The sequence below is a fragment of the Acinetobacter corruptisaponis genome (genome assembly GCF_030053775.1).
GTDB classification, from domain to species: Bacteria; Pseudomonadota; Gammaproteobacteria; order Pseudomonadales; family Moraxellaceae; genus Acinetobacter; species Acinetobacter corruptisaponis.
Genome location: NZ_CP125669.1, coordinates 2,824,384 through 2,939,726, shown reverse-complemented (window position 1 = coordinate 2,939,726; position 115,343 = coordinate 2,824,384). Strand labels below are relative to the sequence as shown.

At 42.8% G+C, this 115,343-nt stretch carries 95 protein-coding genes, 2 tRNA genes and 3 rRNA genes (2 of these 100 only partly in view); 48 read left to right on the top strand and 52 right to left on the bottom strand.

The window, feature by feature from the left end:
* From QLH32_RS13975 to QLH32_RS13940, 8 genes are all read right to left on the bottom strand, one after another.
* Positions 1-816: the 5' portion of a S1 family peptidase gene (locus tag QLH32_RS13975; protein WP_283266682.1), read on the bottom strand. The gene continues 9 nt to the left of window position 1, outside the view; the window shows 816 of its 825 coding nt (coding positions 1-816); its start codon is at positions 814-816; the stop codon falls past the left edge of the window.
* A 12-nt stretch (positions 817-828) separates the two neighbouring features.
* Positions 829-2,154 carry a restriction endonuclease subunit S gene (locus QLH32_RS13970; protein ID WP_283266681.1) on the bottom strand — a complete coding sequence of 442 codons (1,326 nt, stop codon included), beginning with the start codon at positions 2,152-2,154 and terminating at the stop codon, positions 829-831.
* Positions 2,151-3,584 carry an AlbA family DNA-binding domain-containing protein gene (locus QLH32_RS13965; RefSeq protein ID WP_283266680.1) on the bottom strand — a complete coding sequence of 478 codons (1,434 nt, stop codon included), beginning with the start codon at positions 3,582-3,584 and terminating at the stop codon, positions 2,151-2,153. Before QLH32_RS13965 ends, QLH32_RS13970 begins: the two co-directional genes overlap by 4 nt.
* Complete coding sequence (locus tag QLH32_RS13960) at positions 3,574-5,304, bottom strand: class I SAM-dependent DNA methyltransferase (protein ID WP_283266679.1); 1,731 nt, start codon at positions 5,302-5,304, stop codon at positions 3,574-3,576. The genes QLH32_RS13965 and QLH32_RS13960 overlap by 11 nt, the downstream gene beginning before the upstream one ends.
* A gap of 328 nt (positions 5,305-5,632) precedes the next feature.
* The gene (locus tag QLH32_RS13955; RefSeq protein WP_283266677.1) at positions 5,633-6,553 is read right to left on the bottom strand and encodes a recombination directionality factor; all 921 of its coding nucleotides are present in this window, start codon (positions 6,551-6,553) and stop codon (positions 5,633-5,635) included.
* A 233-nt stretch (positions 6,554-6,786) separates the two neighbouring features.
* The gene (locus QLH32_RS13950) at positions 6,787-7,938 is read right to left on the bottom strand and encodes a YqaJ viral recombinase family nuclease (RefSeq protein ID WP_283266675.1); all 1,152 of its coding nucleotides are present in this window, start codon (positions 7,936-7,938) and stop codon (positions 6,787-6,789) included.
* A gap of 161 nt (positions 7,939-8,099) precedes the next feature.
* Positions 8,100-9,149: a DUF932 domain-containing protein gene (locus QLH32_RS13945; protein WP_283266673.1), complete on the bottom strand. Its 1,050-nt coding sequence runs from the start codon at positions 9,147-9,149 to the stop codon at positions 8,100-8,102.
* Positions 9,150-9,187: 38 nt separating this feature from the next.
* The gene (locus QLH32_RS13940) at positions 9,188-9,421 is read right to left on the bottom strand and encodes a hypothetical protein (RefSeq protein WP_087542822.1); all 234 of its coding nucleotides are present in this window, start codon (positions 9,419-9,421) and stop codon (positions 9,188-9,190) included.
* 670 nt (positions 9,422-10,091) lie between these two features.
* On the opposite strand from QLH32_RS13940, the gene QLH32_RS13930 reads away from it, so the two are divergent.
* On the top strand, positions 10,092-10,514 hold the full coding sequence (locus tag QLH32_RS13930) for a hypothetical protein (protein WP_283266671.1): 423 nt from the start codon (positions 10,092-10,094) through the stop codon (positions 10,512-10,514).
* A gap of 19 nt (positions 10,515-10,533) precedes the next feature.
* Positions 10,534-10,902 (top strand): hypothetical protein, encoded by a 369-nt coding sequence (locus QLH32_RS13925; protein WP_283266670.1) that lies wholly within the window; start codon positions 10,534-10,536, stop codon positions 10,900-10,902.
* On the opposite strand, the gene QLH32_RS13920 is transcribed toward QLH32_RS13925, so the two are convergent.
* A protein-coding gene (locus QLH32_RS13920; RefSeq protein WP_283266669.1) for an IS3 family transposase occupies positions 10,862-12,021 on the bottom strand; the annotation gives its coding sequence in 2 pieces (ribosomal slippage) (positions 10,862-11,775 and positions 11,775-12,021; 1,161 coding nt in all). The two genes, QLH32_RS13925 and QLH32_RS13920, sit on opposite strands and share 41 nt — an antisense overlap.
* 128 nt (positions 12,022-12,149) lie before the next feature.
* On the bottom strand, positions 12,150-13,292 hold the full coding sequence (locus QLH32_RS13915) for a site-specific integrase (RefSeq protein WP_087542849.1): 1,143 nt from the start codon (positions 13,290-13,292) through the stop codon (positions 12,150-12,152).
* A gap of 135 nt (positions 13,293-13,427) precedes the next feature.
* Here QLH32_RS13915 and dusA point away from each other — a divergent pair, with 135 nt between their 5' ends.
* Positions 13,428-14,444, top strand: a complete 1,017-nt coding sequence (gene dusA, locus QLH32_RS13910) for a tRNA dihydrouridine(20/20a) synthase DusA (RefSeq protein WP_283266668.1) — start codon at positions 13,428-13,430, stop codon at positions 14,442-14,444.
* A gap of 261 nt (positions 14,445-14,705) precedes the next feature.
* Positions 14,706-15,185 (top strand): CHAP domain-containing protein, encoded by a 480-nt coding sequence (locus QLH32_RS13905; protein WP_283266667.1) that lies wholly within the window; start codon positions 14,706-14,708, stop codon positions 15,183-15,185.
* 13 nt (positions 15,186-15,198) lie between these two features.
* On the opposite strand, the gene QLH32_RS13900 is transcribed toward QLH32_RS13905, so the two are convergent.
* The 7 genes from QLH32_RS13900 to QLH32_RS13870 all read right to left on the bottom strand — a co-directional run bounded on the left by QLH32_RS13900 (position 15,199) and on the right by QLH32_RS13870 (position 24,548).
* Entirely contained in the window at positions 15,199-15,960 is a 762-nt protein-coding gene (locus QLH32_RS13900) for a tRNA threonylcarbamoyladenosine dehydratase (protein WP_283266666.1), read from the bottom strand.
* A gap of 61 nt (positions 15,961-16,021) precedes the next feature.
* Positions 16,022-17,209: an MFS transporter gene (locus tag QLH32_RS13895; RefSeq protein WP_283266665.1), complete on the bottom strand. Its 1,188-nt coding sequence runs from the start codon at positions 17,207-17,209 to the stop codon at positions 16,022-16,024.
* A gap of 113 nt (positions 17,210-17,322) precedes the next feature.
* Positions 17,323-20,079: an aconitate hydratase AcnA gene (gene acnA / locus QLH32_RS13890; protein WP_283266664.1), complete on the bottom strand. Its 2,757-nt coding sequence runs from the start codon at positions 20,077-20,079 to the stop codon at positions 17,323-17,325.
* A gap of 119 nt (positions 20,080-20,198) precedes the next feature.
* A complete protein-coding gene (locus QLH32_RS13885; RefSeq protein ID WP_283269346.1) occupies positions 20,199-21,011 on the bottom strand; it encodes a TatD family hydrolase in 813 nt (270 codons plus the stop codon).
* Positions 21,012-21,048: 37 nt separating this feature from the next.
* Positions 21,049-21,954 carry an RsiV family protein gene (locus tag QLH32_RS13880; protein WP_283266663.1) on the bottom strand — a complete coding sequence of 302 codons (906 nt, stop codon included), beginning with the start codon at positions 21,952-21,954 and terminating at the stop codon, positions 21,049-21,051.
* Between the two features lie 104 nt (positions 21,955-22,058).
* Positions 22,059-22,886 carry a hypothetical protein gene (locus tag QLH32_RS13875; RefSeq protein ID WP_283266662.1) on the bottom strand — a complete coding sequence of 276 codons (828 nt, stop codon included), beginning with the start codon at positions 22,884-22,886 and terminating at the stop codon, positions 22,059-22,061.
* 69 nt (positions 22,887-22,955) lie between these two features.
* Complete coding sequence (locus tag QLH32_RS13870) at positions 22,956-24,548, bottom strand: peptide chain release factor 3 (RefSeq protein ID WP_267981686.1); 1,593 nt, start codon at positions 24,546-24,548, stop codon at positions 22,956-22,958.
* Positions 24,549-24,809: 261 nt separating this feature from the next.
* On the opposite strand from QLH32_RS13870, the gene QLH32_RS13865 reads away from it, so the two are divergent.
* Positions 24,810-25,232 carry an SgcJ/EcaC family oxidoreductase gene (locus QLH32_RS13865; RefSeq protein ID WP_283266661.1) on the top strand — a complete coding sequence of 141 codons (423 nt, stop codon included), beginning with the start codon at positions 24,810-24,812 and terminating at the stop codon, positions 25,230-25,232.
* A 57-nt stretch (positions 25,233-25,289) separates the two neighbouring features.
* Here QLH32_RS13865 and QLH32_RS13860 read toward each other — a convergent pair whose 3' ends face one another.
* Entirely contained in the window at positions 25,290-26,234 is a 945-nt protein-coding gene (locus QLH32_RS13860) for a LysR family transcriptional regulator (protein WP_283266660.1), read from the bottom strand.
* 178 nt (positions 26,235-26,412) lie between these two features.
* Between QLH32_RS13860 and QLH32_RS13855 the strand changes: the two genes are divergently transcribed.
* The gene (locus tag QLH32_RS13855; protein ID WP_283266659.1) at positions 26,413-27,384 is read left to right on the top strand and encodes an alpha/beta hydrolase family protein; all 972 of its coding nucleotides are present in this window, start codon (positions 26,413-26,415) and stop codon (positions 27,382-27,384) included.
* Between the two features lie 106 nt (positions 27,385-27,490).
* Here QLH32_RS13855 and QLH32_RS13850 read toward each other — a convergent pair whose 3' ends face one another.
* The 5 genes from QLH32_RS13850 to QLH32_RS13830 all read right to left on the bottom strand — a co-directional run bounded on the left by QLH32_RS13850 (position 27,491) and on the right by QLH32_RS13830 (position 36,237).
* The gene (locus tag QLH32_RS13850; RefSeq protein WP_283266658.1) at positions 27,491-29,689 is read right to left on the bottom strand and encodes an OsmC domain/YcaO domain-containing protein; all 2,199 of its coding nucleotides are present in this window, start codon (positions 29,687-29,689) and stop codon (positions 27,491-27,493) included.
* A gap of 476 nt (positions 29,690-30,165) precedes the next feature.
* Positions 30,166-31,083, bottom strand: coding sequence for a LysR family transcriptional regulator (locus QLH32_RS13845; RefSeq protein WP_283266657.1), 918 nt, complete (start codon positions 31,081-31,083; stop codon positions 30,166-30,168).
* Between the two features lie 240 nt (positions 31,084-31,323).
* The gene (locus QLH32_RS13840; RefSeq protein ID WP_283266656.1) at positions 31,324-32,310 is read right to left on the bottom strand and encodes a hypothetical protein; all 987 of its coding nucleotides are present in this window, start codon (positions 32,308-32,310) and stop codon (positions 31,324-31,326) included.
* 298 nt (positions 32,311-32,608) lie between these two features.
* The gene (locus tag QLH32_RS13835; protein WP_283266655.1) at positions 32,609-34,444 is read right to left on the bottom strand and encodes a YadA-like family protein; all 1,836 of its coding nucleotides are present in this window, start codon (positions 34,442-34,444) and stop codon (positions 32,609-32,611) included.
* A 59-nt stretch (positions 34,445-34,503) separates the two neighbouring features.
* Positions 34,504-36,237 carry a YadA-like family protein gene (locus tag QLH32_RS13830; protein WP_283266654.1) on the bottom strand — a complete coding sequence of 578 codons (1,734 nt, stop codon included), beginning with the start codon at positions 36,235-36,237 and terminating at the stop codon, positions 34,504-34,506.
* A 453-nt stretch (positions 36,238-36,690) separates the two neighbouring features.
* On the opposite strand from QLH32_RS13830, the gene QLH32_RS13825 reads away from it, so the two are divergent.
* Positions 36,691-37,038, top strand: coding sequence for an IS630 transposase-related protein (locus tag QLH32_RS13825; RefSeq protein ID WP_283266653.1), 348 nt, complete (start codon positions 36,691-36,693; stop codon positions 37,036-37,038).
* A 260-nt stretch (positions 37,039-37,298) separates the two neighbouring features.
* The gene (locus tag QLH32_RS13820) at positions 37,299-37,694 is read left to right on the top strand and encodes a hypothetical protein (protein WP_283266652.1); all 396 of its coding nucleotides are present in this window, start codon (positions 37,299-37,301) and stop codon (positions 37,692-37,694) included.
* A 245-nt stretch (positions 37,695-37,939) separates the two neighbouring features.
* Here QLH32_RS13820 and QLH32_RS13815 read toward each other — a convergent pair whose 3' ends face one another.
* Positions 37,940-38,764, bottom strand: a complete 825-nt coding sequence (locus tag QLH32_RS13815) for a hypothetical protein (protein ID WP_283266651.1) — start codon at positions 38,762-38,764, stop codon at positions 37,940-37,942.
* Positions 38,765-39,594: 830 nt separating this feature from the next.
* Between QLH32_RS13815 and QLH32_RS13810 the strand changes: the two genes are divergently transcribed.
* On the top strand, positions 39,595-40,743 hold the full coding sequence (locus QLH32_RS13810) for an alpha/beta fold hydrolase (RefSeq protein WP_283266650.1): 1,149 nt from the start codon (positions 39,595-39,597) through the stop codon (positions 40,741-40,743).
* A gap of 91 nt (positions 40,744-40,834) precedes the next feature.
* On the opposite strand, the gene QLH32_RS13805 is transcribed toward QLH32_RS13810, so the two are convergent.
* The gene (locus QLH32_RS13805) at positions 40,835-42,898 is read right to left on the bottom strand and encodes a putative bifunctional diguanylate cyclase/phosphodiesterase (protein WP_283266649.1); all 2,064 of its coding nucleotides are present in this window, start codon (positions 42,896-42,898) and stop codon (positions 40,835-40,837) included.
* A gap of 1,057 nt (positions 42,899-43,955) precedes the next feature.
* On the opposite strand from QLH32_RS13805, the gene QLH32_RS13800 reads away from it, so the two are divergent.
* Positions 43,956-44,597, top strand: a complete 642-nt coding sequence (locus QLH32_RS13800; RefSeq protein WP_283266648.1) for a hypothetical protein — start codon at positions 43,956-43,958, stop codon at positions 44,595-44,597.
* Positions 44,598-44,979: 382 nt separating this feature from the next.
* Here QLH32_RS13800 and ilvC read toward each other — a convergent pair whose 3' ends face one another.
* The 3 genes from ilvC to QLH32_RS13785 form a co-directional block, all read right to left on the bottom strand.
* A complete protein-coding gene (gene ilvC / locus QLH32_RS13795) occupies positions 44,980-45,996 on the bottom strand; it encodes a ketol-acid reductoisomerase (protein WP_004659026.1) in 1,017 nt (338 codons plus the stop codon).
* Between the two features lie 98 nt (positions 45,997-46,094).
* Positions 46,095-46,586, bottom strand: a complete 492-nt coding sequence (ilvN, locus tag QLH32_RS13790; protein WP_262466117.1) for an acetolactate synthase small subunit — start codon at positions 46,584-46,586, stop codon at positions 46,095-46,097.
* Positions 46,586-48,310, bottom strand: a complete 1,725-nt coding sequence (locus tag QLH32_RS13785; protein WP_283266647.1) for an acetolactate synthase 3 large subunit — start codon at positions 48,308-48,310, stop codon at positions 46,586-46,588. Before QLH32_RS13785 ends, ilvN begins: the two co-directional genes overlap by 1 nt.
* A 506-nt stretch (positions 48,311-48,816) precedes the next feature.
* Between QLH32_RS13785 and QLH32_RS13780 the strand changes: the two genes are divergently transcribed.
* The 4 genes from QLH32_RS13780 (at position 48,817) to holA (ending at position 53,486) form a co-directional block, all read left to right on the top strand.
* Complete coding sequence (locus tag QLH32_RS13780) at positions 48,817-49,164, top strand: DUF4124 domain-containing protein (protein ID WP_283266646.1); 348 nt, start codon at positions 48,817-48,819, stop codon at positions 49,162-49,164.
* Positions 49,165-49,304: 140 nt separating this feature from the next.
* Entirely contained in the window at positions 49,305-51,932 is a 2,628-nt protein-coding gene (gene leuS, locus QLH32_RS13775; protein WP_283266645.1) for a leucine--tRNA ligase, read from the top strand.
* A 48-nt stretch (positions 51,933-51,980) separates the two neighbouring features.
* Positions 51,981-52,490, top strand: a complete 510-nt coding sequence (locus tag QLH32_RS13770; protein WP_267981667.1) for an LPS-assembly lipoprotein LptE — start codon at positions 51,981-51,983, stop codon at positions 52,488-52,490.
* A gap of 9 nt (positions 52,491-52,499) precedes the next feature.
* Positions 52,500-53,486 carry a DNA polymerase III subunit delta gene (holA, locus tag QLH32_RS13765; RefSeq protein WP_283266644.1) on the top strand — a complete coding sequence of 329 codons (987 nt, stop codon included), beginning with the start codon at positions 52,500-52,502 and terminating at the stop codon, positions 53,484-53,486.
* Between the two features lie 8 nt (positions 53,487-53,494).
* Here holA and QLH32_RS13760 read toward each other — a convergent pair whose 3' ends face one another.
* Positions 53,495-53,944 carry a bacteriohemerythrin gene (locus tag QLH32_RS13760; protein WP_267981665.1) on the bottom strand — a complete coding sequence of 150 codons (450 nt, stop codon included), beginning with the start codon at positions 53,942-53,944 and terminating at the stop codon, positions 53,495-53,497.
* Between the two features lie 370 nt (positions 53,945-54,314).
* Here QLH32_RS13760 and QLH32_RS13755 point away from each other — a divergent pair, with 370 nt between their 5' ends.
* From QLH32_RS13755 to QLH32_RS13740, 4 genes are all read left to right on the top strand, one after another.
* Positions 54,315-55,142 (top strand): SIR2 family NAD-dependent protein deacylase, encoded by an 828-nt coding sequence (locus QLH32_RS13755; protein ID WP_283266643.1) that lies wholly within the window; start codon positions 54,315-54,317, stop codon positions 55,140-55,142.
* Between the two features lie 108 nt (positions 55,143-55,250).
* Complete coding sequence (locus QLH32_RS13750; RefSeq protein ID WP_283266642.1) at positions 55,251-56,588, top strand: MacA family efflux pump subunit; 1,338 nt, start codon at positions 55,251-55,253, stop codon at positions 56,586-56,588.
* A 1-nt stretch (position 56,589) separates the two neighbouring features.
* Positions 56,590-58,581 carry a MacB family efflux pump subunit gene (locus QLH32_RS13745; RefSeq protein ID WP_283266641.1) on the top strand — a complete coding sequence of 664 codons (1,992 nt, stop codon included), beginning with the start codon at positions 56,590-56,592 and terminating at the stop codon, positions 58,579-58,581.
* Between the two features lie 11 nt (positions 58,582-58,592).
* Positions 58,593-59,993, top strand: coding sequence for an efflux transporter outer membrane subunit (locus QLH32_RS13740; protein WP_283266640.1), 1,401 nt, complete (start codon positions 58,593-58,595; stop codon positions 59,991-59,993).
* 4 nt (positions 59,994-59,997) lie between these two features.
* Here QLH32_RS13740 and QLH32_RS13735 read toward each other — a convergent pair whose 3' ends face one another.
* From QLH32_RS13735 to orn, 4 genes are all read right to left on the bottom strand, one after another.
* Positions 59,998-60,432: a hypothetical protein gene (locus QLH32_RS13735; protein WP_283266639.1), complete on the bottom strand. Its 435-nt coding sequence runs from the start codon at positions 60,430-60,432 to the stop codon at positions 59,998-60,000.
* A gap of 222 nt (positions 60,433-60,654) precedes the next feature.
* Positions 60,655-61,458 carry an enoyl-ACP reductase FabI gene (locus QLH32_RS13730; protein ID WP_283266638.1) on the bottom strand — a complete coding sequence of 268 codons (804 nt, stop codon included), beginning with the start codon at positions 61,456-61,458 and terminating at the stop codon, positions 60,655-60,657.
* A gap of 142 nt (positions 61,459-61,600) precedes the next feature.
* The gene (locus QLH32_RS13725) at positions 61,601-62,335 is read right to left on the bottom strand and encodes a Bax inhibitor-1/YccA family protein (RefSeq protein ID WP_283266637.1); all 735 of its coding nucleotides are present in this window, start codon (positions 62,333-62,335) and stop codon (positions 61,601-61,603) included.
* A gap of 106 nt (positions 62,336-62,441) precedes the next feature.
* Positions 62,442-62,996, bottom strand: coding sequence for an oligoribonuclease (orn, locus tag QLH32_RS13720; RefSeq protein WP_283266636.1), 555 nt, complete (start codon positions 62,994-62,996; stop codon positions 62,442-62,444).
* A gap of 124 nt (positions 62,997-63,120) precedes the next feature.
* Between orn and rsgA the strand changes: the two genes are divergently transcribed.
* From rsgA to QLH32_RS13695, 5 genes are all read left to right on the top strand, one after another.
* Entirely contained in the window at positions 63,121-64,179 is a 1,059-nt protein-coding gene (rsgA, locus tag QLH32_RS13715) for a ribosome small subunit-dependent GTPase A (RefSeq protein WP_283266635.1), read from the top strand.
* Between the two features lie 94 nt (positions 64,180-64,273).
* Positions 64,274-64,690, top strand: a complete 417-nt coding sequence (locus tag QLH32_RS13710) for a rhodanese-like domain-containing protein (RefSeq protein WP_267981655.1) — start codon at positions 64,274-64,276, stop codon at positions 64,688-64,690.
* An 11-nt stretch (positions 64,691-64,701) separates the two neighbouring features.
* Positions 64,702-64,962 carry a glutaredoxin 3 gene (gene grxC, locus QLH32_RS13705; RefSeq protein WP_004681801.1) on the top strand — a complete coding sequence of 87 codons (261 nt, stop codon included), beginning with the start codon at positions 64,702-64,704 and terminating at the stop codon, positions 64,960-64,962.
* A 27-nt stretch (positions 64,963-64,989) separates the two neighbouring features.
* Entirely contained in the window at positions 64,990-65,448 is a 459-nt protein-coding gene (gene secB, locus QLH32_RS13700; RefSeq protein ID WP_283266634.1) for a protein-export chaperone SecB, read from the top strand.
* A gap of 90 nt (positions 65,449-65,538) precedes the next feature.
* On the top strand, positions 65,539-66,027 hold the full coding sequence (locus QLH32_RS13695; RefSeq protein WP_283266633.1) for a hypothetical protein: 489 nt from the start codon (positions 65,539-65,541) through the stop codon (positions 66,025-66,027).
* Positions 66,028-66,041: 14 nt separating this feature from the next.
* Here QLH32_RS13695 and QLH32_RS13690 read toward each other — a convergent pair whose 3' ends face one another.
* Positions 66,042-66,650, bottom strand: a complete 609-nt coding sequence (locus QLH32_RS13690; protein ID WP_283266632.1) for an alpha-ketoglutarate-dependent dioxygenase AlkB family protein — start codon at positions 66,648-66,650, stop codon at positions 66,042-66,044.
* Complete coding sequence (locus tag QLH32_RS13685) at positions 66,637-67,476, bottom strand: bifunctional transcriptional activator/DNA repair enzyme AdaA (protein WP_283266631.1); 840 nt, start codon at positions 67,474-67,476, stop codon at positions 66,637-66,639. The genes QLH32_RS13690 and QLH32_RS13685 overlap by 14 nt, the downstream gene beginning before the upstream one ends.
* A gap of 145 nt (positions 67,477-67,621) precedes the next feature.
* On the opposite strand from QLH32_RS13685, the gene QLH32_RS13680 reads away from it, so the two are divergent.
* A complete protein-coding gene (locus QLH32_RS13680) occupies positions 67,622-68,113 on the top strand; it encodes a phospholipase C/P1 nuclease family protein (RefSeq protein WP_283266630.1) in 492 nt (163 codons plus the stop codon).
* Between the two features lie 21 nt (positions 68,114-68,134).
* On the opposite strand, the gene coaBC is transcribed toward QLH32_RS13680, so the two are convergent.
* Entirely contained in the window at positions 68,135-69,391 is a 1,257-nt protein-coding gene (gene coaBC / locus QLH32_RS13675) for a bifunctional phosphopantothenoylcysteine decarboxylase/phosphopantothenate--cysteine ligase CoaBC (protein ID WP_283266629.1), read from the bottom strand.
* 114 nt (positions 69,392-69,505) lie between these two features.
* Here coaBC and radC point away from each other — a divergent pair, with 114 nt between their 5' ends.
* Genes radC through QLH32_RS13660 form a run of 3 tightly spaced genes read left to right on the top strand, consistent with a single transcriptional unit; the run spans position 69,506 to position 72,051 of the window.
* On the top strand, positions 69,506-70,240 hold the full coding sequence (gene radC, locus QLH32_RS13670; protein WP_283266628.1) for a RadC family protein: 735 nt from the start codon (positions 69,506-69,508) through the stop codon (positions 70,238-70,240).
* Positions 70,241-70,284: 44 nt separating this feature from the next.
* Positions 70,285-71,196: a bestrophin family protein gene (locus QLH32_RS13665; protein ID WP_267981648.1), complete on the top strand. Its 912-nt coding sequence runs from the start codon at positions 70,285-70,287 to the stop codon at positions 71,194-71,196.
* Positions 71,197-71,250: 54 nt separating this feature from the next.
* Positions 71,251-72,051, top strand: coding sequence for a hypothetical protein (locus tag QLH32_RS13660; protein WP_283266627.1), 801 nt, complete (start codon positions 71,251-71,253; stop codon positions 72,049-72,051).
* A 93-nt stretch (positions 72,052-72,144) separates the two neighbouring features.
* On the opposite strand, the gene QLH32_RS13655 is transcribed toward QLH32_RS13660, so the two are convergent.
* On the bottom strand, positions 72,145-72,999 hold the full coding sequence (locus QLH32_RS13655) for a PHP domain-containing protein (protein ID WP_283266626.1): 855 nt from the start codon (positions 72,997-72,999) through the stop codon (positions 72,145-72,147).
* 45 nt (positions 73,000-73,044) lie between these two features.
* Here QLH32_RS13655 and QLH32_RS13650 point away from each other — a divergent pair, with 45 nt between their 5' ends.
* Genes QLH32_RS13650 through mnmC form a run of 4 tightly spaced genes read left to right on the top strand, consistent with a single transcriptional unit; the run spans position 73,045 to position 76,355 of the window.
* Positions 73,045-73,656, top strand: coding sequence for a septation protein IspZ (locus QLH32_RS13650; RefSeq protein WP_283266625.1), 612 nt, complete (start codon positions 73,045-73,047; stop codon positions 73,654-73,656).
* A gap of 23 nt (positions 73,657-73,679) precedes the next feature.
* Positions 73,680-73,982: a YciI family protein gene (locus QLH32_RS13645; RefSeq protein ID WP_279961038.1), complete on the top strand. Its 303-nt coding sequence runs from the start codon at positions 73,680-73,682 to the stop codon at positions 73,980-73,982.
* A 3-nt stretch (positions 73,983-73,985) separates the two neighbouring features.
* Complete coding sequence (locus tag QLH32_RS13640; protein WP_267981643.1) at positions 73,986-74,432, top strand: SH3 domain-containing protein; 447 nt, start codon at positions 73,986-73,988, stop codon at positions 74,430-74,432.
* Between the two features lie 18 nt (positions 74,433-74,450).
* The gene (gene mnmC / locus QLH32_RS13635) at positions 74,451-76,355 is read left to right on the top strand and encodes a bifunctional tRNA (5-methylaminomethyl-2-thiouridine)(34)-methyltransferase MnmC2/FAD-dependent 5-carboxymethylaminomethyl-2-thiouridine(34) oxidoreductase MnmC1 (RefSeq protein WP_283266624.1); all 1,905 of its coding nucleotides are present in this window, start codon (positions 74,451-74,453) and stop codon (positions 76,353-76,355) included.
* A gap of 82 nt (positions 76,356-76,437) precedes the next feature.
* Here mnmC and QLH32_RS13630 read toward each other — a convergent pair whose 3' ends face one another.
* A complete protein-coding gene (locus QLH32_RS13630; RefSeq protein WP_279961040.1) occupies positions 76,438-76,752 on the bottom strand; it encodes a rhodanese-like domain-containing protein in 315 nt (104 codons plus the stop codon).
* Positions 76,753-76,842: 90 nt separating this feature from the next.
* Between QLH32_RS13630 and QLH32_RS13625 the strand changes: the two genes are divergently transcribed.
* On the top strand, positions 76,843-77,331 hold the full coding sequence (locus QLH32_RS13625) for a YajQ family cyclic di-GMP-binding protein (RefSeq protein ID WP_267981638.1): 489 nt from the start codon (positions 76,843-76,845) through the stop codon (positions 77,329-77,331).
* A gap of 14 nt (positions 77,332-77,345) precedes the next feature.
* Entirely contained in the window at positions 77,346-77,840 is a 495-nt protein-coding gene (locus tag QLH32_RS13620) for a DUF4442 domain-containing protein (RefSeq protein WP_279961041.1), read from the top strand.
* Positions 77,841-77,892: 52 nt separating this feature from the next.
* Here QLH32_RS13620 and QLH32_RS13615 read toward each other — a convergent pair whose 3' ends face one another.
* The 3 genes from QLH32_RS13615 to QLH32_RS13605 are packed head-to-tail and all read right to left on the bottom strand — an operon-like array spanning position 77,893 to position 79,642.
* Positions 77,893-78,306 carry an acyl-CoA thioesterase gene (locus QLH32_RS13615; protein WP_279961042.1) on the bottom strand — a complete coding sequence of 138 codons (414 nt, stop codon included), beginning with the start codon at positions 78,304-78,306 and terminating at the stop codon, positions 77,893-77,895.
* 1 nt (position 78,307) lies between these two features.
* Positions 78,308-78,745 carry a thioredoxin TrxC gene (gene trxC, locus QLH32_RS13610; protein WP_283266623.1) on the bottom strand — a complete coding sequence of 146 codons (438 nt, stop codon included), beginning with the start codon at positions 78,743-78,745 and terminating at the stop codon, positions 78,308-78,310.
* Positions 78,746-79,642, bottom strand: a complete 897-nt coding sequence (locus QLH32_RS13605) for an alpha/beta hydrolase (protein WP_267981634.1) — start codon at positions 79,640-79,642, stop codon at positions 78,746-78,748.
* Between the two features lie 123 nt (positions 79,643-79,765).
* On the opposite strand from QLH32_RS13605, the gene QLH32_RS13600 reads away from it, so the two are divergent.
* Positions 79,766-80,101, top strand: a complete 336-nt coding sequence (locus QLH32_RS13600; RefSeq protein ID WP_283266622.1) for a protein tyrosine phosphatase family protein — start codon at positions 79,766-79,768, stop codon at positions 80,099-80,101.
* A gap of 58 nt (positions 80,102-80,159) precedes the next feature.
* On the opposite strand, the gene QLH32_RS13595 is transcribed toward QLH32_RS13600, so the two are convergent.
* The 7 genes from QLH32_RS13595 to QLH32_RS13565 form a co-directional block, all read right to left on the bottom strand.
* Positions 80,160-88,265, bottom strand: coding sequence for a hypothetical protein (locus tag QLH32_RS13595; RefSeq protein WP_283266621.1), 8,106 nt, complete (start codon positions 88,263-88,265; stop codon positions 80,160-80,162).
* A gap of 23 nt (positions 88,266-88,288) precedes the next feature.
* Positions 88,289-90,130 (bottom strand): Ig-like domain-containing protein, encoded by a 1,842-nt coding sequence (locus tag QLH32_RS13590; protein WP_283266620.1) that lies wholly within the window; start codon positions 90,128-90,130, stop codon positions 88,289-88,291.
* 299 nt (positions 90,131-90,429) lie between these two features.
* Positions 90,430-90,544, bottom strand: a 5S ribosomal RNA gene (gene rrf / locus QLH32_RS13585).
* Between the two features lie 177 nt (positions 90,545-90,721).
* Positions 90,722-93,616, bottom strand: a 23S ribosomal RNA gene (locus QLH32_RS13580).
* A gap of 381 nt (positions 93,617-93,997) precedes the next feature.
* A tRNA-Ala gene (locus QLH32_RS13575) sits at positions 93,998-94,073 on the bottom strand.
* A gap of 68 nt (positions 94,074-94,141) precedes the next feature.
* Positions 94,142-94,218: transfer RNA gene (locus tag QLH32_RS13570), tRNA-Ile, on the bottom strand.
* A gap of 59 nt (positions 94,219-94,277) precedes the next feature.
* Positions 94,278-95,814: ribosomal RNA gene (locus QLH32_RS13565) — 16S ribosomal RNA — on the bottom strand.
* Together the 16S, 23S and 5S rRNA genes with 2 tRNA genes alongside form the textbook arrangement of a ribosomal RNA operon.
* Positions 95,815-96,347: 533 nt before the next feature.
* Between QLH32_RS13565 and yfiR the strand changes: the two genes are divergently transcribed.
* The 3 genes from yfiR to yfiB are packed head-to-tail and all read left to right on the top strand — an operon-like array spanning position 96,348 to position 98,541.
* Entirely contained in the window at positions 96,348-96,824 is a 477-nt protein-coding gene (gene yfiR, locus QLH32_RS13560) for a regulatory sequestration protein YfiR (RefSeq protein WP_411956087.1), read from the top strand.
* Positions 96,825-96,829: 5 nt separating this feature from the next.
* Positions 96,830-98,053 (top strand): diguanylate cyclase DgcN/YfiN, encoded by a 1,224-nt coding sequence (gene dgcN, locus QLH32_RS13555; RefSeq protein ID WP_283266619.1) that lies wholly within the window; start codon positions 96,830-96,832, stop codon positions 98,051-98,053.
* An 8-nt stretch (positions 98,054-98,061) separates the two neighbouring features.
* Positions 98,062-98,541, top strand: coding sequence for an outer membrane lipoprotein YfiB (gene yfiB / locus QLH32_RS13550; protein ID WP_283266618.1), 480 nt, complete (start codon positions 98,062-98,064; stop codon positions 98,539-98,541).
* Between the two features lie 51 nt (positions 98,542-98,592).
* Here yfiB and QLH32_RS13545 read toward each other — a convergent pair whose 3' ends face one another.
* Positions 98,593-99,615, bottom strand: coding sequence for a metallophosphoesterase (locus QLH32_RS13545; protein WP_432442286.1), 1,023 nt, complete (start codon positions 99,613-99,615; stop codon positions 98,593-98,595).
* 157 nt (positions 99,616-99,772) lie between these two features.
* Between QLH32_RS13545 and QLH32_RS13540 the strand changes: the two genes are divergently transcribed.
* Positions 99,773-101,335 (top strand): phospholipase D family protein, encoded by a 1,563-nt coding sequence (locus tag QLH32_RS13540; RefSeq protein WP_432442285.1) that lies wholly within the window; start codon positions 99,773-99,775, stop codon positions 101,333-101,335.
* On the opposite strand, the gene QLH32_RS13535 is transcribed toward QLH32_RS13540, so the two are convergent.
* Positions 101,328-102,158 carry a lysophospholipid acyltransferase family protein gene (locus QLH32_RS13535; protein ID WP_279958552.1) on the bottom strand — a complete coding sequence of 277 codons (831 nt, stop codon included), beginning with the start codon at positions 102,156-102,158 and terminating at the stop codon, positions 101,328-101,330. The genes QLH32_RS13540 and QLH32_RS13535 overlap by 8 nt on opposite strands.
* A gap of 182 nt (positions 102,159-102,340) precedes the next feature.
* Here QLH32_RS13535 and QLH32_RS13530 point away from each other — a divergent pair, with 182 nt between their 5' ends.
* The 6 genes from QLH32_RS13530 to QLH32_RS13505 all read left to right on the top strand — a co-directional run bounded on the left by QLH32_RS13530 (position 102,341) and on the right by QLH32_RS13505 (position 106,198).
* Positions 102,341-102,481, top strand: coding sequence for a hypothetical protein (locus QLH32_RS13530; RefSeq protein ID WP_267980598.1), 141 nt, complete (start codon positions 102,341-102,343; stop codon positions 102,479-102,481).
* Positions 102,482-102,554: 73 nt separating this feature from the next.
* Complete coding sequence (gene hflX / locus QLH32_RS13525) at positions 102,555-103,901, top strand: ribosome rescue GTPase HflX (RefSeq protein WP_283266616.1); 1,347 nt, start codon at positions 102,555-102,557, stop codon at positions 103,899-103,901.
* A gap of 43 nt (positions 103,902-103,944) precedes the next feature.
* Positions 103,945-104,307 (top strand): hypothetical protein, encoded by a 363-nt coding sequence (locus QLH32_RS13520; RefSeq protein ID WP_283266615.1) that lies wholly within the window; start codon positions 103,945-103,947, stop codon positions 104,305-104,307.
* 12 nt (positions 104,308-104,319) lie between these two features.
* On the top strand, positions 104,320-104,988 hold the full coding sequence (locus tag QLH32_RS13515) for an LrgB family protein (protein ID WP_283266614.1): 669 nt from the start codon (positions 104,320-104,322) through the stop codon (positions 104,986-104,988).
* A 90-nt stretch (positions 104,989-105,078) separates the two neighbouring features.
* On the top strand, positions 105,079-105,519 hold the full coding sequence (locus QLH32_RS13510) for a DUF2147 domain-containing protein (RefSeq protein ID WP_267980869.1): 441 nt from the start codon (positions 105,079-105,081) through the stop codon (positions 105,517-105,519).
* A gap of 235 nt (positions 105,520-105,754) precedes the next feature.
* Entirely contained in the window at positions 105,755-106,198 is a 444-nt protein-coding gene (locus QLH32_RS13505) for a DUF2147 domain-containing protein (protein WP_283266613.1), read from the top strand.
* Between the two features lie 63 nt (positions 106,199-106,261).
* Here QLH32_RS13505 and QLH32_RS13500 read toward each other — a convergent pair whose 3' ends face one another.
* Positions 106,262-108,445 carry a carboxy terminal-processing peptidase gene (locus QLH32_RS13500; RefSeq protein WP_283266612.1) on the bottom strand — a complete coding sequence of 728 codons (2,184 nt, stop codon included), beginning with the start codon at positions 108,443-108,445 and terminating at the stop codon, positions 106,262-106,264.
* 469 nt (positions 108,446-108,914) lie between these two features.
* Here QLH32_RS13500 and nagZ point away from each other — a divergent pair, with 469 nt between their 5' ends.
* Both nagZ and QLH32_RS13490 read left to right on the top strand, forming a co-directional pair.
* The gene (gene nagZ / locus QLH32_RS13495) at positions 108,915-109,934 is read left to right on the top strand and encodes a beta-N-acetylhexosaminidase (protein ID WP_267980606.1); all 1,020 of its coding nucleotides are present in this window, start codon (positions 108,915-108,917) and stop codon (positions 109,932-109,934) included.
* Positions 109,935-110,261: 327 nt separating this feature from the next.
* Positions 110,262-111,104: a class I SAM-dependent methyltransferase gene (locus tag QLH32_RS13490; protein WP_283266611.1), complete on the top strand. Its 843-nt coding sequence runs from the start codon at positions 110,262-110,264 to the stop codon at positions 111,102-111,104.
* Positions 111,105-111,171: 67 nt separating this feature from the next.
* Here the strand turns inward: QLH32_RS13490 and QLH32_RS13485 are convergent, their stop codons facing one another.
* Complete coding sequence (locus tag QLH32_RS13485) at positions 111,172-112,485, bottom strand: alpha/beta fold hydrolase (protein WP_283266610.1); 1,314 nt, start codon at positions 112,483-112,485, stop codon at positions 111,172-111,174.
* 354 nt (positions 112,486-112,839) lie between these two features.
* On the opposite strand from QLH32_RS13485, the gene QLH32_RS13480 reads away from it, so the two are divergent.
* Together QLH32_RS13480 and QLH32_RS13475 are read left to right on the top strand one after the other, a co-directional pair.
* The gene (locus QLH32_RS13480) at positions 112,840-114,105 is read left to right on the top strand and encodes a glutamate-5-semialdehyde dehydrogenase (protein ID WP_283266609.1); all 1,266 of its coding nucleotides are present in this window, start codon (positions 112,840-112,842) and stop codon (positions 114,103-114,105) included.
* A 305-nt stretch (positions 114,106-114,410) separates the two neighbouring features.
* On the top strand, positions 114,411-115,343 hold the 5' portion of the coding sequence (locus QLH32_RS13475; protein WP_283266608.1) for an acetate/propionate family kinase. 243 nt of this gene lie beyond the right edge of the window; the window shows 933 of its 1,176 coding nt (coding positions 1-933); the start codon lies at positions 114,411-114,413; its stop codon lies beyond the right edge, outside the window.

The following is a 115,343-nucleotide window of genomic DNA, read 5'->3' as shown; positions in this document are numbered from 1 at the left end:
AAACAATTTTTCCATTTCCATAATTCTTTCTGCCTTAATAATAAGTCCTAAATTATTTGGTATCTGTGAAATAGCTATTGGTCTTTGAATATTTGGTGACATAATAATTTCACCTGTAGTTGTTGCTTGAGGGCCTGCATATAAAATCCCAAGAAGAATTATTCTATTACTTCCCATATACATATTCCCCTTTTTATCCATATAGCCACCTTCATTAAAAATTAATACAGGTGAACCACTAGACCCTGGAAAAGCAGCAATATCAATCATAATCTCTTTTTTACCATTATAATCAAGAATAGGATGCGTAGCTGTTATACCTCTTCTAAAAATTGGCATGTTATTAACTCTATCCCAGATACCATTAGGATAACCAATCATTAAAACATCTTCGAGTGCCGTAAACTCTTCTCGATGTTGTTCTGTAGGAAGTAAATTTTTAGTCAAAGGAATATAAAATAATCTTTCATTTTTACTTTGAGCCTCATTTATCAAAGGAGCTATGGGCATTGCACATAAATCAACATCAATTTCAGGGTGTAATCGCCAAAAACTTTCAAAGTTTTCAAGAATTATACTGAAATGCTCTGTATTAATAGGTTCACCATTTTGATTAGCTTTCGTTATAATTATTCGCCCTCTTAATGTATCCTTTATTACATGTTTGTTAGTAATAATAACAGGAACATGAGTATTAGATACTTTATCCTCAAGAAAATTAAAGAAAAAACCTGTACCTGTAGAGATACCACCAGATTTAAGTTCACACTCAATTCTAACTGTTGAATAAGCTAACTGCTCTGACACTGATAACATAGTAATCTCCTTCTAAAAACCTATTTCCATCAATCCAACCTCACCCGATAACAACTTTGGTAATAAAGCATCTCTAAGATTTATTAAAATCTGATTTTCGATTTTTATACTATTTTGCTTTGAATAAAATTTCCTTACTTTTTCTGAATATAGTTTCCTTAAAGTTACTGAAGAGGTAACAATCTGAAAATCCATAATTGCTTTTTTATCACCTCTAGGCATCTTTGAACCTTTTGATGAAGCCATCATTTGCTCAAAAAAATTATCCTGATAAATGAAGTTATATAAATATTCTTCACAGCCATTTTCTATAACTTCAAAATTCAATACATCATTAGAATGCCCGCCATCGAAAGAAGAAAGCCAAATTTTCTTAAAATAAGGTCGAATATTGGAAACCAAAATATTCCCTTTCCTAAACGCTGGAACACTATTAGCCTTTGGCAATGAACTTGCTTTTTCGATCCCTTTTTTTTCAGGTAACATATTTTCTGTAGATATATAATTTTCAAGAGTTAGATCTTTTAATGAAATTTTATTAGTACAGTATTTAGCAATATCCTTAATTTGCTGTAACTCCCACCCCCTTGGCACCTCCCCCAACTCACTCTCCACCAACTCATCAGGAAACAATGCAGCAGTCGCCTGTAATTCAGCAAAATCGTCCTCAGACATTTGCTTCAGTTCTGCTTCACTTTTACCACTAATCGCACACATCGCAGCACGTTCAGGGTCTTGCCCTGTTTGTTTTGCTGCAATTTTGGCACGCACAGGTTCAAAGTCGATAAACCAACTTTTAAAAATAGCTTGGGCGATGGATTCTAAAGTTTGGTTGATTTGGTTGTTAAGATAAAGTTTGTCATCAAGCTCTGAGATTATTTTTGCAATTCGATCTTCTACTTTTGGGGAAAACCTAGGAATTTCCAAACTATTGATAGCTTTCAAACTCAATGTTTTCTGCGTACTTCCAACAACTGAAGCTTCAATTTGATATTTTAATATCGGTGAATTTAGTACTACATATAAGTATTTAGGATTAATATTTTTTGCAATGATTACAGATGTATTTTGCCCTAAACAGAATTCAACATCTTGAACTAACGCCGTTATACCATAAGTCCCAACCCTCGTAATAACTATATCATTCAAACTTGGTGTATAACGTCTTGAGAACTCATCAAATATATCTTTAGATACTTTCAATGTCCCTTGTAAATTTAAAAACCCATATTTAACATCAGTACAACGCACCATTGAATATCCCGTTTCAGAATATTGTGGGGTTTTATGTAATGAGTCTATAACATTGGCAATATCCTGCAACTTTTCAAAATTCATCGCTCACCCCCAAATTCTTTCTTAACCATCCAATACCCACGAGTTCGCCCCACACGCTCAAGCCAGCCTGCATCTTTTAAATGATTCAGATGCTTTTGTAAGGCAGATTGATTAATACCGAGTTGCTCAGCCAAAGAACGATAAGAAACTTTCGGGTTACGCTGAATTAAAACTAAAATTTCCTGTTGGCGTTCGGTGAGTTGGCTTGCTTCAATTGCACCACCTAAATCTTCGATTACACCACTTGAATGATCAATTGCACCACCTATTGCACCACCCTCAAATTCAATCACAGGACGATATAACTTCACATCAAAAAAATCATTGGTTTCTAAAAATTCAGGTGTTGGCAAATTCTCTGCTTCACACATCTGCTTGATCCGTTGCAGACCACTGCCCCAATGCTCAATATAACCTAGCTCTCGAAACACACGAGCCAATACTCGATTCCGAATCTCTGAACGTCCCTGCAACAAGTCCGCTTCAGTTAAACCATTGGGTAATCCACCTGGGGAAACGATATTGACCAAGTCATCATACACAGCGACTTTAATATTGCGTCCAAAGTTGCTGTAATCTCGATGCACATAAGCATTGACTAAGGCTTCACGGATGGCATTTTCTGGAATTTCCAAATAGTCATAACGCTTTAAGCCTCGAATTTCAGCACGTAAAGACAAATGATTTTTAATAAAAATTTCTGTTTGTTCAATTTGAGAAAACAAGTCACCTGTGTATTCTTTACGGTCTAAAAACACACTCATATTTGTGCCTTTAAATCGGGCACATTGGGTCATCACATGCTCATATTGACCGAGTAAGATCAATAAACCATGACTGGCATAACGCTGCCCTTGCTCTTCAATCACCAGTTTCAGATTCAACATCTTTTCTAAAGTCAGTGTTTTATCAGCAGCTTTGAACGCTGCTTCCAAAACTGTTAAATCAAGCTTTTCCAAAGGGTATTGATAATTGGCTAAGGCATCAAAACTGATATTCAGCCGTTGCAATTCAAGCTGTTGAATATGCTCAGGCGATGCTACACGGTTACTCGCACCTAGGCGAATATACGTGCCTTGCTCACGTCCTACTGGTTTAAGGTAATACGGAAATAAACTACCTCGTGCGACTTCCACAACCAATAGCTCAACACCATCTATGTTCTCAATATAGATTTGTGCGGCAAGTTGTGGGGCACACAACTCATAAATCATGGAGGTGATTTTATCTTGCAACTCAAAAATATCATCTTGAATCCCAACCAACTGCCGATCATCAGTGACTCCAACAATCAACTTACCGCCACTACTATTGGCAAAGGCAATTAATGTCTTGGCGATCTGCTGTCCTTTCGGTAACTGCTGTTTAAACTCTAGCGTTTTGCTTTCGCCTTTTTGAATCTCAAGCAGCAACGGTTGATCAGAACTCATAACCTAAACCTTTTAAATTCTTTTTGATTTCACTTTCCAGTACAGCACTTTCAGCAAATTGCTGTTTCAGTTGCCCTGTTAAGCGTGCCATCTTCTCAGCAAAAGGTTCTCCATCCTCTTCCTGCTCGACTGCACCTACATAACGTCCAGGGGTCAGTACATAATCATGCTTCTGAATGTCTTTCAATTCAGCCGAGAAACAAAAGCCTTTTTCATCCTGATAAGCTTCACCTTCAAAATTTTCACCTTGTTGCCAAGCGTGTAAGGCATTAGTAATTTTGGCAATATCTGCATCAGTAAAGTCACGCAGTACACGATCTTTCATATAGCCCAAGTTACGAGCGTCAATAAATAAAGTCTTGCCCTCACGATTGGCTTTCTTTTTATCTAAGGACAAACCATTCTTTTTGTCCTTGGTCAAAAACCAAATACAGGCAGGGATTTGTGTATTGGTAAACAGTTGACCTGGCAATGCCACGATACATTCGACCAAATCTGCTTCAATCAGGTTTTTACGGATTTCACCCTCATTGTTGGTATTGGAACTCATCGAACCATTGGCAAGCAAAAGTGCCATACTGCCCGTTGGTGATAGATGGTGCAGCATGTGCTGCATCCAAGCAAAGTTGGCATTGCCTTGTGGCGGTGTGCCATATTTCCAACGTACATCGCTTTCCAGTGAAGCATGCCACCAATCTTTGATATTAAACGGTGGATTTGCCATGACGAAATCAGCACGTAAGTCTGGATGCTGATCATCTAAAAATGTATCGGCATTCTTTTTGCCAAAGTTAAAATCAATGCCACGAATTGCCATATTCATGGCAGCAAGTTTCCACGTGGTTGGATTGCTTTCTTGTCCGTAAATCGAAATATGCTTTTTCTGTTCAGATGCTTTGTAATGCTTTTCCTGTGCGTGTTGTTCGATGAACTTTTCACTGGAAACGAAGAAACCACCCGAACCCATTGCAGGATCATAAACACGACCTTTATAAGGTTGCAGCATTTCCACAATCAAGGTCACAATACTTTTAGGTGTGTAATATTGCCCACCTTGCTTACCTTCCGCTAACGCAAACTGTCCTAAAAAATATTCGTAGACGTGCCCGAGAATGTCTTTACTGTGCAAACTCAGTTTTTCACCATTGTATACAGGCTTGGTGAAACTTGTGTCTGAAAATGTATTGATCAAATCCAACAGTTTGTCATTATCAAGCTGGTATTGCCCAATACGATTCAAAATACCTTTTAATTTAGGATTAGCTTTCTCAATTTCATCAAAAGCATTATCGACCAACCAAGATATAGAACGTAGTTTGACATCTTGCCCATGTTCATCTTGCCAAATAATCGAGCCAATGGCTAAAGCGGCTGTATTTTGTAATGTTGCCCAACGTGCTGCTTTGGGCACCCAAAACACATTTTTTTCTTGATAATAATCAATAATTTCTAATTCATCAGCGATTGCTTGTTGATATTCTTCTTCTGTGTCGTATTGATCACGAGGCATGTAATAGATGTTGTGATCATCCGCTTGAGCAAATAAATCCTTGAGTTCAGATTGCCGTTCATCAAAAGCATCTGATACATATTTTAGGAAAATTAATCCAAGCACAATATGCTTGTAGTTGGCAGCATCTAAGCTGCTACGTAATTTATCAGCGGCTTTCCAGAGCTTATCATCTAAGTCATTTAGAAACTTTTGTTCCAATGAGTTCATTCTTTATCCTCGATCAATGGTCAACCGCTGTGGTTTTATACTTAATGTTCAATAGTTTATTACGTTAGCACATCTAAGACGAATGAAAAGTCATGTACTACACAAAAAAATAAAGATATATACTATTTTATATTTTAATCCCCTACCAAAGTACAAAGCTAGGCACCCTTGGATAGGTACGACTATATATGTCGCTGGCAAGTATAATAACTTGTAATTAATCAAAAAAATAAGAGAACTATAATTCTCTTATTTTATCTCATTGATATTATTAGCTTGGTACTCATTACAAAACCGAGTTCTGTATTTTTCTGCCAATTGGTTTGGGCTAATTTACAGCCCTTACACTTTGTCTCAGACTCTGTTTTATCTCCGTGGCATCATTGACCGCTTGAGCAATCGATGCTGCTGATACGACATCAGACCTCACCTCAACAGCATTTTGCTGATCACTATAAAACTCCTCAACAATATCCAAACCCTCTTCACCACCCACCTCAAAGCTGGCATTGCCATAGCCCTGCCGTGCCACATGATCCAATGCCTCCTGATAAAACCCTGCTGCCTTACTCACTTCATCAATCTGCTTGGCTGATGTAATTGCCTCTTGCAGGTTGATCCCATCACGTAAAGTTAAATCCACGTAATAGATCGGAGTACGATAACTTTGCGTGGTGCTTTTGCCTCGTAAAGTAAGTTGCAAAGGCAAGCATGAAAGGAGGTCACCTGAAGCGGCATGATAATAACGAAGCCGTGCAGCCAAGGTACGAATACTATTAAAGCCAGTAGTCCTAAAGATAAATGTACCGAACTCATCTGATTCATCCAAGTTTACATATAGTCTGCCATAAGGCTTACATAGTCCGCCCTGTGCCAATGGACATAAATCAGGGGATGGGCATGGATGTTGTTCAATGCCGTTCTGTCCGAGTCGCTGACAAGTTTCTCCATTGCCTGAGCAGATTAAACGCCCTGTTTGTCGGTCAAATAAGCTGTATTCTGCCCGTAGGTTCAACTCAGGATCATTGAAGATCATCCGTACAGGAATAGAGCGTAGTTTTTGATTCGGTGCTTTGGCTCTGAGCTGTTCATCAAGTGGATGCTTCACCCAACCATCTTTATTTTGGATTTGACTGGTAATGGTGAACTGGTCATCCTTTTCAGGCAGTCGTTTGCCATTCTTTTCCACAATCTTACCGATGCTGATACGACCGAGTACAGGTGGTGTGATTGCTAAACCTTTAATCATATTAAATTCCTCTTTGGTAATTTTTGACTCATGCCCCTTTGATATGAGTAAGAAGCAGTCATTTTTTGAAATGCATATAAATCTCGCAAGGCAGTCCATTTGCTCTCTATAGGTACGTTTCCTCAACGTGCTTATGGGGAGCGGGGGCTGTTTTGCGCTTTTTTGATGAATTGGGGATTTGATGGGTTGGATGGATTTTTGTGGGAATGTTTGTGGATTCGGCTTAGGCTAATTTATTTAGACTGATCATCATCCGCATAAATCTGAAAACGCCGTGTGCCCTGCTTGTTCTGTGGGAACTGTTGCAGGAACTCAGGATGCTGTTGCAACAAGGCTTTACTGTCCAGACCGACTGAATCCTTGGATTTCTTCCAAGTAACAGACCCTGTTTTAAAAGTCGCTCGTTCTGCATCCTGCATCTTGGCTTGGATTTGATGCTTAAGCTGGTCAAAGCTGGCTTGATGCTGTTCAATCAAATGACGTTGTTTTAACAATTGCTCAAAGTCTTGATTGGCTTTTGTATCTTCAGATAAATCAGTTGTACTGAGTGGTACATGCGCTGGATATAACAGTTGTAAGGCTTTGGCTGCTGATTCAGAAGCATCCACATCAGGCGGGATATCGTTTTCCACACATTCCCAGAAATAGCGTTCCGCATTGATGAGATATTTGATCACTGTTTCATTACGTGTGACCTTAAAGATTTTGGTTTCATGCCCACAGATCAAGGCACAAATATGTGCTGCCTGCTTTCCTGTTACTGCCAATTGATGCTGCACCTGACACAGCACATATAAAGGCACGCCATCTCGCCATAGTTTTGCGCCATATTCCCCTACGGTTTTACATTCCAGAATCTGCACCTCGTCATTACCGACTACGGCATAATCCAGATTTGCCAACATAAAGTGTTTGTCTTCATCGGGGTGTTGTAACACTGCATTGACTCGACGTACCTTATTATTGGTGTGCATGCTGTAGTATTCAGCCACCAACGGTTCTAGCTGCTTGCCCCAGTACAACGGTGCATAGCCTACGCTTTCATCCTCGATATTTTGTTGCATCCGCCCTGTCTTGATCATCCACAGTTCCAGCATCGACATATAGGGATTGAGTCCGCAAGCAGTAGCCGCATCACTACTGCCAATGCCCTGCTTTCTGACTTCCAGCCATTGCTGGTAATTCATCTGTTTGGTGTTGGCAAGTCGTTTTGCTACAGGTGTTTTGGTTTTTCGTGGCTGCGTATTCGGTCGGTCTCGTTTGGTTCGAGTTCCGACTTCAACCTGTTGAGTCGATGAGTTTTGAGTGGTTGGATTCAGGTTGGGTGAATACGGCTGTAACGGTGGATTGTTTAAGGTGTTTTGAATTTGAGTATGACTATTCATTAGAAATATTCCTGTATCGATAAAAGTGTAAAAGCTGAATTTCGGGCATAAAAAAAGCCACGTCGGGGGAGACGTGGCGAAAGGGTTCTGCGGTTCAGGTTTTACCTGATGGTTAAAATAAGATAGTTTTCTTAAATAAAACTGAATAATGAAATGGTTTATTAAGACACCATTCTTAATGCCTGTTCCACACCTCGTTGTTTAATGGCTGCACCTGCACCAAACCAAGCTGAATCTAGTCGATGGTCGATACTCATGGCTCGACGTTCATGGTCACAAAACTCGGTGATGCTGCATAGCAAACCATACGCCGTATCTTTAGCGGAACTCAGTTCTGCCCCACGTCCATGTCCGTTAAACATGGTCATGACTTTTGACATTGCTCGTCCATTCGGTTCAGTTTTATTGTCGGCTTTGGATGGGTTTATTTGATTCGGCATGGCTGAATTGCGGTAGTACTGAATAATACTTTCATCCTGTTCCGCCATACTGAGATTGGTATTGTTAAATACCGCATCAAAGTAAGCTGCCGCTTCCTGCTGCGTCACCTTGCGCTGACTAAGCTGCTTCATTTCATACATGTGTTCATCCCATGCACGAACTGAAATCCCCAGTTGCCGTTTGACCCGTTCCGCATCGAATCGGGTACTGTGTGGAACCTTGACCACACCTGAATTACCTTGCTGTCCACGTAAAGCGATTGCCAAAGTGTTGTTACACACTACTCGGATACTGGTGAACTGGGCTGTCGTTGCCAATGTGCCATCACAAGCGGTTGCTAAAAGAATATAGCCATTACTGACATCTTTTCCTTTTAAGGCTGCGCTTTGCCCTGTCCGTGCCAGTGCCCAGAATTTCTTACCGCCTTTAAGTACCCCTGCTGTTTCCAGTTCAAAGCCTGATTGCTCGGTCAGGTCACGATAGAAATGTAATATTTCCCTCGGCTGGACTTCCTGAAAGCGCTGGCTCACTACCGATAACGGTGCATGGGTGTCTGAGCGGTAAAGTACCCGTTGTTCTTCAAAGGGCATAATGATGTTTTGTCCTCGATGGTTTTGTGCCATGTAGCTGACATCGGAGGATTCAATCCGCCAATCCATGCCTGCCTGCTCTGCCCAGACTTCCAGTGGTTGATTAGGTGTAAGTTGATTACCGAGCCCATGCCACGGAGTTTGTCCAACGAATGCCATTGTTTCAACTAAATGTGCCATAAGATGTGTCCTTTATTCTGATTTGAATGATGTCTTGTTCAGTATTTATGTGTGCTGATGCTAGATCGGGTTTGATCTGCTAATACCAGAATCACACCACCCAAAGCTGCGCCTGCCACACCACCAAGCATTGGTGAAAAGCCCATCGACTTGGCGAGGTTCATGCCCAGCATTGCCAATGTCGTCGGTGCGCTGGCAAGGCTGAGTTGCAGGGGTTGGGGTTCTCGAAAGCGAGGGCTATACGATTCTTCTTCTGTATCCAAATACGACATGGAATTTCTCCAACATTTAAGAAATGAGTGTTTAAAACGCTGCTGTAGACATCATTTTGATGCCTCTTGGCGTTGCTTCATTTCAGTAATATGTATTTGAAATAATTTGGAATCGTATGCCTGTTCATTTTTTACTGAGTTGTACAAAACAGCAGGACAAATCGAATTGACCTATGAAATCGTTATGATTATGATGGGCTTGCTGACCTACATCGTCAGTCGGTTTTGACAGACCGTATCCTAAGTACACTAAAAGATCCCATCTTTTGGTGTGAGTACTCGTGCTCCCTCTGCGGTAGAACGGGAGGGGGACACCTTCGGGTGTGCTGATTCTTAGGTTCAGTCTGTCAACCCCTTTTCGTTCTGCCACCATTATTTGACAGTAATGCGGTAGAACTTCTTAAATACCTAAGGAGTCAATCATGACTGTTTTTTATATTTCTAAGCATTCCCCGCCCTTGCCTATCTGTCATGGCACGTTGCCTTATAACGTTGCTCATCTGACAGACTAAATCGATATCAGCACAGCTTTTTTGATGTGAATCAGGTTTGCATTGCCCTTTCAATGATGTTCAGTCATTGCTGCGTTGCTGTGCCTAAATTCTGCAAATCAGTTTGTTCTGTGCCTTCTAAAAAAGTAATAAACAACAATAATCAGGATCACAATTTAATGAACAATCGAATCAAAGCGTTTCTACAATGCAGTGCTGTTGCTGCCTGCATGTCTTTCACCAGCCTCAGCCATGCCGATGCAAAAAGCATGACCCAGTTCTATAACAATCCCGCCAGTGCACCTAAAGTGACCCGTTGTAAAGGCAACGTCAACTGCAACGCTTTTTTTGCCCTGTCTAAAGAATGGCAAGTGATTCCCAAGAACTACAAACTGGATGGTTATACCCTGAGAAGTTTTATTGAAGACAATGACGGTGATGGTCTAAACCGTGACTTTGCTCCACCGCAGAAAGATCGTGCCTACCAAATTCTGGAAGCAGGTGCTTTTACCTTTAAAGAAAAAGCCCGTAATGATGCTGACTTTCTGATTTTTGTGAAAGGTTTAGCCGTGCTTCATTATATTGATCGTAGTCAGAAATAATAAAAATAAGGAATAAAAAATGAATCATTCAATCAAGACATTGCTGCAATACACTGCTGTGGCAGGCTGCATGTCGTTTGCCAGTTTAAGTCATGCGGATATGAATCAAGTGATGGCACTGATCAATGATCCATCTTCTGCTCCCCAAGTCAGACGTTGTTATGAAAATGTGAACTGCAATGCTTTTGTAGCGATCAGCAAACAGTGGCAAGTCATTCCTAAAGATGATCCCTTACGCTATTACATTTACAGTGGCGACCTAAATGCAATGCTGAGGGAGGGTGACAAAGGTTTAAATGAGCAAAAGTTAAAGGATATGGATGAATATGCCTACCATCTGTTTGATCCTAGACAGTATCGTGGACAGCATATCCCTCTAAATTCTTAAAATATTTATGTTCAAAGGCTTCAGGACTTAACCAGCCGTTTGCAGAATGTCGTCTGATTCGATTGTAGTAAACTTCAATATATTCAAACAAGATAGCATTGGCTTCTTTTCGAGTGGCAAATACACTGCCATGTATCACATGACCTTTCAATGTATGAAAGAAGCTTTCAGTCACCGCATTATCCCAACAATTCCCCCTACGTGACATGCTTTGAATACAGTGATTCGCCAATAATAGTGCTCTAAAATCACGACTACAGTACTGTGAGCCTTGGTCCGAATGCACCATGACACCTGTTGGATATCCCTGACGTGCCATTGCATAATTAAATGCATCATATACCAATTGACGATCTATCCGATGGCTGGTTTGCCAACCTATAATACGACGACTAAATAAATCTAGCATCACACATAAATACAGCCAACCTTCTTTGGTTCGGATATAGGTGATGTCTGTTGTCCAAACTTTATTTGGCAGAGTGACTGTAAACTGGCGATCTAATAAATTCGGTGCCGTCGGCAAACGATGATTTGAATCAGTCGTATGCTTATATTTACGTGCAATCTTGCTGCGTAAACTGAGCTTTTTCAGCATCCTTCCAACTGTACGTTCACTCATGCAGTAACCTAAATCATGCATGTCGTGCACCAATGAAGGTGCTCCTAAGCGAGCATGGTGTTGCCAATATACAGCTTTTAAATCAGTGTACTTCTGATTGACGTAAGTCTGTCTCTTTCGCCAAGCATAGTAGCCCGAAGTGCTGACACCTAGGCATTTACAGGCAGAAGAAACCGTAATTTCAGTCACAGCTAGGCCTTGGATTACCGTGTACTTTTCTTGGCATGATCTGTCAGGAAGTACACATGCGCCTTTTTTAAAATATCATTAGCTTCCCTGAGTTGTTTGACTTCTTTTTCTAAATCGAGAATACGCTGTTGTTCTGGCGAGAGCTGTCTTTTGCTGGAACCAGTGGGGTTGGTCTCACGAATCCATTTATCTAATGTTGAATAACCCACACCTAATTTCTGGGCGATAGCAGCCACAGATTCGTGCGAGTTTGAAAGTGCATAATCAATTGCTTGTTGTTTAAATTCTGGACTAAAGCGTTTAGCCATTTTTACATCTCCAAAGTTAACGTTACGTTATCTTTAGAGGGAATCATTGTCCATTATTTTGGCTAGGATCATCCAAGACCTAGCCAAAGTTTTGGATCAAAACTATACATTGGCTCATCAGGATCATATTAATCTTCACCAATGAGAGGCAACACTTCTGCTAGCTCTATCGTCTTTTTTCTTTTTTTCACAGAAACATACCTTTCCAAACTTCCCCACGAATCATGCAAGCTTACCTGCTGAATCTGGGGAATGGTAAAGCCCTGTTCTGCAAGACGTGTACATCCCTCGTGCCTTAAATCGTGAAATCGTAAATCTTCAATACCCAGTAATTTACAGGCATTCCTAAACTCGCCCCCTATGGTTCTAGGGCTAAGTGGTATCAATAAGTCCTTATCGTATCCCCTTTTAAGCATACGTTTCCTGACGTCTTTACGCTGCAAAAGCTCAATCATCTTTTGACATGGTTCAAGGACATTAAACTCTTTATGATTTCCTTTGGAGCCCTTGGGATTCTTCAGGTCTCTAACTTTCCAAACTTCATTATCCACATCATGATCAGCCAGAAGCATCTCTGTGATTTCCGCCTCACGTCGGCATGAAAATATAGCAAACCACATGATCAAGTGCATGGGATAACTATATACAGGGTTCTGCCATTTTCGATAAAAGTATTCTGTCAGTTTTTTTAACTCCACCGTGGTCGGCAATCTGTCGCGCTTGCCACTGGAGGAAATTTGTCTGGTTTTCCTTAATTGAGCTGTAGCCTTATCAAAACCAGCCAAATCTACATTCACGTCCCACATGACTGAGGCATGGGACAATACACCACGGATATGCAACAGCTCATGTTGCAAAGTACTCGTTGCAATTGGCTTTAAATCCAGTTTGTCATACCCATTCTTGCGTAAAGCAACATGATCAGAAATATCTGCTGGTTTTATTTTTGTGATAATATGCTGCGCTATTGGAAATTTCTGAATTAGACGAAGACAGTAGGTTTTGGTACGACCATATTCATTGCCAACTTCATCAAGATATTTCTCTATGGCATTGGCTAAAGTGATGTTGGTCACATCCGATCTGCCTAATAAAATCTCTGGATTTTCTTCGATTTCCTCTTCACGCATTGCTAACCATTTTTGGGCAAGTCGCATTGAACTAAACGTTTTACTCTCTTTGAAATTTGCAAGGCCTTTACGGCTTATTCTAATTTCAGCACGAAAACGTATTGTTCCATCCGCCAATTTGCGTTGTGAAATTGTTCCCATAATTTACGCCTTATCTCTTTTCCAAGACCATAATGGCGTAATTTGGCGTAAATTTCAAAAATAATGGTGCGAAATGAGGCGTAAAAAATCGAAATAGTCCAAAATATGCAACACTGTAAAGGTATGTTTTTTAATATGAATATCAACAAAACCATTGAAAGCACGAAAGAACCTCGCATCAGTGTTGCACCCATGATGGATTGGACAACCAAAGACTACCGTTTTTTTGCCCGCCTATTTAATCCAAATGTGGTGCTTTATACCGAAATGGTCACAACAGGCGCGATCATTTATGGTGGTGCCAACCGCCATCTGGACTTCAACAAGGAAGAACATCCAATTGTGTTGCAGCTCGGTGGTTCCAATCCGCAGGAACTGGCAACCTGTACTAAAATGGCTGAGGATTGGGGCTACAATGAAGTCAACTTAAATGTCGGCTGCCCAAGTGACCGTGTTCAGAACAACAAGATTGGTGCATGTTTAATGGCTGAACCAGACTTGGTGGCTGAATGTATTCATAGCATGCAAAAAGCAGTGTCGATTCCTGTTACCGTGAAACATCGGATCGGGATTGATGATATGCAGTCTTATGAAGAAATGCTGCATTTCGTTGATACTGTTGCAGCAACGGGTTGCACTCACTTCATTGTACATGCACGGATTGCCATTTTGCAGGGCCTTTCTCCAAAAGAGAACCGTGAAGTGCCGCCTCTGCGCTATGAAGATGTCTATCTTCTCAAGCAGGAACGCCCTCACCTCACCATTGAAATTAATGGCGGCATTAAAACCTTTGATGAAACACAACAACATTTACAGCATGTTGATGGGGTGATGATTGGCCGCGAAGCCTACCATAATCCTTACTTATTGGCTGAACTGGGTCAATTGTGGAATTTAGAAGCACCGAATCGTTTTGACATCATACAACAGATGATGCCGTATATTCACCAGCGAGTAGCTGAGGGAGCCCCCCTTTCAATTATCACACGTCATATTCTCGGATTATTTCAGAACTTGCCAGGCGCACGTAAATGGCGTCAGGCGCTCAGTGGTGGCAATGCCAAAACTATCGCCGATATTGAAAATGCCATTCAGAATATTCAGGCAGCCATGCAACGTACTGAAGACTACATAAAAGAACATCAATCCTGATTGATGTTCCACAAAAACGTGACATAAGTCACATCAAGAAATATCATTTTACAAATATTAAGATTCAAATTTATGGAAATATAACCTATTTAAAATTAAGAAAATCTTCAAAAAGTTTTCTTAAATAATTTATTATAAAAAGCCTCAATTGTTACATTATTACATTACATTTTAGTTTTTTTAAAATTTATCGCTTACTATGTGCCGCGTACGGATTCTGGCACACGTTCAGTTGTTTTGAAAATGCGGTAGAGATTTACAATGATTTATGATGTACCTTCAGTTGACCACAGCATGATATATCCACCAGCACAACAGCTGGTTATTCCTTATCGGGAGATGCCAAGGCTGCCATCAACGCCAACCATTGATGTGAACAAGTTTTCTCAAAAGCTAACCACGCGGGCGTCCTATCGTAGCTCATCTCAATGTGCCAAATTCGTTAGGATCGCCCTGCAATCTGCGGGCGCCAATATTGTTCAGCACCCTATCGCCGCATCAGACTGGGGCCGTACCTTGCAGCAGATTGGCTATCAAAAAATCACGCCTGACTTTAACAATCCGCAACCAGGTGACATTTATATTATCCATCGCACCAAGAAGCATCGTTATGGACATATTGCAGGTTTTACGGGTTCGCAATGGGTCTCTGACTTTAAGCAAACCAGCTATGACGTGTACAAAGATCCGAATGTGACCTACAGCTATTACCGCCTAGCACCACAATATCCACAGGCTTAATTTATTGGGCTGTTTAAGCCCTGATTTTATCCAGCTTCTTCAAGACTTCAGCCACCGCAACCATTGCAAAGCTTGAAGTCACCACCACCGCCGATCCATAACCACCACAGCGCAAGCCAGCAGTTGCACAGATATCAGCGCTTGAAAACGGATTATCAATGGAGTAAACGCAGGTAATTCCAAACTTGTCTTTCGGCTTTTTACAAATACCTTTAGAACGCAGTTGTGTGCGCAGTTTGGCAAGCATCGGGTCCTGTTCAGTCTTGGATAAGTCCGCCACCCGAATCTTGAGCGGGTCAAGCTTTCCACCTGCCCCACCTGAAACTATCAGGGGAATTTTGTTAAAACGGCAGTGCAGCATCAAAGCCAACTTGGCTTTGACATCATCAATACAGTCTAAAACGATGCTTGGAACAGGATCCAGAATCTCTTTGACATTCTCAGGTGTGAGATAGTCATCAATCACATTGACTTTCATTCGTGGATTGATTTGACGGCAACGTTCTGCCATCAACTCAATTTTTTCCTGTCCCAGTGTTGAACTCATTGCAGGCAGTTGACGGTTGATGTTGGATGCGGCAACCACATCCATATCCACCAGCGTCAGCTCACCAATCCCTGTACGTGCCAGTGCCTCAACTGCCCAGCTTCCCACACCGCCAATACCAATCACCATGACATGGCTTTGCTCATAGTGTGCAAATGCATTTTCTCCATAAATTTTGGCTACACCAGCGAAACGGCGGTCATATTCATCATTTTGGAGATCGGTCATAGCAGTCGTGGTCTATCTTTTCAGTCAAAGCAGTATTTTAGCGTGTTTAGCTTCTTTTAGGTTAGCCCGATGAAAGTTTACTTGGCGATTGACCTTGGCGACTTAAAACCAGCAACAGAATTAAAACCATGAAGCTCATGGATAAGGCTAAAAGGTTTGCATTGATCCAACCTAGACTACTTAAAATTGGGGCAGGTAAAAATGCCCCTAAAGTTGCAAACAAGGCAATTCCTGTCTCATTTATACCTTGTACACGATGTTTTTGCTGCTCATTTAAACCTGCCAATAAAGTGGATGCCCCTGAATAAGCGAAATTCCAGCCCACACCAAGGACAATCAGCGCAAAATTAATATAAATTCCAACCTGTCCAATCATTGGAATCAATGACGATAACATCAGCAAAGCAAAGCCCACATAAATCGTGGTGTGTGTGCCCCATCGTTGAATCAGTTTCGATACAAAGAATGACGGAATAAACATTGCCAATACATGCAACTGAATGGAGATCGAGGCATAGTGAAATGAATGATGTTCCTTTAAATGCAAAGAAGACATAATCATCATCACATTCATAATATAGTAGGCAAATGCACCGCTTATCACGGCGGCGATAATCAAGCTGCTCGGCAATTTGGCGCGCTGAATTGGTTCAATTACAACCTGCTGCGTCTGTTGACGTTGGAACTTTTTATTCCATCCATACAGGATTGGAGAGAGTAACAAGGCCAAGACACTAAAAATGAAATAAATTGCAGTAAAATCGGGTAAACCCTGCACCTGCTGAAACTGAATCGCCAATATGGGCGCAATAATTGCAGCAACCACCCCACCTGAGATCACCATGGCTGTTGCTTTCGGAATAAGTTCTGTTGCAAGACGATCAGAGGCCGCAAAGCGATAAAAATTCGCAGTCGAGATAAATAAACCCAGTGAAAAATGGCTGAGGCACAATAGATAGAACTGTTGCTGCTGTAATGCCAGATAGCCTAGAACACCCGCTAGGAATAGGCAGATGCAGCCAAATTGAAAAACCAGATGACGTCCCAACTTTTTCATTAAAAAAGAAAAGATAAAGGTGGTCAGTAGCATCGCTAAAAACTGCAAACCATAAGGAACTGTGGCTAAGGCTTGCGTAGGTGCAAGCTTTAAGCCGACAATCGCCGCCACGGTCACCGATAAGACCGCCGCAATTAAGTTCAGTGCCTGTGCAGCCAAGAGATAATAAACATAGCGTGGTAATTGATTCAAAGCCTTTATCCAGTTTTATCGGGCCTGACTACCTTAACGCTGAATGCTTGAAATTCAAATAAAAAAGATGAAAGACCAGCTTTCATCTTTGCTTGAGGAGGTGTCCTAACACTTTATGCAGCAATCAGATTGCGCAGTACATAATGTAAAATACCACCTGCCTTAAAGTATTCCACCTCATTCAGGGTATCAATTCGGCACAACACCTTAAACTGCTCCTGACTGCCATCCTCTCGTACCAGCTCAACATCAAGGATTTGATGCGGCTGGATATTATCTGACAACCCATAAATGGACAGCACTTCGCGACCTGTCAGGTTCAGGGACTGACGGGTTTGCCCATCAATAAACTGCAAGGGCAATACGCCCATTCCCACCAGATTGGAACGGTGAATCCGCTCAAAACTTTCCGCAATCACCGCCTTAATACCCAGTAGGTTGGTTCCCTTTGCGGCCCAGTCCCGTGATGAACCCGTTCCATATTCCTTGCCCGCCACTATCAACAAAGGAACTTTTTGCTGTTGATAACGCATGGCGGCATCATAAATTGCCAGTTTCTCACCTGTCGGGATGTAAATGGTGTTGCCACCCTCCTCTCCATTCAGCATTTCATTTTTAATGCGAATATTGGCAAAAGTGCCACGCATCATCACCTCATGGTTACCGCGCCGCGAACCATAAGAGTTGAAATCTTTGGGTTCCACGCCTTGATCCTGCAAATAGCGCCCTGCTGGACTGTCCTTTTTAATATTGCCTGCTGGAGAAATATGGTCTGTGGTGACCGAATCTCCCAACACGGCCAGGATACGCGCCTGCTCAATATTAGTAATGGCTTTAGGTGGATGGTTGATCTCCTCAAAAAATGGTGGATGGCGAATATAGGTCGAGTTGTTTTGCCATGCATAGGTTTGGCTTTGTGGAATCTGAATAGCCTGCCATGTTGCATCACCATCAAACACAGCCGCATATTCCTTATGAAACATCTCTGTATTTACTTTCTGCAACACCTGATCAATTTCGGTTTGGCTTGGCCATATATCTTTCAGGTAGACCTCCTGCCCACCCTTGCCCACCCCAATCGGCTGGGTGGTTAAATCGGTACGGATATTACCTGCCAAACCATACGCAACCACCAACGGCGGTGAGGCAAGCCAATTGGTTTTGACTAGCGGATGGACACGGCCTTCAAAATTTCGGTTTCCAGAAAGCACAGAGGCAACATTTAAATCATGGCACTGAATGGCGGCTTCAATTGCTTCTGGCAATGGCCCAGAGTTACCAATACAGGTGGTGCATCCATAACCCACAAGGTTGTAACCGAGTTGATCCAGATAAGGAGTTAATCCTGCGGCGGCAAGATAGTCGGTCACCACTTTGGAACCAGGGGCGAGGGAACTTTTTACCGACGGCTTACGCTGCAAGCCCTTTTCAATGGCTTTCTTGGCAAGCAGGCCCGCAGCCAGCATCACGCTTGGATTGGAAGTGTTGGTACATGAGGTAATTGCTGAAATCACCACATCACCATGATTTAAAGGATAGCTTTGTCCATCCAGCGTACATGATGGATTTTCATGGGGCAAATTTGCAGCTTTGGCTTCTATGGCAGTACCACCGCCCCCCTCATTTTCCAAACGTTCCTTGGCTTCCTTGGCGGGTTTTAGGTTCAGTTCCATCAAGGTATTAAAGGTTTTAGGCACATCTGAAAGCAGCACCCGATCCTGTGGACGTTTTGGGCCTGCCAGACTGGCCTGAACTGTTCCCATATCCAGACTCAGTACATCAGTAAAAACTGGTTCATCACCCACATTGCGCCATAAACCCTGTGCTTTACTATAAGCCTCCACCAGATCAATACGGTCCTGTTGACGGCCTGTCAGGGCCAAATAACCCAAAGTCACATCATCAATCGGGAAGAAACCACAGGTTGCGCCATATTCAGGTGCCATATTGGCAATGGTGGCACGATCAGCCAGTGGCAGATCCGCCAAGCCATCTCCATAAAATTCAACAAATTTACCCACAACGCCCTTTTGGCGCAGCATCTGGGTAATAGTCAGAACTAGATCGGTCGCGGTGATTCCCTCACTTAACTTCCCAGTCAGCTTAAAGCCAATCACTTCAGGAATCAGCATGGATACAGGCTGTCCCAGCATGGCCGCTTCTGCCTCAATACCGCCGACACCCCAACCCAACACACCCAATCCATTGATCATGGTGGTATGTGAATCTGTTCCCACCAAGGTGTCTGGAAAGGCAAAAGTCTGGCCCTCATCTTCACCTAGCCAGACCGCTTGAGCCAGATATTCCAGATTGACCTGATGGCAAATTCCTGTTCCTGGTGGCACTACACTAAAGTTATCAAAGGCAGACTGGCCCCAGCGTAGAAACTGGTAACGCTCACCATTGCGCTGCATTTCAATTTCAACATTTTCGGCAAAGGCATTCTGGTTGGCAAAATGGTCCACCATGACGGAATGGTCGATCACCAAATCCACAGGAGACAGTGGATTGATACGGTTTGGATCACCACCTGCCTGAGCCATTGCGGCACGCATGGCAGCAAGGTCAACCACCGCAGGCACACCCGTAAAGTCCTGCATCAACACTCGGGCTGGGCGGTATTGGATTTCCTGATCGGAACTTCTGTTTTTTTGCCAGTCCACCAAGGCTTGAATATGCTCGACTTTTACACTTTTTTGATCTTCAAAACGCAGTAAATTTTCCAGTAAAACTTTTAATGACTTTGGGAGTTGATCAATATTACCCAGACGTTGTGCTGCCTGAGCCAGACTAAAAATTTGATACTGTTTTGAACCAACATTGAGTGTTTGTAGGGCATTAAAACTATTGATTTTGCTATATCTGGCCATGGGGTGCTCCTCCCAGTGTGGCAAGTTTGTTTGTTATGAAGTTCTTTCTTTAATGTAAGCCAGTTTGAAAAAGGATGTGTTCCCTTTTAGTTATCTTATTTTTAATGGGATGATTATTGCTACTTTAAACGCAAGGCTGTCAATGAGTTCTGCCATAATTGCTGGGCAAGCTGGTCTTGTGGCTGTCCAAGGGTTTGTGCCAAACTTTCTAAAACATAAGGCAAATTCACAGGTGTATTTCTCGTGCGGTGTTCAGTTGACGTTTGACAGCACAACGGTGTCATATCAGGGCAATCCGTTTCAATCACCAGATGTTCAGCCCCAATCGCCTGTACCACCTGAAGCAGTTTTTTGGCGTTTGGATTAGTAATCTGCCCTGTCACACCAATTTTAAAACCGAGTTTGACTAAGGCTTTAGCTTCTTCCACACCGCCACTAAAGGCATGCGCAATACCACCCAGTTTGAATTTTTGTGCCTTTAAAATGGCAAGGCTTTCCGCATGGGCTTTACGAATATGTAGTAACACAGGTTTTTGATAATGCGTTGCCAGTTCAAGTTGGGCATTAAAATAATGCTGCTGTTTGGCAAAAAGCTCAGGCTGTTTATGTTGCTTTAAAAAGGTGTCCAGACCAATCTCACCAATGGCGACACAATCATGTTGCTTTAACACCTGCTCCAATCGCTGTAGATGGGCCTGTTGATGTTGTTCAATATAAAAAGGATGCAAACCAGGTGCGAGATAGGATTGAGGGACATTTTCCCAGTGTTGCAACTGTTGATGGGTGTGAATGAGTTCATCAAAGCGGGATTCAACAAAACCGATGAGAACCAAAGCCTCTACGCCCACCTGTTTCGCCTGTACAGCCAAATGTTGCCGATCATGGTCGAAATCGGCAACATCAAAATGGGTATGGGTATCAAACAGTTGCATCATTTTATTAAAAGTCCCACTTTGGCAAAGGGGGGATTTAAGGGGACTTATTTGCCACAGGCGTAGATGCTGCTGACTCGTCTACCTTTGGCAAATATTCAGGTTTTAACACGCCCTGCAACTTATCAAATGGAATCACCAACCGTGGTAAACCTACTACATAAGGACCAATTTCATATTCAGCATATTGCAGAATTAAGCCCTGCTCCCCCAGCAGGAAGTTGTCAGTAAGCTTAAACGGCCATGCCTGCTCATATTCATCAGGGTTATTGGCAAGTTTGCTGTCTACAATCCAGACCTTAAATGCATCATGCGCCAGCTTGTCCAACGTTGCCTTTTGTTTTGGCACTAGCAGGTCGTTTAATTGCACCTGTTTTTGATTGGTCAGGTCAAAATTGTAGTAGCGTTGCGAGGTTGAGCCATGTGCGCCACCTAAATAACTGCTGCTATTCAGGACAACCGTTGCCAGTGTGCCCTTAGGCTGTAAAATCTTGGGCTTGATCATCAGACTGATTTGATGGCTACTGCTCAATGCTTTCAGTTCTTCATCAATCTTGATAAATGAATTGGCATACAACTGCGCTTGTGCATCCAGATTCTGCTTTTGTTCATTGGCCTGTACAGTAGAGGCCGCAGCATCATTATCAACAATTTCAAGCATCTTGCCGAGTTGGCTCAGTATTTCCTGATCAAGCAACTGGTCAATAAATGGGAAGTTACTCTGCAAGCGTTCAACGCTAAAATCTGGACAGGTATTGCCCTTACACTCAGGCAAACTCACCTGCACCTTGACCGTTTCACCACGTAAGATCGGCTCAGCCTGTGTCTGCACAACTGGCTGCTCTTGTGGCTTGTCCTCTGGCTGTTTAGGTTCTGATTTTGGCTGGCATGCGGCAAGCATAATTGCACATGCCAGAACGCTAGATTTATAAAATGTTTTCATCGGAAACCTGCAAGCATTGTGATGACACAAGATTTTTAAATGCTAGCGGACTTCACCGCAAACCGCTAGTGATACATGCAATTCCTATACGCTTGTTACAAAGATTAGAACATTTGTTGATAAATATCAGGCTGTAGCATCTGTTTAGTTTGTTCAGTGCTTAGATAAATATCCAGTTGCGGTGCATCCTTACTGATTTCATTGGCACGGTAATGCAGACCAATACCTTCACCATCGAAAAACCAGTCCGCTTGTCCCCAATACAGTTTTTTAGGTGCTTGCTTTTTGACTTCTAAAGATTGTGTTTCAACCCATTTTTGATAATGGTTTTGCACAATATCGTTCAAGGCATTTTGCTGATTTTTTTGAATCACATCCAGAATACTGAGACTTTTTTGTCGTTTACGGTCGGCAGCAAAGAAATAGAAACGATCCTTGACCGCAATGTCTTCCTGTTGAGTATTAATGCCGACTTGTAGTAATACATATTGGTTACGTTGTGAGGCGATACGGGTATTTAAATGCAATTCATACGCCTTGTTTTTTGAATATTTATCCTGCCATTCATCTGACTTTTTCACATAGGCATTAACCGCTTGTTGCAGGGTCAGGTTTTTATTCTGCTCAATCTGTTGCTGGATCACGTTGGCCTGATTTTTTGCAATCCATGCGTTCAACCATTCATCCTGAGTCTTAATGGTTTGAATATCGACATCAATACAGTTTTTCTTTTCACAAAATGGCAAGGCATAATCCGCCTTGGCCTCCTGCATATTGAGGTAGGGTAAAACCTCAGCTTTCTCAACTGGTGCGGTATGCTGTTCAATTGCCTGTGCTGAATCAGTTTCATTTTTATTTGGATGATCACATGCCGTTAATGCCATCATTCCAATCATTAAACTGACAGCAAAAAGTGGTTTTAAAGTGTTCATCTCACCATCCCTTATTTTTAGTTTGTTCAATTAAAAACAGCCTCTAATTAGAAGCTGTTTTTATATATTTTAGTGTTCCCGTGTGTTACGGAACTGAATATCTGGCCAGCGTTCCTGCATCAACTGCAAGTTGACACGGCTTGGCGCCAAATAAGTAAGGTGTCCACCACCATCAACCGAGAGTTGATCGTGGGCCTTTTTCTTAAACTCATTCAGAATCTTTTCATCATCACAATGAATCCAGCGCACGGTATGCACACTTACAGGCTCATAAATACAGTCCACCTTATATTCTTCTTTTAGGCGGTACGCAACCACATCAAACTGTAACACACCCACTGCACCAACAATCAGGTCATTGTTGATTTGTGGCATAAACACCTGTGTTGCGCCCTCTTCCGACAGCTCTTTCAGGCCTTTCTGCAATTGCTTGGACTTTAACGGATCACGTAAACGCACACGGCGGAACATTTCAGGCGCAAAGTGTGGAATTCCCGTAAAATGCAGGTTTTCACCACTGGTAAAGGTATCGCCAATCTGGATGGTGCCGTGGTTATGTAGACCAATAATGTCCCCAGGCCAAGCCTCTTCCAGATGCTCACGCTCACCAGCAAGGAATGTCAGCGCATCACTGATACGCACGTCCTTACCGATACGCACATGATTCATTTTCAAGCCTTTTTCATATTTACCTGAGCAAATCCGCATAAAGGCAATACGGTCACGGTGTTTCGGGTCCATGTTGGCCTGAATTTTAAACACGAAGCCTGTGAAGCCCTCTTCATTGGCATCGACAGTACGTTCCTGAGTTGGATGCGCCTTAGGTTCTGGTGCCCAGTTGATAAAGGCATCCAACACATGGTCAACCGCAAAGTTACCCAATGCCGTACCAAACAGCACAGGGGTTTGCTTGCCTTGAAGAAACAACTCACGGTCTAATGGCTCATTTGCCATCTGTACCAATTCAAGTGATTCTTCAAACGATGCCCATGCTAGCTCACCCACTTTGTCACGGATATCCGCATGGTCATAACCATCACGCACTTCAATATCAGTAATGGTTGAACCAAAACCCGCCTTGTAGACATACAGCTTATTTTCAAGCAGGTTGTACACGCCCGCAAAGTCACGCCCCATGCCCAATGGCCAGGTGATTGGCACACAACGAATTTTGAGGACATTCTCAATTTCATCAAGCAATTCCAATGGCTCGCGAATTTCACGGTCCATTTTGTTGACGAATGAAATGATCGGTGTGTCACGCATACGACACACTTCCATCAATTTAATGGTACGCTCCTCAACACCTTTTGCACCATCAATCACCATTAAGGCAGAATCCACAGCGGTTAAGGTGCGGTAGGTATCTTCCGAGAAGTCTTCGTGTCCTGGGGTATCGAGAAGGTTGATGGTGTGCTTTTTATAGGGAAACTGCATCACCGAAGTCGTGATCGAAATACCACGTTCCTTTTCCATTTCCATCCAGTCTGATGTTGCGGAACGGTCAGACTTACGGCTTTTCACCATTCCTGCAACCTGAATGGCCTTACCCCATAACAGCAGTTTTTCGGTCATGGTGGTCTTACCCGCATCGGGGTGGGAAATGATCGCAAAGGTGCGTCGCTGGGCAACCTGTGCCGCTAGTTCGTCTTTAAAACTCATGAGAAAAATCTTCAATATGTACACAGTTATGTACACAATTCCAAATGTGTACTTAACCGAAAAAAGTGGGAATTCAAAATTGGCGCAATTGTAGCAGATTTAGAGAGTATGTTTTATGCATTGTTGATATGTCTTAAGTTATCCACATGATCATCTCAGGTAAATGCTGAATAAACGTTATATACCGATATAATCAGTGATGGAGAATAAATTTCTCTTTTATTTCAGTGTTTTTAGAACAGATGAGCAAAAGGCAATAAGATGAAAATAATAAATCCCGAAGACATTCCATTGGCATTTCAAGCTGCGTGGAATCACCATGACATGACGGCCTTTGCAGATTTATTTTGTGAAGATGCCACCTTTGTGAATCGCTTTGGGCACTATGTGCAAGGGGTTCAGGAAATTGTGGCACTTCATGTTCCCATCCATGAAACGATCTACAGCGACTCCACACTTGTAAATGAGCTGATTAATCTCGCTTACATTACCGATGATGTAGTAATCAGCCATTTCTGGAGTCGGCTCACAGCAGGTGTTGCCCATCCAGTTGGCCCACATCAAATAGACACGCTGATTCTTGTGGTGCTCACAAGGCAAAATCATTTATGGCGAATCCGTGCGCTGGAAAGTGTAACACTGACCAATCCCCATACAGGGCAAACCATCTTACGGGATACCTGAACCATCTTTTGCACGGATTTATTTTTATTGAGAGTTTTTGATTTTCAAAGAAATTTCTTATGGTACTTTCAAAGAATCTAAAACCAATAATTCTCTTTTTTCAATCAAGAACTCCATCAATACACGAAGCTTGGCAGGCATATGTGCCCTTGAGGGCATATAGAGGAAGAAACCTGAACGTGGACGAACCCAAGGTAGCAAAATACGCACCAGTCGACCATCTTGCAAATAAGGCTGCACGCACAAGTTCAAATGCTGCACCAAACCAATACCTGACAAAGCTGCACGCAACATACTGTCATCATCATTGAAAATGGCATTTCCTTTAGGTTCATACACAATTGTTCGGGCCTCTGCATCAGGTGTAATGAATGACCAGCGATCAATTACACCACTCGAAGAAAAACGATAGGACAAACAGTTATGATCTTTTAATTGCTGTGGTGTTTCTGGGACTCCATAACATTCAAAATACTCAGGAGCACCCACAATCGCCATCTCTAATTGTGGAGTGATGGGTATGGCAACCATTTGATCCTCCAAGCTCTCCCCTAATCGAATGCCTGCATCAAGTCCCTCAAGCACAATATTTGAAAAACCATCATCTGTAACAAGTTCCAATCTCAGTTTCGGGTAACGTTCTAAAAACTCCCTCATATGCGGTTCAATTAAAGTCCGAGCGGCAACACGTGAAACGGATAATCGAATCAGACCAGACGGCTCAAGATGAGCTTCATCCAATTCTGCGACTGCCTGCTCAATCGCTTGAAGTGCGGGCTGCACCACATCCAATAAACGTTGCCCTTCCTCTGTCAGCGACATATCACGAGTCGTTCGATTCAGCAGCCGAACCTCTAATGATTGCTCTAGACTTTTTAAATGTTGAGATAAGGCTGCACGTGTAACCTCCATTTCTGTCGCTGCCTTGGTAAAGCTACGATGGCGGGCAATATGAGCAAACCATGTCAAAGAATAAAGAAGAGCGGGTTGAATAGGCATCATATTTTTATTTGGCTTCCACTTTTATTGTTTAGTTTAACTTACCTCTCCTATCATTCAAAGCATATATATTCAATCCAATCTCATCTTTACAATCAATTCATACAGGTCATCTGATGGCTACCCAGCCTCAAACCTATTTCCTTAAATCTATCATTGAACTAAAAAAGGAGTCATTGTCATGACAGGTATTTCAAGAGAAAGAATGCTAAAGGCATTGGAACAAGAAAAAAACATTTCAAGGGAAGACCATGAAAAAGTGAAAGGTCTGGCTGGCATGGTTAAGATGCCACGTAGCTTTATCTTTAAAAATCCTGATGAATACGGTATGCAAGGATGGTATGACCTATCAATTCCATCAGATGATGGAACACCACTGGAAGCTTGGTATATCCCAGCCAAAGGTGGCAGCAGCGATAAACTGGTGATTTTTAACCATGCCTTGCCCATGTGCCGTGCAGGTTATCCAGGTCATCTGGGTGAGCCTTGGAGTAATTTTGTTGAACCTGTAGAAATTGATTTTGTGATTCAATACAAGCATCTCACCGATGCGGGCTATAACGTACTGACCTACGATTTCCGTAATCATGGTCAAAGTGGCGCAGCCAATGGTGGTGTATCTGGCATTGGTCAATGGGAATGGCGTGATTGTGTGGGGGTGAAAAAGTTTGTTGATGCCCATCCTGAGTTCAGTAAAATGAAAGTGGCTTTATACAGTCAGTGTCTGGGTGGTATTTCACAATATGCAGCCATCAGCAAACATCCTGAACTTTTTGAAAATGTGCTGTGTATGTGCAGCCCACTCGTACCTAACATGACGGTTATTTTAGAGAGATTCGCAGCATTACAAGGTGTTGATCAATACCTTGAATTAGTCGACCTTGAATTGCTGAAACTAGGTGGTTTTCCAGCAGCAGATATGTCAGGGGCATTGTGGGCACCCCATGTCAAACTTCCAGTGTTGATGTGGCAAGTGCGTAAAGACATATTGACCACTGCTGAAGATTCTCAAAGAACATTTGATCTGTTGGCCAGTACCGATAAAGAGTTGTACTGGATTGAAGATACAACCAAACGCTTTGAGGATGGCTACAACTGGTTTGGCCGCCATCCTGAAAAAGTATTGTCTTATCTCGCCAAATATATGAGCTAATCTTTTTGGATACTACAGCAGTCATTGCCAATTCGCAGACTGCTGTAACCCACACTCAGGTGGCAACGCTATAAAAAATAAGTAATACCAGTCCCTACCTTTTAATCTAGACAGCAACAGCCTTGGCACGTGCGGCATGCAACTTTTTATAACTGTCAATCAGGCGCAAATGTCGATCCAGCCCCTCCAGTTTCATACTGGTTGGGGTGAGACCATAGAAACGGACACTGCAATCTACCGATCCAAGTACCGCATCCATCCGTTCATCACCAAACATACGGCGGAAGTTACTTAGATAATCATCCAGTTCCAGCTCATCATCCAGAATCACCTCCAGCACCACATTCATGCATTGATAGAACAGGCCACGCTCAACCGTGTTGGTGTTGTATTGCAGGAACTGCTCAACCAATTCCTTTGCCTCTTCAACTTGCTCTAAAGCAAGATAAATCAAAAGTTTTAACTCAAGAATGGTCAGTTGCCCCCACACGGTATTGTCATCAAATTCGATACCAATCAATGTGGCTATTTCGGTGTAGTCATCCAGCTCACATTCTTCCAGACGTTCAACCAAGGCCTCAAGGCTGTCATTATCCAGACGATGCAGGTTTAAGATATCTTCACGGAATGACAGTGCTTTGTTGGTGTTGTCCCAGATCAGGTCTTCCACCAGATAAATCTCGGAATAGTCAGGCACCAAGATACGGCAAGCCGTTGCACCTAAATGCTGATACACTGCCATGTAGACTTCTTTACCCATTTCCTCAAGAATGGCAAACAGTTCTTCCGCTTCTTCCACATTGCTGTTTTGACCTTGGTTGGTAAAGTCCCACTCCACAAAATCGAAATCAGCTTTGGAACTAAAAAAGTGCCATGATACCAAACCACTGGAATCAATAAAGTGTTCCACAAAGTTATTTGGTTCAGTCACCGCATTACTTTGGAACGTTGGCTGCGGTAAATCATTGAGACCCTCAAAACTACGTCCCTGCAACAACTCAGTCAGGCTACGTTCCAACGCAATTTCAAAACTTGGATGCGCACCAAATGAGGCAAAGACTCCGCCTGTACGTGGATTCATCAGCGTCACACACATCACGGGGAACTGACCACCCAGCGAAGCATCTTTGACTAATACAGGAAAACCTTGTTCCTCCAAACCTTTGATGCCTGCTAAAATACCTGGGTATTTCTCCAAGACCTGTTGCGGCACATCTGGCAGCGTCATTTCACCCTCCAGAATCTCACGTTTCACCGCACGTTCAAAGATTTCCGATAAACATTGTACCTGTGCCTCAGCCAAGGTATTGCCTGCGCTCATACCATTACTAAGATATAAATTTTCAATCAAGTTAGATGGGAAATACACCACTTCACCATCCGACTGGCGTACGAATGGCAACGAACAGATGCCCCGCTCAGTATTACCTGAGTTGGTGTCATATAAATGCGTGCCCAGCAATTCATCGTCAGGGTTATAAATCTCAAGGCAGTATTCATCCAGAATTTCTACTGGCAATTCACCATTCGGGCCTGGCTGAAACCATTTTTCATCAGGATAATGTACGAACTCAGCGTTAGCAATTTCCTCTCCCCAAAACTGGTCGTTATAGAAGAAGTTACAGTTTAAACGCTCAATAAATTCGCCCAGTGCCGATGCCAAGGCACTTTCCTTGGTTGAACCCTTGCCATTGGTAAAACACATCGGCGATTGTGCATCACGAATATGCAGTGACCAGACATTCGGAACAATATTACGCCATGACGCAATTTCAATCTTCATGCCCAAGCCTGCCAAAATACTGGACATATTGGCAATGGTCTGTTCTAAAGGTAAATCTTTGCCCTGAATATAAGTGCTGCTCTCCGAAGTCAGGCGTGGCATCAGCAATGCCTGTGCATCAGCATCAATACTTTCAACTTCTTCAATAATAAATTCAGGGCCCGTCTGAATCACTTTCTTCACGGTACAACGGTCAATGGAGCGTAGAATTCCTTGACGGTCCTTTTCAGAAATGTCAGCAGGCAACTCGACCTGAATCTTAAAAATCTGTTTGTAGCGGTTTTCAGGGTCAACAATATTGTTTTGCGATAAGCGAATATTATCGGTCGGAATATCACGTGCCGCACAGTACACTTTTACAAAGTAAGCTGCACATAACGCCGATGAAGCCAGAAAATAGTCGAATGGCCCTGGAGCTGAGCCATCGCCTTTATAGCGGATCGGTTGATCTGCAATTACTGTAAAATCATCGAACTTGGCTTCCTGACGAAGATTGTCGAGATAATTAACCTTGATTTCCATGCTGGTACCTAATGCCTCTTATGTACCAGCATCGGCACATAAGCGTGTAAATATGAATAGAATAGAATCTGAAACTGGCTTAAACAAAACAATGAATGAGCATTCAGAATAAGCTGAATTCGACGTAAATATTTGTCTAACTTATTAAAAACTAAATATCTTGATGGAATCTTGCCGAGTTTTTATCCAATTCCAGGATAAGCCGTCGGCTCGACTTACTTTTGTTTCGGCAAAAGTAAGCAAAACCATTGTCATCCGCAAAACTCGTCAACTACTATCAGCGAACTTAATAAATCGCAGAAACAATACTTTATTAACGGAGTCCTGTCTCAAACAATTGCGGATGACATTTCCGAGTATCATATTTCTTACCGAACTCAAGTTAGATAATATATGGTGCATATTATAGAGCCATTTACCCAAATTGATAACGTTTGTCTGTGTTTCCAATCGACATACAACCAACTTAATCAAGTCTAGTCGTAATAGTGATTTCGCTTTTTAGAAAACTTATCCAGTTGATTTAAAAAGCCCTCAAAATAACTCTTGTCTTTATCTTCAGTGCGATAGCCTGCATAGAGTGTACGTCGTAGACCTTTGGGAGAGACGCAATCCAGACGGCGAGAAGTCACCCAACCTTTCTGCTCATATTCATTCACCACCCAGTCAGGTAATGCCGAAATCCCGCGCCCACTGGCAACCAATTGGATCAACATTTGCGTTAGCTCAGTAGTACGAATTTCTTTGGGATGCAGATTGGCTGGAATAAATAGTTTCGCCATGATGTCTAGACGGTGTTTATCTACAGGATAAGTCACCAAGGTTTGTTCTGCCAACTCTTGAACCGTGATCTTTTCTGCCCGAACCAATGGATGAGTGTTGGATAAAACCAATCTGGATTCATATTCAAAAATTGGAAAATACTCAATGCCTTTTAAAACAATTGGGTCCGCGGTAATCAACAAGTCAAATTCCGCATTTTGTAATAACTCATGAGGATTGGACTCGAAACCAGAGACAAAATCCAGATCAACATCTGGGTATTGCTGGCGGTATTGATTCAACAATGGCATCAGCCAGTCAAAGCAACTATGACATTCCGAAGAGAAGATAATTCTGCCTGTTTGCCCATGCACAATACGGGCAATATCGGTATGTGCGATCTGGATCTGCGGTAACACATCATCCGCCAGCTTTAACAGGCGCAAACCAACATGGGAAAATGAGACAGGTCGGCTACGGCGATTCACAACCTCCACGCCAAACCATTGATCCAGCTCTTTTAATTGATGAGAAATCGCAGACGGTGTTAAATACAGGTCAGTTGCCGCTGCAACCAATGAACCGTGTTCGCGCAAGGCGGTTAATGTCTTTAAATGACGAAGTTCTAACATACTAATAAACCAGTAAAACATGCCTTAGCTTGTTTCAATACAATTGAGCAGACAATATTTATATAGATAAAATTGAATTAAATTCATCTTATCATAAAACTAATGAATTATTATAAAAATTAATTTTATTTCATTTTTTTACACATTAGATGAATATTATTAATTTTAAAATAAAAAATGCCCCTTAACTTGGGGCGCTGTTTATCAATACATTTCTTATATTTACTGTCTTAGACTCTTTTAAAGCTCATCTCCTAATCCAAAATTACCAAAAATTGGCGTGTCAGATTCTTCCCCACCTAAATCAAAACCTCCAAAAATAGGCGTGGTATCAGGTTGAGGTTGAGGTTGAGGTTGAGGTTGAGGTTGAGGTTGAGGTTGAGGTTGAGGTTGAGGTTGAGGTAAGTTTTGATTATCAACCTGAGTATTAGAACCTGTATTTGTATGATCTGGGTAAGTAGTTTTTGTACCACCATTATTATTGTCTGTATCAGGTTTTCTTGGAGCACCATCTTTGGTTGATGGATATTCATCCAGCAACAAAACTGCGCTTAAAGGATCACATTGTATTCTTTCCTTTATACTTTCATCATCATAGATTACACCCTGAGCCTCTGCATAGAATTTTTTAGAATATTGTGCATGATAGCTTGCCACCCAGTTTTGTAAAATATTTGGCAAGTTAAATGTATAAAAATAAGTTCGTGATTCATTTGGCTGATAAACACTGACCGTTTCATCATTTAAACAATAATCTGTTTGTGTTGTTTTAGCCGTTTTACTACCCGTTAGTTGGAAAGCCGCTTTACAACTATTGATATATTCATAAATTGGGGATGAGGTTGTATTTTTAACAACAACCTGAAGCTTAAATCTTATCGGAATTGAATCATTCATAGCAAAAAGATCCATCCGATCTCCCATTACCATTGGAATATTGGGCGAATAATGACGAACAAATTGGATCGTGCGTTCTATTCCATTACAGTTTTGAGTAATGGGGCTTGGATAAGCAACTGCATAGAGCAAACCATCTTCTTCCATACGGTCTGGCTTAACATCAGATTGAGGTTTAGGTACAGGACTTTCTGTGCCTACTGACAATCCACCTGTCCCAGTCCCCCCAAGGCTTACCCCTACACTCAGATTGCCATCTTCATCTTTACAGCCAGCTAAAAGCAATGTCCCCATTAAGAATAGAAAAAATTTAGAGTTTATAGATGCCATAATATATGTTCTCATTTGCTTTGTTATAAAGATTTTGCTGACAACATCCTGTTGTCCTGCTTATCTCCCAGGCATTTTATCATACCTCTAAGCACCTGATATAATTCAATACTAATCACAAAATATTTAAGTTATTAAATGCAAAAAAAGGACCACCCTCATGCTGATTAAGGATAGCCCCAAAGGAACTTCTTCCCAAGAATATCTGAGTTTTGGTTTAGCCAATCAGTAAAACCTAGATACACTTGGCACTTTATTTTTTTTATTCATTCACCATTTATATATACATGGACGCCCGTTAGAACGAGTAGCTTAGACCAACACGCCCCCCCACTTCATTTCCGCCTGCGAAGCCAACCGCACCACTCAGTGAAACACGATTTGCAATGAATGAAGTCACAAGACCCACTGATCCAGCTGTTTCACCCTCATAGTGACCTACACCTGCAAACAATGCGACTTGACCTGAACGAATGTTTGGCACTGCCTGTTGAGCTGCAAGAGCCATTGCCACACCACGGTAAGCACTTTTCTCAAAGTTATCCAAACGTTTAGCTGCTTGATTAATACGACCATCAAGGCGATTAACCTCTGCTGTACGGGTTGCTGCCTCTACATCAATGCGTTGACCTAAGGCTGCATCACCTGCAACACGTGCATCCCTTTCAGCATTAACCGCTGCAATACGCTCTGCTTTAGTGGTTGCATCGCCTGCGATACGATCTACTGTTTCTTGTGCATCTGCATTGGCACGAAGTACTGCTTCATTGTTAATCGCTACGATACGAGCTTCTTTTTCTGCTACATCCCCTGCGATACGAGCTTCTTTTTCGGCATCATCTGCTGCTGCACGAAGTTTTGCTTCATTGTCAATCGCTGTGATACGTGCATCTCGTTCAGCATTGACCGCTGCAATACGTTCTGCTTTGGTCGCTGCATCGCCTGCAATACGTGCATCTTTTTCGGCATCATCTGCTGCTGCACGAAGTTTTGCTTCATTGTCAATCGCTGTTGAAAGAACAGCATCTGCATTGGCACGTTCTTTGGCTTCATCATCAACCGCTTTCTGACGTGCTGCAACCTCGACCGCTAATTTATCAGCTAAGTCTTTGTCACCTGCAATACGTTCCGCTTTTTCTGTAGAAAGTAAATCATCAGCATGAGCAATCAGTTGCGCACCTGCACCGATCTTGGCGATTTCTTTTTGTAGCTGTGATACGTTAATGGCATCTTGATTGTCTACACCATCCGCCACTTGACTGATCGTACGAACAGCACCAGTGAAGAACCCACCAAAACTCACCGTGTCCTCAGTACTACCACCACCACCATTGTGAGTATCAGCATTATAACCAATTGCGACTGAGTTTTTATCGTCAGCAACAGGCTGTCCTGGTGCCGCTGGATCTTTCGAACCAATTACAATCGTATTTTCTGCACTACCTGTTGTACTGTGACCAATATGGATTGCATTCAGTCCACCTCCAAGTGCGTCATGACCAATATTTAGTGCATTTTCACTTCCTGTTTCTGCATTATAGCCAAGTGTGGTTGCATTTTTTGCATTAGCCCATGTTTCACTACCAATCGCAGTTGCCCCATCACCACCACTCGCCCATGCCCGATCACCCAAAGAACTCGATTGGTTACCACGGACTTCGCTATGTCCACCGAACGCAGTTGCATTTTCATCATAGACATTTTGGCTATTACCTACAGCAACACTACCCGCTTTGTTTACATTAACGCCCGCACCAACAGCTGTACTATTGGTATCATTTGCATTGATCCATGAACCCACCGCAATACTGCTCTCACCTCTGGCATGGGCCTCAGCACTTATAGCAATAGAGGAATTGCCTGTGGCTTCATTGTTTGTACCCGCAGCAAAACTATCTTTCCCCATAGCATTGCTGTTATAACCTAACCCAATACTGGTGTTATCAACATCATTGAGTTGGCCCAAGATAATACCATTGGCTGCAGATGGAACATTGGCATAATTGGTTTCCCCTCCCATTGCATTACTTAAACCAGTGCCTGTTCCTGCTGGACCTTCCCATACAGGTGCTGCATAAGCATGACTTGCCATCAAGGCAACTGCTATTATTGATAATTGAAAATTTTTTTTCATTACATCATCCTTTTATTATGACCAAATCTAACTTAGTAATTCATTTAACTAAGTACGACTTAGTTCCCTCCGATGACATACGCTACACCAGCACGACCACCCACTTTTCCACCATCAGCAACACCAAATGCACCGCTGCCAGATAGGCGGTCACTAAATGAGGTAACCGCGCCAAATGCGCCTGCTGCTTCACCCTCGTAATAACCAACACCACCAAACACAGCAACCTGACCAGGTTGGAGACTTGGGATTGCCTGTGACGCTGCCAATGAAATTGCGATACCGCGGTTAGCAGTTGTTTCCACACGGTCTAAGCGATAGTTTAATTGGTCAACTCGACCATCCAGACGTTTTACTTCTGCTACACGAGTTGCAGTTTCGCCATCAATACGCTTACCTAATGCAACATCCGCATTAGCACGTAAGGTTGCTTCATTATTAATCGCTGCGGTACGTTCTGCTTTTTCTGCGGCATCGCCTGCAATACGTTCCGCTTTTTCAGTTGCATCTGCATTAGCACGCAAGGTCGCTTCATTATTGATTGCTGCAATACGAGCATTTTTCTCTGCGAGATCCCCTGCAATACGGTCTGCTTTTTCTTGTGCATCCGCATCGGCACGTAGAGTTGCTTCATTATTAATTGCCAAGATACGTGCATCTCGTTCAGCATTAATCGCAGTAGTGCGTTCTGCTTTTTCTGCGGCATCACCTGCAATACGATCTGCTTTTTCAGTTGCATCCGCACCTGCACGTAAGGTTGCTTCGTCATCAATCTTTGTTTGCAAAGCATCATCACCAGCAATACGAGCAGTTTTTTCATTGTTCACCGCGGTGGTACGGTCTGCTGCTTCTTGTGCAATTTTGCCATCTAAAAGTGTATCACCTGCAATACGCTCAGCTTTTTCAGTATCAATCTTGGTATTAATCGCATCTAAGTCTGCTTGTGCAGGCGCATTATTAATTTTTGCAAGCTCTGATTTTAATTGTCCAAGATTCACTGCATCCTTATCATTAATACCATCTGCAACATAAACCACACGACGATCACCCATTGCAACAGTATTATCTTGATCTGCAACGGTATTTGCACCAATCGCTACCGAGTTGGCACCTGTTACTTTTGCCCCTGCACCTATTGCAACACCACCCTCCGCACTGGCTTCCGCACCACTACCAATCGCAATCGAATTTATACCACTTGCGACTGCATTACTGCCTGTGGCAATGGCATTGTCTGCGGTTGCTTTTGCACCAAAACCCAGACTAGTTGCATACTCACCTGATGCTTCTGACGTAGAACCTACGGATGTTGCACCTGTACCATTGACAGTAACCGAGTCACCAAATGCACTGGCTTGATTTCCTTTTAAATCAATATTGCCACCGACCGCTGTACCATTATCATCTGCAATGGTGATTTTATTTCCAACCGCCTGCGATGCTTGTCCATTTACAGTAATATCATTACCAACCGCTGTAGCAAAATCTTTATCGGTGGTATTGCCACTTCCGAGCACAGTGGAGCGAATGCCAGTTGTGCTGTTACCATTTCCGATAACAGCGGACCAATGTCCATTTACTGTGTTTCCTGTACCACCAGTGAAACCTTCATTGCCTGTTCCAGTATTATCTGTACCAACCACAGTTGTATTCGCCGCCGCATTATTTGTACCGACAACCGTTGTATCTGGTCCAGTTGCAGTATTCCCTGTGCCAATGTTTGTTTGAGCTGCATATACATTTGCAGCCAATAAAGCTGTTGCTATTACTGATAATTGAAAAGTCTTTTTCATTACGTGTTCCTTTGCATACTAATTATATTGTTGATAAATATTGATTTTTAAAAATCCCATAAGTTCAGCATAACCATTATGCGACATGAATCATTAAATCAATATTCAAATGTGTAATCTGCACACGTATAAAAAGTTAGCACATAGGTTGTTCATTATCAAGAACTTTAAAAACAATAAAATAAAATACAAAAATAAATTTAAATCAATTACTTATTCTAAAAAAATCATATAAAAAATTAAAAAATAATTTTTTTCCTTAAATTTATATTAAAAATATGTTCAATATGTACATAGTTTAATTTTAGTGATACATTTCATCAAGTAAGTCACTTGAGTGAATTTGTTAAGAAAAATGGCTCACCATGAACCTGAAAGCATGGGGGGGGGGTACTTAAGATTTAAAAATGTGGAACTTACATAAAACAGGAAAGGAAACAATAAGTAGACTTTATGCGAGCATATTCATTAGATCTTCGTAAGAAAGTAATGGCTGCCTACCATCAAACACAACATAAATCTGAAGTCTGCAAAAGGTTTAATATCGCCAGGTCCACCCTGGATGAATGGATTTTACTGGAACAAATCACACAGGATTTGAAACCATTACCTGCCATCAGGAATGGCCGACCTTTTAGCATTAAGGATTTAGAAAGTTTTGAGGAATTTGTAAAATCAACGCCCTTTACACAAATTAGGGACTTACTTGATCCTTTTGAGCAGAAGTTTGGTTATAAAGTTTCCTATTCAGTTCTCTGGAGGGGCTTGCACAAGATAGGCAGGGTAAAAAAACGAAATTAATGACTAGCTGAGGTTACTGACTCATCTACAATGTTGTGATTTAAAAAAAGAAAATACAATATTAAGTAGTGAACTAGAGCCAAAATATATGGTTCCACACAGCAACAGTAAGCAATTAAAATTTAAAATGATTTCATAAAAAATAGCTTGAGAAAAAACTATTTTTAAGACCGCTTAATACTGGAGTAATAAAAAGTAGAAATTTCTTTTATTGCTACAGGATCACGGATCAATCTATTAGCCTTTTAGGGGAAAATACAATGTCTGATCAATTTAGAATCATGGACCGTATCATGGCTTGCTATAAACCGTATTTAGGACAGCAAAATCGTTGCTCTTTAAATTTTAAAAACTGGAATTTGTCCAAAGCAGGTAAACTAAAATTTAAAATTATTGTACCTGACGGGTGTTCGTTACCTCATTTTAATTTAAGACAAGAAAGACTCTTTGGTTCTGATGAGATTCTTTATGAAGATCTTTGGAATGGTAAGGAAATTGACGTAAATGATAAAGATATTTGGCAAGGAAAGCGAAAGGTATATGTTGAAACAATTAATCCACTTCACAAAGTCAGTTATATGGCATTACAAGAAAAGAATAAATTGAGAGAATTCAGGGAAATCTTGCAATATGAAATTATTGTATATGTCATCTAATAACTGAAATTACACAGTGATCATTTTGAAAATGAAAATTTCTAGATAATCCACTTTCAAAAAATTATATACAACTCTACCTCTAATGCAAATGATCTGTCTTATAATGGGTTTTAAATTGACCGAATTTCAATACACTACAAATAGATAAGAACAAATGATAGCGTTGTACTCTCAGTCTGCTGAGCTGAATTAGAAAGGTTTCTATTCGCACTTCGCAATATACGATACTGCTTAGGACGATGTCACTCATCGTACTGATAAACGCCCAGACGAAATCGTTTAGTGGCATCTGCTGAATTTTCATCATTCTTACAATAATCAATAGCAGCAGAAATAACCGCCTTTGACATCAGGTTCCATAAATCAACACTCAATTGATTTAACTTTTCAACAGATTCCTGACTCAGCTCATCAGCAAATATTGCCTGTTCCAGAAAATTGCTCTGTCTAGTCAGGTTACTAATTCCAGCAGCAAGATGGTCGGAAATATTTTGAGAAAATAATTGCTTACTCTCATCCATTTGTGGATCTGGAGTAAAACTGGAATTTTGTAGAATCACTTCATCATTTTCTTCCAGAACAATTCCCAACCTTTTTAATTCCAATAGAATTGATTTTGGATGTTTCTCAGAAGAAATTTGTCTCACAAGACTTTCAAAGCTATTTTCATTACCCTGAAAAGGAATCCGTTCTGGTAATTTTTGACTCACCCAAAGACCAACCACACGTGCAGGAACACTGATCGGAAGCTGTAGGCTAAATTGATCAACCAAAGCATACTCGCCATAGCTTTGACAAAAAGCCCTTACATCACGGCGATTTAAACCAGACAACAAACTTATTGCGGAATCGGTTTTCTTCTGTTGAATCTTATCCAGTTCTTTTATTGCTTCGTTATAAAATAATGCTTTAAGCGCAGTGGTAAATTCACTATAACCAATGCCAGACTTGATCAGCCAATGAATCAACTGAGGCATGATACTGACGACATGCTCCAGTGTCGTTTCAGTATCATGAGACAACATCGTATCTTCAGAATTTACTAAAGTTGATGTCTCTTTACTCATGTAAACTCCAACCTTTAGCTCAACATTAAAAGAACTTTAACAATAAAAAAAATAGGATTTTCCTTATTCTAGCTGAATTCGCCTTAAGTGAGGATGTGGATTGTAGGCTTTTTTTTAAAAAAGTTGATGTGTTTTTACTTACAAGTCAAAAGAAAACAGATTAAATTAATATTAATCAAAATCTTAAGTATTTTAGCAATATTTTTTCAATCCTAAGTTGTTGTAATTAATAAAAATGAACAAGCAAATCACTCCTATCCTGAAAGTTTAAGCACCCATACTTTTGCCACAAACAGGCATTAGATCAGCTTTACAATAAAAAAAACCATCTCTAAAAAATAAAAAAGAGATGGCGAATGAGGAGCCTTTTCAGGGTTTGTAGCTCATAATTTAATATAGCAAATAAATGCTCAAATTACACATTTATTATAATAAAAAATAGCATCTATGTAACATTTTATGTGTTATTAGAACAAAATATTTAATATTGAGTTTAACATAATTAAATACATGAGGATTAATTTCTTTAAAAATAGGATGAAATATAAATAATATAATTTTTTCAATACATTAAGAAAAAATGATGAATATATGTAAAATATTCAAATTAATTGCCCATCAAAATAAATGCTTAAAACACACATTTAAATTCATTATCTATCTATAGGCTCAACTTCACACAGGACTGGAAAGAAATAAGCTTGTCCAAATACTCGTTATTTCAAATTGATCATTTTGTAAGACAAGTTGAGCAAATGAGTCACTGAGCTCATGTCATTTTTCTTCTAATATGCCGCTACTGAATAGCAACCTGAGAGTTTAGGTTCATCATGACTCAATTGCCGAAAGTTAAACGTGCCCTGCTTCGTTCACGAACTGCAAAAAAAGTGCTTAATAGCCGTACCAGCCATCAAGCACGTCATATATATTCCAATGCAACAGACCGTATCTTTCGCGGGGCCCAGCTTGCATTGTCTGGAAAGACTCCCTTTGACGTGGTCTATCAACGTGAAATTATCAGTTTACGTCATTACACACCCCATACGGACTCCCCAGTACAGAAACACCGTATTCCCCTAGTGATCGTGCCACCTTTAGCAGCCAATATGCTGATCTATGATTTATTCCCAAATCGTAGCTTGGTACGTTATTTTCTTGGTCAGGGCTTTGATGTATATCTGATTGACTGGGGTACGCCAAGCCTACGTCAGGCAAAATATAACCTCGGCACCTATGTAAAAACATTTATGCCAGATTTTCTAGAGAAAATTCGGGAACATAGCGGTCAGCAACAGCTTTCCCTGTTTGGCTGGAGCTTAGGTGGTGCACTTTCACTATGCTACACCTCCTTGTTTAAAGATAAAAATATTCAGAATCTGGTGATTTTAGCCTCACCTATCAATACCCATAAATCAGGTTACATGGGGAAATTTTACCAGCGCTTAACGGCTCCAGCCCAATGGGTTCGCAGCAATACCAACTTCCGTATCCACCAAGTGCCTAGCCGTGTCTTTCATGTACATGGATGGCAAAATACCCTGGGCTTCAAACTCACTGATCCTATTGGTAACTTTAAGAACTATTGGGAGTTGGTGAAGAACCTGAATGACCGCCAGTTTGTGGTTAACCATGCCACCTCAAGCTCTTTTGTGGACAATATGCTGGCCTACCCAGGCGGCGTAATGCGTGACATTATTTTACGTTTCTGGATTGATAATGAATTATCTACAGGTTCAGTAAAATTTGGTGAGCAAACCGCCAATTTAAAAGACATTGACTGTTCAGTGCTGGCCGTGGGTGGTAATACAGATATCATTGTGACTGCTGAAGCAGTACGTCCTTTAATGGATTTAATCAGTAGTGAAGACAAGCAATTTAAGGTTGTGCCAGGTGGACATATGGGGCTGGTCTCAGGCAATCAGGCACCGCAGACTGTATGGCCTGTTGTAACCGAATGGCTATCCCAGCGTTCTGATTAAAGGTTCATACTTCCCATAAAGGCTGAGCTATTGAACAAATAAACAGCCTTTATGGAAATCAATTATTATATAAAAACCAGATTATCTAAGATTAGGCAAAATGTGGCTGCCCGTGCAAGACCAAGCTATCAATATTAACAGGCCTGCCAAGCAAGTATCCCTGTAATTGATTACAGCCTAAATTTTTAAGAATATCCGCTTGTTGCTGTGTTTCCACTCCCTCAGCTGTGACAACCAAACCTAATTTTGCAGCAAGATGAATTATACTTTCTAAAATCGCTTCTTCTTTAGAATCAGGCTGTAAATCCATCAGGAAACCACGGTCAATTTTGAGTTCGTCGACAGGTAAATCCTTTAAATACAGGAAGCTTGAGTAACCTGTTCCAAAGTCATCTATTGCGATTCGAATGCCGAGCTTACGCAGGCGTTCCAGGGTACGAATACTTGAATCAATGTGATGCATTGCGGTTGATTCAGTAATTTCCAGAATCAGGTTGTGAGGCTGGATTTGATATTTTTCCAATAATTGTTCAAGGACACTGAATAATTTCTTATTTTCAAACTGTAATGCTGACAGATTCACTGCAATTGGATAAAACTGGTTTTTGCTCTGCTCCCATTTCTGAATTTGTTGACAGGCTTGTTCCAGCGCCCAATATCCCATGGGAATAATTAAACCCGTTTTTTCAGCACCTTCAATAAACATTTGTGGCGTAAGCAGTCCCAAACTTGGATGCTTCCAGCGAATCAGGGCCTCAACACCACAGACTTCATAGTTCGCGGTAAATTTTGGCTGGTAAAATAAGACAAACTGCTGCTCATCAACCGCCTTATATAAATCATTGATCAGTTTGGACTGGCTGCGTACATCTTGCTGATCGCTCATGGACTGGAATACGGTATAGGTATTACGCCCCTGATCTTTTGACACCAGCATGGCAACATCCGCATTAATCAACAAATCCTGAATATTGGTGCCATGTTCAGGATACATCGCAATCCCAAGACTCGCGGATATGTTTATGTCTTTACTGGCAATTAAATAAGTTTCCTGAATAAAATGCAGGATTTCTTCGGCAAGCTGCATTGCCTCGTTGATATCGGTATTTTCAGAAATCAGGACAAATTCATCGCCACCTATACGAAATAACTTATGGTTTTGATTTAGCTTATTGTGTAAACGGTTGGCCATCTGAACCAACAACTGATCCCCAATATGATGCCCGAACGCATCATTCACCGACTTAAAACGATCTAGGTCAATATATAAAAAGGCAGCCTTTTGTTCATGCAAGCGATGATGACTAAACACAACCTCTGCATAGTCGGTTAAATACATACGATTAGGCAGCTTGGTTAGGGCATCATGCAGGGACTGAATCTCAAGCTCTTTATTTATAAAGGTAAGTTGCTGATTACGTTCTTCCAGTCTAGATTCTAAAACCGCAACGGCAAAACCTGCGACAAACACCAGACTGGTAATAAAGATGATTGTGAACAACAATACACTTTGCTCTGTCTGTGCTGCATTCAAGGCCTTAATAATACTTTCATCAAAATAGGTTGCTGCCATGCCTGTGTAATGCATACCGACAATGCTCAGCGCCATTAACACCGCAACAATGGCTTTTAGTCCAATCCGATACCTGACTGCTGACTTATATTTAAAGATAAAGAAGAAACTTAGACCAGCCCCACTGATTGCAATTAAAACTGAGCAAATAACGAGTAAGGGATCATAATGCATCTGATGATGTTCAACTGTAAGTGCCATCATGCCTGTATAATGCATACCTGCTATACCCAAGCCCATAAACACGGCACCAAGAATCAGGCGAGGCAAAGGCAAGGTTGGGCGTGAAGTCAGCCACACCGCAAAAATAGAGGCAATTGCACCCACCATATAGGAAAGCATCGTTAACCCGAGATCAAAATGATAGCCTTCTGGCAAATGGCTAGCCAGCATTCCCACAAAATGCATTGCCCATATCGCCAACCCCAGGATTAGGCCACTTGCAACCAGAATGCTTTTTTCAAACTTTTTATAAGCAGTCTTGAAAACCAGCTCTTCCATTGAAACTGCGGCATAGCATGTTGCCACCGCAACCAGAATGGAAACGATGACCAATGTGTTATCGTAATCAACGTGTACCATAAAGGAATTCCATGATTATCCATTACTTTTTTTTATTTGCCGAGCAAATTGCCCAGGCTCAGAACGATCCTTCACACTCAAAAAAGATATGAATAGTGCATTCATAAACTTTCCTTAACAATAACATCATCTAGCATAAGGTCAAGTCTTTTTCACTTTATAAATCAATAGAATAAAAACACACAATCATTTCAGACCCATGAAAAACATTGTTTTTTTATCACAATTTTTTTACCCAAAGACTTATTTATTTTTTACTGGACAGTACGAATATTTCAGTTATTTGTTTTTGTAGGTTTTAAATCGAACTGGGACATCAAAATACCCAGCAATTTTATTGTTTTCATTTTACCTAAACCATTTTCTGGAAAATAATTAAGGCTTAAATATATTATGCCTTTTTGATCTTTGTATTGTTATAACTCTGTTATCAGCCCATCATGTAATTTTTAAGTATAGATTTAAAATATCTTTTCTTATCAAAATGATAGAATAAAATATAAAACCAAATTATGATATGTTCAATTCATATACAAAAAGAAAAATGTAGCGTATGCCATCACAGCCCCTCATTACACTAAAAAAGATTAGTTCCGAAGAACAGCTAGATTACCTGCAAAAACAGCTTGGAGTTTCTGTACTCCCTCACTTCTTTACCTATCGACAAATGTTTGAGCAAAAAATCCAATCTTTTGCATTCCTACTTTATATGTTGGGAATTTTCTCTAGTTTCATTCCCTTTATTCCCTTAGAGAAAGAACAGAGTAGATGGCTATTTTTGGGTGCTGTGATTTGCTATGGTATACTGTTACTGCAAAGTTTTATCTCTTCTTCGCTTAAAAAATATTATTTACGGCCATACTAGCCAGAAATAGAGGCTCATCAGTATTTGGCCACACAGGGAGAAATTTTACAAATTCACGTCTGGAATCAAAAACAAAAATGGCTGGAGCTAACAGCTGAGTTTCAGGATATATCAAATGATTACATTCGAAAAAAATTTCGTATTCCTTATCCACAAATAGAGAAGTTCAAAAATCCCCTTGACCCTGAACAGTTGATTGGACAAAAAGTCGAATTCTGTTTATTACCACAGTCATATCAGCCCTTACAAATACGACTACTTCCAACAGACAAAACCAAACTGGAATTTTTCCATTCAAAATCAGCCTTGTTTTTTAGCCAAAATCAGCTTTGGTCACTACACTATCAAGGGATTCATATTAAGTCTTCAGTATGCACATTTACAGTGCAGGAGATTCAATTCGTTCGATCAACTGAAAATTCTGATTTCCATCTTGACTTCTATTGCCCTGAATACTGTGATTTCCAAATTCCATCAACGATTGGCAATTTTGCAGAGTTTGAACAAGCTTTATTTGAATGTTTTAAGGATATTGAGTTTGATCATTATCAAAAACTTAAATATAGCAACCAACCACAACATATTAAAATTTGGCAATGCCAGCCTGCTTTATTGCCTACTATAGAAAAAAGGAAAGTAATCAAAGATTTTGAGTTAAGTTTAGGTTTAATATTTATAATCACCATTGTTATTGTTTTTATACTCATTTTCTCAGCACATCACTTTATTGGTCTAAGTCTATTATTTTTTGCCATCGTGGCTTTAATCAGTATTTATTTCTACAATTTATCATCAAAACGGCTTTTTGATTATCATCAGGATGCTCAACTATAAGCTAAAAACAAAAAACCCTTGTAGAAACAAGGCTTTTTAAAATCAAACTAAAAATTAGTTCTTTTCGTTATCAACTCTTTATCAACGATTTTATTTGCTTGAATCCAAGGTACGAAAAAGATGAAAGCAGTGCTTTCATCTTTTTGAGGCACGTAACAATAAACATAAAAAAAACCCACTCAAATAGAGTGGGTCTTCGCATTCAAATCAATTGATTTGAGAAATTAGTTCTTCTCTTTATCAACAATTTTATTCGCTTGAATCCAAGGTACGAATAAAGATGAAAGCACTGCTTTCATCTTTTTGAGGCACGTAACAATAAACATAAAAAACCCACTCAAATAGAGTGGGTCTTCACATTCAAATCAATTGATTGGAGAAATTAGTTCTTCTCTTTATCAACAATCTTATTCGCTTGAATCCAAGGCATCATCGCACGTAACTTATTACCCGTTACTTCAATGCCATGCGCTGCGTTTTGACGACGACGAGCAGTCATTGATGGGTAGTTCAATGCACCTTCCTGAATAAACATCTTCGCATATTCACCAGACTGGATACGTTTCAACGCATTACGCATTGCTTCACGAGACTGTTCGTTGATCACTTCAGTACCAGTCACATATTCACCGTACTCAGCATTGTTAGAAACTGAGTAGTTCATGTCTGCGATACCACCTTCGAACATCAAGTCAACGATTAACTTAAGTTCATGTAAGCATTCGAAGTAAGCCATTTCTGGAGCATAACCCGCTTCAACCAAAGTTTCGAAGCCCATTTTCACCAATTCAACCGCACCACCACATAGAACTGCTTGCTCACCGAACAAATCAGTTTCAGTCTCTTCACGGAAAGAAGTTTCAATGATACCTGTACGGCCACCACCTACGCCTGAAGCGTAAGAAAGTGCAACGTTACGCGCATTGCCAGAAGCATCCTGATGGATCGCGATAAGGTCAGGAACACCTGAACCACGTTGATATTCAGAACGTACAGTATGACCAGGTGCCTTTGGAGCAACCATGATTACGTCCAGGTCTTTACGTGGAACAACCTGGTTATAAAGGATAGAGAAACCATGAGCAAATGCTAAGGTTGCGCCTTCTTTAATGTTTGGTTCAATCACGTCACGATAAAGCTGAGATTGGAACTCATCTGGAGTCAGGATCATCACCAAGTCAGCCTGAGCAACAGCAGCTGGAACTTCAGACACTTTAAGACCAGAATTTTCAGCTTTTTTCCAAGATGCTGAACCAGCACGTAAACCAACAGTTACGTCTACGCCAGAGTCTTTCAAGTTAAGTGCGTGAGCATGACCTTGTGAACCATAACCAATGATTGCAACTTTCTTGCCTTGGATGATAGATAAGTCACAGTCTTTATCGTAAAAAATTTGCATCTGTTTTCTCCGCTAAAATTTTTGTCATTTCCCTTGTTCTACAAGGATAGATCTGTTGTAACCACCCAATTCCAATATTTAAGGAACTGGGTAAGCCATTAAATTGTTAAAACCTTTTCACCACGAGCGATGCCCGATACACCTGAACGCACAACCTCAAGGATGGTATTTTCTGCTAGCGCATCAATGAAACCATCAATCTTATCTGTTGTACCCGCGATCTGGATGGTATAGGTCGTTGGCGTAACATCCACGATTTGGGCACGGAAAATGTCAGCTGTACGCTTGATTTCCGCACGGGCCGCACCAAGTGCCTTAACCTTGATCAACATCAGTTCACGCTCAATGTGTGAACCTTCTGATAGGTCAACCACCTTTACCACTTCAACCAGTTTGTTGAGTTGTTTGGTGATTTGCTCGATCTTGTGATCATCGCCATACGTGGTCAATGTCAAACGAGATAAGGTTTCATCTTCTGTCGGTGCAACATTGAGGGTTTCAATGTTGTAGCCACGTTGACTGAACAAGCCAACCAGACGAGAAAGCGCACCTGCTTCGTTTTCAACGAGTACAGAAATAATATGTCTCATTATGTACGCTCCCCTTTGCCTAACCACATATCTTTCATCGACTGACCCGCAACCAACATTGGATATACATGCTCAGTACGGTCCACCATGACATTAATGAATACACATTTATCATTAATTGCCATCGCTTCGGCTAATTTAGCTTCCAGCTCATCAGCGTGGTTAATCTGAATACCCACATGGCCATAAGCTTCCATTAACTTGGCAAAATCGGGCAATGAATCGACATAAGAACTTGAATGACGTCCTTCGTAGTTCATATCCTGCCATTGTTTTACCATGCCTAGCGCCTGGTTGTTCAAGCAAAGAATTTTTACATTCAGACCATATTGCTTACAGGTTGAAAGTTCCTGAATACACATCTGAATTGAAGCTTCACCCGTAATACACACTACTTGCTGATCTGGAAATGCAAGCTTGGCTGCCATCGCATACGGCAAGCCAACGCCCATTGTTCCCAAACCACCAGAGTTGATCCATTGACGTGGACGTTTGTATTTGTAGTACAACGCACCAAACATCTGATGTTGACCAACGTCAGAGGTAATGATCGCTTCGCCATTGGTGACACGGTCCAATGCTTCAACAACCTGTTGTGGCTTCATGCTGCCATCAGTTGGTGTTTCATATTTAAGGCCATGTACCTTACGCCATTCATTAATCTGAGACCACCATTCAGCAATCGCTTCAGGGTTTGGCTTAGATACATTCATTTGCTTAAGTTGCGCCAACATTTCTTGAAGAACAGGCTCTACAGCACCCACAATTGGGATATGCGCCATAATCGTCTTTGAAATTGTTGCTGGATCGATGTCAATATGAATGACTTTGGCATTTTGACAGAACTTAGCTGGGTTGTTGGTCACACGGTCATCAAAGCGTGCGCCAATCGCTAAAATCACGTCAGCATTGTGCATTGCCATATTGGCTTCATAAGTACCATGCATTCCCAACATGCCCACAAACTGTGGGTCATTGCCTGGGAAACCACCCAAGCCCATCAATGTGTTGGTGACTGGATAACCCAATAGATGTGCAAGTTCAGTCAATAATTCAGACGCATTGCCCTGAACCACACCACCGCCCGTATAAATCATTGGGCGTTTTGCGGTAATCAGTTCATCAATCGCCTTACGGATTTGACCAGAATGACCACGTGAAGGCGGTTGATATGAACGCATCTTCACTTTTTCAGGATATTCGTAGGCAAATTTGTCCGTAGGGTTGGTTGCATCCTTAGGAATATCAACCACAACTGGACCTGGACGGCCAGAAGACGCGATATAGAATGCTTTCTTGATAATTGCAGGAATTTCGCTGGCATGACGAACCTGGAAACTATGTTTTACGATTGGACGGGAAATCCCGACCATGTCCGTTTCCTGGAATGCATCTTCACCAATTAAATGAGTCGCAACCTGACCAGACAAAATCACCATTGGGATTGAGTCCATATAGGCTGTTGCGATTGGAGTCACAGTATTTGTCGCACCTGGACCAGAAGTCACAAGGACAACACCTGTTTTCCCTGTTACGCGCGAATAAGCATCTGCCATGTGGCCAGCAGCTTGTTCATGACGTACGAGGTAATGATTGATTCTGTCTTGTTGAAATAGCGCGTCATAGATATGTAAAACTGCGCCGCCTGGATAACCAAAAACATGCTCTACGCCTTCGTCCGCAAGGGCACGAACGAGCATTTCACCACCAGATAAAAGTTCCAACGTGATTCACCCTAGTATTTGCACAGTTTATAGGAGACATAAACCGTGTTTCATTCATTAACTTATGCACTTTTTAAGTGTGCGTATTCTACTCGTTTTTGCTGCAATAGGAAAAATTTTCTGACTCATCAGCCGTATAAGCTGTTTTTACATCTCGAATCAAAATATGCTGGGATAAGCATATTTCAAAAAATCATTCTCTCGGCTAGAAAGAATGTCCATTGCAAGCCATGACATTTATTCGAAGGGTGATCAAATAAGCGCATATAAAACTAAAGCAAGCATTTTTGTTGCTTTCATACACAAAGTCAAGAATAAAGGAAAGGTTTTTCTATAATATTTTTTAGCTGTTGTTTTTTTAGGCTTATTCACAGCAGTGGTTTAGTCTAGTGAAACGTCCATTTATCAAAAATTCATTTTCTTTTTACATAAAACTATGCATTGTAAATTGCATCCTGAATACACTTTGATCGAATATAGACAGAATTCTCTTGGGGAGATCAAACATGAAACAATCTTATTTAAAAACGGGCTTATATACGGTTGCCACAACAGCACTGCTGCTTTGTTCAAGTCAAAACCATGCGCAACAGTACTACAAATGGGTCGATGCAAATGGATCGACCCACTACACCACCACACCTCCGCCTAAAGGTGCAAAACGTTTAAATAAAGTTTCAACCTATGGTGGAAATCAGGCGACACCAGCACCAGCCACAACAGCAAATCAGGCCGCACAGCAAGCCCAGAACGCTGCGCAACATGCATCACAGGCAGCAAATGTGGCGGCTGAAGCGGCTGCAACAACCTCACCTCCTGCTCAGGCACCATCTGCACCATCACATTCAGAATGATAAAGTAGCCTGAATAGATCAAGGTGGTATCTAACCGCCTTGAAGATAAAATCCCAATCTAAAAACTGACATTTCACCCAGTTTTGCGCTATGCTGTGCAGCAATCTTAATCTTACTTTTTTGTTGTATCGCATATCCCTATGACGACTTCTCACATTGACGCCGAATATCAAGCAAGTGCCATTGAGCCCCAAGTTCAACAAGACTGGGACAATCGCAAAGTTTTCAAAGTTGCCGACACTGTAGAGGGCAAACATCGCTATATCCTGTCGATGTTCCCCTACCCAAGTGGCAAGCTGCATATGGGGCATGTGCGCAACTACACCATCGGTGATGTGATTAGCCGTTTTTACCGTTTAAAGGGCGAAACTGTGTTGCAGCCAATGGGCTGGGATGCGTTTGGTTTACCTGCCGAGAATGCAGCAATCGCGCATAAAGTTGCGCCTGCAAAATGGACATTTGAAAACATCGCCTACATGCGTGACCAGTTAAAGAAACTGGGGTTGTCTGTGGACTGGGATCGTGAGTTCGCAACCTGTACGCCTGAGTACTATCACTGGGAACAATGGTTGTTCGTTCAGCTTTATAAAAAAGGCCTGATCTACCGCAAGCTTTCAACAGTGAACTGGGACCCAGTAGACCAGACAGTATTAGCCAATGAGCAAGTTGAAAATGGTCGTGGCTGGCGTTCGGGTGCATTGGTGGAAAAACGCGACATCCCAATGTACTACTTCCGCATCACTGACTACGCACAAGAGTTGCTGGATGATCTAGATACCTTGCAGGATGGCTGGCCACAGCAGGTTTTGACCATGCAACGTAACTGGATTGGTCGTTCTACAGGAATGGAAATTACCTTTCCATCCGCCAATCCTGAAATTTATGCAGATGGCCTAACAGTTTATACCACCCGTGCTGACACTTTAATGGGTGTGACCTATGTTGCGGTAGCGGCAGAACATCCTCTTGCATTAAAAGCAGCAGAAAATAATCCTGAACTTGCTGCATTTATTGAAGAATGCCGTATGGGTTCAGTAGCAGAGGCAGATTTAGCCACTGCTGAAAAGAAAGGCATGGCAACAGGTTTATTTGTTAAGCATCCTGTCACTGGCGAACAAGTACCTGTCTGGATTGCCAACTATGTGTTGATGTCTTACGGTTCTGGCGCGGTGATGGCAGTTCCTGCACATGATGAACGTGACTTTGAATTTGCCAATAAGTTTAATTTACCTATTAAGCAAGTGATTGATGCCAAAGGTGTAGATGACGCTGAGTTTTCTGCAACCACATGGCAGGAATGGTATGGCTCTAAAGAGGGTAAACTGGTCAACTCAGGTGAGTTTGATGGTTTGAATTTCCAGGCTGCTTTTGATGCACTCCTTGCCAAACTAGAACCACAAGCTTTGGCTAATGCCAAGGTTCAGTTCCGTCTACGTGACTGGGGCGTGTCCCGTCAGCGTTACTGGGGTTGTCCAATTCCAATGATCAACTGTAATCGTTGTGGTCAAGTCACAGTTCCAGAAGATCAATTACCAGTAGTATTACCGACTGATGTCGTTCCAGATGGCTCTGGCAACCCATTGAACAAGATGCCTGAGTTCTATGAAACCAAGTGTCCAAGCTGTGGTGGTAATGCACGTCGTGAAACAGATACTTTAGATACTTTCGTAGAATCCTCTTGGTACTATGCACGCTACGCCTCACCTGATTTCACTGGTGGTATGGTCAAGCCTGAAGCGGCGCAAAACTGGCTACCAGTCAACCAATACATCGGTGGTGTGGAACACGCTATCCTACACTTACTTTATGCACGTTTCTTCCATAAATTGATGCGTGACGAGGGTGTTGTTCAGGGCAACGAACCCTTTAGCAACCTGTTGACACAGGGCATGGTTTTGGCGGATACGTTCTACCGTGAAGCTGAAAATGGCAAAAAAACCTGGTTCAACCCTGCCGACATTATTTTAGAAAAAGATGAAAAAGGCCGTGTGCTTTCAGCAAAATATTCAGGTGATGGTCAGGATGTGGTTATCGGTGGACAAGAAAAAATGTCCAAGTCGAAAAACAACGGCATTGACCCGCAGGCGATTATTGACCAGTACGGTGCAGATACCGCCCGTGTCTTTATGATGTTTGCCGCCCCACCTGATCAGTCTTTGGAATGGTCAGATGCAGGGGTTGAAGGTGCCAACCGCTTCCTGAAACGTGTATGGCGTTTGGCTACTGGCTTCTTAGAAAAATCAACCAACGGTGGTAGTGACGTTGGAAGTGTTGCATTAAGCAAGGAAGCTCAAGATCTACGCCGTAAAACCCATGAAACGATTCAGAAAGTGGGTGATGACATTGAACGTCGTCACGCCTTTAATACCGCCATTGCCGCATTAATGGAATTGTTGAATGCAACCAACAAGTTTGAAGCCAAAGACGATAGCGATGTTGCGGTTGAACGCGAAGCAATCACAACATTGCTGACATTACTTGCACCATTTGCACCACATTTAAGCCAGACCTTGTTGGCTCAGTTTGGTATTGATTTAACCTCGGCTGAATTCCCTCAGGTGGACGAGTCAGCCTTGACCCGCAATACGCAAACGATTGTTGTACAGGTGAATGGCAAGCTTCGTGGTAAGCTGGAAGTCACTGTTGATATTTCCAAAGAAGATTTATTGGCACAGGCAAAAGCCTTGGCAGAAGTTCAGCAATTCCTGACAGGTCCAACCAAGAAAGAAATTGTTGTGCCAAACAAATTGGTGAATTTAGTCGTTTAAACTGTAGGGGCGTATTGTATACGCCCTCATTGTCTATGAGGGATATTTATGCACTTAGCGCAACGTCTCGCTGCTATTGTTTTAACTTTGGGTCTAAGTGCTGGCTTAGTCGGTTGTGGTTTTCATCTTAAGGGAAGCAACCCAGCCGCAACACCATTGGTCTACAATAAACTCACCCTGGTTCTACCTGACAATACCGATGAACTCGAAAATCGTTTAAGTATTTACCTCAGTGCAACAGGTGTACAGCTCAGTAATGCCAATGATGCCTATGTATTGCGTATTCTGGATTACACCCCTCGCCGCCAGTTGTTGAATGGTAAATTGACAGAGGTGCTACTACGTTTAACGGTTACCTTTCAGATTGAGGACCGTCAGGGTCGCAAGATGACTGAACCACGTACCTTAACAGCTTCCCGTAGCTATCAATACGATGTGGCAACCGTCAACACTGACAACCAGCAGGAAGCCTATCTCAACCGTATTGTGATTGATGACCTGGCCCAACAATTGACACGTCAAATTGCCGCAAACCGCTTGCCTAAAGCTCAACCCTAAGCTGTCATTATGAAGCTGGATTATGTTCAAGCCCTAAAGCGTGTCCATGAAGCCCGTGGCGCATGGATTATGCACGGTCAGGAACCCCTGCTTGAACAAAACCTGCTGGATGCCTTTCGCAAAAGCTGGCAACAGCAGGAAGTTGAGCGGCAACGCTACGATATTGGTAACGTGAATGACTGGAAAAATGTCTTTAATGCGCTGAATAGCCTGTCATTATTTTCACAACAGCTTGCGATTGAAGTGCATGGCAATATCAAGCCTGATGCGAATAGTCTAAAACAGCTTAAAAATTATATTCAGCACAATGAACATAACTTACTCCTGATTGTGTTACCCAAACAGGACAGCAGCAGTTTAAAGACAGCCTTTTTTCAGACCGTGGAAGCCAATGGCGTGGTGGTTGCACTCACCGCCACCTATCCACAGGATCGGCAACGCATCCTAGGTATTGAGGCAGAAAAACTGGGGATTCAACTCAACAATGATGCATGGCAATGGCTGATGCAGCACCATGAACATAATTTACTGGCTGCAAAAAACAGCCTGATGCGTGTTGCAGACACCTTTCCAGATCTTAAGCAAATTCAGACTGAACAGCTGTATGCCTGTTTACAGGATCAATCCCGTTATACCACCTATGACCTGAGTGATGCCTTGTTGGCTGGCAACCTGGCGCAGTCGGTCAAGATTTATCAGTACCTGATTGCGGCTGGCGAGCCTGACAGCCTGATTTTATGGACACTCAGCAAGGAAATGCGCCTATTGATGCAGTTGTTTGAGCAACCACACAATGCCCTACAGCTTGGTATCTGGAACACCAAGGTTTCACAATATCAACAGGCGTTACGGCGCTTGAATCCAAGACAGTTTCTGACCTGGTCTGATTTACTGCTGCGTATTGATGCCGCCATTAAAGGTATGTCCAAAGAGAATCCAGAACACCTGATGTTACAGGCAGTTGGGGAGTTGTGTGGCAACCGCCTGTTTGTATGATTTAATTTTTAATCAAATAAACGTGCAAACCAGCTTTTCTCTTTTTTCTGCTCCTGAGAACGTAAATACCTGATCATATTGTCACGCACAGCATCCACATAATCCTGATCATCATGCTGGATATGGTTGATCAACCATTTGGAAAGCAGCCGATATAAATCATTCTCCACCGCCTCCCCCTTTTCAAAACGCTGGCGGTATTCGTTGAGCCTTTTTACAAACAGGTCATGTATGCCCTTATGCGAGGGTAAATACTGATAGTTGACCTGTGCCAGCAGGTTTTCCTCAAAACTAAAATGGGACTGGGTGTAATCAATCAAGTCTTCCAGCACTTCCTGAATCTTGTCACGCTGACCACTTACCCTGATTTCCTCCAGCGTGTTGATATACTGCAAAATCTGGCGATGCTGATGATCAATCACATCAATTCCAATGTTAAAACTTTCTTTCCATTCCATTTTCATTTCCCCTGTGAAATTTCCTGTGAATCACTTGTATTTATTGACATATTTTTATATGGTTGTTCTGGGATTAAATCCATATAAAAAATATGGAATTAAATTCTACAATTTTTCAAAACTTAAATCCATAAAAAAATTATGGTTTTATCAAAAACTGTACTTCAACGCAAAAACAAGAACAAGGCATTGAATTATTTATAGATTATTATTCTCATACTATTCAGATAGGTATGGATGAAATCTGTTTTCAGCAAACTGCTATGACCAAACAATTAAAAATATCTTCCCAAGCCTCCTGTTTCTTTATCTCCATTCAGTACATGGCTACAATCAATACAGCTTATTCAACAGGTGAAAGATGATTGTCATGCACCAGCTAAGTCCAATAGAGATTAAACACATTCAAAGGTTATTTTCCAAAGCGGACAGCCTGATCATTTCCGCAGGTGCTGGGATGGGTGTTGATTCAGGCCTACCTGACTTTCGCGGCAATCAGGGAATGTGGCAGGCCTATCCTGAACTGGGTAGGCAACGTATTGACTTTACGGAAATTGCCAATCCAGCAGCGTTTAGACGGCAACCACGTTTGGCCTGGGGATTTTATGGACATCGCCTGGCACTTTATCGACAGACCACGCCCCATCAAGGTTTTAGCCTATTAAAGCAGTTGGCTGAAAAATTGCGGCTGCCCTACTTTGTTTTTACCTCAAATGTGGATGGGCAATTCCAGAAAGCAGGTTTTGATCCAGAGCGAATTTATGAATGTCACGGCTCCATTCACCATCTACAGTGTCTTGAGCCCTGTGATCAGGAGATCTGGCCAGCCGATGCGCTGGCACCGCAGATTGACCATCAGGATTGCCAATGGCTGGCAGAACTGCCCAGATGTGTCACCTGTGGAAATCTGGCACGCCCCAATATCCTGATGTTCGATGATTATGGCTGGATTAGCCATCGGCATTATCAACAAGGTCAATATCTGGATGCTTTTATAAAAAGACATCATCGATCTGTAGTCATTGAAATGGGCGCTGGCACAGCCATTCCCACCGTACGCTATTTTAGCGAACGTTTTGCGCCGAATCTTATTCGAATTAATCCACGTGAATATGCGCTTCCCTCAAATGGAGGTATCGCTCTGGCAACAAATGCTGAAATGGGGGTACAAAGTATTTATCAGATTTTTATGGAATAAATCCTCCATAAAATAGCAAATAATTCTCATTCTAGATTAAAAATATCCACGCTTTCTTCTCATTTCACTTTTATACTAGCTCAAGTTTCTCATTTTTGACCTGCGGCCATGCAAAAAACAAGTTCTAAAAAATTTCAGCCTCGTAAAATCATCATCATTGTGATCGGGGTGCTCATCATTGCGGCACTCGGATGGATGTTCCTTAAACCCAAGGCCCAAACGCCTCAGTATATTAGTGCCGAAGTCAGCAAAGGTGATATTGAAGATTCAGTGCTGGCAACAGGTGTGCTTGAAGCCACCAAGATGGTGAGTGTCGGTGCGCAGGTTTCAGGTCAGGTGAAAAAGATGTATGTGCAGTTGGGCGACCAGGTTAAACAGGGCCAGTTGATTGCCCAGATTGACTCGATTCGTCAGGAGAATGAGCTTAAAACAGCCGAAGCCAACATTAAAAACCAGCAGGCACAACTGGCAGTGCAGCAGGCCAACTTAGCCAAGGTTGAAGCTGAATATAAACGTCAACAGGCCATGTTTAGTCAGGATGCAACCTCACGTGCTGAACTTGAAGCGGCATTGGCAAACTATAAAACGGCACAGGCCCAGATTGCCTCGATTAAAGCGCAGATTGAACAATCGCGTTTGAGTCTTGCAACCACAAAGGAAAACCTGGGTTATACCAGTATTGTTGCACCAATGGATGGAACCATTGTGGCGATTGTCACCGAAGAGGGTCAAACGGTGAATGCCAACCAGACGGCACCGACCATCGTGAAACTGGCAAAACTGGATACCATGACCATAAAGGCACAGATTTCAGAAGCGGACGTGATGAAAGTTGAACAGGGCCAAACCGTTTATTTCACCACCCTAGGCAACAGCGATAAAAAGCATTATGCAAAACTGCGTCAGGTTGAACCAGCACCAAACTCCATTAACACTGAAAACAGCAATACCAGTTCATCTACCTCTAATTCCGCAGTGTATTACAACGCTTTATTCGATGTACCCAATGAAGATGGCAAACTACGTATTGATATGACAGCACAGGTCTACATTGTCTTGGCTGAAGCAAAAAATGCATTGACCATTCCAGCGGCAGCAATCCAAAGTCAGCGTCCAAACCGTAAGGACCGCTCAGCCAATGCAAATAAGTCCACTGATCAGGCAAAAAAATCAGGTGCTGAAACAGCCCAGCGTCCGAAACGTCTGGATTTAACTGAGGATGACAAGGCACTGATTGCGCAAGGCAAGGCTTCAATGGCAATGGTTCGGGTACTACAGGCTGATGGTACGGCCCAGCCGCAACCCGTGCTGATTGGCCTGAACAACCGTGTCACCGCACAAGTGTTGAAAGGCTTAAAACAGGGTGATCAGGTGGTGATTGCCGATGCAACTGATAGCTCAAATGAGGCGGCAAAACGTAGCAATCAACGTGCAATGAGAATGTAATATGACTCAAGATCAAACACATTCATCACAGCCATTACTTGAAGTCAGTAACCTCACCCGTGAGTTTCCCGCAGGTGAGGGTACGGTCCAGATTCTCAAGGGCATCAATCTAAAGATTTATGCAGGTGAGCTGGTTGCCATCGTCGGTCAGTCAGGTTCTGGTAAATCCACCCTAATGAATATTCTGGGCTGTCTGGATAAACCAACAGCAGGCAGCTATCAGGTCAATGGTCGGGAAACCCGCCAGTTAGAGCCTGATGAACTGGCACAACTACGCCGTGAATATTTTGGCTTTATTTTCCAGCGTTATCATCTGCTGGGGGATTTAAGTGCCGCAGGCAATGTTGAAGTCCCCGCGATTTATGCGGGCGTAGACAGCCATCTCCGCCAAGAGCGTTCTGCTGAATTGCTGTCTGAACTTGGGCTGGAAGAACGACTGCACCACCGCCCTAGCCAGCTTTCAGGTGGTCAGCAACAACGTGTCTCCATTGCCCGTGCCTTGATGAATGGTGGTGATGTCATTCTTGCCGATGAACCGACAGGTGCACTGGATAAGAATAGTGGTGTTGAGGTCATGCGGATTTTGCGTGAACTGAATGCCAAGGGTCACACCATTATTCTGGTAACCCACGATCACAATGTTGCAAAAAATGCCACTCGTATTATTGAGATCAGTGACGGTAATATCATTTCAGACCGTGCCAATACACCTGAACACAGCGATCATGATCTGGAACACCAAACCCTGCAACGTACGCCACAAAAGAAAACCTCAGCCTGGCACTCTTTCTTTGACCGTCTAGGTGAGGCATTCCGCATGGCACTGCTGGCCATGAATGCACACCGCATGCGTACATTCCTGACCATGCTCGGTATTATCATCGGAATTGCCTCAGTAGTTTCAGTGGTTGCACTGGGTAATGGTTCGCAAAAGCAGATTCTGGAAAATATCAGTAGTCTTGGTACCAACACCATTACCGTATATCAGGGACGTGGTTTTGGTGACAATTCACGGGCCTCACAGGTGAAAACCCTCGTGCCTGCCGATGCCGATGCACTGGCGGAACAGCCCTATGTGGATGGAGTCAGCCCCTCTGCCAACACCAGTGTCACCTTGCGTTATAAAGATACCGAAGCTTCAGCAACGGTAAATGGTGTCAGTGCCGATTTCTTCTATGTGCGTGGCATGACCTTTAAATCGGGCCAGCCTTTTGACAAGGACAGCGTGACCCAACGTGCGCAGGATGTGGTGATTGATACCAATACCGAAAAAACGTTCTTTGCCGATGGCACCAATCCCGTCGGTCAAGTGCTGCTGTTGGGCAGCGTTCCAAGCCGAATCATTGGGGTAATTGATGCACAGCAGGGTTTTATGGGCAATTCTGACAGCCTGAATGTCTATCTGCCCTACTCCACCGTGATGAGCCGTATGTTGGGTCAGTCCAATGTACGTAGCATTATCGTGCGAATTAAGGATGAATATCCAAGCAGCGCCGCTGAAAACGCCATTCTGACCCTCCTGGAACAACGTCACGGTGCACAGGACGTATTTACCCAGAATTCAGACAGTATCCGTGAAACCATTCAGCAAACCACCGCCACCATGACCCTGCTGATTTCAGCGATTGCAGTGATTTCCCTGGTGGTAGGCGGTATTGGCGTGATGAACATTATGCTGGTGTCTGTCACTGAACGTACTCAGGAAATCGGGGTACGTATGGCGGTAGGCGCACGACAAAGTGACATTCTGCAACAATTCCTGATTGAAGCGATTCTGGTGTGTTTGCTCGGTGGTGTGCTGGGCGTACTGCTTTCTCTTGGCATTGGACAAATTATTGGGCACTTCGCCAAGGGCATTATTGAAATGAGTTATTCAACCACCTCGATTGTGGCGGCCTTTGTCTGCTCAAGTTTGATCGGTATTGTATTTGGCTTCTTGCCAGCAAGAAATGCGGCACAACTCGACCCAGTTGCTGCTTTAGCGAGAGAATAAGGAATTCAGGTATGTCTTTTCAATTTACAAAATTAGGACTTGCGCTGCTACTCACAGGTTCTCTGGCGGGTTGTTCTGCTGTGGTAAAAACACCATATAACGCCCCTACAGCCCAAGTCCCACAACAGTTCCAGTACAATACGCAAAAAAACAAAAATGTGAACCTGACTGATCAATGGTGGACATTATTTAATGATGCCCAGCTCAACCAATTGGTTGATCAGGTACTGGCAAAAAATAGTGATCTCACCGTAGCTGGAATGACCCTGAAACAAGCCCGTTTACAGGCAGGTCTGGCTGAAAACAGACAAGGCATTCGTACCAGTTCCAGTGTGTCAACAGGTCATAACTATGACCTACGCTCTGGAGATGGAAGTGACCGTGGTTTATCAGCAAGTGTCGGTGTCAGTTATGAACTGGACTTATTCGGCAAACTGGCCAACCAGACCGAAGCCAGTCGCTGGGAAGCCTTAGCCAGTGAACAGGATTTACAGGCCACGGCACAAAGCCTAGTCGGTACAACCGCAAAACTGTATTGGCAACTGGGCTATCTGAATGAACGCTATCGGACTGTTCAGCAAAACCTGACCGCAACACAGAAAATCTATGCACTGGTACAGTCACAATACAAGGCTGGTGCCGTTTCAGGTCTGGACTTGACTCAGGCAGAGCAATCTGTACAAAGCCAGAAAGCCAGCCTCAGCCAGATCGAGCAGCAACGCGTTGAAACACGGACTGCACTGGCCGTTTTACTGCATGAACCAGTGCAACAGTTGAATATTCAGGAACCCTCACAATTACCACGCAATGCATTGCCAAATGTGGCTGTCGGTTTGCCTGCGGAAATCTTGTCCCGTCGTCCAGATTTACAGGCTTCTGAACTGCGCTTACGCAAGACCCTTGCCAATAAGGATGCAACTCAGGCCAGCTATTATCCATCCATCAATTTAACGGGTAATCTGGGTACTTCCAGCACCTCTTTAACCCAACTGTTAAAAAACCCTGCCTTGACCTTGGGAGCAAGCCTAAGTCTGCCTTTCCTGCAATATAACGATATGAAAAAAGATATTGCGATCAGCGAGCTTGAGTATGAAAAAGCCATTACCCAATATCGCCAAACCCTGTATCAGGCCTTTGCCGATGTTGAAAATGCCTTATCGAATCGGACTCAGTTAGACCAGCAAGTACAGTTGCAACAGCGCAATGTTGAGCTGGCTGATAAAACTGAGCGTCTCACCGAAGTGCGTTACCGTAACGGTGCGATTGCCTTAAAAAACCTACTGGATGCTCAGGAAACCACACGCAATGCACGACTCAGTCTGGTTGAAACCAAGCAGAGTCAATACAATGCTTATGTGACCCTGATGCAGGCATTGGGTGGCAGTCCTGTGAAAGAATTGCCTGCACCATAAATGGCTAAGACCCTGTTTTAGGTATTACGGTTTCAGTGTCAGCAGTTTCTTTGATAAGTTGAGTATGTTTGACCTTATCCTGATCATCAAACACAACCTCATAGGATAATTGCTGACCACTGAAATACACTTCAGTTGGTGAACCAATCACTTCCCACAGCCCTAAAGTAGCAACATCTGCGGCACTATGCCAAAAAGTACGACTAACCTTTGCCCACTTTGGATAGCCTTGCTGGAACGTATAGATTTCTTTACGCTCGCCCTCTTTAGCCTCAGAAATGACGGGAGCACCCAATTCGGCCACGACACCACTGCGAGGTTTGCCAACGTCAAGAACCGCCAGATTCTTTTGACTCGGCTGTTTACTTGCCATCACAGCAGCACAGCCTTGCAGTGAAAATAAAATAGTGATTCCCCAAACAACTAAAACTTTCTTCATGTTTTATTTACAACCCCAGAAAATGAATAAAAACCCATATGTTTTAATAACTACATATGTCCAGACATGATGATCTTGGCTGGATATAAAAACCCGACCTAAATATCACAAAACCCATTGAAATACCAACAAATATTTTTATTATTTAACTGAAGTTCAAACCCTAAAAAAATAAGGCTACTGGAAAACAGTAGCCTTATTTTAAATCCTTGAGATAACTTATCACTCACTCTCAAACAAATCAGGACTCATTGCCACAGTATTAAAGCCCGCATCCACATAAAGGATTTCACCTGTAATACCTGCCGCCCACGGCGAGCATAGGAACAATGCAGCATTGCCCACTTCCTCAATGGTGACATTACGTTTTAACGGCGCAATCTTGGCATTGGCATCCAGCATTTTACGGAATGACTTGATCCCAGAGGCCGCCAGCGTACGGATTGGGCCAGCAGAAATCGCATTAACCCGAATCCCCTCGGCACCCAAACTCGAAGCCAGATAGCGCACACCCGCTTCCAGTGAGGCTTTCGCCATACCCATTACATTATAATTTGGTAAAACACGCTCTGAACCCTGATAAGTTAGGGTCAATAAACAGCCCTGACGGGCAAGTAACAGTGGCTTGGCAGCACGTGCCATTGCCACGAAACTGTAGGCGCTGATGTCATGGGCAATTTTAAAACCGTCACGGCTGGTCACATCAGTAAAGTCACCATCCAGCGTTTCGGCAGGCGCAAAACCAATGGAGTGAACCACACCATCAAGACCATCCCAGTGTTTTGCCAGCTCAACAAAGGCACTATCAATTTCGGCATCAACCGCAACATCACAAGGAAAAACCAGATTTGAACCAAACTGTGCCGCAAACTCATCAACACGTTTTTTCAGTTTTTCATTTGGATAGGTAAACGCCAGTTCAGCTCCCTCACGGTGCAAGGCAGCCGCAATGCCGTAAGCAATTGATAGTTTACTTGCAATCCCTGCAATTAAAAAACGTTTACCAACTAAAAGTCCTTGTGACATCTTATTCTCACTCGAAAAATTTTCACCACATGATGCCAATATTCCAGCAATTTCGGAATTGCATAATCCACCTTTTTTACATTGTTGCATAAAAAAATCGCCGTCAACTGACAGCGATTTTTAGGTTTAACTACGTTTGAGCTTAATCATCACCTTGAATCAGGCTCAACAAACGCATAAATGAATAGTACATCCACACAAGCGTCGCTAGTAAGGCGATGCCGCATACCCATTCAAACGCTTTAGGCGCACGCTGTGCCGCAGCACTCTCGATTAGGTCAAAATCAAGAATCAGATTCAGTGAGGCAATCACCGCAACAAAGGCAGCAAAACCAATTCCCAACCAGTTGCTTTCAAAAATATAAGGAATGCTTGAGCCAAATGCAAAACGTAGAATGATCTGCACCACAAAAACCAGCGCAATCGCAATGGTCGCTGAAATCACAATCGCCTTGAATTTTTCGGTGGCACGGATAATCTGGAATTTATACAGGCCAAATAACACCAGCGTGGTCACAAAGGTTGCCAGAAGTGCCTGCAAAGGTACGCCTGGGAATTTCAACTGGAAAATAAAGGAGATGCCACCCAGGAAAGCTCCCTCAAACAAGGCATAAGGAATCGCCAAAGCTGGTGCGGTATTGGATTTAAATGTAGTGATCAAGGCCAGGATAAAACTGCCCACAGCCCCGACAATCGCAGCCGCATAGGCAATGGACAGGTTTGCAGTGATAGCACAATAGAAAAACAATGCGATACCTAAAACGGCGGCAATCACGGTTAAAAGCACTGACTTCTGAATTGCCCCCTGAATAGTCATTGGCTCAGCCAAATCGCTGTAGGTTTCCACCCGAGTTAAAATAGGATTATTACTTTGCATGTACACTCTCTTTTTATAGTTGGCAATAAAAAACCGAGTTTAAGCGATTTTTTGATCAGGCCCAAATATTTTATTCACATAAAAAAAGGAGCTTATGCCCCTTAATTTATTTATTCATAATAAAAAAGTATTCACGGTAATATTTCAGCTCAGCAATCGAATCACGAATGTCATCCATTGCCAAGTGCGAGGCATTTTTCTTGAGACCGCTCATGATTTCAGGTCTCCAGCGCTTCGCCAGTTCCTTGACTGAAGACACATCCAGATTGCGGTAATGAAAAAACTGTTCCAGTTCAGGCATTAAACGATGCAGGAAACGGCGATCCTGACAAATCGAATTACCACACATTGGCGACGATTTTGGATTGACCCATTTTTTCAGGAATTCGAGTGTTTGCTGTTCTGCATCCTGAGCGGTGAGTTTACTGCGGCGCACACGTTCAATCAGTCCCGACTGTCCATGCTGCTTGGTATTCCACTCATCCATTGCGTTCAGGATCAGGTCAGATTGATGTACCGCTAAAACAGGGCCTTCAGCCAGAATATTTAAATGGTCATCTGTAATAATGGTTGCGATTTCAATGATCTTGTCGTTATCGGTATCAAGGCCTGTCATTTCCAGGTCAATCCAGATTAATCGTGTATCAGGGGTACTGCTCATGGATGGCGATTCTAAAGTGCTTAAAGACATCAATAGTAGCAAATTAATTACATCTTGGCTGTAATTCCATAGCGGCTTCATGCTATTTTTGCGGTCTTCAACATGTGGATTTTCTGGGATATGAATGGCTTTAATTCGTAAGCGTCGTTTAACCGAGCAACAGCAGCGCCGTATTGAAAAACAGCATAAATCGCGTCAGGATGATATTGACACGTCGCAGGATTTAGATGGGCTGGTTGTTCAGCATTATGGCCGTCAACTCGAAGTACAAGCCCTGTCCGTACCTGAACAGCACCCTGAAAAACCACAGGTGGCTGAGGGCGAACCTGAACCATTCTGGAAACCGATTGAACTGGACAGTATTTGGCGCTGTCATACCCGTACCAACCTAGAGTTGCTGGTGACAGGAGATCGGGTCAAATGGCAGGCCGACCCAAATACAGGCCTGGGGATTATCACCGCGATTTATCCAAGAAAGTCGTTATTGACCCGCCCAGACCGCTACCACAAGGTAAAACCCGTTGCCGCCAATATCAGCCTGATTGTGATTGTGTTCGCACCACTGCCAGAACCCGCACCAACACTGATTGACCGTTATCTGGTTGCCTGTGCCGATGCCAACATTCCTGCATTGCTGGTACTGAACAAATCAGACCTACTCACTGAAAATGATCCGATCCTGACCATGCTCAGTGAATATGAAGCCCTGGGTTATGAAACCCTGATCTGTCATGCAAAAGGTGATTTATCCGCACTTTCCGCACGAATCGACAATGAAACCGTTGCGTTCGTTGGGCAGTCTGGGGTGGGTAAAAGCTCACTGATTAATACCATTGTTCCAGATGCGGCACAGAAGACCAATGTCATTTCCGAAAACTCGGCACTGGGGCAACACACCACCACCTCAACCCGTTTGATTAAATTTGGAACAAACGGCGCACTGATTGACTCTCCAGGAATCCGTGAATTTGGGCTGTGGCATTTGAGTCTGGAAAAGGTACGAACAGGTTTTCCTGAGATTGAAACCCATTTGGGCCATTGTCAGTTCCGTAACTGCACCCATAGCCATGAGAAAAATTGTGCCTTAAAACAGGCAGTTGATGCAGGCGATATTTTACCAAGACGTTTGGACAGCTATCTACGCCTAATGGATGAAATTCAGGAAGCCCAGCAAAAAAGTTAGTTTTCTTGGTTTTTTGCCCTTGAACTAACATTTTTGATCACCATAGAGATAAGTTATACTCAGGGTCAATTTTGATTTTAACTTTAGGTGACTTGTGGAACGCTGGTTAGAGTTTATGGGGAACCACCCCTTTTTGTTTGGTACGCTCGGCGTGCTCATCGTGCTGTTCTTCATTTTAGAGGGTCAGCGCAATGGTCGTAAAATTTCACCACAATCACTCGGTATTTTGGTCAAGGCAAAAAATGCCATGCTGATCGATCTACGGGATGGTAAGGATTTCCGTGATGGCCACATCAGTGGCAGCCGCAACATTCCATACAGCCAAATCACAAGTCATGTTGATGAATTAAAAGCAAGTGACCGTCCATTGGTGTTTATTTGCAACCTAGGGCAAGTTGCAGGCTCCGCATTGCAGAAAGTCGGCCATGCCGACAGCTACCGTCTAGATGGTGGTGTCAGCAATTGGAAAGCCCAGGGCTTACCCTTAGTTAAAAGCAAAACCAAAGCTTAAGGAGAAATAAAATGACCGATACAAACGTCACCATTTATTCAACGCTTTCTTGCCCATATTGTGTGAGGGCAAAACAGCTCCTTGAGCGTAAGGGTGTTGCCTATAAGGAAATTAACCTTTCCAATGAGGCGCCTGAAGTTCGTATTGAGTTAATGCAGCGTACCAATCACCGTACCGTGCCTCAAATTTTTATCAAAGACCAGTTTATCGGTGGTTTTGACCAACTTTATGCCTTAGAGCGTGAAGGGAAACTCGACCAATTATTAGCTTAACAACACTCCACGATTTAAGGAAAAACAATGAGCGAAGAACAAGTTCAACCACAACTCGCGTTAGAACGTATTTACACTAAAGATATTTCTTTTGAAGTTCCAGGGGCACAGGTATTTACCAAGCAGTGGCAGCCAGAACTCAACATCAATTTATCTTCTGCGGCAGAAAAGATTGATCCAAACCATTATGAAGTTTCTTTAAAAGTTGTGGTTCAGGCCACCAATGAAAGTGAGACCGCATTCATTGTTGATGTGACCCAGTCAGGGATTTTCCTGGTTGATGGCGTGGAGGAAGATCGTCTTCCGTACATTCTGGGTGCTTACTGCCCGAATATCCTGTTCCCGTTCTTGCGTGAAGCAGTGAATGATCTAGTGACCAAGGGTAGCTTCCCACAATTGTTGCTTACCCCAATTAACTTTGATGCTGAATTTGAAGCCAATATGCAGCGTCTACAAGCTGAAGGTGATGCCCAAGGTCAGGCATAACGCTTTAAGCGCGCTAAAAACCACAGCACCTGCTGTGGTTTTTTATTTTATAATGAGAACGATATGGATAAGATAAAATGAGAACAAATAATGTCCACAGTACTATATACCCTTTGCCAGCAGGTATTTCCTGAGCTTGCCACAAGCCCCATCCCTCGTGACCTGCATGCTTTTCATCAATTTATTGACTGGGTTAATAGCCAATACTCAAATATCCAATATGTCGAATTAAAACAATATTATGACAATGGCACAGATGAATGTCACCAACTACAACAGGCCAAGGTAGATATTGAACAGTTGAACAACCGTATTGAGGAGGAAATAGAACAACTTTTTGCTGAAGATGATAATTCAGACTCAGATGCTCAAGATGAGCCTGATGTTACAGAACATATCTATGCCATCCTCTTTGACAACATCTATGCGGTTGCAGAACAACATGGGCTGGCCCTGTTATTAATCTCGAATGAAAACCCTTACTGGATGCTGGTGCCAGATCAGGCTGAACAGATTAATCGCCTGATCGAGGCATTTAACCAGACTTTTACTGACGTTGAGCTTTATCACTATGTTTAAGGCTACTGATGATGCTATTCAACAATCGTTCTAAACGTCAGGTTGATACGGGCAGTCGACACTTTCTTGGTGGGTGGCAAACGGTGCAGCCAGTGGCTTTGTGTAGTGTCTTTCATCACCAGTAGACTGCCATGTTCCAGATACAGCTCCACCTTTTCCTTGCTTTGTTTATGTTTAAAGGCAAATTTCCGTTCCGCACCAAAGCTGAGTGACGCAATCGCGCCATTTTTCTTTAAGTCGGTTTCATCATCACTGTGCCAGGCCATTCCCTCCTCACCTGTATGGTAAAGATTCAGTAGACATGAATTAAAGCGCTCACCTGTCAACAGCTCCACCCGTTGCCTTAACTCAAGCAGTTCAACCGTCCACGGCAAGGCATATCTGTTGATATTTGAGTAGGTATATTCATACCCCTGATCGCCATACCATGCCACTTTTCTTTTGGTGGTGATCTGCCGACCAAAGATAATAGCCTGATCATTTTCCCAAGCAATGTTTTGCATCAACTTTTCAAAATAATCATCAGCGACCATTTCCTGTATGACTTTGCCATAATACTGCACCGTTCCATCATAGGGTAAATGGTTATGCCTTGGGTCAGCCTCAATATTAAACAGTTGCATGTGTCTGTGCTCCCTCCCAGCCAATCATTGCTGTTTTCCTTAAGGTTCCCCATTCATAGCCACCCAAAAGACCCGTGGACTGAATCACCCGATGACATGGAATCAGGAAAGCCACAGGATTACTGCCAATTGCTGTTCCCACTGCACGGGCTGCCTTGGCATGGTCTATATTTTGGGCAATCTGCCCATAGGTGGAAAGCTGTCCCATGGGAATCCGAAGCAGGCTTTGCCAGACTTTCAGTTGAAAATCGGTTCCTTTTAGATGCAGCTTAATTTCAGGTAATTGCGCCCAATCTTTCTGGAAGAAAGCCAGTGCATTAGTCTGAAATTCATCTATCTGCTCAACAAACTGAGCCTTAGGAAACTGTGATTTCAATTGTTGCAATGCTTCCACCTGATCTTCCACAAAGCTTAATGCGCAGATGCCTTTGTAAGTTGAGGCAACCAGCACCTCACCAAACAAGGTTTCAGCAAAGGAATAATGAATCGCTAAATGTTGTCCACCCTGTTTATATTCGGCTGGGGTCATCCCCTCAATCTGGATAAACAGGTCATGCAAACGACTGGTACTGGAAAGTCCTGTCTCAAAGGTCGCATCCAACACACTGCCCTGTTGCTTTAAAATACTTTTGGCATATTCAACGCTGGTATATTGTAGGAATTTTTTTGGACTGGTTCCTACCCATTCAGTGAATAAACGCTGAAAATGCGCTGGACTGAGATGAATGTGTGCAGCAACCTCATCCAGTTGTGGCTGCTGCTGAAAATTTTGCTGGATATAGGCAATCGCTTGAGCAATACGATCATAAGTACGCTGCTGTTGCATTTCTCTATCCTCTAATTACTGCTGTCTCTCCACACTAACAAGCTTCCTGCGCCAAGAAAATCCGAAAGATGCTATTCATTTATCAACATCCTCATTTATGATGGCAAATATCTAAAAATCACTTAAAACAACAAGAGCATCAATTATGCCGTTTACCCCCTTACATTTGGGTGTGGATGCCTGCTGTAAAGCCATCGCACCACAACGTTTTAGCTTTATGATTTTCGCTGGTACACAAATCCTGATGGATTTGGAACCGCTATTTGGCATGATCTATGGTTGGCAATATTTACATATCATCACGCACAATCTATTGGGTGCAAGCTTAATTGGCTGTCTGGCTTTTTTGATCGGCAAACCCATCAGTGAATGGGTGTTACAATTCATCCTAAAATATGAAGATTGGAGAATTTCATGGAAAACCGCCGCAGCCAGTGCGTTGATCGGAAGCTATAGCCATATTTTGCTGGATGCCTTTATGCATCACGACGTGTATTTCTTTTATCCGTGGATTTTGAAAAATCCTTTATCGAATTTAATTTCTTATTCTGCTCTTTTTTATAGCTGCATTTTTATGGCATTTATTGGCACAACCATTTACTTATATCAGCTCAAATTTAAAGATAAGAGGACGTAAACCAACGCCCTCCCAGATTTTTTATAAACGGCGACGTAATGCATCGGCAATAGACTCAACCAATTGCTGCGAGATTTCCTGTTTCGAGGCTTTTTCCAGTTCACGCTTATTCATGTGATAAGACTGGGCAAAGAACACTGTCATGGCATTTTCATCAGATGCAAAGCCAATATCAGGGCGCGAAACATCATTACAGGCAATCATGTCCAATTTTTTCGCCACCAGCTTGCCTGCGGCATATTGCTCAACATTCTGGGTTTCAGCAGCAAAACCAACCATAAATGGACGCTGCTGTTGCTGGGCGATGGTCGCCACAATATCAGGATTTTTCACCAAGGATACCGCAAGCTCATCCCCTGCTTTCTTGATTTTATGCTCTGCAACCTGTGCCACGCGGTAGTCTGCCACCGCAGCCGTGGCAATAAAGATGTCACAGCCCTGTTGCAACTGGTCCATGCTGACATCCAGCATTTGCATAGCTGAACTGACATTGATGCGTTGCACACCATTTGGAGTATCCAGACTTACAGGCCCTGCCACCAGAGTCACTTTTGCCCCTGCGGCATAACAGGCTGCCGCCAAGGCAAAGCCCATTTTTCCAGTACTGTGGTTGGAAATATAACGTACAGGATCAATCGCTTCACGGGTTGGGCCAGCGGTAATGGTGACGCGCTTACCCGCCAATAAACCAAACTTTTCTGCAATGGCACGCTGGGCTTTATGGAAATAAGCCGCCACCTGACGCGCCAAGTCTTCAGGTTCAGGCATACGCCCCAACCCAACATCACCACACGCCTGCTCACCTGCATCAGGCATAATCACATGCACACCATCTTCAACCAGGGTTTGTAGATTACGTTGCGTAGCCTTGGCTGCCCACATTTGCTGGTTCATGGCAGGCGCAACCCACACAGGCGCTTTGGTGGCTAAATATAGAGTACTCAGCAAATCGTCCGCCAAGCCATTGGCAAACTTGGCAATGCTGTCACAGCTTGCAGGCGCAACCAGAATTAAATCTGCCCAGCGTGCCAGCTCAATATGCCCCATGCCTGCTTCGGCTTCTGGGTCAAGCAGTTCAGTATGGACTGGATTACCTGAAAGCGCCTGAAAAGTGAGCGGGGTAATAAAAGCCTGCGCGCCCTGTGTCATCACCACACGGACATCAAAGCCATAATCTTTTAAACGACGAACCAGAATGGCACTTTTATAAGCAGCAATGCCGCCCGTAACCGCCAATATAATGTTTTTATGAGGAATAACACTAAGATCGAAGCTCACAAACAGGATACCTTGCTGTTGCAGTGGCGCTCACAATAGCATTAAATACGATCATACCCAAGCCATGTGCTCGGAAAAACATGCACTACAATAAAATGAACGTGAATATTCACCATGAATCAATCCATAAAACAGTCCATCAAGGCATGGCCAGAACAAGAACGACCACGGGAACGCTTATTATCACAGGGGGCACACAGTTTATCCGATGCCGAGTTACTGGCTATTTTTCTACGCTCAGGCTCCAAACAGCACTCGGCGGTTGAGCTTGCCCGTCTCCTGATCCAGCATTTTGGTGGACTCAACCCAATTTTTGATGCCTCACTTGAAGAGCTTTCCCAGTTTAACGGCATTGCCGATACCAAATACGCACAACTGATGGCAGTAAAGGAATTGGGACGGCGTTATCTGAATAATTACTTTCACCAGCAACGGATTTGTCTGGATAGCTCCACACTGGTACTTGATTATCTGCGCTATGAATTGCAAGGTGAAAAACAGGAAGTGTTTGCCGTGCTGTGTCTGGATGCTGAGCTCAGGAAACTGCATTTTAAGAAACTGTTTTTTGGATCACAGCATAGTTGCAGTGTATCCATTAGCCAGACCTTGCGTTATGTGCTTCAGCAACAGGCCTGCCAAATTGTGATTGCACACAACCATCCTTATGGTATTGCCCAGCCCTCGCACGAAGACATTTACCTCACCCAACAACTGAAACAAGCCTGCCAGTTACTTGAAATCCAGTTGCTTGATCACTTTATTATTTCACCTGAAAACCATTTTTCCTTTTCTGAGCAACAACTACTCAAACCTGTCCGAATCAAACAATCTGATCTTGACAAAGCCTAGAGCAAACAGGAACATCAGCAGATAAAATTAATGATTCAAACAACATGATTGTCCGTGACCAGCCAAGTATTTTTAAGGTTTTATTTTCATGGCGTGGGACGATTTTACCCAAAATTTTACCTTCTCTCGGTTTTGTCATGTTGATCTCCGCCATTATTGGTGGAATTGAATATATTGATCTATACCGCTTCCCTGAAATTCCCCTCGTCGGCTTTACCCTAATTGGTGTTGTGCTTTCTATCTTCCTTGGTTTTAAAAATACCGCATGCTATGACCGTTGGTGGGAAGCACGTAAACTTTGGGGCGTTTTGATTGCCACATCACGACACTTTGACCGCGATTGTCGAATCTTAACCCAGGCACGGCGTGAACGTGTGATTCAGCATGTGATTGTATTTGCCAATGTGTTACGCGACCGTTTACGCCACCAGACCGCGAACCCAACTGAACTGACGGAAACCAGTGGTTTAAGCCAGCAGGCGCTTACCCAGCTTTACCAGCAGCACAATGCGCCACAATATACCCTGAGCCTGATCCAATGGGAGCTGTTACAAGCCCTGAAAGATGGGGAAATCTCCGATATCATTTATACGCAGATGAATCGTCATGTCGCGGCCTTAAGTGAAATGCATACGGGTTGTGATCGGATTGCTAATACCCCTATTCCGTTTGCCTATTCGGTTTTGCTGAACCGAACCGTTTATTTCTTCTGTTTTATGCTACCTTTTAGCTTGGGTTCTTTACTGGGTTTGGTGACACCCCTCTTGGTTGGAATTTTGGCTTATACGTTTCTAGGCCTCGATGCCTTAAGTACAGAAATTGAAGAGCCTTTCGGTACACAAAGCAATGATCTTCCATTGGATGCAATGGTACGTACCATTGAAATTGAATTGCTGAGTACGCTAGGTCGTCCAACACCACCACCGATTCAGGCACATGATCATAATCTGTTGTAAATTATAATTTTTTCATTTATATTAGCGCAAAACTAGAATAACTTGTCTATTTAAATGAAAATATTATCTAAATTTACGTGGTTGCCTGTGATACCAAAACTTCCAGTCACAGAACCACGTTACAAATGCTTCAAAGTTATTTCTCTCATATTATATCTATTGAACGTGGGGGCAGTCTTTATTTATTTATATTCTCAATACTATGGTGTTTTACCAATACAGTTTCCCTACTTCATATTTTGTTTTTTCTATTTAGTTTGGTTACATATCGAACGCTATTTTTCATATCAAAAAGATATGCTCAAAGATTTAAGCTTTCACCGCTTTATTGGTTTTAATGCCACCCTACAAAAAGTTATTGCTATTCGTAACCCCACCACAGATTACCACTATCAAATTAAAATCCAGACAAATGACTCGATCCCTCAAGACCAACAACAGGAATGGTTGATTACACCCAATTTATATCCAATGAATTTACGTGCATTGATGGGTCACTCTATTTACGTGGAATCATTAGCCAATTCACATCTCATTTTTAATATTAAGCCTTACTTACTTGATCAAAATCAGCAAGAAATTTTCTTTACCCAACACCATTTAGAATATCCAAAAGCCAATACAAAATATAAAAAATGTCGATATAACAATATTCAAAAAGTTGAACTGGATACCTCTCAAATAGAGATACGATTGTTCATTTGGGTTAAACAACAAAATATACAGATAAAGCTGAATGAGACCCAACTTAAGCTGATGGAAATAATTTTCTTCCCCAAGCTTTTAATGTTTTCACAAAGGCAATATCTAGCGATTAAAAACCAACAGGCTCAAGGTATTATTTGGCAGTCGTAATACTATGGAAAACCATGAAACATCCACTGCACTCCCCATAACAGAATCATGAAAAATACAATTATCAAAAATATTTCTAATTTTTTCATTTAATTATGATCTAAAAATTTCCCAGATCCCTCTTTGCCCCTCATGGATACGTGGTGTCTGTCCTAATTTAATCCACGGCATATTGTCTCCATGAAAATCGCTGCCAATCGAAACAGCTAAACCATGCTCCTGAATCACTCGATCCACCATGTGTCGTGTAGAAAGCGCTTCACTATTGGCAGGCAGCTCAACCGCATCACCACCAGACTCAGCAAATAACTGAATCAGATAACGGATATTGGTTGCAGACAAATCATAACGGGTCGGATGTGCCAATACCGCAAAGCCCTGACTGGCATGAATCACATCAATGGTCTCTTTTAAACCTACCCCATCAAATTTGACAAAAGCCTTTTTTCCCTCTTTTAGGAAACGGTCAAATGCCTGTTGTGGGCGAGTGACAATATTTTTTTCAACCAGAGTCTTGGCAATATGGGTTCGCGTCAGCCGATCAATATGTCCATCCACTTTTGCCAATACATCAGGATAAATATCAAAACCGATACATTTTTCCAATAACTCACAAATCAGTTTTGCCCGTTCAGCCCGCACTTTTTTCTGGTTTTCCAGCATTGCCTTGATAGGAACATCATCTTGCATATTCAATGCAACGATATGCACTCCATAACTCTTTTTAGTGCTGGGACGTGACCACTGACTGGAAATTTCCACACCAGAAATAATTTGAATATCATGATCTTGGGCATAATCTCTCGCCCTTGCCACACCGTCCATTGTGTCATGGTCGGTCAGGGCTAAAGTCTGAATTTTTAAATCAACCGCAGCCTGTACCAATTGTTCAGGAGACAAGGTACCGTCTGAAATGAAACTATGCGTATGTAAATCGACACCGAACATGCTTTGTATTATGCTATCTGACCTATTTCACCACTGTACTGTAACATGAAAGCGTTGCTCGACTATCTTCCACTGATTATCTTCTTTTATTTTTATAAAACCACCGATCCCAAAGATAGTCACCATCCATTACTGGAGCTTGTGGGCAGTGCAGGAAATACTGATCAAAACCATATTCTGGTTGCGACCTGTGCGCTACTGATCTCGACCCTTGTGGTCTATGGTTGCCTGTTCTTTTTCCAGAAGTTCAAACTGGAAAAAATGCAGTGGTTTATCGTTGTCATGTCAGTGGTTTTTGGTGGAATTACACTGGCATTCAGTGATGTGACCTATATCAAAATGAAAGCGGTCATTATCAATGTCGGGATTGGAATAGGTTTCCTGATTACGCCCCTGTTTAACAAAGAACGTGAACCGATTATTAAAAAACTTTTGGGTTCGTTGCTTGAACTGACGCCAAAAGGCTGGATGCGTCTAAACTGGGCATGGTGTGGGCAGTTCTTCTTGTTGGCATCACTGCATTTCTTTTTTGGGTTCGTATTTATGCAGGGAAAATACTGGGGCGAATTCACCGCTTTCGGCGATATAATTGTTTCTATCAGTTACCTTGCTGTTATACTGATTTGCTTAAGAAAGCATTTTAAAGCCACTGACTAACCTGAATCATTTGAGCGACTGCTATGCCATATTTTGTGCTGACCTGTACTGATCACGAAGATACCTTGGAAAAACGTTTAGCAATTCGTCCTCAGCATGTAGAACGTCTACAAAAGCTGGATGATGAGGGTCGCTTAATTGCTGCGGGTGCGCATCCAAAAGACCCGAATGATCCACAGGCTGGATTTTTAGGCAGCACCATCATTGTTGAGTTTGAGAGCCGTGAAGCACTGGATGCATGGATTCAGGAAGAGCCATTTTTAAAAGAAGGGATTTACGCAAAGATTGAAGTAAAACCTTTCAACAAAGCTTTTCCAAAAGGGTAAGTCATGCAAGTTGCCGTTAAAAGCCTATTCGCTTTTTGTTTATTCAGCTCAAGCGTATGGGCCGTTGAACCCACATCTCCCCCACCCACAGCGGTACAACCGAAACCATCTGTTACAGCCACTGCTGCAAATACGACTGGTACGGCAGCAAAACCTTTAACGGCTGAACAAATTGCCAAGGCAAAACAGCAACAGGAAGCAAAGGTAAAAGCCCTGATTCAGGATCAGGCCAGTCGCTTAAAACAGCTTGAACATGCCAATCTTGAAGCGCTTGCCCAAAATCAGGAATTGCAGCTTAAGAACGATAACTTAACAGTTCAGGTGCAGGTTCTACAAAGTGAACGCAGTGCCCAAATGTTCCTTTATGGCGCGATGACCATTGCGGTTGGGGTAATTCTTGGCTTCTTTATTGCCAGCTATGTCTACACCAAACGCCGCCGTCAGTGGTAAAACACGATTTCTTTATTTATGTCTCAATCAGCAAAACTACAAACTGCCGAACTGGACTGGGAAATGGTCGATGGCATTGAAGTTCCCATTTCCAGACAATTTGGCGATGTCTATTTTTCTAAGGACAATGGTTTACTCGAAACCCGCCATGTCTTTCTCAATGGCAATGACCTCACTGAACGTCTGTCACAACTCAACGATTATCAATACTTTTGTGTCGGTGAAACAGGCTTTGGCACAGGTTTAAATATTCTGACCCTGTGGCAATTATGGCAACAGGTTCGTCCAGACAATCATAGTCATTTACATGCGATTAGTGTGGAAAAGTTTCCACTCAGCAAAGCAGACCTTATCCGTGCCCTCAATGTCTGGACTGAACTCGAACCGCTTGCCGAAAAACTGATTGAGCAATATCCATTACCGATTGCAGGTTGCCATCGCCTTAGCTTTCCTGAACAGCGTTTTAGTATTGATTTATGGCTGGGCGATGCACAGGATATTTTTCCCATCATCCCTAAAACACAGGCAGTTAATGCGTGGTTTCTGGATGGATTTGCCCCGTCCTGTAATCCAGATATGTGGCAGGAAAATGTACTGAACCATATTGTGCGTTTATCAGAATTTGGGACAACATTTGCCTCATTTAGTGTTGCAGGTGTACTCAAACGTGGACTGAAACAGCATGGCATTCAAATCAGCCGTCCTCGTGGTTTTGGGCATAAACGGGAAATGCTCAAGGCGATTTGGCTAGATACATCCCAAACTGAAACCCAATCGCAAGATTCAGAAACAACTATTGCCATTCAACCAAAGCCCGAAACATCAAAGCAACGTCAAATCGCCATTATAGGCGCTGGAATCGCGGGTTTAAGCACGGCATGGGCATTTGCACAGCGTGGGCATCAAGTCACGATCTATGAGCAAAATGAGCCACTTTCAGGTGCATCAGGTAATCCCCTTGCGCTGCTTAATCCAAAACTCTGCCCAATTGAACAGGCGCATGAACATTTAATGACACTGAGTTGGCAACATGCCTTAAACTTCTATCCCAGATTCAAGGCATTTAGATCCATTCAGGTTCAACAGATTGCCTTAAAAAATGCGGATGAATTGTTAGGTCTGGTTGAGCAATATCCTGAAAAAGTATTATCTGCAAATACAAAGCAGGCAGACAACTCTATTCCGCAGACTGAGTTTCCAAGTCTCACTTTACATCAGGCAGGTGCGGTTTCTCCTCATCAATTACGTGATGAAATTTTGCAGCATCCCAATATCATTTTAAAAATTGCAAAAATCTCTGCACTAAAACAAATAGAAAACCAGACTGAAGTCTGGCAAGAGCAGCAACTCATCGCAACAGCAGATCATGTGATCGTGTGCTGTGCCAGACAAAGTGCTGAACTGTTTGAAAATTATCCAATATTAAAACCTATTCGCGGGCAGGTCAGTTGGGTCGAAAATACCAAGCAACCCCTTTCATTGAACCAAGCCTATAGCTACGGTGGGTACTGCACACAATTGGATGCATCACATTTACTGTTAGGTGCATCCTTTTATCCAAATCGGGATGATGCTGAAGTGTTGCCAGCAGACCATGTGCATAACTATAAACTTATCCACAGTGTCTTTCCAGAATATACACAACAGCTTCCCTCTGTAGATACTTGGCAAGGTCGGGCATCTGTGCGGGCACAGAGTCTGGATTACTTTCCATTGGTTGGGAAAATGCAAGATCATGAGGAAATCTACACCCTTGCAGGGCTAGGTTCCAAGGGATTCATGTTTGCACCGCTTTGCAGTGAGATTTTGGCAGCTTTGATATTAGGTGAACTTTGTCCAGTTTCACAAAAGCTATTGGATAAGCTGAATCCACAACGATTTCAAAAGAAGATCAAAGTGAAAAAGCCATATTATTCAGCTTGAGTTATTTTTTTAATCATAATGTATTTTTAGATTTTTTTAATTTGCCAAAATACCTGTGTATTTTGGCAAATTCCTGAGTGCTTTAATCACCCTGTTCTAAAGGCAAGCCCGCATCACGCGCTGCACGTGTACCTCCCATCAGTACCACATATTCACGAGAATCATCCAGACCATCCAGAAGCTCTGCCGCACGTGGTGCCTTGCTACCACCACCACATAAAATATAAATCGGCTGATCCGCTGCAACCTGAGTCAAACTATCCGCAGTTAATTCAGCAATTGGACGATTGACCGCCCCTTTGACGTGAGCCTCTGTATACGCATTGGTATCTCGGACATCCCAAATGACCGCGCCTTCTGGGAACTCAAATGTTGTAATTTCTTGTTTACGGATCATTGCGCACTCCTTTGATGTAAACAACACTTGGCAAATGAAGAAAACACCCTTAGCATCTCAAATATTCTTTCCCTTTGTAAAGGTCTAACCATGCCTTCTTTTGATATTGTTTCTGAATTAGAGTTATTTGAAGTCAATCATGCGGTGCAAAACACACAAAAAGAGATTGCCACACGTTTTGACTTTCGTGGACAGGACGTTTCGATTGAACTCAATGAAAAAAACAAGGAAATCAAAATCTCGACTGAAAGTGATTTCCAGTGTGAGCAGGTCTATACCATGCTTGAAAATCACTTCTACAAACGCAAGATTGATGTACAAGCACTTGACCCACAAAAAGCCACTGCCTCTGGCAAGCATGTGGTACAAGTGATCAAGCTTAAGGATGGACTTGACTCAGATACTGCAAAAAAAATTAATAAAGCCATTAAAGAAAGTGGCATCAAGGCGCAATCTTCTATCCAAGGGGACAAAATCCGTGTCACTGATAAAAAGCGTGATACTTTGCAACAGGTCATGAACTTTTTACGTGAACAGCAATTTGGTCTACCGCTTCAATTTAATAATTTCAAAGACTAAGCAATAGGTTCACTATGGCAAAAGATAACCGTCTTTATACGCTGGTTAAAACCACTTCTAAATTTCCAAAAGGCATTCGCAGTACCTTATGGAGCAAAGCCTTTGGACGAGTTGTTCCAATGGTGGGAACGGCAAACATTCGTTATTTGGAAGTCGATAAAGACCACGTTACCGTTCGCATTGAAAACCAGCGTAATATGCAAAACCATATCAAGGGTGTCCATGCCGCAGCGATGGCCTTACTCGCTGAAACGGCAACGGGTTTCCTAACAGGTCTACATATTCCTGATGATCGTATCTTGTTGATCAAATCACTACACGTAGACTATTTAAAGGTTGCACAGGGTGGTTTAACCGCAACCGCAACCTTATCTGCTGATCAACAGAAGTTCATTGCAGACAATGAGAAAGGCGAGCTATTGATTCCTGTGACCGTGATTGACGATTCAGGCAACGAACCAATCCATTGCCAAATGCTTTGGGCTTGGTTGCCAAAACGCAAAAAGTGATTCTGAATCAACTATAATAAAGCCCAAATAAATTTGGGCTTTATTTTTTGGCTTAACCAGCAATAAATTCCTGCTTAATCTGTTCAGCAATCTGTCGCTTGTTTCCATTGACATCAACTGCAACAAAAGTAAAAACACCTTCCGTAATCCGTACAGGTTCACGCGAATCATCATGACTGTTCCAGACCTCGATCTGTACCTGAACCGAAGTGTTACCAACCTTAAGAATTTTGGTGTAGCAACTAATCACATTTCCTACTTTCACGGGAACAAGGAAAGTCATCTGGTTAATCGCAATGGTTGCACAGCGGCCTTTACTAAAACGTTCAACATGAATCGCTCCTGCCAAGTCCATCTGAGATACAATCCAGCCTCCAAAAACATCACCACTCCAGTTGGTATCGGCTGGCATGGCAATGTTTTGCAGGGATAAAGTCCCTTCTGGATGATTCAAACGTTCCGTCATGTTAATTTCCTTGATGTTGCTGTAATTGCTGGTCTAGCCATTGTTGAAGCTCTGGTGTTCTTAATGCCCCACTGATTCTCGCCAATTCGGTGGTTTTATTCATTAAGACTAAAGTCGGAATACTACGCACATTAAATGCGGCACTTAAACGGGGATTTGCCTCGGTATCAATCTTGGCAAAAACCACATACGGATTTTGCTTTGCTACCTGAGCAAAATGGGGAGCCATCATCTTACAAGGTCCACACCACTCTGCCCATAAATCGATCAGCACAGGTAAATCGGTATTGGCAATAAAGTGACTAAAGTTTTGTTCATTGAGTTCAATTGGTTCCTGACGCAACAATGGCTGATGACATTGCCCACAGTTTGGATGAACGGCCAATTTTTCTTCGGGTACGCGATTTTTTGCACCACATGATGCACAGACAATCATCATTTACATCACTCCGATATGTTGATGTAAAAATTCTAATTGGGTTGTGACTGCTTTTTCAAACCATGAACCGTGATAAACTTCAAAATGTTTCATATCCCACTCATGATAAGTGACAAATGGTGCAATATTGGTCGCTGCCTCACGACTGGATGCAATTGGAATCAGACTATCTTTCTTGGCGGCAATAAATAACACTGGAATATTAATCTTACGCACAAACTGAATTGGACGGTAACGCATCAAGTTAAAGAATACACGGGCAGGAACTTCCCCACTCCAGTAATAATCAGGATTTACGATGGAATGATAACCATAGTAGCTATCAGAGGTGGGTAAAAAACACAGTTTATATTGATCAACCACGGGCAAAGTTTTAGGCACTAACCCCATCTTTGATCCCATATAGTCCTGACTGGAACGTTTCAGAGCTTCTGGATAACGTTGCAATGGGTAAAGTTTAGCCGTCTCAGCACCATCCACATAAGGCACCTGTACCATCACTGCCTGAATATTTTTAAGATCAGTCGCCAAACTTAAGGCATAGCCACCACTTAATGAAGTTCCCCACAAGATAATACGACGACTATCAATCAGTTTACAGTTTGATGCATATTGGATCATTGTTTTCCAATCATCTAGTTGCGAACTCAATGAAACCAGTTCACGCGGCTTACCTGTACTCCCTCCCCAATAACGATAGTCAAATAAGATAACCGCATAGCCCGCCTGGGCAAAACGTTGTGCATACTGAACCAGCTTGAATTGACGCAAACCAGCAAATCCATGCGCCATAAGAATGACGGCAGGTTTAATAGCAGCTTTGGGAAGATAGAAATCCGCAGCGATCGTCTCATCACCACTAGGAACATACAAAGGCTCAACTGTATAGGTGTGCATGCGCGCTCCATTGCGTTATCTTATGACTTATCATCGTTTATTTAGTATAGACATTTAAACTCAAGATCAAGCTTAATGCTATGATAGAGCATAAAATGTTTTATTTGTTTTTGGAGTGACAAGATGTCAGAGAATGTTGGTTTTGCAGGTCAAATCGGCCCTGAACATGTAGAGCAAGTGGTTGAAAAGGGATTCAAATCGATAATTAATAATCGCCCTGATATGGAGGGTGGCCCTGAACAACCAACCAGCGCACAAATTGAAGAATCAGCACGTAACGCAGGTTTGGATTATGTCTATCAACCTGTAGTTGCGGGTCAGATTACCGAGTTGGATGTCCGCACATTTGCAAACCATTATAATGAACTACCAAAGCCAATCCTGATGTTCTGCCGCACAGGTAATCGTTCTAACAACCTATATCAGTTGGCAAAGCAAATGGATTTATTGGAGAATTAATAAAAAATCTTCAAATAAAAATGGAAGCTCGAAAGCTTCCATTTTTTTCATTCAGGCATTATGGACAAGTGAATGATGTACCATAAGGACTAACTTCATTTGGTGAATATGTACCATCACTAGAATAATCACTTGCTAGTGGAGCTAGACCTAAACTATAAGTCGTACGATTTGGTAATGATGCAACAGTTGCTGATGCTCCTACCTGCACTGTTAACCACTGTGCATAGATTTTTGGATAACGCATGGCAAAGTCAAACTTACCATTGGCATCAGTGGTAAATGTATTTTGCTCAGCACCAGACTGGCTCACAAACGTCACCACTTTCACAGGCGTATTATTCGCTCCCACAGCCGTACCTGCTGGGCTTGCCACACAAGCATGTATACTGTTGGTTGTAGTACTTGCCATATAATCATCCGTTAAATCACTTGGTGTACCATTGTTATTCATTGGTTTACCATTAGAATCCAGATAAATATTAGGAGCTGACAAATTATAATACTCTTGATTACCAAACACCCATTTCTCTGCTGGATCAGAACCAGCTTTCGGAGCCAATGCCCATAAGTTCCGTCCTTTGATATACATCAGTGGTGTAGAATCTAAAGTGACGACTTGATTAGCTAATGGCTTACCATCAAAATCAACCACACTCACAGACATATTCTTGGTGTAATAAACTCCATCACTTGAAGATGAGACTTCTGTTGGATTGACACCAATTACAATTGAAGCAACAGGTGCTTGTACTGCAGCCTGTACGATATCAATCATTGAGATTTGTGTGGCATCGGCATAGCCTGTTTCATTAAAGCGTGCTGTCAAATGCAAATCATCATTAACGAATTCGGTAGCTGTATAATTTCGGCGTGCATTTTCATCTACCTTGATTTTAAACACAGCCTGACCATTCGCATCAGTGGTTAAACCTGAAGCACCAACAATAACAGCACCATTGCGAGCAAAATCAGTAAGACCTAGCGTAATATATTTTCCAGAAACACCACCACCATTCGTATCAAGTAAAGTCACAGTAACATCTGCTGTGTCATCACGTACACTCATGGTCGGTTTTGCTGCAATACGTAAAGAATATCGAGCAGGTTGTACTGTTGGTGTACCTGAATTATCAACTGTTGCAATACGTGTAATCTGTTTAGTTTCTGCACCATCTACACTCGTATGCGTTGCAGTCAATTCAATCTGACTAGCTAATAATAATTGCTTCTGTACAACAGTTAGCGAGTCTGCTACTTCTACAGAGAAGAATGCATTACCATTAGAATCAGTTTTAACTGTTTGTGGTGTACCACTGGTATTTGTTGGATGACTTTCACCAGGCGTGGCAATAATTAAAGATGCTGAATTATTGGCCGATAAAGTCACTTCCTGATTTTTCACAGGCTGATTTGTTTTATCCAACAACTGAACCGTAATAATAGATGCATCACCATTCACATCCATTAACGTATTACTTACAGATACAAAATTAAGATGATTATTACTGACTGTTTCACTTACATTAAAGTGTACGATTTGTGGAGTAGCAACAACACCATTTGGTTTGGTAAAGGTAACAGAGACATCTACACCATTCGCAATTAAGTCATCATATTGCTTACCTGTGATTTTGCTTAAAGTGAGCTTAACTTTGGCATTACCACTCGCATCTGTTGTAACAACAGATGCTGCCTGACCATTGATTGTCACACCATTTAATGCTGAATCTACAACTGTAAAGGTAACAGGATAATTCTTAATACCTGCTGCGGTATTATCTTTGAGTTTTGCAAATACTTCTGCGGTATCACCTGTTGCCAATAAATCATCTTTTGAAGTACTCAAAGCCAAATTCATTGCTTCTGTTGGAACAGAAATATTAACTTTACCAACTTGAGTAACGACAGGCTGAGTTGTACTATTCACATTCTTAGTTGATATACCAAATGTAATACCCTTTTCAACCAGTAATTGTTCAATAGTGTCAGTAGCATCTACCGTAATAGTAAAGTAGGCAATACCATTGATATTAGTTGTTGCACTGGTTTTATCCACTTTGACTCGTGAACTTAAACCTCCTGCCAAACCAAAATTAATTTCTTTATTTGCTAAAGGATTACCACTCGCATCTTCGGCCTTAACAGCTACAATGCTTGTACCACCTAAAACTGAAATTACTGGCTGTGATAATGTTGTCGTTAATGCTACAACATCTTTTGCAACTGGGGCTTTGACCATCACCTGAATGGTTTGACTCAGTACAGAACCATCAGCTTGTACAACAGATGCAGCAAGTGTAATACCATTAGCAACCAAATTTTCAATCATTTGATCATTGCCAGCTTTTACGTTTACTGTAAAGGTTGCATTGCCATTTACATCTGTCTTTTTACTTGCACCACCCACAAAGGTTACACCATTTGCAGTCGCTGCGGCATTTAAACCAAAACCAACCTGTTTATTTTGAAGCGGATTACCATCTTTATCGAGAACTTTTGCTGTAAATGTAAAAGTATCATTATCAGCAGTAACAACGCCTTTTGAAGTCACCACTTCTACACGTTGTGCATCTTTAGCAACTTCTGCTTCATCTGCTACAAACTGTAACACCGTATTTTGTGTCACATTTGTACCTGCATCAGAAGTATAAGTTGCCGTTGCCTGCACACCTCCCAATAAACCTTTAATTTGATCAGCAGTCAAGTTTGCTGGAGCTGTATAAGTGATCGTAAAGTTTGCTGAACCGTCAGCTCCTGTTGTTTGGTTTGCTGGGGTGACTTTAATCGTCAAGCCTGCTGGAATATTATTTAAAGCAAGTTTAATTAGCTTACCTGCAAGCACCTTACCCTTGTTATTAAAGGCTTTTACTGTAAGAGTTGTTGTGCCACCTGTTGTCTTAATTGCACCATTTACATTATCCAGCGTTAAATAACTGAGTTCTGATAATGTAGCAGCAGAGCTTACATTGATTCGGGTTGTTTGTGTAACTATACCAGAACCATCACCCTGCGTAGCTGACGCGCTAATACCAATGCCTGATGTAGCCAAAGTATCTACTGCTTCTTTCGTTGCAGTACGCACTTCCAACACAACAACTGCCTGACCATTCACATCTGTTTCAACAACGGTTGATCCACCAATAACATCTTTAAAATTAACGCTATTTCTAATGATGTTATTATCAACACCCCAGTTATCAATCGCTAAAGTCACTTGACGGTTTTTAATCAGATTACCATCTTTATCTTTTAAGGTGACTGTGGTCAAAACTGTTTGAGGTGTGCTGGTATCCATTACCAAGCTAGGTTTTTCAACCACCAAATCCATACGTTGAATATTGACTTGATCAATAGCAAATTGTTGCGTCGTGTTTTGTGTTGTATTAATACCCATATGATTGGTATACGTTGCAATCACTTGAACCCCTGACAATAAGCCCTGGATCTGTTCAGGTGTTAAAACTTTTGGTGCATTATAAGTCACCGTAAATGTTGCTTCACCATTGCCATTTGTTGGTTTGCTTGCCATATCAAGTTTAATATCTAAACCTGTTGGCACATTATTAAGGCCTAACTGAATCGTTTTACCACTTAAAACTGTACCTGTGCTATTAAAGGCTTTGACTGTAATTGTTGAAGAACCACCTGTCGTAGCGATCAATCCTGAACTGTTCACAGTCATATAACCAACTGCTTCAGAGCTAATGGTCACTTTGGTATTTTGTGTAACTGTCCCACTGCCATCAGCTTGTACCGCTGAGGCAGTAATACCAATTCCCGATACCATTAAAGTATTAACCGCATTTTCGGTTATTGGATTAACATTCAATGTAATGATCGCTTGGCCATTGGCGTCAGTTGAAACTACAACCAAACCACCAGCAGCACCCACAAAGCTCACGCCATTTTGCACAGCCTCCGCATTCAATGCCAGAGTCACCTGACGATTCTTGATTGCCTGACCATTTTGGTCTTTTAATGAGACTGTAGTTGTAACTGTTTGAGGAGTACTCGCATTTACCACCAATGCAGCTTTATCAACAACCAAATCCATACGTTGAATATTTGCCTGATCAACATAGAACTGCAACATAGTGCTCTGTGTAATATTTTTATTGCTACTTGTGGTATAAACAGCATTTACCTGAATACCAGCCAATAATGCCTTGATTTGTTCAGGGGTTAAGTTGGTTGGTGCAGTATAAGTCACGATAAACTGTGCTGTACCATCCAGAGCAGTTGTTTGAGTTGCAGTATCAACTTTAACATCCAAACCAACTGGCACATTATTCAGACTTAACTTAACTGCTTTACCACCTAGTGCCTTACCATCACTATTCAATGTTTTAACAGTAATTGTTGATGTACCACCTGCGGTACCAATCGCATTGTTACTTTCAGTAATTAGGGACGCTACTTCATTTTGAGAAGCTTCGGATAAAATATTTACTTTGACATTTTGAGTGATTGTACCACTGCCATCTGCCTGAATTGCAGATGCCCCTATACCAATTCCTGTAGAAACCAAGGCATCTACTGCCTCTTTCGAAGTTGGATTGATACTTAAAATAATTTCTGCTTGACCATTGGCATCAGTTGAAACCGCAATTAAACCACCAGCAGCAGCAGCGAAGCTTACACCATTCTGTATTGCCTCATTATTCAATGCCAGAGTCACCTGACGGTTTTTAATTGCCTGACCATCGCGATCCTTTAAGGTCACTATAGTTTTGACTGTTTGAGCAGTTGCCGTATTCACGACTAATGACGATTTATCAACAACCAAGTCCATACGCTGAATGTTGACTTGATCAGCATAGAACTGAATTACTGTATTTTGTGTAATTGCTTTATTTGCACTAGTAGTATAGGTCGCACTTGCCTGAATACCAGCTAATAACGCCTTGATCTGTTCAGGGGTTAAACTGGTTGCAGCGGTATAAGTCACCTTAAATTTAGCCGTACCTGTCGCATCTGTGGTTTGGCTGGTCTGATCAACCTGAATCTTGACACCTGCTGGCACATTATTCAGGTTTAATTTAACTACTTTACCACTTAACGCCTTATTCTCTGTATTGAAAGCCTTAACAGTAACAATCGATGAACCACCTGTTGTTGCGATCGTGTTATCACTTTCAGAGGTTAAATAAGCCACTTCATTTTGAGATGCCTCAGATAACACATTGATTTTTAGGCTTTGTGTCACTGTACCACTACCATCTCCCTGTACTGCTGAAGCACGAATACCAATCCCTGAGGCAACAAGTGCATCCACCGCTTTTTGAGTACTTGGATGGACTTCGAGTACAACCACAGCCTGACCATTAGCATCAGTCGAAACAACTGTCGAACCACCAATCACACCTTGGAAATTCACACTTGTAAATAAAATATTATTATCAGTACCTAAGTCATCTAGTGATACAGTTACTTGACGGTTTTTAATCAGATTACCATCTTTGTCTTTTAAGGTGACTGTTGTAAGCAAGGTTTGTGGTGTCGTGGTATTCACAACTAAGGCCAGACCTTTCTCAACCACCAAGTCCATACGCTGAATGTTCACTTGATCAGCATAGAACTGTAACATGGTACTCTGAGTAGTATTTTTACCTGCGCTATTGGTATAGGTGGCAACAGTTTGAATGCCACTTAATAATCCCTTGATCTGTTCAGGAGTTAAAACTGTTGGTGCTGTATAAGTGACGGTAAACTGTGCTGTACCATCTGCACCTGTGGTTTTTGTGGCTGCATCAACCTGTACATTTAAACCTGCTGGCACATTATTCAGGTTCAATTTAACTGCTTTACCACTTAAAGCTTTACCATCAGTGTTAAAAGCTTTTACTGTAATGGTTGATGTACCGCCAGTCGTTGCAATGGTGCTGCTACTATCGCTGGTTAAATAGGCAACTTCACTTTGAGAGGCTTCAGACAAAATATTGACTTTGGTATTTTGTGTGATTGTACCACTACCATCGGCTTGAATTGCAGATGCACCAATCCCAATACCAGAAGCAACCAAAGCATCCACTGCGGTTTGTGTGGTTGGATTAACATTTAAAGTCAAAATTGCCTGACCATTGGCATCGGTTGAAATGACAACCAAACCACCCGTCACACCAACGAAGCTTACACCATTTTGTACAGCTTCTGCATTCAACGCCAATGTGACTTGGCGATTCTTGATTGCCTGACCATCACGATCTTTTAAAGTCACGGTTGTTTTAACCGTTTGTGCAGTTGTGCTATTCACCACCAATGCGGCTTTATCAACCACCAAATCCATACGCTGGATATTCATCTGATCAACAGCAAACTGTAACATGGTACTTTGAGTAATATTTGTACCTGCATCAGATGTATAAGTAGCAGCTGCTTGAACTCCTGCCAATAAACCTTTGATCTGATCAGCCGTTAAACTTGTTGGCGCAATATAAGTCACGATAAACTGTGCTGTACCATCTGCACCTGTAGTTTTTGTGGCTGCATCAGCCTGAATTTTCAAACCTGCTGGCACATTATTCAGGTTCAATTTAACTGCTTTACCACTTAAAGCTATTCCATTTGCACCGAATGCTTTAACTGTAATCTTGGTTGAACCGCCTGTTGTCGAAATCGTATTATCACTGTCCGTGGTTAAATAACTGACTTCATTTAACGCTGCCTGAGACAAAATACTAACCTTGGTACTTTGAACAATATTACTGCCATCCGCTTGTAAAGCAGATGCGCCAATACCAAGACCTGAAGCAATTAACGCAGCAACTGCATTACCATCTTTGGGTTGAACCGTTAAATCAACTGTAAATTGACCAGTTGCATTGGTCACCACAGTCATTGAACCACCTATTGCGCCATTAATACTCACACCATTTTGCAAGGCTTCTGGATTAATTGCCACAGTGACCTGACGATTCTGAATCACATTTCCAGCATCATCTTTTAGCGTTCCAGTTGCTTTGACAGTTTGAGCAACTCCAGCCTTCACAACCAGGACAGGTTGGTCAACAACCAAATCCATGCGCTGAATATTTACTTCTGTTTCAAAATAAGTCAGCTTAACTGTTTGTGAAACACTATTTCCATACTTCGCGTCAATCACTAAACCATCTTGTAATAATTTTGTTTGATCTGCCTTGGAAAGATTTGTTGGGTCATACACTACTGTAAATTTCACTTCACCAGCAGCATTTGTTGTCAGTACAGCTCCTTCCTTAATACGAATTCCTTTCGATTGCGATAAGCTTAATGCAATATCTTTATTCGTAAGCGCAATACCACTACTATTATACGCCTTAACTGTCACTATTCTTTCAGCGTTGTTGGCAACATTAATTGCATCAAGCTGTCCAATAGCTAAATAAGCAACATCAACAGTTCCTTGAGCTGAAGCCACAACCATGACTTTTGCTGTTTGCGAAACACTTGCACTATCTACAGATGCCGTAACTAACAAGCCAGCATCGACTAAAGCTTCTACTGCATCTGTATTAGGCGCAGCCAACTGTACTGTAAACTTCGCTTCACCATTAACAGTTAGTTCTGTTGGTTTAACAAGTTTTACTCCATTATTTTTTGCCACATCAGAAAGCGTTAAATTGATTTTACGCCCATTAATTGGCTGACCATTCTCATCAATCGCTTTGACTGAAACTTCAAACATATCATTTGAAGCAACCACAACGCCTTTACCTAAAGAAATAGCAAGTTGTTTTACCTCAACATTATCACTTTGTTCATAATAACGTACATAGGAAGTTTGAGTGATTGCAGCGCCAGTTGTTGGTTGATATTTTGCAGTAAGTAAGACCCCTTTTGTCTTAAGCTCATTTAATACAGCAGAATCTAAAGTACGGCCATCATATTCAACAATGAAAGCTGCCTCACCTTGAGCATTAGTTTTCGCTTTAGAACCATTTTTAATTGTTAAGCCATAAGCCTGAGCCTGATCAATATTTAGTGTAATATCCTGATCGGCAAGTACACCACCATTCTGATCAACGGCTCGAACCGTAACTGTTGTCTGCCCGCCTTTTACATTAATCATTGAATTTGGATTAATACTTAAATAACTCACATCAACTGCTTGTAATGGTGCAGCCTCGACCATAATTTGTGTATTTTGCTTAACAGTTGAACCATCTGCCAGCGTCGTACTCACAGCAACTGCAATACCTGATTTTACTAAATTATCAATAGATTGCTGATTAAAGGCATCACATTTAAGGTAAATATTGCATAACCACTAGCATCTGTTTGTTTAACTACTGCTTTATCACCACCGACTGACACACCATTTTCAGTAACTGTTGGTGCTAAACCCAGTGAAACCAGTTTATTTGCAACAAAACTACCATCAGCACTAATCGCACGGACTTTAACTTGAACGGTATCATTTTTTGCTGAGACAACACCTTTCGTTGGAGTTAGCTCTAAACGTTGTACATCTTTTTCCAATACTGCATTTTTATTAGTAAAATTAATTCTGGTTGTTTGAGTTAATGTATTACTATTAACGGTGCTATAACTTGCAACAACAGTTACGCCATTTGCAAGTAAATTATTCAACTCATTAGTAGAAACACTAGCCTTATTGAATTTTAAAGTAAAAACCGCCTGACCATTTGCATTAGTTGTTATTTTAGAACCATTTGTAATCGTCAGCCCATTATTTTGACTGTTTGGCACAGTTAAATTAATTTGTTTATTTGCAACAGTTCCACCTTTTGCATCTTTAGCAGTGACTGTAACAGTTGCTTCACCATTATCGACATCAATTGTATTTGAACCAATCGCCATCAAATAAGATACATCTTCCGTTGCTACAGAAACAACGGTTATCTTACTGACCTGAGATGAAACAGTACCATCCGCTGAAGTTGCTGTAATATTGATCCCATTATTCACCAACAATTGACCAGTTGGATTTAAACTATTTGCTTCAGTTTTAATTGTAAAAATAGCCTTACCATTTTCATCTGTTTTTACAGTGGCATTCGCTAATTTTGCTCCATATTCAACGGCTGCATCATCCAGCTTTAAAGTAATATCCTTACCTGCAACAACCAAGCCCTCAGGGTTTTTTGCAATAACCTCTACGTTAATTGTACCACCAATCGCATCTATCTTATTATTTGCTGAGGTAGACAATGACAAACTACTCATAGTATTCTTAACTGAAATGACTTGAGCTGTAGAAATTTGGGTTTTAATAGCTCCAGATTGTTCTGTCAAAGTCGCTTCAAGTGCAATACCTGATGCAATTAATGCTGCTCGATCAGCTTCTTTACCTTTAGGTAGTACCAGAGTGAATACAACATAACCTTCATTATCAGTTACTGCACTAGAGGCACCTTTAATTGATATATTATTACTCTTAAAATCTTTTACTGTAAGTGATACATTCTCATTCGGAACACCACCACCATTATTGTCTAACACACGAACACGTACAGCCGCTTCACCACCAGATACTTGTAAAGGTGTAATATCATCAAACTTTAGTTCATATTGACTCTGAACAACTGTTCCAGCACCTGTAACCGTTGCTTTACTTTGATTTTGAATTTTTGTACCCACAATTGTAGTGGTAAATAGTAACTCCGTCAGCGCTTTATTTGAACCATCAAGGGTAACTGTAAATTTAACTGTACCATCATCACCTGTTGTTTTTGTAGAAGCATCACTTGTAGCTCCATTAGTAGCACTATCTTTAATATTTAAATTAATTTCTTTTCCTGAAACCCCTCCACCATCTTTGTCTACTGCTTTTGCAATAATTTCAACGGTATCTCCTGTGGCTTTTAAAGTACTTTTACTTAATTGAATTGTAACTCCTGCAACTTCTTTTACAGTGCCTGAATCATTAGGATTATTTGTATTTGTGTTTGTATTAGAGTTTGTATTCCCATAATACCCACCACCACCTCCTCCACAGGCAGCAAGAGCAAGGGAAGTTGTTAATACCGTAGTATTTACCCCAATTTTCTTTAAATTTTTCAAATATGCCATATCAGTAATATCCATCTTATTTAATATAGTAGCCTTACAATAGACTTAAGACTTTTGTACAAAAATTTACTCGAAATAATATATTTTATCAATTCGTAATACCACTTTTATCGTCAAAGAAAGTGAACTATTTGGCAAAAAAATATTTAAATTTTTTTGTTATTTATATTGCAAAAATTATTGTTCAATAAATACCAAGACAAGGAAACTTTGATTTTATAATTCTCATTCCTGCTTGATTTTAAGATAAATACTTGAGTTAAAATAGAAATAAAAAAACCTCCCAACATTGGTTGGGAGGTTTTCAATTTAAAAGCTGGCGATGACTTACTCTCACATGGCAAACGCCACACTACCATCAGCGCGGGGAGGTTTCACTTCTGAGTTCGGGAAGGGATCAGGTGGTTCACTCCTGCTATTGTCGCCAGCAAACTGTTTTGGCTTTCGGTGGTCTTACATTCTGCCACTTAGTACCGAAGAGTTTAACGGATTAGCTGTTGAGTCTGTTTTAGTGTTCGTAGTTTAACTAGTTTCTGCACTAAATCAAGTTTTACTTTGGTTTAATCATTTAAGTTGATGCTTTATATACAACTGTTTGGGTGTTGTATAGTCAAGCCTCACGAGCAATTAGTATTGGTCAGCTTCACACGTCACCGTGCTTCCACACCCAACCTATCAACGTCCTGGTCTCGAACGGCTCTTTAGAGGACATAAAGTCCTAGGGAAATCTTATCTTGAGGTAGGCTTCCCGCTTAGATGCTTTCAGCGGTTATCCCTTCCGAACATAGCTACCCGGCGATGCGACTGGCGTCACAACCGGTACACCAGAGGTTCGTCCACTCTGGTCCTCTCGTACTAGGAGCAGATCCTCTCAAATTTCCAGCGCCCACGGTAGATAGGGACCGAACTGTCTCACGACGTTCTAAACCCAGCTCGCGTACCTCTTTAAATGGCGAACAGCCATACCCTTGGGACCTGCTTCAGCCCCAGGATGAGATGAGCCGACATCGAGGTGCCAAACACCGCCGTCGATATGAACTCTTGGGCGGTATCAGCCTGTTATCCCCAGAGTACCTTTTATCCGTTGAGCGATGGCCCTTCCATACAGAACCACCGGATCACTAAGACCTACTTTCGTACCTGCTCGACTTGTGGGTCTCGCAGTTAAGCGCGCTTTTGCCTTTATACTCTACGCGTGATTTCCGACCACGCTGAGCGCACCTTCGTACTCCTCCGTTACTCTTTAGGAGGAGACCGCCCCAGTCAAACTACCCACCAGACATGGTCCTCGCCCCGGATTACGGGGCAGAGTTAGAACCTCAACATTACCAGGGTGGTATTTCAAGGACGGCTCCATACAAACTAGCGTTCGTACTTCAAAGCCTCCCACCTATCCTACACAAGTAAGGTCAAAGTTCAATGTCAAGCTGCAGTAAAGGTTCACGGGGTCTTTCCGTCTAGCCGCGGGTACACTGCATCTTCACAGCGATTTCGATTTCACTGAGCCTCTGCTGGAGACAGCGCCGCCATCATTATGCCATTCGTGCAGGTCGGAACTTACCCGACAAGGAATTTCGCTACCTTAGGACCGTTATAGTTACGGCCGCCGTTTACTGGGGCTTCGATCAAGAGCTTCGCTTACGCTAACCCCATCAATTAACCTTCCAGCACCGGGCAGGCATCACACCCTATACGTCCACTTTCGTGTTTGCAGAGTGCTATGTTTTTAATAAACAGTTGCAGCGGCCTGGTTTCTGCGGCTGCCAACCGCTCAGGGAGCTAGTCCCATCACCGTCAGCAGCGTACCTTCTCCCGAAGTTACGGTACCATTTTGCCTAGTTCCTTCAGCAGAGTTCTCTCAAGCGCTTTGGTCTACTCGACCTGACCACCTGTGTCGGTTTCGGGTACGATTCCTGTGTAACTGAAGCTTAGAGACTTTTCCTGGAAGCATGGTATCAGCCACTTCACTGTACAAGTACAGCTTGCTATCGACTCTCAGCATGGAGCACCCCGGATTTGCCTAAGATGCATGCCTACTGTCTTCCACCTGGACAACCAACGCCAGGCTGACTTAACCTTCTCCGTCCTCTCATCGCATTACACAGAAGTATTGGAATATTAACCAATTTCCCATCGACTACGCCTCTCGGCCTCGCCTTAGGGGTCGACTCACCCAGCCCCGATTAACGTTGGACTGGAACCCTTGGTCTTTCAGCGAACGGGTTTTTCACCCGTTTTGTCGTTACTCACGTCAGCATTCGCACTTCTGATACCTCCAGCAGACTTCTCAATCCACCTTCATCGGCTTACAGAACGCTCCCCTACCACTTACGCTAATGCGTAAATCCGCAGCTTCGGCACATAGTTTTAGCCCCGTTACATCTTCCGCGCAGGCCGACTCGACTAGTGAGCTATTACGCTTTCTTTAAAGGGTGGCTGCTTCTAAGCCAACCTCCTAGCTGTCTATGCCTTCCCACATCGTTTCCCACTTAACTATGATTTTGGGGCCTTAGCTGGCGGTCTGGATTGTTTTCCTCTTGACTACGGACGTTAGCACCCGCAGTCTGTCTCCCGGATAGTACTCATTGGTATTCGGAGTTTGCATCGGTTTGGTAAGTCGGGATGACCCCCTAGCCGAAACAGTGCTCTACCCCCAATGGTATTCGTCCGAGGCGCTACCTAAATAGCTTTCGGGGAGAACCAGCTATCACCAGGCTTGATTAGCCTTTCACCCCTATCCACAAGTCATCCCCTGGCTTTTCAACGACAGTGGGTTCGGTCCTCCAGTTAGTGTTACCCAACCTTCAACCTGCTCATGGATAGATCGCCTGGTTTCGGGTCTACACCCAGCAACTATACGCCCTATTAAGACTCGGTTTCCCTACGGCTCCCCTATGCGGTTAACCTTGCTACTGAATGTAAGTCGCTGACCCATTATACAAAAGGTACGCAGTCACCCAACAAAGTGGGCTCCCACTGCTTGTATGCATGCGGTTTCAGGATCTATTTCACTCCCCTCACAGGGGTTCTTTTCGCCTTTCCCTCACGGTACTGGTTCACTATCGGTCAGTCAGGAGTATTTAGCCTTGGAGGATGGTCCCCCCATATTCAGACAAGGTTTCACGTGCCTCGCCCTACTCGTCATCATGATGTGTGCCCTTTCGTGTACGGGAATATCACCCTCTACGTTCGCACTTCCCAGAGCGTTCCACTAGAACACACACCACTTAATGGGCTGATCCCCGTTCGCTCGCCGCTACTAAGGGAATCTCAATTGATTTCTTTTCCTAAGGGTACTGAGATGTTTCACTTCCCCTCGTTCGCTTCATAAGCCTATGTATTCAGCTTATGATACCTACCTTATGGTAAGTGGGTTCCCCCATTCAGACATCTTCGGATCACAGGATATTTGCCGCCTCCCCGAAGCTTTTCGCAGGCTATCACGTCTTTCTTCGCCTCTGACTGCCAAGGCATCCACCACATGCACTTAATTACTTGACTATACAACCCCAAACAGTCGTTAATACCTACAAGTAGTATTACCAACATTTCAGTTTGACGCACTGTGCACTTAAGCACTGTACAGCTTCAATCTAAATTCATATACCAAAACGCTTGATTCAGTGTTTTTGCTAGTTCTCAGATTAAATATCTTCTTAACAATTACTTGTTAATTTAATACTTAATCGAGTTTGAACAATTTATTTCAGACTCAATTCTACTAATCTGTTAATGATTAACTACTGCCTCGTCAGCGAGTAGTAAACTGTGATAAATCACAGAAGTTAATAAACTCAAATCAAAATCTCTTTTGATTTATTTATACATTTATTAATTTCTATAATTTATTTAGCTTTAAATTAAATGTTTCCATTTAATTCGTGGTGGAGACTAGGAGAGTCGAACTCCTGACCTCCTGCGTGCAAAGCAGGCGCTCTACCAACTAAGCTAAGTCCCCAGCTTATCATCTTGAACGATATATCTTCTCATCTAGCAGCTTGTGACTATTCATCACTTCGTCAGTAGTGGTGGGTCTGACAAGACTTGAACTTGTGACCCCACGCTTATCAAGCGTGTGCTCTAACCAACTGAGCTACAGACCCTCAGATACATCTTCGAAGAACAACTTGTTGTGGATTCTTACCAGTCACCAATCTTTCGTTAAGGAGGTGATCCAGCCGCAGGTTCCCCTACGGCTACCTTGTTACGACTTCACCCCAGTCATCGGCCACACCGTGGTGAGCGTCCTCCCTAAGGTTAGACTACCCACTTCTGGTGCAACAAACTCCCATGGTGTGACGGGCGGTGTGTACAAGGCCCGGGAACGTATTCACCGCGGCATTCTGATCCGCGATTACTAGCGATTCCGACTTCATGGAGTCGAGTTGCAGACTCCAATCCGGACTACGATCGGCTTTTTGAGATTAGCATCCTATCGCTAGGTAGCAACCCTTTGTACCGACCATTGTAGCACGTGTGTAGCCCTGGCCGTAAGGGCCATGATGACTTGACGTCGTCCCCGCCTTCCTCCAGTTTGTCACTGGCAGTATCCTTAAAGTTCCCATCCGAAATGCTGGCAAGTAAGGAAAAGGGTTGCGCTCGTTGCGGGACTTAACCCAACATCTCACGACACGAGCTGACGACAGCCATGCAGCACCTGTATCTAGATTCCCGAAGGCACCAATCCATCTCTGGAAAGTTTCTAGTATGTCAAGGCCAGGTAAGGTTCTTCGCGTTGCATCGAATTAAACCACATGCTCCACCGCTTGTGCGGGCCCCCGTCAATTCATTTGAGTTTTAGTCTTGCGACCGTACTCCCCAGGCGGTCTACTTATCGCGTTAGCTGCGCCACTAAGTCCTCAAAGGACCCAACGGCTAGTAGACATCGTTTACGGCATGGACTACCAGGGTATCTAATCCTGTTTGCTCCCCATGCTTTCGTACCTCAGCGTCAGTATTAGGCCAGATGGCTGCCTTCGCCATCGGTATTCCTCCAGATCTCTACGCATTTCACCGCTACACCTGGAATTCTACCATCCTCTCCCATACTCTAGCCAAACAGTATCGTATGCAATTCCCAAGTTAAGCTCGGGGATTTCACATCCGACTTATTCAGCCGCCTACGCACGCTTTACGCCCAGTAAATCCGATTAACGCTCGCACCCTCTGTATTACCGCGGCTGCTGGCACAGAGTTAGCCGGTGCTTATTCTGCGGGTAACGTCCACTCATCAAGGGTATTATCCTCAAGAGCCTCCTCCCCGCTTAAAGTGCTTTACAACCAAAAGGCCTTCTTCACACACGCGGCATGGCTGGATCAGGGTTCCCCCCATTGTCCAATATTCCCCACTGCTGCCTCCCGTAGGAGTCTGGGCCGTGTCTCAGTCCCAGTGTGGCGGATCATCCTCTCAGACCCGCTACAGATCGTCGCCTTGGTAGGCCTTTACCCCACCAACTAGCTAATCCGACTTAGGCTCATCTATTAGCGCAAGGTCCGAAGATCCCCTGCTTTCCCCCGTAGGGCGTATGCGGTATTAGCATTCCTTTCGGAATGTTGTCCCCCACTAATAGGCAGATTCCTAAGCATTACTCACCCGTCCGCCGCTAGGATCAGTACCGAAGCACCTCACCCCGCTCGACTTGCATGTGTTAAGCCTGCCGCCAGCGTTCAATCTGAGCCATGATCAAACTCTTCAGTTAAAATCATTTTGCACCTTATTAAAGACAAGGTGCCAATTCTGGCTCATCAATTACTGACTTATATATTCGCTCAAATAAACTTCGAGAAATTTTAACCAATTAATCAATGATAATTTATCGATCGATCAACCAGTAAAAATCCACACAAGTTGTTCTTCTATTCTCTTAATGATCTTCTCGATGATTCGTCATCATCAAGCTAGGTCGGCTATGTTACCCTAAATCTCTTTAAAGTCAACCATCAATCTCAAATTTATTTCAAACCACTTTAAGTAACTGATTTAAAACAACTTTCAATCAACAGCACCACCGATGGAGTCGCATTATAGATCATTCCAAATACCTTGCAAGTGCTTTTTTCAGTTATTTTATTTAACTGGATGCTTTTTGAACGTCATAGTTACTTTTTATAGTTTTTCTTTTTGATTAAGAACTTTTTTTAAACAATTAAGTCCAGTAGAATGTGTATCTTGCTTCACACTTTTTGGCACTTTTGATTGAAAATACGGTTCGTAACGAGAAAGGCACGATTTATGTTGCTTGCGGTATCTATTACTGTGAGCCAGATTTGCTACGCCATTTCAAACCATAACTTTTATGAACTTGCCCTAACAATATTAAGTTATAGTAAATGGTCGAATACAACCCGACCCACCATTTGTGTCATTGACAACCCTGATGCAGCCGTACAATTCCAGACCAGTATTAAACAGCTCAGCTATGATTATCAGGTACAGGCTGTAACAGCCAAAGACTTTGCCAAGGCAGAGTGCCATGTTGCTTATTTTTCTACAACAATACCTCAGCAGCAGCAAAGCTTGATTCAAGCCTATCCATCCCGTTCTTTGCTGTCATTGAGTACCAATAACCCTGCCTGTGAAGTCGGCAGTATTTTCTGTTTATATAATAAAAAAACTTTTTCTACCTTTAAGGTTAATTTGGATGCTTTAAGTTATTCCAAAGTTCACATCGACCCTCGCGTCTTGATCCTGGCAAAGAATGCGGAGTAGTTAAAGTGATTTCGAATTTATATCAATCCACTTCATTACATGCGCTGTTCCGTAAATCACAGTTTACGATTTTTGCGATTACCTTTGTGATCTGTTCATTTACCTTTGCCACCATCTCCATGTTTACCATGGAAACCTATGCGAAGCAGAATCTACAGTTACTTAGCCAAACTGTGCTTGAGCGGATTCAACCCGCTGTGGTTTTCCGCGATAAGGGGGCAATTGACCAGATACTGGATGATTACACGACTGAGCATGCAATCCGTAGTATTCATGTCTATGATCCACAAAAGCAGTTACTGGCAGAAAGCACCAAGAAAATTGCCCATACCACTTTTCTGCAAGGTTTGTTGGACAAATGGTTTTTGCATGATCCAGTTCGACTGATGATTGTACATCACAAGAAAAAAGTGGGCGAATTGGTGCTCTACGGTAGCTCTGAGAATATTCTGCATTTTCTCATCACCATCATTATTGGCCTGGCCATTTCAATGATCTTTATCGTGATTGCCTTATTATGGTCAGTGAACCTGACCTACCGTCAAATTATGCAGGCCATCAAGCCATTAACACATATTGCGCAGTTGGTAAGCGACCAAAAGGCCTATAATTTACGTTTCCCGAATAACCATATTAAAGAGTTTCAAAACTTAAATACCGTATTTAATGAGTTGCTGGAAGAGATTCAAGTTTGGCATACCCACCTTCAAAAAGAAAATCGCCAGCTTTCATTTCAGGCTCATCATGACCAGTTGACAGGTCTGCCGAATCGCCATTACTTTTATAATGAATTACTCAATATTTTTGAGAATCCGCAATACCGTCACAATTCAGCCTTGTTGTTTATCGATAATAATAAGTTTAAGGCGATTAATGATGAGTATGGCCATCTCGCAGGTGATGCCGTTTTAAAGGAAATGGCGACGCGCTTAGGGCAGTCGGTTCGACATGAGGACTTTATTGCCCGTTTGGGTGGTGATGAGTTTGCAATTATTTTGCATACCATTCACCATGCCGACCACTTGCAGGCAATTGCCGAAGCCTTGCTGGGAAGTTGCAAGGAACCCTTGGATTTTAACGGCCAATTGATTCATTTTGGTTTTAGCTTAGGTATCGCATTCTCCCATTTTGCAGAAAATCCAGAAGACTTGGTTATGCAGGCCGATCAGGCGATGTATAAAGCTAAAAATTTAAACCCGCATTGGTTTCTCTATAAACCAGAAATTTAGGACATGCTATGTACACCCACACCATTAGAATTTCATTTATAGCATTACTTTGCCTAACATTGGCTGGCTGTTTAAGTTTTGGCCCCCTAAAATATCGTCAGGTCAAAATGTTGAAAAAAGAGGGTTTCGTCCTTACCGATGAGGGCTGGAGCCTAGGTTTACCTGAGCGTTTGCTGTTTGACTTTAACAAGGCGGACATCAAGCCTGAGCATGCACAAGAGATTAACCGTCTGGCGAAACAACTGAATAAATATGATTTACACAAATTAAAGATTGTGGGTCATACCGATGATATTGGTAATCCAGAATACAACCAGAAACTATCTGAGGAACGCGCCCAAAGTGTTGCCTCAATCTTTGTACAGCAAGGTTTTAAACAAAATGACCTGACTGTGGTTGGACGTGGTTCAAGCCAGCCATTTGTACCAAATACTTCTGATGAAAACCGTGCCAGTAACCGTCGGGTTGCGGTTATTATCATTCCATAATCTGGTTTAACCCATAAAAAAAGCTGACTTCATTCAAGTCAGCTTTTTCATTTATATCAACTCAATAATATCAATGGTGGGGGGTACACGAAACCGAAATGGAACGCCCACCATCCCCGTTCCCACCGTCACAAATACATCCGCATGTTCATGTGAGTAAAAGCCTTTTTTGTGCCCCAAAATCGAAACCCGTTTCATAATGTAGTTGGTGACCCACGGCAGTTCAATTTGTCCACCATGTGTATGTCCAGACAACATTAAAGGATGGCTTGGCAACTCCGGCACCATATCCACCGTATCGGGATTATGGGATAAAATCAGCCACGGCTTATCCTGTGGCAACTCAGGTAAAAAACGCATATTGGCTTTTCCTGCCCACAAATCCCCGATGCCAACCAAACGGAATTCATCAAACTCAACAATCTTGCCCTCAATATCCATCACATTATTTTCAGATAGCGCTTTTGCCAACAGTTCCTGGATTGGTGGCCCTGGATACTGTTCATCATGGTTACCTGACACAGAATAAACAGGCATCTGTATTTCCCTTAGCACCGCCAGTTCCTGCACCAAACGATTTTCAGGTTCATAAGTCCAGTCCCCCGCCACCACAACAAAATCGGGCTGCTCCTGATTCAATTTTCTGACAATGGTTTTGAGTTGGCGCTCATGTCCTGAAAACAGTCCCACATGCATATCCGCAACCAATGCCACTTTTACAGGCTTGGTAAATTCACGCTGTGGATTTAAACGATATTGATGGTATTTCACATGAATTTGATGTGGTTCAATGAAACGTGCATAGACCAACACACTGCTTAGCAGGAATACAAAAATGGTTTGATGGAGTGTGTAGTAACCTGACCAACCTGCATAGAGGCTAAAAAACCAAAGTGGCACCAGCAAATAAGACAGGTAAAAAGCCAGCAAATGCACAAATGCCTTAAACGGATGGATGGTTTCGGTGCGAGCCTGATGTACCCAGGCCTGAATCAGTGCCCATAGCGCAAGTACCGCAAACAGGAGATAGAAAACTAAAATAACTGTATCTGAATTTAACAGTGCAGAGCTCATTCACCTCACCTCAGGGGCAGTTATCACATCTCATATTTATATTTTTCGATGAAATGCTATACTCAAGCCCAACTTTTAATCAGTAACGATTATGACGCAATTTGCCCGTATAAATCACAAACATACGAAAATAAGTACAACTACTTACAATAAAAGTATGCTTGCGATTTATTGCAGTATTGCGATCACGGTAACAGGTTGCAGCACCTTACCCAAACACAAAATAGAGTCCATTCCTGAAACCACATTGCAGGTTGACACCGCCCAGACCACACTGGCACAAATCATTCAACCCTTGCAGGAACAGCATCCTGACCTTACGGGTTATCTGGTGTTGTTTGAACCACTGGAAGCCCTGGCTGCCCGCCTGCGCCTGATTGACAAGGCGGAGAAAACACTGGATTTACAGTATTACATCTGGGACAACGACAAGGTTGGCGCACTGGCCCTGCATGCGCTGATTCGTGCCGCAGACCGTGGGGTCAAGATTCGCCTGCTGATTGATGATAACAACGCCAAATCAACCGAGGGGATTTTTCTGGCATTGGCACAGCACCCCAATATTGAAGTCAAGCTGTTTAACCCCTATCGTTTTCGGAAATATCGTGCGCTCGACATGATTCTGGACCTGAAACGCATCAACCGACGCATGCACAACAAGAGCTTCATCGCAGACCATCAGGTTGCCCTGATTGGCGGGCGCAACATGACCAATCAATATTACAATGTCAGTGACAACTACCAGTTCTCTGATGTTGATGTGATGCTGGTTGGCACGGCGGTGAAAGATATTTCCCATTCCTTTGATGAATACTGGAACCATGAATATGCCTACAAGGTGCAGGAAGTGGTCAAGCAAAGTGCCCATCATCTCAGCTATGAAAGTTTAAAACGGCAGCTTGATGAGCACTACAAGCGGGTTACCGTACAAAACTATCTGGATTTAACCAGCAACTCTCAGGCCATTGACTCGCTGATGAGTCGGGATATTCCACTGGATTGGGTCAAGGCGGAAGTGGTCAAGGATTCACCCGACAAGATTAAGTCCAAGGCAAAAAAGAAAGAACACCTTAATTTCCAGCTCATTCAGCATCTCGAACAACCTGAAAAAAACGTTGACCTGATTTCCGCCTATTTTGTTCCTGAAAAAAAAGGGGCAAAAATGCTGACCGATTTGGCAGAGGATGGGATTAAGGTTCGGGTTCTGACCAACTCGTTCAAGGCCAATGATGTTGCGGTGGTTCATGCGTTTTATGGCAAGTATCGGCAGAACTTATTGGAACACGGTGTACAGCTCTATGAATTTTTACCTGCGCTGGATAAAAATGACTTGGACAAACACACCGAGGACTTGGCGAAAAAGGCCAAGGTCAGCATCAAGGGGTTAAGCCGTTCAAGCCTGCATGCAAAATTGATGGCACTGGATGAAAAACAGGTTTTTATTGGGTCGTTTAATTTTGACCCACGCTCGGCCTATCTCAATACTGAGATTGGTGTGCTGCTCAACAGCCCGCCACTTGCCCAGGCAGTCCACACCACAATGGACGAGAACCTCAGCAAGTATGCCTATCAACTGGTGCTGGATGCCAACAAGAAAATCACCTGGCAGCGTCAGACACCTCAAGGCCCTGTTATTTATACCAAGGAACCACGCATGAAATGGTGGCAAAGGGCTGGCATCAAGATTCTTTCATGGCTGCCAATCGAGGGATTTATGTAGTCTCCGTGCCATCTGGCATCACCTTAAGTACCTTACGTTGCAACTCCAGCAAACCTGCACGCATTTGCTGTTCAACTTCCCTGGTCAAGGTCTCCACGGTATGCCCTGTTACAGGAACTGCGGGCAATGTCAGTAGGTGAGCTGTGACCTTGGGCATTTCCAGAACGCGCTGCACATGCTCCGCAAAAGTCATTTCACCAATAAATGGGGCCACCATGTCCAGCTCACCATTCTGGTTGACATAGCAAATCACGCAAATCTGGACTGGTCGCTGGGCCTCAATAGCGGCTCCAAGCAATCTGCCATGTACTTTTTTAACCTTTGTGCCATCTGTGGTGGTGGCCTCAGGGAAAAACAGCACGGGAATATCCTGTTTTAAAAACTCGGTAATTTGCTCACGAATCCGAATGGAGTCACCCGAACCACGTTTAATGAACAGGGTTCCACCACCCTTTGCCAGATTTCCTAAAATGGGCCATTTTTCTACCTCGGCTTTCGCCAGAAAGAAAATGCGGGCACCTGAACCCAGTACCGCCACATCCAGCCATGAAATATGATTGCTGACCCAAAGTGCGGGTTCACGGGGAATGGCACCATGAACCTGTACCTCAATATTGAAGACTTCACACAAACGGCGGCAAAAATACTGCACATAACGGGTATTTACAGGATTATTGGGATCTTTATACAGGCCATGACGATAGATGAGATAAAAGCCTTCACCAATCGTTTCAAGGCCTGCGGCCAATTTCTTGCTATATAGACTGAACTTAGAGAATAAACTGAATGGTGGGTTGTTTACTGCTGGTGTTTCTTGAGTCATAAATCATCAAAACCGTATGCATGTATGCATTAAATTAGCGAAGTTATATCATGCCCATATCCACTTATAAATGTTGTGACCATAATAAAAAACGAATGTGGGGATAAATTTTTTCAATTTTAAATGTTTTATCAGATCAATTACCATAAATAAATCGAATTTACAGATTTATAGGTGATGAGATGAATCCACATGCCAACACATCAGAATCACAGACCACCATTCCTTATGGCTATGCGCTCAGAATGTTTTTAGGCTGGTCAATTCTGTATATGGGAACATTGATTGGTTTTATTGAGCTTTTACGCCGAAATGTTATCTAGCGCCACTTAGTCTTTGCCCTTTGCTTTAAGTTTATTCTAGAATAAGACTTCAATACTCAGGATATGAGATCGCGTGGAAAATTTCGAGCAGCATCAAGGTGGTGAACGGGCAATTTTAGTCAGTGTGGCTGTACAACTGCTTGATGACCTGGATGCTGAAGAGTTCCGATTGCTCGCTCAATCCGCTGGTGCTGAAATCCTTGAACATATTTCCGTGCAACGCAACAAGCCTGACCCTAAATTCTTTATTGGTTCAGGTAAGGTTGATGAAATTGCGGAACTGGTCAAAGACCTTGAAGCTGAACTGGTGATTTTTGACCACTCACTCTCCCCTGCCCAGGAACGCAATCTGGAACGGGTGCTGAAATGTCGGGTGATTGACCGTACAGGTTTAATTCTGGATATTTTCGCCTTACGCGCCCGCACCCATGAGGGGAAGTTACAGGTCGAACTGGCCCAGCTTAAACATTTGTCCACCCGTCTGATTCGTGGCTTTACGGGCAATCTGGAACAGCAAAAAGGGGGCATTGGTCTACGTGGTCCAGGTGAATCACAACTGGAAACAGACCGCCGACTGATTCGGGTACGCATTACCCAACTCAAGGAAAAACTGGTCAAGGTTCAGCAAACCCGTCTGCAAGGCCGCGCCGCGCGTCAGAAAGCGGCGATTCCAACCATTTCACTGGTGGGATATACCAATGCGGGAAAATCAACCTTATTTAACATCTTGGCAAAAAGTGACGTTTATGCTGCCGACCAACTGTTCGCAACCCTAGACCCCACCTTACGGCGTTTGGACTGGGATGGCATAGGTACAGTTGTTCTGGCGGATACGGTTGGATTCGTTCGAAACTTGCAGCACGATCTGGTCGAGTCATTCAAGGCCACTTTGGAAGAAACGCTGGAAGCAACCTTGCTGCTGCATGTGATTGACAGCAGCAGTCCCAACATGACTGAGCAGATTGAAGCGGTGGAGTCTGTGCTTAAGGAAATTGGTGCCGATGCCCCGATTCTGCATGTCTATAATAAAATCGACCTGAGCGGTGATGCCGCAAAAATCATATATAAGGCACCAGACCTACCAGATCGTGTTTATGTTTCAGCACATTCAAGACAAGGCTTGGAATTCCTAAGCCAGGCGGTACAACAATGTTTAATGGGGCAGCTACAACACTTTGACCTTGTACTAAAACCTGCCTACGGTAAACTGCGCACCCAGCTCTATACCCTAAACGTAATTCAGTCTGAACACCATGATGATCACGGCGACCTGCACCTGTCAGTCTGTATTGCCCCGCATAAGCTGGAGCAGCTCATTAAACAGGCACATTTACCATTAGACGAAATTCTTGGAAAAAAAGCTTCCTTGTTTGAACGGCCTTTGGAAGAATTTGAACGGGAAGACCATTCATCACTATAATTGCGATCACCCATCGTTCAGATAGACGAGAGTAAAAAAGCACATGAAAGATATTGATTGGGCAGCCTGGTTTTGCACGATTTTATTGATTATCGTATTTCGTGAGGGTGCCGTCCTGATCACCACAGCCTTTCATCACCCTGAACTGGGCAATCTGGTGGGTTTGATTGCGCTACTCACCACCCTGCTGATCTGGAGGAGGTTTAGAAAAATCTCCAACCGCCTGATTGATACCAACAACAAGATCATGAAAGAAAGTGCATTTGCGTTTCTGCCGATTTGTGCAGGCTCCCTGATCATGCTGGTTCATCTGGGCAAGGAAATTCCTGTGTTTCTGTTTGTGCTCACCCTAAGCACCTTATTGCCATTATGGATTTATGCCAAAATGGCAAAACGCTGGTTATAGAGGTCGTTGTTTATGTTGATGGTTATTTATGGCTTCGTGATCACCCTGATCAGCTATCTGCTTGCAAAACCACTGAATAAAAGGGTTCCACAAATTCCCCTCATTGTGTTTGCCATGTTCATCGTCATTGGCTTGTTGGCAGTTCTCGGCATTCCCTATGAACACTACATGAACAACGTCAATGATGTGTTTAACCACTTGCTTGGTTATGTCACGGTTGCCCTAGCCATTCCTTTGGCTGCCATGCGTTATGATGATTTACCCATCAAGTCCATGATTGGAATTTTATGTTTTGCCAGCATCAGTGCGGTTGCCCTGCCAATGGGACTGGCGTATCTGCTGCATATGTCTGAACCGACCATCATGGCCTTTGCCACACGTGCGGTGACCACACCGATTGCACTTAACATTGCCACACTGCTACATGCCCCGTTGATGATGGTTTCACTGATTGTGATTTTATCAGGTGTAATTGGAGCGGCATTTTCACCGTGGATATTAAAACATATCCATGATGAACGTGCTTCTGGCCTGGCGCTCGGTCTGGCTGCCCATGCCATTGGCACGGCACAGGCATGGCAGCGTGGCCCTGTCACAGGTCGCTATGCCGCATTTGGTATGGCAGTCAATGGCGTGTTTACAGCCATTTGGCTACCCACCTTTATTTTGTCTTTGTCTTAAAATTTGCCGCAAATATCACATAAAGATTGAACTAGTTGTCAAATATCCTACATAATGGAGTTTCAAACGTTAAAAGGATTTTTAATGATGATGGGCAAACAACTTATAGGTGCATTACTCTTATCAGCAGTCAGTAGCTTTTCTTTTGCGGAAGACATTACGGGTCTTTGGCAAACGATTGATGACAAAACAGGCGCACCCAAAGGACTCGTTGAGATTCGTAAAGAAAATGATACCTATGTGGGCAAAATCGTCAAAGTCACCCCACGCGCAGGCTATACACCAAAGGAAACCTGTGTAGACTGCCCAGCGCCTTATACCAACAAGCCTATTGTTGGCCTGGATGTAGTGACAGGTCTAAAGTCTACAGATGGTCTTAACTATACCAATGGCCGTATTCTTGATCCCAATACAGGCAAAATCTACAGTATGAAAGCCAAGTTAAGCGCAAATGGTAAACGCCTGCACTTGCGCGGTTATCTCGGTGTATCTGCATTAGGCCGCAACCAGATCTGGATTCGCGCCGAATAAACCATGATGCTGTAATGCACCCACCATCTTATATTTGATCATTTTTGATCACGGTTTAATCAAAAAAAGCCGCTTCGTTGTCATTCAAACCGAGGTGGCTTTTTTATTACGCCCTCAAAAATTCGTTGAAATTTCAATTATTAAAAAAGTGAACAATTGTAAAATAATGATTGAATCTATTATTAGAAATCCGAAATAATAGAAAGACAGTGATAGGCAGCAAGGAGGCTTAAGCATGTACTCAAAACTCGTTACCTTTTTTGTCCTATTTGGTCTTAGCCAACTGGCCTTTGCTCAAGATATTACTGGTATTTGGCAAAGTATTGATGACCTCACGGGCGCACCTAAAGGTCAGGTCGAAATTACCCAGGAAGCGGATGGCACCTATACAGGCAAAATCACCAAAATCACTCCACGTACAGGTTACACACCGAAAGAGTTCTGTACGGGCTGCCCTGCCCCTTATACCAACAAACCAATTCTGGGTTTAAATGCAATTACCAAGCTTAAACACAAGAAAGACCTCACCTATACAGGCGGGCGAATTCTCGACCCAAACAGTGGCCGTGTATATAGCCTGACTGCAAAACTCAGTACAAATGGACAACGCCTGCATTTACGTGGCTATGTCGGGGTTTCTGTATTGGGGCGCAGCCAAATCTGGATTCGAGTCAATTAAAATTTAAACAATAAAAAATAGCCCTGCATGACAGGGCTATTTTTTAACAGCAAAATCTAAAATTTAACGGCCTTGCAATGCGGCATAGTCCAGCAGCACATTTGCCGCTTCGGTAATAAATGCCTCTTCCTCTGGTAAAGGCGGACGCAGATGAGCTTTCATCTTGGCACGTGACTCAACCAAGGCATCAATAGAGGCCTGGTAGCTTTCCCAGTTTGCATAAGGCGGCTGCCCTGTTGCGGCTCGGCGTTGATTTTCAGCATCCAGCGTTTGCTTTTCCAGATCAACCAGTTCAGCACGACGCTGGTCGATATCCAGTACCACTTTCTTCTCATCAGCGGTCTTCTTGGCAAGCGTTTTGCGTGTCTCCAAATACTTGAACTGCGGGTCTGTCGCAACACGCTGTTCAGAGGTCTGGTTAAGTTTAGCCACATAAGGCTGTACCGAACCTTCACGCTTGAATGGCGCTGTTGGAATGGTGTCCCACTTCAATGCATTTTTGGCCTTACGCTCACCAAACTCCTCATTGTAGATATCCACCAGTCGAATATCAGGAATCACGCCTTTATTCTGGGTACTGCCCCCTGTAACACGATAGAACTTACGCTGGGTCAGCGTTGCCTGACCATGTGCCAGAGAATCCAGCTGAACCTGAGCGGTTCCCTTGCCTGTGGTGGTACTGCCAATGATGATGCCGCGTTCATAGTCCTGAATCGCCGCAGAATAGATTTCACTTGCCGAAGCAGAGGCCAGGTTCACCAATACCGCCATTGGTCCAGCATAAATCTGTTCACCGCCATCGGTGTCTTCAAACACATTGACGTTGCCATTGCCATCACGGATCTGAACCACTGGGCCTGACTTAATCACCTGCCCCAGCATACGGGCAACCTCTTCCAGAGAACCACCTGGGTCATTACGCAAGTCAACCATAATGCCTTCGACTTTCTTGGCTTTCAGTTCTTCAAATGCTTTTGCAGTATCTTCAGACACTGAACGATACTCAGTGCCAGCACGGCGTGAACGATAGTCAAAATAGAATGATGGTATCTCAATCACACCAAAGACATGCTTCTTGCCATCACGCGTGATTTCAACGGTACGTGAACGAACACCAGCATCCTCTTCCTGAATCACATCACGTGTCAGTGTGACATTACGCGCCTGACTCATGGCTGCGCCAGCACCCAGCAAGCGTACCGTGACTTTGGTACCACGTTTACCACGAATCAGCCCCACAATCTCAGAACTAGGCCAGCCGATGACATCGACCATTTTATCGCCATCCTGGGCAACCCCAATAATGCGATCTCCCGACTTCACTTGACCAGATTTACTGGCTGGACCACCCTCAACGATGGTTTCGATCTTGGTGTAGTCCTCATTGCCACGTTCAGGACGAATCGAAACGCCAATCCCCTCAAGCTGCAAGGTGGTCTGGCGGTTCAGTTCCATCGCATCAATCGGTGGATAATAATTACTGTGTGGATCATAGGTTGCCAACATTGCATTCAATGTTTTATCCAGCACATCATCACTTTTTACACGACCAATACGCTCTAGCTGACGTGTATAACGCTTGGTCAGTGTCTGAACAGGGGTTAAGTCTTCAGGCCCTGTCAGGTCCTGACCATTGGCAAGCGATGGATTGGCCTTTAACGCCTTTTGCTTGGCCTGTTCCTCTTCCTTACTGATGGTCAGGTTAATCAACTGTGACACCAGCATGCCCTGCCAATGACGCTGTTGCTCAGCAGTTGTTTTGAAATAAGGTGCCTTTTCACGGTCAATATCAAGATACACATCTTTCTGATGCAGATTCTGTGGTTTCTTGAGTTCAGCCAGCATGTATTCGTAAAACTGTTTCAAACGCTCACGATATTGCGCATGAATGGCAAAAGGCCCTGTTAAGTTGCCTGCTTTCAATGAGCTACCAAAGGTTGAGCCGTACTTATTCTTATATTCTTCAACCTCACCACTGAGAAACAGCGAATGGTCTGGATCAAGGCTGTCCAGATACATATCCAGAATACGGTTTGAGGTGGCCGCATCCAGACGCATGTTCAAGTAATGCTGACGGTCAACCAATGTTGCCAACTGACGCGAGACCAATGCTTGTTCTTGTGATGGCTTGATCGTTGTTGAAACTACTGGAGCTTCTGTCGCCGCAAATGCCTCATTTATGGTATGAGAGAAAAATAAACCACCAGTCGCAATTGCAACCGCACACGCTATCATTTGAAGTTTCATAAAATTTTGGTGCTTCCTTGGATATGGCAATTATTACACAGGGACAATGTCAATATGAATGCCATTCATTCAACATCTTGGCAACCCGTATAACTTATTCATCAATATCATGTCGTTTTATCATATTCTGTACTGACAAAATGTAGCAAATCATTGCACAATTTATCCAGAGGGTCTGTTGATATTTCAACCATGCTTGCGTTATCGGCTAAAACCACGCAAACAAGGCATGAAACGCAGACAATGGCGACTCCCTTGTCCAGTTTCATAACGAAGTTTGAGGCAGTTTTAGCCATAACCCTGTGGGACAGGGATATTTTTTGCCGTTACTGCGTTATGTTTTGCTCATTTAGGAGAGCTAAATTTCGCAAAACATGCCTTGTATCAGCTAAAAAATATCCTCTGTCGCAAGCATCTGTGAAGTATAAACAGACCCTAATATTTATATCAAAATTCAAACGGAATCACTATGATCGGCGCATTGATGCTGGATATTGCTGGCACAGAACTTACCCAAGAAGATATTGAACTATTACAGGCTCCGCAAGTCGGCGGCATGATTTTATTTGCCCGAAATATTGAATCGCCTCAACAGGTCCGTGCATTGACAGACCATATGCGGCAGGTGCGCCCTGACATCCTGATTGCCGTTGATCAGGAAGGTGGCCGTGTACAACGTTTAAGACAGGGTTTTACCTTGCTTCCAGCGATGGGACGACTTGGAGAGCATTATCTGCACAGCCCGCAGCAGGCAATTGAACTGGCTGAACAATGTGGCTGGTTAATGGCAACTGAAGTGCTTGCGGTGGGGATTGATTTTAGCTTTGCGCCTGTTTTGGACTTGAACGATATTAGCGATGTGATTGGGGATCGTGGTTTTGCCAAAAATATGCAGGATATCATGCCGCTGGCAGGTGCATTTATGCAGGGCATGAAAAAAGCAGGCATGGCAACCACTGGCAAACATTTTCCAGGACATGGTTCAGTCAAGGCAGACTCGCATGTGGCGGCGGCAATTGACAGCCGTCGCTATCAGGAAATTTATGACAAGGATATGCAAAGCTTTATTCAGTTGATGCCTCAGTTGGATGCATTGATGCCAGCCCATGTGATCTATGATCAGGTTGATCCCAACCCAGCAGGCTTCTCTCCTTTCTGGCTGCAAAATGTCTTGCGCCAGCAGCTCAGGTTTGATGGGGTTTTATTCTCGGATGACCTGAGTATGCAGGCTGCATGTGTGGCGGGCGGTGCGGATGCGCGGATTCAGGCTGCATTAAGCGCGGGTTGTGATATGGGTCTGGTCTGCAACGACCGTGCGGCAGCATGTACCGCGCTGGATGGCATTCAAAACCTTGCCTTACCAAACCAGCAACGATTGGAGCGTATGCGCGGTAAAATTCCAGAGATTCAGATCGGTACGACACTAACTTTAGATGAAAACTGGCAAAACGTCAGAAAAGTCATTGAAGACTTTAAGAATTCGTTTTAAGTTGATAGAAGATTTTTAATGCTATAAAAGGTTGATATTCCCCTTTATATTACATTAAATGAAAAAACCAGCAATATCATGATTTATTTAATATTTTAAGCCCCCATTTTTCAAAGTAAGGGTGTCAAAGTCTAAGTTTCCACTTGTTTTTGACCTCTCCCTAACCCTCTCCTCAAAGGAGAGGGAACATCACGAATCATATAAGTTATTGGATTTGTGGAAGTCTCCCTCTTTCCAGGAGGGAGATTTAGAGGGAGGTCTTATAAAGACTTGACACTCCTAGCCAAAAAGAGGGGGATTTTTCAAGGACAACAGAGTCTAGGACAGATGACACAACAACTTTCAAAACATCGCCATATTTCATTTACTGCACATTACACAGGCTATATCTGGTATCAAATGGGAATTTCTCATCCAGCGTTGGCGACAGCAAAGGGGAAAACGCTTGCCGCCCTAGTTCATCCAATTGAAAGCTGGGCAGAGAAATATGTGGGTGGCAGTATGCGTACCACGCTAAAACAACGCCACACCATGCTCGACACCCATTTGCAGTCCCTAATTCAGCAGCATCCTGATTTACAGGTGCTTGAGATTGCCTGCGGACTCTCCCCGCGTGGATGGTGGTTTAGACAGCATTATCCAGACATTACTTACCGTGAACTTGACTTGCCTGACATGGCTGCGACTAAACAGGCGGCACTGCAACAAATTGAAAGCGAAACTGATGAGGTGCTTTCAGTCGATTTATTCACAGATGCGTTCGCTTCCGCCTTTCAGGTATTTGATCCTCAACGTCCATTGGTGGTGATTAGCGAGGGTTTGATTAACTATTTTGAGAAACCATTATTGCAACAACTGATTAAAGCCATTGCTACCTATGGCAAAGACTTTAAAGAATTGCATTATTTAACTGACCTTTATCCAGAACCGACCCAAAATAAACTCGCCACCATCATCTGGAATAGCAGCCGTTTATTGAAGTGGATGTCCCGTAGTGCCTTTAGTTTCCACTTTCAGACTCCTGTTGAAGTCGAACAGTTTTTTCATGAAGCTGGCTTTAAACAGGTAGAGGTTCTACAGCCCAAACAGTTTTTTGATCAAATTTCCCTGCAAAACAGTCAGCAGCACTTGGGTGATCTGGTCTGGACAATTCAGGCAACCAATAAATAATCTCTACAAAAAAGAGAAGTGGAATACACCACTTCTCTTTTTTAACTTTCCTACACGTTTTTACGCATTAATTAGCCAGTTTCTGACGCTCAATAAAACGGGTTAAACGGTCAGCAATCTCAAAACTACCATGTTTAAACAAGATGCGTAGACCTTGCTCGGTGGCATCAAAGATTAAACATTCAATTTTAAACTCGCCCTCTTCATCAGCTAAATGCAAGGCTAAATCACGTGGATACTGGCTAACAAAATCAAGCTGCTCAAGTTGGTGAAGTTTTAGGTACACCCCAAAGAACGTGATATCAACAATTGTGACTGGCGCTTCGCTATCCAGATGACGGTGGCTAAGCTTGCTTTCTGGCTGTAAAACAGGGATACGCTCTTCACCACGGCGTTCAATCTGCTTCATTTGCTCGCGCGTCATGCTAATGATGCCATCAAGGTTATCGATGGATTCACCTTTCAGGAATGTCGTAAACAAATTCATGGTTTCTTTACGGCGCTGCAACTGTGGCACATGGTCGGCATTGGCGATCAGGGCAAACTGCATGTCTTCACACTGCAAGGCAAAGTCGGCGTTTTCATGCGGCAGGGTAAAACTGTCATACTGCCCAGCGGCAACCAGTGTCTTACACTGTGCGACAGGCACATCGCTTAGGCGCAGTAAACGGTTGCAGTTGATTTCATAGCGCTCGCGCTCAGTTGTGGTGAAATCAGCCATCTGCCTGAAGAACAGGCGCTTGGCTGTTGGTGACATACGTGTCTTGTCCAGCTTGGCGTGGTTGACCAGATACAAAATAACCGCCTGCCCAAACTCCTCCATGCGGTCTTCACGCATCAGGTGTAGTGACTCCTCAAGCAGCATGCGCCAGCTTTTACGGGTCTTTTGCATCACGCCCATCAGCACCATACGATCCACCAGTTCTGGACGTTGATATGCAAATGAAGAAGCGACCACTGAACCCAATGACATTCCCATCACTGAAACCTTGTCGATTCCAACAATATCAAGCCATTGACCCAGCATTTTTGATAAGTCAGGCAATTCCAGCACTGCTGCGGATTCACCAGTATCCACATTGCGAATCTGTTGATTTGCGCCCATTGAAGGTAAATCAATCAAAATGACAGGACCACTCTCAAAGAGTTGCTCAACACAATACTTATAAGAGTTAAAGTTCTGAAATGCGCCTCCGACAATTACAATTGGCGTGTTGTAGATCGTTTTAGGATCAGCAATCGCCATATATTCAATTTTCCAACCATCTATCCATGTAGCACGCGCTGGTTGTTTAAAACTGTTTTTATTGTAAATGTCGAAAAAACCAAACCCAGTGTAGGTGTGGTTTAAATCCGAGTCCATTTGGATAATGGAATTCATATCCTTCCTCCATCCTTGTTTATTTTTTTGATGCAAGAGTCTCATTTTTGACGATTTCAACTTGCAAGTTAACAAATTTATAAAATTTGTATTACATTTATCCTATACATTTTCATTCTATACAAATGCATGTTTTATACGCAATGATTTCCTTAACCATTTATCTTGTTTAATTCAACAATCTTTTGCAAAATATGTAGTCATGCCTTTAAATTCAACATATTCATCGCATTTCAGCAAAAATACCCGCGCAACATAACAGTTTATAATTTGTGAATTAGTCAGTTCAGGCTATTCATTGTTCCGCATTTGACTGTTACTATCTTTATAAATACATGCAATCATCAAAATGCTATGCAAGACTCTATTCAAACTTATATGCAGCAGGTCGGGATACAGGCGCGTAAAGCGTCCCGTATTTTAGTCAGTGCATCGACACATTTGAAAAATCATGCCTTGTCTGCAATTTATACTGCCTTGGAAAATAATCAAGCACAAATTTTAGCAGCCAACCAGATTGATATGGAAAATGGTCGTCAACGCCAACTGGACAGCGCCCTGCTTGACCGTCTGGAACTGACCCCTGCCCGTTTTAAAGGCATGTTACAGGGCCTAAAGGATGTCATCGCATTGGTTGACCCGATTGGTGAGATCACTGATATGGCCTACCGTCCGTCTGGTATCCAGTTGGGTAAAATGCGGGTGCCGCTTGGCGTGATTGGAATGATTTATGAGTCACGTCCCAATGTGACACTTGAGGCAGCATCATTGGCGCTAAAATCAGGTAACGCGATTATCCTGCGTGGTGGCTCTGAGGCGCTGGAATCGAACAAGGCGATCGCAGCCGCCATTCAGCATGGCCTACAGGTTTCAGGCCTGCCTGAACATGCCGTACAGGTGATTGACACACCTGACCGCGCCGCTGTTGGACACCTGATCACCATGAATGAATATGTTGACGTGATTGTACCACGTGGTGGAAAAAGCCTGATTGAACGCATCAGCAATGAAGCGCGCATTCCTGTGATCAAGCATCTGGATGGCAACTGCCATATCTTTGTTGAGGCACAGGCTGACCTGCAAAAAGCCTTGCCAATCGCCTTGAATGCAAAAACACACCGTTATGGTGTATGTAATGCCATGGAAACCCTGTTGGTTGATGAGGCGATTGCTGAAGAATTCCTGCCCCGCATTGCTGAGCTTTATGCGGAAAAACAGGTTGAGCTTCGTGGCTGTCCAGAAACCCAGCGCATTCTGGGTGAATCTGTCAAAACCGCGACTGAGGAAGACTGGTATACAGAGTATCTGGGGCCGATTCTTGCAGTTAAGGTGGTGAGTGGTATGGATGAGGCGATTGAGCATATCAATCAATATGGCTCACACCATACCGATGCGATTATTACCGAAAACTTTAGTCTGGCGCGTGAGTTTCTGGCGCGTGTTGACTCCAGCTCAGTGATGATCAATGCCTCAACCCGTTTTGCCGATGGCTTCGAATATGGTCTTGGTGCGGAAATCGGGATTTCGACCGACAAAATCCATGCCCGTGGTCCAGTCGGTCTGGAAGGCCTGACCTCACAGAAATGGATTGTTTTCGGTGATGGTCAAATTCGCCAGTAAACTGGTTCTATCGGTTTAATTTTCGGCACGATAAAGCTCATTTATTTGATCTTTATCGTGTTTTTATATATTTTCATACAAAAAACTGTAGCAAAACAAACAGATCACCCCAAATAACTTTTTATTTGCATACTATACTGAAATATCAATTTGTTTCACTTATAAATCAGTCGTATAGGCTAAAGTCTATTTTCGTCAATACGGCCTCCCATGTTAAAACATTGCGCTTGATTCTACTGCCCCATGCATTGCAGCAAAATCAAAAGTATTCGTTTATAAAATTAAAACCTGTTAGGTGTTCAAACGTGGCTATATCTGTACTTGTAATTAACTGTGGTTCATCATCCATCAAATATGCACTGATCTCGGAACGCCGTGAAGATCGTATCTATGGTTTGGCAGAAAATCTGGGCGCCGCGGATGCGCGGATCAAGGGCATCACTGTGGGGGGTGAGGCGCTTGAACTTTCCATTCCCTATGCAGATCACGCCAAGGCACTTGAGACCTTACTTGAACGCTTAGCCAACTATAACCCCCAGGCGATTGGTCACCGTGTGGTGCATGGTGGCAACATCACCCAGGCAGAACGCCTCACCCAGCAAACCATTGACCGTATTCGTGATGCCATTCCACTGGCACCGCTACATAATCCAGCCAACCTGATTGGAATTGAGGCAACCATGAGCCTGTTCCCTCAACTTCCCCAAGTGGCGGTGTTTGATACGGCTTTCCATCAAACCATGCCTGAACATGCCTACCGCTACGCAATTCCACAATTCTTATATACTGAACATCAGGTACGCCGTTACGGTTTTCATGGCACCAGTCATGCCTATGTGACTGAACGTGCCAGCGAGCTGGCAGGACAGAAAAATCAGGGGGGCTGGCTCAGTGCGCATTTGGGCAATGGCAGCTCAACCTGTGCGGTATGGAATGGTCAGAGTATTGATACATCAATGGGTCTAACGCCACTGGAAGGTGTGGTGATGGGAACCCGAAGCGGTGATGTTGATCCAAGCCTGCATTTATTCCTAGCAAACAATCTGGGTTGGGACATTCAAAAAATCGACAACATGCTCAACAAGGAAAGTGGTCTACTTGGTCTGTCAGGTTTATCCAATGATATGCGTACACTGGTGGAAGCCTCTGAAAAAGGTCATGAGGATGCAACCCTAGCCATCGAGGTATTCTGTTATCGTCTGGCAAAATCATTATCCGCCTTAAGTTGTGGCCTGCCG

Excerpts from the sequence above, each read along its gene's own strand:
- QLH32_RS13970 (WP_283266681.1), bottom strand. The coding sequence starts at position 2,154 with ATGAATTTTGAAAAGTTGCAGGATATTGCCAATGTTATAGACTCATTA.
- QLH32_RS13965 (WP_283266680.1), bottom strand. The coding sequence starts at position 3,584 with ATGAGTTCTGATCAACCGTTGCTGCTTGAGATTCAAAAAGGCGAAAGC.
- QLH32_RS13960 (WP_283266679.1), bottom strand. The coding sequence starts at position 5,304 with ATGAACTCATTGGAACAAAAGTTTCTAAATGACTTAGATGATAAGCTC.
- QLH32_RS13955 (WP_283266677.1), bottom strand. The coding sequence starts at position 6,553 with ATGATTAAAGGTTTAGCAATCACACCACCTGTACTCGGTCGTATCAGC.
- QLH32_RS13950 (WP_283266675.1), bottom strand. The coding sequence starts at position 7,938 with ATGAATAGTCATACTCAAATTCAAAACACCTTAAACAATCCACCGTTA.
- QLH32_RS13945 (WP_283266673.1), bottom strand. The coding sequence starts at position 9,149 with ATGGCACATTTAGTTGAAACAATGGCATTCGTTGGACAAACTCCGTGG.
- QLH32_RS13940 (WP_087542822.1), bottom strand. The coding sequence starts at position 9,421 with ATGTCGTATTTGGATACAGAAGAAGAATCGTATAGCCCTCGCTTTCGA.
- QLH32_RS13930 (WP_283266671.1), top strand. The coding sequence starts at position 10,092 with ATGAACAATCGAATCAAAGCGTTTCTACAATGCAGTGCTGTTGCTGCC.
- QLH32_RS13925 (WP_283266670.1), top strand. The coding sequence starts at position 10,534 with ATGAATCATTCAATCAAGACATTGCTGCAATACACTGCTGTGGCAGGC.
- QLH32_RS13915 (WP_087542849.1), bottom strand. The coding sequence starts at position 13,292 with ATGGGAACAATTTCACAACGCAAATTGGCGGATGGAACAATACGTTTT.
- dusA (WP_283266668.1), top strand. The coding sequence starts at position 13,428 with ATGAATATCAACAAAACCATTGAAAGCACGAAAGAACCTCGCATCAGT.
- QLH32_RS13905 (WP_283266667.1), top strand. The coding sequence starts at position 14,706 with ATGATTTATGATGTACCTTCAGTTGACCACAGCATGATATATCCACCA.
- QLH32_RS13900 (WP_283266666.1), bottom strand. The coding sequence starts at position 15,960 with ATGACCGATCTCCAAAATGATGAATATGACCGCCGTTTCGCTGGTGTA.
- acnA (WP_283266664.1), bottom strand. The coding sequence starts at position 20,079 with ATGGCCAGATATAGCAAAATCAATAGTTTTAATGCCCTACAAACACTC.
- QLH32_RS13885 (WP_283269346.1), bottom strand. The coding sequence starts at position 21,011 with ATGCAACTGTTTGATACCCATACCCATTTTGATGTTGCCGATTTCGAC.
- QLH32_RS13880 (WP_283266663.1), bottom strand. The coding sequence starts at position 21,954 with ATGAAAACATTTTATAAATCTAGCGTTCTGGCATGTGCAATTATGCTT.
- QLH32_RS13875 (WP_283266662.1), bottom strand. The coding sequence starts at position 22,886 with ATGAACACTTTAAAACCACTTTTTGCTGTCAGTTTAATGATTGGAATG.
- QLH32_RS13870 (WP_267981686.1), bottom strand. The coding sequence starts at position 24,548 with ATGAGTTTTAAAGACGAACTAGCGGCACAGGTTGCCCAGCGACGCACC.
- QLH32_RS13865 (WP_283266661.1), top strand. The coding sequence starts at position 24,810 with ATGAAAATAATAAATCCCGAAGACATTCCATTGGCATTTCAAGCTGCG.
- QLH32_RS13860 (WP_283266660.1), bottom strand. The coding sequence starts at position 26,234 with ATGATGCCTATTCAACCCGCTCTTCTTTATTCTTTGACATGGTTTGCT.
- QLH32_RS13855 (WP_283266659.1), top strand. The coding sequence starts at position 26,413 with ATGACAGGTATTTCAAGAGAAAGAATGCTAAAGGCATTGGAACAAGAA.
- QLH32_RS13850 (WP_283266658.1), bottom strand. The coding sequence starts at position 29,689 with ATGGAAATCAAGGTTAATTATCTCGACAATCTTCGTCAGGAAGCCAAG.
- QLH32_RS13845 (WP_283266657.1), bottom strand. The coding sequence starts at position 31,083 with ATGTTAGAACTTCGTCATTTAAAGACATTAACCGCCTTGCGCGAACAC.
- QLH32_RS13840 (WP_283266656.1), bottom strand. The coding sequence starts at position 32,310 with ATGGCATCTATAAACTCTAAATTTTTTCTATTCTTAATGGGGACATTG.
- QLH32_RS13835 (WP_283266655.1), bottom strand. The coding sequence starts at position 34,444 with ATGAAAAAAAATTTTCAATTATCAATAATAGCAGTTGCCTTGATGGCA.
- QLH32_RS13830 (WP_283266654.1), bottom strand. The coding sequence starts at position 36,237 with ATGAAAAAGACTTTTCAATTATCAGTAATAGCAACAGCTTTATTGGCT.
- QLH32_RS13825 (WP_283266653.1), top strand. The coding sequence starts at position 36,691 with ATGCGAGCATATTCATTAGATCTTCGTAAGAAAGTAATGGCTGCCTAC.
- QLH32_RS13820 (WP_283266652.1), top strand. The coding sequence starts at position 37,299 with ATGTCTGATCAATTTAGAATCATGGACCGTATCATGGCTTGCTATAAA.
- QLH32_RS13815 (WP_283266651.1), bottom strand. The coding sequence starts at position 38,764 with ATGAGTAAAGAGACATCAACTTTAGTAAATTCTGAAGATACGATGTTG.
- QLH32_RS13810 (WP_283266650.1), top strand. The coding sequence starts at position 39,595 with ATGACTCAATTGCCGAAAGTTAAACGTGCCCTGCTTCGTTCACGAACT.
- QLH32_RS13805 (WP_283266649.1), bottom strand. The coding sequence starts at position 42,898 with ATGGTACACGTTGATTACGATAACACATTGGTCATCGTTTCCATTCTG.
- ilvC (WP_004659026.1), bottom strand. The coding sequence starts at position 45,996 with ATGCAAATTTTTTACGATAAAGACTGTGACTTATCTATCATCCAAGGC.
- ilvN (WP_262466117.1), bottom strand. The coding sequence starts at position 46,586 with ATGAGACATATTATTTCTGTACTCGTTGAAAACGAAGCAGGTGCGCTT.
- QLH32_RS13780 (WP_283266646.1), top strand. The coding sequence starts at position 48,817 with ATGAAACAATCTTATTTAAAAACGGGCTTATATACGGTTGCCACAACA.
- leuS (WP_283266645.1), top strand. The coding sequence starts at position 49,305 with ATGACGACTTCTCACATTGACGCCGAATATCAAGCAAGTGCCATTGAG.
- QLH32_RS13770 (WP_267981667.1), top strand. The coding sequence starts at position 51,981 with ATGCACTTAGCGCAACGTCTCGCTGCTATTGTTTTAACTTTGGGTCTA.
- holA (WP_283266644.1), top strand. The coding sequence starts at position 52,500 with ATGAAGCTGGATTATGTTCAAGCCCTAAAGCGTGTCCATGAAGCCCGT.
- QLH32_RS13760 (WP_267981665.1), bottom strand. The coding sequence starts at position 53,944 with ATGGAATGGAAAGAAAGTTTTAACATTGGAATTGATGTGATTGATCAT.
- QLH32_RS13755 (WP_283266643.1), top strand. The coding sequence starts at position 54,315 with ATGCACCAGCTAAGTCCAATAGAGATTAAACACATTCAAAGGTTATTT.
- QLH32_RS13750 (WP_283266642.1), top strand. The coding sequence starts at position 55,251 with ATGCAAAAAACAAGTTCTAAAAAATTTCAGCCTCGTAAAATCATCATC.
- QLH32_RS13745 (WP_283266641.1), top strand. The coding sequence starts at position 56,590 with ATGACTCAAGATCAAACACATTCATCACAGCCATTACTTGAAGTCAGT.
- QLH32_RS13740 (WP_283266640.1), top strand. The coding sequence starts at position 58,593 with ATGTCTTTTCAATTTACAAAATTAGGACTTGCGCTGCTACTCACAGGT.
- QLH32_RS13735 (WP_283266639.1), bottom strand. The coding sequence starts at position 60,432 with ATGAAGAAAGTTTTAGTTGTTTGGGGAATCACTATTTTATTTTCACTG.
- QLH32_RS13730 (WP_283266638.1), bottom strand. The coding sequence starts at position 61,458 with ATGTCACAAGGACTTTTAGTTGGTAAACGTTTTTTAATTGCAGGGATT.
- QLH32_RS13725 (WP_283266637.1), bottom strand. The coding sequence starts at position 62,335 with ATGCAAAGTAATAATCCTATTTTAACTCGGGTGGAAACCTACAGCGAT.
- orn (WP_283266636.1), bottom strand. The coding sequence starts at position 62,996 with ATGAGCAGTACCCCTGATACACGATTAATCTGGATTGACCTGGAAATG.
- rsgA (WP_283266635.1), top strand. The coding sequence starts at position 63,121 with ATGGCTTTAATTCGTAAGCGTCGTTTAACCGAGCAACAGCAGCGCCGT.
- grxC (WP_004681801.1), top strand. The coding sequence starts at position 64,702 with ATGACCGATACAAACGTCACCATTTATTCAACGCTTTCTTGCCCATAT.
- secB (WP_283266634.1), top strand. The coding sequence starts at position 64,990 with ATGAGCGAAGAACAAGTTCAACCACAACTCGCGTTAGAACGTATTTAC.
- QLH32_RS13695 (WP_283266633.1), top strand. The coding sequence starts at position 65,539 with ATGTCCACAGTACTATATACCCTTTGCCAGCAGGTATTTCCTGAGCTT.
- QLH32_RS13690 (WP_283266632.1), bottom strand. The coding sequence starts at position 66,650 with ATGCAACTGTTTAATATTGAGGCTGACCCAAGGCATAACCATTTACCC.
- QLH32_RS13685 (WP_283266631.1), bottom strand. The coding sequence starts at position 67,476 with ATGCAACAGCAGCGTACTTATGATCGTATTGCTCAAGCGATTGCCTAT.
- QLH32_RS13680 (WP_283266630.1), top strand. The coding sequence starts at position 67,622 with ATGCCGTTTACCCCCTTACATTTGGGTGTGGATGCCTGCTGTAAAGCC.
- radC (WP_283266628.1), top strand. The coding sequence starts at position 69,506 with ATGAATCAATCCATAAAACAGTCCATCAAGGCATGGCCAGAACAAGAA.
- QLH32_RS13665 (WP_267981648.1), top strand. The coding sequence starts at position 70,285 with ATGATTGTCCGTGACCAGCCAAGTATTTTTAAGGTTTTATTTTCATGG.
- QLH32_RS13660 (WP_283266627.1), top strand. The coding sequence starts at position 71,251 with ATGAAAATATTATCTAAATTTACGTGGTTGCCTGTGATACCAAAACTT.
- QLH32_RS13655 (WP_283266626.1), bottom strand. The coding sequence starts at position 72,999 with ATGTTCGGTGTCGATTTACATACGCATAGTTTCATTTCAGACGGTACC.
- QLH32_RS13650 (WP_283266625.1), top strand. The coding sequence starts at position 73,045 with ATGAAAGCGTTGCTCGACTATCTTCCACTGATTATCTTCTTTTATTTT.
- QLH32_RS13645 (WP_279961038.1), top strand. The coding sequence starts at position 73,680 with ATGCCATATTTTGTGCTGACCTGTACTGATCACGAAGATACCTTGGAA.
- QLH32_RS13640 (WP_267981643.1), top strand. The coding sequence starts at position 73,986 with ATGCAAGTTGCCGTTAAAAGCCTATTCGCTTTTTGTTTATTCAGCTCA.
- mnmC (WP_283266624.1), top strand. The coding sequence starts at position 74,451 with ATGTCTCAATCAGCAAAACTACAAACTGCCGAACTGGACTGGGAAATG.
- QLH32_RS13630 (WP_279961040.1), bottom strand. The coding sequence starts at position 76,752 with ATGATCCGTAAACAAGAAATTACAACATTTGAGTTCCCAGAAGGCGCG.
- QLH32_RS13625 (WP_267981638.1), top strand. The coding sequence starts at position 76,843 with ATGCCTTCTTTTGATATTGTTTCTGAATTAGAGTTATTTGAAGTCAAT.
- QLH32_RS13620 (WP_279961041.1), top strand. The coding sequence starts at position 77,346 with ATGGCAAAAGATAACCGTCTTTATACGCTGGTTAAAACCACTTCTAAA.
- QLH32_RS13615 (WP_279961042.1), bottom strand. The coding sequence starts at position 78,306 with ATGACGGAACGTTTGAATCATCCAGAAGGGACTTTATCCCTGCAAAAC.
- trxC (WP_283266623.1), bottom strand. The coding sequence starts at position 78,745 with ATGATGATTGTCTGTGCATCATGTGGTGCAAAAAATCGCGTACCCGAA.
- QLH32_RS13605 (WP_267981634.1), bottom strand. The coding sequence starts at position 79,642 with ATGCACACCTATACAGTTGAGCCTTTGTATGTTCCTAGTGGTGATGAG.
- QLH32_RS13600 (WP_283266622.1), top strand. The coding sequence starts at position 79,766 with ATGTCAGAGAATGTTGGTTTTGCAGGTCAAATCGGCCCTGAACATGTA.
- QLH32_RS13590 (WP_283266620.1), bottom strand. The coding sequence starts at position 90,130 with ATGGATATTACTGATATGGCATATTTGAAAAATTTAAAGAAAATTGGG.
- yfiR (WP_411956087.1), top strand. The coding sequence starts at position 96,348 with ATGTTGCTTGCGGTATCTATTACTGTGAGCCAGATTTGCTACGCCATT.
- yfiB (WP_283266618.1), top strand. The coding sequence starts at position 98,062 with ATGTACACCCACACCATTAGAATTTCATTTATAGCATTACTTTGCCTA.
- QLH32_RS13545 (WP_432442286.1), bottom strand. The coding sequence starts at position 99,615 with ATGAGCTCTGCACTGTTAAATTCAGATACAGTTATTTTAGTTTTCTAT.
- QLH32_RS13540 (WP_432442285.1), top strand. The coding sequence starts at position 99,773 with ATGCTTGCGATTTATTGCAGTATTGCGATCACGGTAACAGGTTGCAGC.
- QLH32_RS13535 (WP_279958552.1), bottom strand. The coding sequence starts at position 102,158 with ATGACTCAAGAAACACCAGCAGTAAACAACCCACCATTCAGTTTATTC.
- QLH32_RS13530 (WP_267980598.1), top strand. The coding sequence starts at position 102,341 with ATGAATCCACATGCCAACACATCAGAATCACAGACCACCATTCCTTAT.
- QLH32_RS13520 (WP_283266615.1), top strand. The coding sequence starts at position 103,945 with ATGAAAGATATTGATTGGGCAGCCTGGTTTTGCACGATTTTATTGATT.
- QLH32_RS13515 (WP_283266614.1), top strand. The coding sequence starts at position 104,320 with ATGTTGATGGTTATTTATGGCTTCGTGATCACCCTGATCAGCTATCTG.
- QLH32_RS13510 (WP_267980869.1), top strand. The coding sequence starts at position 105,079 with ATGGGCAAACAACTTATAGGTGCATTACTCTTATCAGCAGTCAGTAGC.
- QLH32_RS13505 (WP_283266613.1), top strand. The coding sequence starts at position 105,755 with ATGTACTCAAAACTCGTTACCTTTTTTGTCCTATTTGGTCTTAGCCAA.
- QLH32_RS13500 (WP_283266612.1), bottom strand. The coding sequence starts at position 108,445 with ATGAAACTTCAAATGATAGCGTGTGCGGTTGCAATTGCGACTGGTGGT.
- nagZ (WP_267980606.1), top strand. The coding sequence starts at position 108,915 with ATGATCGGCGCATTGATGCTGGATATTGCTGGCACAGAACTTACCCAA.
- QLH32_RS13490 (WP_283266611.1), top strand. The coding sequence starts at position 110,262 with ATGACACAACAACTTTCAAAACATCGCCATATTTCATTTACTGCACAT.
- QLH32_RS13485 (WP_283266610.1), bottom strand. The coding sequence starts at position 112,485 with ATGAATTCCATTATCCAAATGGACTCGGATTTAAACCACACCTACACT.
- QLH32_RS13480 (WP_283266609.1), top strand. The coding sequence starts at position 112,840 with ATGCAAGACTCTATTCAAACTTATATGCAGCAGGTCGGGATACAGGCG.